99 protein-coding genes (2 of these 99 only partly in view) are annotated in these 115,343 nt (G+C 60.8%); 56 read left to right on the forward strand and 43 right to left on the reverse strand.

Features of this window, described 5'->3' with window-relative positions; genetic code table 11:
- Positions 1-214, reverse strand: partial view of a PilN domain-containing protein gene (locus tag ACJ8HB_RS19400; RefSeq protein WP_047570247.1) — the start only. The gene continues 326 nt to the left of window position 1, outside the view; the window shows 214 of its 540 coding nt (coding positions 1-214); the start codon lies at positions 212-214; the stop codon falls past the left edge of the window.
- A complete protein-coding gene (gene pilM, locus ACJ8HB_RS19405) occupies positions 214-1,047 on the reverse strand; it encodes a type IV pilus biogenesis protein PilM (RefSeq protein ID WP_047570245.1) in 834 nt (277 codons plus the stop codon). The genes ACJ8HB_RS19400 and pilM overlap by 1 nt, the downstream gene beginning before the upstream one ends.
- A 121-nt stretch (positions 1,048-1,168) precedes the next feature.
- Here pilM and mrcA point away from each other — a divergent pair, with 121 nt between their 5' ends.
- Positions 1,169-3,727, forward strand: coding sequence for a peptidoglycan glycosyltransferase/peptidoglycan DD-transpeptidase MrcA (mrcA, locus tag ACJ8HB_RS19410; protein ID WP_033654851.1), 2,559 nt, complete (start codon positions 1,169-1,171; stop codon positions 3,725-3,727).
- 51 nt (positions 3,728-3,778) lie between these two features.
- On the opposite strand, the gene nudE is transcribed toward mrcA, so the two are convergent.
- Positions 3,779-4,333: an ADP compounds hydrolase NudE gene (gene nudE, locus ACJ8HB_RS19415; RefSeq protein WP_033636306.1), complete on the reverse strand. Its 555-nt coding sequence runs from the start codon at positions 4,331-4,333 to the stop codon at positions 3,779-3,781.
- A 444-nt stretch (positions 4,334-4,777) separates the two neighbouring features.
- Here nudE and ACJ8HB_RS19420 point away from each other — a divergent pair, with 444 nt between their 5' ends.
- From ACJ8HB_RS19420 to ACJ8HB_RS19450, 7 genes are all read left to right on the forward strand, one after another.
- A complete protein-coding gene (locus ACJ8HB_RS19420) occupies positions 4,778-6,913 on the forward strand; it encodes an intracellular growth attenuator family protein (RefSeq protein ID WP_047570243.1) in 2,136 nt (711 codons plus the stop codon).
- A gap of 98 nt (positions 6,914-7,011) precedes the next feature.
- Positions 7,012-7,692, forward strand: coding sequence for a GMP/IMP nucleotidase (gene yrfG, locus ACJ8HB_RS19425; protein WP_047570242.1), 681 nt, complete (start codon positions 7,012-7,014; stop codon positions 7,690-7,692).
- Positions 7,689-8,096 carry a ribosome-associated heat shock protein Hsp15 gene (gene hslR / locus ACJ8HB_RS19430; protein ID WP_047570240.1) on the forward strand — a complete coding sequence of 136 codons (408 nt, stop codon included), beginning with the start codon at positions 7,689-7,691 and terminating at the stop codon, positions 8,094-8,096. The genes yrfG and hslR overlap by 4 nt, the downstream gene beginning before the upstream one ends.
- Positions 8,097-8,121: 25 nt before the next feature.
- Entirely contained in the window at positions 8,122-9,000 is an 879-nt protein-coding gene (hslO, locus tag ACJ8HB_RS19435) for an Hsp33 family molecular chaperone HslO (protein ID WP_033636310.1), read from the forward strand.
- A gap of 195 nt (positions 9,001-9,195) precedes the next feature.
- Entirely contained in the window at positions 9,196-10,815 is a 1,620-nt protein-coding gene (gene pckA, locus ACJ8HB_RS19440; RefSeq protein ID WP_015379308.1) for a phosphoenolpyruvate carboxykinase (ATP), read from the forward strand.
- A gap of 126 nt (positions 10,816-10,941) precedes the next feature.
- Positions 10,942-11,205, forward strand: coding sequence for a FitA-like ribbon-helix-helix domain-containing protein (locus ACJ8HB_RS19445; RefSeq protein ID WP_004930730.1), 264 nt, complete (start codon positions 10,942-10,944; stop codon positions 11,203-11,205).
- Entirely contained in the window at positions 11,202-11,681 is a 480-nt protein-coding gene (locus ACJ8HB_RS19450; protein ID WP_047570238.1) for a type II toxin-antitoxin system VapC family toxin, read from the forward strand. Before ACJ8HB_RS19445 ends, ACJ8HB_RS19450 begins: the two co-directional genes overlap by 4 nt.
- Positions 11,682-11,715: 34 nt before the next feature.
- Here the strand turns inward: ACJ8HB_RS19450 and envZ are convergent, their stop codons facing one another.
- The 4 genes from envZ to cbpA form a co-directional block, all read right to left on the reverse strand.
- On the reverse strand, positions 11,716-13,086 hold the full coding sequence (envZ, locus tag ACJ8HB_RS19455; protein ID WP_033636312.1) for a two-component system sensor histidine kinase EnvZ: 1,371 nt from the start codon (positions 13,084-13,086) through the stop codon (positions 11,716-11,718).
- Positions 13,083-13,802, reverse strand: coding sequence for an osmolarity response regulator transcription factor OmpR (ompR, locus tag ACJ8HB_RS19460; protein WP_004709363.1), 720 nt, complete (start codon positions 13,800-13,802; stop codon positions 13,083-13,085). The genes envZ and ompR overlap by 4 nt, the downstream gene beginning before the upstream one ends.
- A 257-nt stretch (positions 13,803-14,059) precedes the next feature.
- Positions 14,060-14,365: a chaperone modulator CbpM gene (locus ACJ8HB_RS19465; protein ID WP_033636313.1), complete on the reverse strand. Its 306-nt coding sequence runs from the start codon at positions 14,363-14,365 to the stop codon at positions 14,060-14,062.
- 5 nt (positions 14,366-14,370) lie between these two features.
- Positions 14,371-15,333, reverse strand: a complete 963-nt coding sequence (cbpA, locus tag ACJ8HB_RS19470) for a curved DNA-binding protein (protein WP_033636314.1) — start codon at positions 15,331-15,333, stop codon at positions 14,371-14,373.
- 230 nt (positions 15,334-15,563) lie between these two features.
- On the opposite strand from cbpA, the gene greB reads away from it, so the two are divergent.
- The 5 genes from greB to ACJ8HB_RS19495 all read left to right on the forward strand — a co-directional run bounded on the left by greB (position 15,564) and on the right by ACJ8HB_RS19495 (position 21,989).
- Positions 15,564-16,037, forward strand: coding sequence for a transcription elongation factor GreB (gene greB, locus ACJ8HB_RS19475; protein ID WP_033636315.1), 474 nt, complete (start codon positions 15,564-15,566; stop codon positions 16,035-16,037).
- 157 nt (positions 16,038-16,194) lie between these two features.
- Complete coding sequence (locus ACJ8HB_RS19480) at positions 16,195-18,528, forward strand: Tex family protein (RefSeq protein WP_047570224.1); 2,334 nt, start codon at positions 16,195-16,197, stop codon at positions 18,526-18,528.
- Between the two features lie 609 nt (positions 18,529-19,137).
- Positions 19,138-19,362 (forward strand): ferrous iron transporter A, encoded by a 225-nt coding sequence (feoA, locus tag ACJ8HB_RS19485; RefSeq protein WP_025304553.1) that lies wholly within the window; start codon positions 19,138-19,140, stop codon positions 19,360-19,362.
- Between the two features lie 72 nt (positions 19,363-19,434).
- Positions 19,435-21,750, forward strand: a complete 2,316-nt coding sequence (feoB, locus tag ACJ8HB_RS19490; protein ID WP_047570221.1) for a Fe(2+) transporter permease subunit FeoB — start codon at positions 19,435-19,437, stop codon at positions 21,748-21,750.
- Positions 21,750-21,989, forward strand: a complete 240-nt coding sequence (locus tag ACJ8HB_RS19495) for a FeoC-like transcriptional regulator (protein WP_033636318.1) — start codon at positions 21,750-21,752, stop codon at positions 21,987-21,989. Before feoB ends, ACJ8HB_RS19495 begins: the two co-directional genes overlap by 1 nt.
- Positions 21,990-22,032: 43 nt before the next feature.
- On the opposite strand, the gene ACJ8HB_RS19500 is transcribed toward ACJ8HB_RS19495, so the two are convergent.
- Positions 22,033-22,317 (reverse strand): YdgH/BhsA/McbA-like domain containing protein, encoded by a 285-nt coding sequence (locus ACJ8HB_RS19500; RefSeq protein WP_004930765.1) that lies wholly within the window; start codon positions 22,315-22,317, stop codon positions 22,033-22,035.
- Positions 22,318-22,587: 270 nt separating this feature from the next.
- On the reverse strand, positions 22,588-23,358 hold the full coding sequence (bioH, locus tag ACJ8HB_RS19505; protein WP_047570219.1) for a pimeloyl-ACP methyl ester esterase BioH: 771 nt from the start codon (positions 23,356-23,358) through the stop codon (positions 22,588-22,590).
- 40 nt (positions 23,359-23,398) lie between these two features.
- Between bioH and gntX the strand changes: the two genes are divergently transcribed.
- Together gntX and nfuA are read left to right on the forward strand one after the other, a co-directional pair.
- Complete coding sequence (gene gntX / locus ACJ8HB_RS19510) at positions 23,399-24,082, forward strand: DNA utilization protein GntX (protein ID WP_047570217.1); 684 nt, start codon at positions 23,399-23,401, stop codon at positions 24,080-24,082.
- Between the two features lie 58 nt (positions 24,083-24,140).
- The gene (gene nfuA, locus ACJ8HB_RS19515; RefSeq protein WP_033631902.1) at positions 24,141-24,716 is read left to right on the forward strand and encodes a Fe-S biogenesis protein NfuA; all 576 of its coding nucleotides are present in this window, start codon (positions 24,141-24,143) and stop codon (positions 24,714-24,716) included.
- Positions 24,717-24,786: 70 nt separating this feature from the next.
- Here the strand turns inward: nfuA and malQ are convergent, their stop codons facing one another.
- Positions 24,787-26,877, reverse strand: coding sequence for a 4-alpha-glucanotransferase (malQ, locus tag ACJ8HB_RS19520; RefSeq protein WP_047570214.1), 2,091 nt, complete (start codon positions 26,875-26,877; stop codon positions 24,787-24,789).
- 9 nt (positions 26,878-26,886) lie between these two features.
- Positions 26,887-29,292 (reverse strand): maltodextrin phosphorylase, encoded by a 2,406-nt coding sequence (gene malP, locus ACJ8HB_RS19525; RefSeq protein ID WP_047570212.1) that lies wholly within the window; start codon positions 29,290-29,292, stop codon positions 26,887-26,889.
- 460 nt (positions 29,293-29,752) lie between these two features.
- On the opposite strand from malP, the gene malT reads away from it, so the two are divergent.
- Positions 29,753-32,467: an HTH-type transcriptional regulator MalT gene (gene malT, locus ACJ8HB_RS19530; RefSeq protein WP_033649340.1), complete on the forward strand. Its 2,715-nt coding sequence runs from the start codon at positions 29,753-29,755 to the stop codon at positions 32,465-32,467.
- Positions 32,468-32,470: 3 nt separating this feature from the next.
- On the opposite strand, the gene ACJ8HB_RS19535 is transcribed toward malT, so the two are convergent.
- Genes ACJ8HB_RS19535 through ulaA form a run of 6 tightly spaced genes read right to left on the reverse strand, consistent with a single transcriptional unit; the run spans position 32,471 to position 36,897 of the window.
- Entirely contained in the window at positions 32,471-33,157 is a 687-nt protein-coding gene (locus ACJ8HB_RS19535; protein ID WP_047571715.1) for an L-ribulose-5-phosphate 4-epimerase, read from the reverse strand.
- Positions 33,108-34,016: an L-ribulose-5-phosphate 3-epimerase gene (locus ACJ8HB_RS19540; RefSeq protein ID WP_047570209.1), complete on the reverse strand. Its 909-nt coding sequence runs from the start codon at positions 34,014-34,016 to the stop codon at positions 33,108-33,110. The genes ACJ8HB_RS19535 and ACJ8HB_RS19540 overlap by 50 nt, the downstream gene beginning before the upstream one ends.
- A gap of 9 nt (positions 34,017-34,025) precedes the next feature.
- A complete protein-coding gene (locus ACJ8HB_RS19545; RefSeq protein ID WP_033649343.1) occupies positions 34,026-34,682 on the reverse strand; it encodes a 3-keto-L-gulonate-6-phosphate decarboxylase UlaD in 657 nt (218 codons plus the stop codon).
- 16 nt (positions 34,683-34,698) lie between these two features.
- Positions 34,699-35,166: a PTS ascorbate transporter subunit IIA gene (ulaC, locus tag ACJ8HB_RS19550; protein WP_047570207.1), complete on the reverse strand. Its 468-nt coding sequence runs from the start codon at positions 35,164-35,166 to the stop codon at positions 34,699-34,701.
- Positions 35,167-35,176: 10 nt separating this feature from the next.
- Entirely contained in the window at positions 35,177-35,485 is a 309-nt protein-coding gene (gene ulaB, locus ACJ8HB_RS19555) for a PTS ascorbate transporter subunit IIB (protein ID WP_033636327.1), read from the reverse strand.
- A 14-nt stretch (positions 35,486-35,499) separates the two neighbouring features.
- A complete protein-coding gene (gene ulaA, locus ACJ8HB_RS19560) occupies positions 35,500-36,897 on the reverse strand; it encodes a PTS ascorbate transporter subunit IIC (protein ID WP_033636328.1) in 1,398 nt (465 codons plus the stop codon).
- Between the two features lie 354 nt (positions 36,898-37,251).
- Between ulaA and ulaG the strand changes: the two genes are divergently transcribed.
- The 6 genes from ulaG to glpD all read left to right on the forward strand — a co-directional run bounded on the left by ulaG (position 37,252) and on the right by glpD (position 43,168).
- Complete coding sequence (gene ulaG / locus ACJ8HB_RS19565) at positions 37,252-38,316, forward strand: L-ascorbate 6-phosphate lactonase (RefSeq protein WP_047571714.1); 1,065 nt, start codon at positions 37,252-37,254, stop codon at positions 38,314-38,316.
- Positions 38,317-38,428: 112 nt separating this feature from the next.
- Positions 38,429-39,184 carry an HTH-type transcriptional regulator UlaR gene (gene ulaR, locus ACJ8HB_RS19570; RefSeq protein WP_033636329.1) on the forward strand — a complete coding sequence of 252 codons (756 nt, stop codon included), beginning with the start codon at positions 38,429-38,431 and terminating at the stop codon, positions 39,182-39,184.
- Between the two features lie 84 nt (positions 39,185-39,268).
- On the forward strand, positions 39,269-39,595 hold the full coding sequence (gene glpE, locus ACJ8HB_RS19575) for a thiosulfate sulfurtransferase GlpE (RefSeq protein WP_019455180.1): 327 nt from the start codon (positions 39,269-39,271) through the stop codon (positions 39,593-39,595).
- 171 nt (positions 39,596-39,766) lie between these two features.
- The gene (gene glpG, locus ACJ8HB_RS19580) at positions 39,767-40,603 is read left to right on the forward strand and encodes a rhomboid family intramembrane serine protease GlpG (RefSeq protein WP_047570206.1); all 837 of its coding nucleotides are present in this window, start codon (positions 39,767-39,769) and stop codon (positions 40,601-40,603) included.
- 50 nt (positions 40,604-40,653) lie between these two features.
- Entirely contained in the window at positions 40,654-41,412 is a 759-nt protein-coding gene (locus tag ACJ8HB_RS19585) for a DeoR/GlpR family transcriptional regulator (RefSeq protein ID WP_004930797.1), read from the forward strand.
- Positions 41,413-41,659: 247 nt separating this feature from the next.
- The gene (gene glpD / locus ACJ8HB_RS19590; RefSeq protein WP_033654445.1) at positions 41,660-43,168 is read left to right on the forward strand and encodes a glycerol-3-phosphate dehydrogenase; all 1,509 of its coding nucleotides are present in this window, start codon (positions 41,660-41,662) and stop codon (positions 43,166-43,168) included.
- Positions 43,169-43,244: 76 nt separating this feature from the next.
- Here glpD and ACJ8HB_RS19595 read toward each other — a convergent pair whose 3' ends face one another.
- On the reverse strand, positions 43,245-44,162 hold the full coding sequence (locus tag ACJ8HB_RS19595) for a LysR family transcriptional regulator (RefSeq protein ID WP_047570204.1): 918 nt from the start codon (positions 44,160-44,162) through the stop codon (positions 43,245-43,247).
- Positions 44,163-44,273: 111 nt separating this feature from the next.
- Here ACJ8HB_RS19595 and ACJ8HB_RS19600 point away from each other — a divergent pair, with 111 nt between their 5' ends.
- From ACJ8HB_RS19600 to ACJ8HB_RS19610, 3 genes are all read left to right on the forward strand, one after another.
- Positions 44,274-45,086 (forward strand): phytanoyl-CoA dioxygenase family protein, encoded by an 813-nt coding sequence (locus ACJ8HB_RS19600; protein ID WP_047570203.1) that lies wholly within the window; start codon positions 44,274-44,276, stop codon positions 45,084-45,086.
- A gap of 84 nt (positions 45,087-45,170) precedes the next feature.
- Positions 45,171-46,358: a M20 aminoacylase family protein gene (locus ACJ8HB_RS19605; protein WP_047570202.1), complete on the forward strand. Its 1,188-nt coding sequence runs from the start codon at positions 45,171-45,173 to the stop codon at positions 46,356-46,358.
- 85 nt (positions 46,359-46,443) lie between these two features.
- The gene (locus tag ACJ8HB_RS19610; RefSeq protein WP_047570201.1) at positions 46,444-47,784 is read left to right on the forward strand and encodes an MFS transporter; all 1,341 of its coding nucleotides are present in this window, start codon (positions 46,444-46,446) and stop codon (positions 47,782-47,784) included.
- Positions 47,785-47,854: 70 nt separating this feature from the next.
- Here the strand turns inward: ACJ8HB_RS19610 and glgP are convergent, their stop codons facing one another.
- The 6 genes from glgP to asd form a co-directional block, all read right to left on the reverse strand.
- A complete protein-coding gene (gene glgP, locus ACJ8HB_RS19615) occupies positions 47,855-50,302 on the reverse strand; it encodes a glycogen phosphorylase (protein ID WP_033636332.1) in 2,448 nt (815 codons plus the stop codon).
- Positions 50,303-50,443: 141 nt separating this feature from the next.
- Entirely contained in the window at positions 50,444-51,874 is a 1,431-nt protein-coding gene (glgA, locus tag ACJ8HB_RS19620; RefSeq protein WP_047570200.1) for a glycogen synthase GlgA, read from the reverse strand.
- 135 nt (positions 51,875-52,009) lie between these two features.
- Positions 52,010-53,287 carry a glucose-1-phosphate adenylyltransferase gene (glgC, locus tag ACJ8HB_RS19625; protein WP_033636334.1) on the reverse strand — a complete coding sequence of 426 codons (1,278 nt, stop codon included), beginning with the start codon at positions 53,285-53,287 and terminating at the stop codon, positions 52,010-52,012.
- Positions 53,288-53,302: 15 nt separating this feature from the next.
- Positions 53,303-55,285 carry a glycogen debranching protein GlgX gene (glgX, locus tag ACJ8HB_RS19630; RefSeq protein WP_047570196.1) on the reverse strand — a complete coding sequence of 661 codons (1,983 nt, stop codon included), beginning with the start codon at positions 55,283-55,285 and terminating at the stop codon, positions 53,303-53,305.
- The gene (glgB, locus tag ACJ8HB_RS19635) at positions 55,282-57,468 is read right to left on the reverse strand and encodes a 1,4-alpha-glucan branching protein GlgB (protein WP_047570194.1); all 2,187 of its coding nucleotides are present in this window, start codon (positions 57,466-57,468) and stop codon (positions 55,282-55,284) included. Before glgB ends, glgX begins: the two co-directional genes overlap by 4 nt.
- A gap of 442 nt (positions 57,469-57,910) precedes the next feature.
- The gene (gene asd, locus ACJ8HB_RS19640; RefSeq protein ID WP_033636337.1) at positions 57,911-59,014 is read right to left on the reverse strand and encodes an aspartate-semialdehyde dehydrogenase; all 1,104 of its coding nucleotides are present in this window, start codon (positions 59,012-59,014) and stop codon (positions 57,911-57,913) included.
- Between the two features lie 193 nt (positions 59,015-59,207).
- On the opposite strand from asd, the gene ACJ8HB_RS19645 reads away from it, so the two are divergent.
- Entirely contained in the window at positions 59,208-59,801 is a 594-nt protein-coding gene (locus ACJ8HB_RS19645) for a YhgN family NAAT transporter (RefSeq protein ID WP_033654449.1), read from the forward strand.
- A 30-nt stretch (positions 59,802-59,831) separates the two neighbouring features.
- Here the strand turns inward: ACJ8HB_RS19645 and gntK are convergent, their stop codons facing one another.
- The 3 genes from gntK to gntR form a co-directional block, all read right to left on the reverse strand.
- On the reverse strand, positions 59,832-60,359 hold the full coding sequence (gene gntK, locus ACJ8HB_RS19650) for a gluconokinase (RefSeq protein ID WP_033636338.1): 528 nt from the start codon (positions 60,357-60,359) through the stop codon (positions 59,832-59,834).
- Positions 60,360-60,460: 101 nt separating this feature from the next.
- Positions 60,461-61,777, reverse strand: a complete 1,317-nt coding sequence (gene gntT / locus ACJ8HB_RS19655; protein ID WP_033636339.1) for a gluconate transporter — start codon at positions 61,775-61,777, stop codon at positions 60,461-60,463.
- A 340-nt stretch (positions 61,778-62,117) separates the two neighbouring features.
- Positions 62,118-63,113 (reverse strand): gluconate operon transcriptional repressor GntR, encoded by a 996-nt coding sequence (gntR, locus tag ACJ8HB_RS19660; protein WP_047570192.1) that lies wholly within the window; start codon positions 63,111-63,113, stop codon positions 62,118-62,120.
- Positions 63,114-63,337: 224 nt separating this feature from the next.
- Between gntR and yhfZ the strand changes: the two genes are divergently transcribed.
- From yhfZ to ACJ8HB_RS19700, 8 genes are all read left to right on the forward strand, one after another.
- Positions 63,338-64,249, forward strand: a complete 912-nt coding sequence (gene yhfZ / locus ACJ8HB_RS19665; protein WP_047570190.1) for a GntR family transcriptional regulator YhfZ — start codon at positions 63,338-63,340, stop codon at positions 64,247-64,249.
- Between the two features lie 10 nt (positions 64,250-64,259).
- Entirely contained in the window at positions 64,260-64,616 is a 357-nt protein-coding gene (locus ACJ8HB_RS19670; RefSeq protein WP_033654451.1) for a hypothetical protein, read from the forward strand.
- Positions 64,617-64,708: 92 nt separating this feature from the next.
- Positions 64,709-65,872, forward strand: a complete 1,164-nt coding sequence (locus ACJ8HB_RS19675; RefSeq protein ID WP_047570188.1) for a YhfX family PLP-dependent enzyme — start codon at positions 64,709-64,711, stop codon at positions 65,870-65,872.
- A 48-nt stretch (positions 65,873-65,920) separates the two neighbouring features.
- Positions 65,921-67,150: a phosphopentomutase gene (locus ACJ8HB_RS19680; protein ID WP_047570186.1), complete on the forward strand. Its 1,230-nt coding sequence runs from the start codon at positions 65,921-65,923 to the stop codon at positions 67,148-67,150.
- Complete coding sequence (locus ACJ8HB_RS19685) at positions 67,143-68,036, forward strand: phosphotriesterase-related protein (RefSeq protein WP_047570184.1); 894 nt, start codon at positions 67,143-67,145, stop codon at positions 68,034-68,036. Before ACJ8HB_RS19680 ends, ACJ8HB_RS19685 begins: the two co-directional genes overlap by 8 nt.
- A gap of 13 nt (positions 68,037-68,049) precedes the next feature.
- Entirely contained in the window at positions 68,050-68,403 is a 354-nt protein-coding gene (locus tag ACJ8HB_RS19690) for a DUF2620 domain-containing protein (protein ID WP_033654455.1), read from the forward strand.
- Between the two features lie 10 nt (positions 68,404-68,413).
- Positions 68,414-69,724, forward strand: a complete 1,311-nt coding sequence (locus ACJ8HB_RS19695; RefSeq protein ID WP_047570181.1) for a YhfT family protein — start codon at positions 68,414-68,416, stop codon at positions 69,722-69,724.
- 54 nt (positions 69,725-69,778) lie between these two features.
- Positions 69,779-70,633: an acid phosphatase gene (locus ACJ8HB_RS19700; RefSeq protein WP_049213042.1), complete on the forward strand. Its 855-nt coding sequence runs from the start codon at positions 69,779-69,781 to the stop codon at positions 70,631-70,633.
- Positions 70,634-70,708: 75 nt separating this feature from the next.
- Here the strand turns inward: ACJ8HB_RS19700 and ACJ8HB_RS19705 are convergent, their stop codons facing one another.
- Both ACJ8HB_RS19705 and ACJ8HB_RS19710 read right to left on the reverse strand, forming a co-directional pair.
- Positions 70,709-71,647, reverse strand: a complete 939-nt coding sequence (locus tag ACJ8HB_RS19705) for a hypothetical protein (RefSeq protein WP_223307133.1) — start codon at positions 71,645-71,647, stop codon at positions 70,709-70,711.
- Between the two features lie 639 nt (positions 71,648-72,286).
- Positions 72,287-72,982 (reverse strand): pirin family protein, encoded by a 696-nt coding sequence (locus ACJ8HB_RS19710; protein ID WP_033636340.1) that lies wholly within the window; start codon positions 72,980-72,982, stop codon positions 72,287-72,289.
- A gap of 389 nt (positions 72,983-73,371) precedes the next feature.
- On the opposite strand from ACJ8HB_RS19710, the gene ACJ8HB_RS19715 reads away from it, so the two are divergent.
- Both ACJ8HB_RS19715 and ACJ8HB_RS19720 read left to right on the forward strand, forming a co-directional pair.
- Positions 73,372-73,887, forward strand: a complete 516-nt coding sequence (locus tag ACJ8HB_RS19715) for a GNAT family N-acetyltransferase (RefSeq protein WP_047570179.1) — start codon at positions 73,372-73,374, stop codon at positions 73,885-73,887.
- Entirely contained in the window at positions 73,880-75,061 is a 1,182-nt protein-coding gene (locus ACJ8HB_RS19720; protein WP_047570176.1) for a P1 family peptidase, read from the forward strand. The genes ACJ8HB_RS19715 and ACJ8HB_RS19720 overlap by 8 nt, the downstream gene beginning before the upstream one ends.
- A gap of 58 nt (positions 75,062-75,119) precedes the next feature.
- Here ACJ8HB_RS19720 and iolE read toward each other — a convergent pair whose 3' ends face one another.
- The 4 genes from iolE to iolD are packed head-to-tail and all read right to left on the reverse strand — an operon-like array spanning position 75,120 to position 79,990.
- Positions 75,120-76,016 carry a myo-inosose-2 dehydratase gene (gene iolE, locus ACJ8HB_RS19725; protein ID WP_019455194.1) on the reverse strand — a complete coding sequence of 299 codons (897 nt, stop codon included), beginning with the start codon at positions 76,014-76,016 and terminating at the stop codon, positions 75,120-75,122.
- 59 nt (positions 76,017-76,075) lie between these two features.
- Positions 76,076-76,960 (reverse strand): sugar phosphate isomerase/epimerase family protein, encoded by an 885-nt coding sequence (locus ACJ8HB_RS19730; protein WP_004930845.1) that lies wholly within the window; start codon positions 76,958-76,960, stop codon positions 76,076-76,078.
- Between the two features lie 40 nt (positions 76,961-77,000).
- Positions 77,001-78,014 carry a Gfo/Idh/MocA family protein gene (locus ACJ8HB_RS19735; RefSeq protein WP_047570172.1) on the reverse strand — a complete coding sequence of 338 codons (1,014 nt, stop codon included), beginning with the start codon at positions 78,012-78,014 and terminating at the stop codon, positions 77,001-77,003.
- Between the two features lie 35 nt (positions 78,015-78,049).
- Positions 78,050-79,990: a 3D-(3,5/4)-trihydroxycyclohexane-1,2-dione acylhydrolase (decyclizing) gene (gene iolD / locus ACJ8HB_RS19740; RefSeq protein ID WP_033649355.1), complete on the reverse strand. Its 1,941-nt coding sequence runs from the start codon at positions 79,988-79,990 to the stop codon at positions 78,050-78,052.
- 545 nt (positions 79,991-80,535) lie between these two features.
- Here iolD and ACJ8HB_RS19745 point away from each other — a divergent pair.
- Both ACJ8HB_RS19745 and ACJ8HB_RS19750 read left to right on the forward strand, forming a co-directional pair.
- Positions 80,536-82,467 (forward strand): bifunctional 5-dehydro-2-deoxygluconokinase/5-dehydro-2-deoxyphosphogluconate aldolase, encoded by a 1,932-nt coding sequence (locus ACJ8HB_RS19745; protein ID WP_041037067.1) that lies wholly within the window; start codon positions 80,536-80,538, stop codon positions 82,465-82,467.
- A gap of 203 nt (positions 82,468-82,670) precedes the next feature.
- A complete protein-coding gene (locus ACJ8HB_RS19750; RefSeq protein ID WP_004930856.1) occupies positions 82,671-83,507 on the forward strand; it encodes a MurR/RpiR family transcriptional regulator in 837 nt (278 codons plus the stop codon).
- Between the two features lie 41 nt (positions 83,508-83,548).
- Here ACJ8HB_RS19750 and ACJ8HB_RS19755 read toward each other — a convergent pair whose 3' ends face one another.
- From ACJ8HB_RS19755 to ACJ8HB_RS19770, 4 genes are all read right to left on the reverse strand, one after another.
- Positions 83,549-83,887, reverse strand: coding sequence for a type II toxin-antitoxin system RelE/ParE family toxin (locus ACJ8HB_RS19755; protein WP_047570170.1), 339 nt, complete (start codon positions 83,885-83,887; stop codon positions 83,549-83,551).
- A gap of 14 nt (positions 83,888-83,901) precedes the next feature.
- Positions 83,902-84,171, reverse strand: a complete 270-nt coding sequence (locus tag ACJ8HB_RS19760) for a hypothetical protein (RefSeq protein WP_047570168.1) — start codon at positions 84,169-84,171, stop codon at positions 83,902-83,904.
- A 174-nt stretch (positions 84,172-84,345) separates the two neighbouring features.
- Positions 84,346-85,167, reverse strand: coding sequence for a 5-deoxy-glucuronate isomerase (gene iolB / locus ACJ8HB_RS19765; RefSeq protein ID WP_033636349.1), 822 nt, complete (start codon positions 85,165-85,167; stop codon positions 84,346-84,348).
- 77 nt (positions 85,168-85,244) lie between these two features.
- Positions 85,245-86,750: a CoA-acylating methylmalonate-semialdehyde dehydrogenase gene (locus tag ACJ8HB_RS19770; RefSeq protein ID WP_015379335.1), complete on the reverse strand. Its 1,506-nt coding sequence runs from the start codon at positions 86,748-86,750 to the stop codon at positions 85,245-85,247.
- A 556-nt stretch (positions 86,751-87,306) separates the two neighbouring features.
- On the opposite strand from ACJ8HB_RS19770, the gene ACJ8HB_RS19775 reads away from it, so the two are divergent.
- Together ACJ8HB_RS19775 and ACJ8HB_RS19780 are read left to right on the forward strand one after the other, a co-directional pair.
- Entirely contained in the window at positions 87,307-88,749 is a 1,443-nt protein-coding gene (locus ACJ8HB_RS19775; protein WP_033636350.1) for a sugar porter family MFS transporter, read from the forward strand.
- Positions 88,750-88,781: 32 nt separating this feature from the next.
- The gene (locus ACJ8HB_RS19780; RefSeq protein WP_047570166.1) at positions 88,782-89,618 is read left to right on the forward strand and encodes a TIM barrel protein; all 837 of its coding nucleotides are present in this window, start codon (positions 88,782-88,784) and stop codon (positions 89,616-89,618) included.
- 36 nt (positions 89,619-89,654) lie between these two features.
- Here the strand turns inward: ACJ8HB_RS19780 and fetB are convergent, their stop codons facing one another.
- From fetB to ACJ8HB_RS19795, 3 genes are all read right to left on the reverse strand, one after another.
- Positions 89,655-90,428 (reverse strand): iron efflux ABC transporter permease subunit FetB, encoded by a 774-nt coding sequence (gene fetB, locus ACJ8HB_RS19785; protein ID WP_047570164.1) that lies wholly within the window; start codon positions 90,426-90,428, stop codon positions 89,655-89,657.
- Positions 90,415-91,092, reverse strand: a complete 678-nt coding sequence (gene fetA / locus ACJ8HB_RS19790) for an iron efflux ABC transporter ATP-binding subunit FetA (RefSeq protein WP_047570162.1) — start codon at positions 91,090-91,092, stop codon at positions 90,415-90,417. The genes fetB and fetA overlap by 14 nt, the downstream gene beginning before the upstream one ends.
- Before the next feature lie 190 nt (positions 91,093-91,282).
- Positions 91,283-91,570: a FaeA/PapI family transcriptional regulator gene (locus ACJ8HB_RS19795; RefSeq protein ID WP_060424948.1), complete on the reverse strand. Its 288-nt coding sequence runs from the start codon at positions 91,568-91,570 to the stop codon at positions 91,283-91,285.
- A gap of 1,116 nt (positions 91,571-92,686) precedes the next feature.
- Between ACJ8HB_RS19795 and ACJ8HB_RS19800 the strand changes: the two genes are divergently transcribed.
- The 9 genes from ACJ8HB_RS19800 (at position 92,687) to pdxR (ending at position 101,608) form a co-directional block, all read left to right on the forward strand.
- The gene (locus ACJ8HB_RS19800) at positions 92,687-93,223 is read left to right on the forward strand and encodes a fimbrial protein (RefSeq protein WP_094860069.1); all 537 of its coding nucleotides are present in this window, start codon (positions 92,687-92,689) and stop codon (positions 93,221-93,223) included.
- 88 nt (positions 93,224-93,311) lie between these two features.
- Positions 93,312-93,863, forward strand: a complete 552-nt coding sequence (locus ACJ8HB_RS19805; RefSeq protein WP_033649363.1) for a fimbrial protein — start codon at positions 93,312-93,314, stop codon at positions 93,861-93,863.
- Between the two features lie 79 nt (positions 93,864-93,942).
- The gene (locus ACJ8HB_RS19810) at positions 93,943-96,444 is read left to right on the forward strand and encodes a fimbria/pilus outer membrane usher protein (protein ID WP_052133476.1); all 2,502 of its coding nucleotides are present in this window, start codon (positions 93,943-93,945) and stop codon (positions 96,442-96,444) included.
- Positions 96,445-96,474: 30 nt separating this feature from the next.
- Positions 96,475-97,218, forward strand: a complete 744-nt coding sequence (locus ACJ8HB_RS19815; RefSeq protein WP_047570154.1) for a fimbrial biogenesis chaperone — start codon at positions 96,475-96,477, stop codon at positions 97,216-97,218.
- 11 nt (positions 97,219-97,229) lie between these two features.
- Positions 97,230-97,841 carry a fimbrial protein gene (locus ACJ8HB_RS19820; RefSeq protein WP_047570152.1) on the forward strand — a complete coding sequence of 204 codons (612 nt, stop codon included), beginning with the start codon at positions 97,230-97,232 and terminating at the stop codon, positions 97,839-97,841.
- Positions 97,819-98,763, forward strand: coding sequence for a fimbrial protein (locus ACJ8HB_RS19825; protein ID WP_047570149.1), 945 nt, complete (start codon positions 97,819-97,821; stop codon positions 98,761-98,763). Before ACJ8HB_RS19820 ends, ACJ8HB_RS19825 begins: the two co-directional genes overlap by 23 nt.
- A gap of 11 nt (positions 98,764-98,774) precedes the next feature.
- Positions 98,775-99,302, forward strand: a complete 528-nt coding sequence (locus ACJ8HB_RS19830; RefSeq protein ID WP_039569255.1) for a fimbrial protein — start codon at positions 98,775-98,777, stop codon at positions 99,300-99,302.
- A gap of 109 nt (positions 99,303-99,411) precedes the next feature.
- On the forward strand, positions 99,412-100,035 hold the full coding sequence (locus ACJ8HB_RS19835; RefSeq protein WP_047570147.1) for a helix-turn-helix transcriptional regulator: 624 nt from the start codon (positions 99,412-99,414) through the stop codon (positions 100,033-100,035).
- Positions 100,036-100,114: 79 nt separating this feature from the next.
- Positions 100,115-101,608, forward strand: coding sequence for a MocR-like pyridoxine biosynthesis transcription factor PdxR (gene pdxR, locus ACJ8HB_RS19840; RefSeq protein WP_047570144.1), 1,494 nt, complete (start codon positions 100,115-100,117; stop codon positions 101,606-101,608).
- On the opposite strand, the gene ACJ8HB_RS19845 is transcribed toward pdxR, so the two are convergent.
- Positions 101,605-102,522: a DMT family transporter gene (locus ACJ8HB_RS19845; protein ID WP_047570142.1), complete on the reverse strand. Its 918-nt coding sequence runs from the start codon at positions 102,520-102,522 to the stop codon at positions 101,605-101,607. The two genes, pdxR and ACJ8HB_RS19845, sit on opposite strands and share 4 nt — an antisense overlap.
- A gap of 283 nt (positions 102,523-102,805) precedes the next feature.
- Here ACJ8HB_RS19845 and ACJ8HB_RS19850 point away from each other — a divergent pair, with 283 nt between their 5' ends.
- The 4 genes from ACJ8HB_RS19850 to ACJ8HB_RS19865 all read left to right on the forward strand — a co-directional run bounded on the left by ACJ8HB_RS19850 (position 102,806) and on the right by ACJ8HB_RS19865 (position 109,674).
- Positions 102,806-104,044 carry an SrfA family protein gene (locus ACJ8HB_RS19850; RefSeq protein ID WP_060424935.1) on the forward strand — a complete coding sequence of 413 codons (1,239 nt, stop codon included), beginning with the start codon at positions 102,806-102,808 and terminating at the stop codon, positions 104,042-104,044.
- A complete protein-coding gene (locus ACJ8HB_RS19855; RefSeq protein WP_047571713.1) occupies positions 104,044-106,989 on the forward strand; it encodes a virulence factor SrfB in 2,946 nt (981 codons plus the stop codon). Before ACJ8HB_RS19850 ends, ACJ8HB_RS19855 begins: the two co-directional genes overlap by 1 nt.
- Positions 106,986-109,166, forward strand: coding sequence for a virulence factor SrfC family protein (locus ACJ8HB_RS19860; RefSeq protein WP_047570140.1), 2,181 nt, complete (start codon positions 106,986-106,988; stop codon positions 109,164-109,166). The genes ACJ8HB_RS19855 and ACJ8HB_RS19860 overlap by 4 nt, the downstream gene beginning before the upstream one ends.
- A 94-nt stretch (positions 109,167-109,260) precedes the next feature.
- Positions 109,261-109,674, forward strand: a complete 414-nt coding sequence (locus ACJ8HB_RS19865; RefSeq protein WP_047570137.1) for a VOC family protein — start codon at positions 109,261-109,263, stop codon at positions 109,672-109,674.
- Here ACJ8HB_RS19865 and ACJ8HB_RS19870 read toward each other — a convergent pair.
- Complete coding sequence (locus ACJ8HB_RS19870; RefSeq protein WP_047570135.1) at positions 109,671-110,354, reverse strand: Crp/Fnr family transcriptional regulator; 684 nt, start codon at positions 110,352-110,354, stop codon at positions 109,671-109,673. The genes ACJ8HB_RS19865 and ACJ8HB_RS19870 overlap by 4 nt on opposite strands.
- 161 nt (positions 110,355-110,515) lie before the next feature.
- Here ACJ8HB_RS19870 and ACJ8HB_RS19875 point away from each other — a divergent pair, with 161 nt between their 5' ends.
- Both ACJ8HB_RS19875 and add read left to right on the forward strand, forming a co-directional pair.
- Positions 110,516-111,451, forward strand: coding sequence for a nucleoside hydrolase (locus ACJ8HB_RS19875; RefSeq protein WP_047570133.1), 936 nt, complete (start codon positions 110,516-110,518; stop codon positions 111,449-111,451).
- Positions 111,452-111,465: 14 nt separating this feature from the next.
- Positions 111,466-112,458 carry an adenosine deaminase gene (gene add, locus ACJ8HB_RS19880; protein WP_047571712.1) on the forward strand — a complete coding sequence of 331 codons (993 nt, stop codon included), beginning with the start codon at positions 111,466-111,468 and terminating at the stop codon, positions 112,456-112,458.
- Positions 112,459-112,486: 28 nt separating this feature from the next.
- On the opposite strand, the gene ACJ8HB_RS19885 is transcribed toward add, so the two are convergent.
- Positions 112,487-113,686: an NAD(P)/FAD-dependent oxidoreductase gene (locus ACJ8HB_RS19885; protein WP_047570131.1), complete on the reverse strand. Its 1,200-nt coding sequence runs from the start codon at positions 113,684-113,686 to the stop codon at positions 112,487-112,489.
- 300 nt (positions 113,687-113,986) lie between these two features.
- On the opposite strand from ACJ8HB_RS19885, the gene pitA reads away from it, so the two are divergent.
- Positions 113,987-115,343, forward strand: the 5' portion of a protein-coding gene (pitA, locus tag ACJ8HB_RS19890; RefSeq protein WP_033636373.1) for an inorganic phosphate transporter PitA. The gene runs 146 nt beyond the window's last position; the window shows 1,357 of its 1,503 coding nt (coding positions 1-1,357); its start codon is at positions 113,987-113,989; its stop codon lies off the right edge, out of view.

Consider the following 115,343-nt stretch of genomic DNA (forward strand, 5'->3'; position numbering starts at 1 on the left):
GCTGCTGGCGGACGAGCAACGTCAATGCCGCCAAATCTTCACCCTGCATCGCCAGCCGCGCCTGCCGCTGCGCCTGTTGATGCCGCAGCTGGCCGGCGATCAGGAACAGTGCCAGCAGCAGCGCCGTTACCTGCAACAGCAGCACGCCCAGCCAGAAATAGCCGCGCCGCCGCTCGCGGCGTTGTCGCCAGGGCAGAAAGTTGACCTGATACATCAGCGATCCTCCTCGCGCAGCGCCAGACCACCGGCCAACGCGAACGCCGAAGGATGCGCAGGCAACGGCGGACGCAGCTGCGTGAAGGCGCTGAGCGGCGACCAACCAAGGCAACCGGCGGGCAAGGCTCCCGCCAGCACGCCGCCGGCATAGACCGGCCGATCGTCGCCCACCGGCATCTGGGCTTGCAGCGCCCGCAGCGCCTGCGCGTCATCGTCGCCCGGCGCCAGACCAAAAGCGAACGCGCCGTCGGCCGGCGCCACCCACAGCCATTCTCGTTCGAGACGGTGCATCAGCCCCGCAGCGGGCGGCACGCCTGCCGCCGTCGCCATCATCCGCAGCGCACAGGGGGTGATATCGACCGCTTGCGGATGCAGGCCAGCCTGACGCAGACAATGCAGCCACTGCTGCAGCTCCTGCCGCCGCGCAGCGGTCAACAGCAGCGCCGCCTCATCCGCCGGCGCGGCGCGATAGTCGAGCACCAGCGTCTGGCCGTCGAGCGGGAACTGCTTCAAACCGTGGCCACCGATATAGTCGCTGCGTTCCGGCTCGCGCAGCCGCGCGTCCGGCTTCGTCATGCGCTGCTGCAACACGCGCTGCGCCGGCAGAGCAATGCGTAAGGAAATATGTCGCGGCAGCTGGACGCGCCATTGCCGCAGCGCCCGGACCAGGAATTCGGAAGGTTCCAGGCAGCCATCGCGCAAAACCGCCTGCGGCAGCGCCTGCTGCCACCAGTGGCGCAACTGCCAGCCGTTGCGGCGGCGTTGGGCCGCCACCGCCCGCACGCAGTCGATTTGTATATCCAGCCCTACCTGCCATGCTTGAGGGAACATGTTTCGCAAGCCTCCATAACATCAGATGATAAAAGAACATATCCATGTCGCAGGCTTGCCTTTATACTACCGCGCGGTTGTTTATAAACTGCCCAAATGACTTAGAAATGGGAAATCTCAGGTGAAGTTCGTAAAGTATTTTCTAATCCTTGCAGTATGTTGCATCGTGCTGGGAGCAGCCTCGATTTTTGGCTTGTACAAATATGTCGAGCCACAGCTGCCCGACGTCGCAACGCTGAAAGATGTGCGGCTGCAGATACCGATGCAGGTCTACAGCGCCGATGGCGAACTGATCGCCCAATACGGCGAGAAGCGCCGCATTCCGCTGAAACTGGATCAAATTCCGCCGGTGATGGTGCACGCATTCATCGCCACCGAAGACAGCCGCTTCTATGATCACCACGGCGTCGATCCGGTCGGCATCTTCCGCGCCGCCTCCATCGCGCTGGTCTCCGGCCACGCTTCACAGGGGGCCAGTACCATTACCCAACAGCTGGCGCGTAACTTCTTCTTAAGCCCGGAACGCACCCTGATGCGTAAAATCAAGGAAGCTTTCCTGGCGGTGCGCATCGAGCAGATGCTCACCAAAGATGAAATCCTTGAGCTGTATCTGAACAAGATCTATCTGGGTTACCGCGCCTACGGCGTGGGTGCCGCCGCGCAGGTCTATTTCGGCAAAGACGTCAGCCAGCTGACCCTGAGCGAAATGGCGACCATCGCCGGCCTGCCGAAAGCGCCGTCCACCTTCAACCCGCTCTATTCGCACGATCGCGCCGTTGCCCGTCGCAACGTGGTGCTGTCGCGCATGCTGGACGAACACTACATCACGCAGGCGCAGTACGATCAGGCGCGTTCTGAAGATCTGGTCGCCAATTACCATGCGCCGGAAATCAGCTTCTCCGCGCCGTATCTCTCCGAGATGGTGCGTCAAGAGATGATCAAGCGCTACGGTGAAAACGCCTATACCGACGGTTACAAGGTTTACACCACCGTCACCAAACGGCTGCAGCTGGCGGCGCAGGAGTCGGTGCGCAACAACGTGCTGGCCTATGACATGCGCCACGGCTATCGCGGCCCGTCCAACGTGTTGTGGAAAGTCGGCGAAGCGGCCTGGGATCGCAAACAGATTGTCGACTCGCTGAAAAACCTGCCGAACTACGGCCCGCTGGCGCCGGCGGTGATCACCGCCGCCAACCCGCAGGAAGCGACGGCGATGCTGGCCGACGGCAGCAGCATTGCCCTGCCGATGGCGACCATGCGCTGGGCGCGGCCATATCGCTCAGACACTCAGCAAGGCCCAACGCCGAAACGCGTCACCGACGTGGTACAGGCCGGCCAGCAGGTGTGGGTGCGCAAAGTGAACGACGCCTGGTGGCTGTCGCAGGTGCCGGACGTCAACTCGGCGCTGGTCTCGATCAACCCGAACGACGGCGCGGTGAAAGCGCTGGTCGGCGGTTTCGATTTCAACCAGAGCAAATTCAACCGCGTCACGCAGGCGCTGCGCCAGGTAGGTTCGAACATCAAACCGTTCCTGTACACCGCCGCGATGGATAAAGGCCTGACGCTGGCCACCATCCTGAACGACTTGCCGATCACCCGTTGGGATGCCGGCGCCGGCACCGACTGGCGGCCGAAGAACTCGCCGCCGACTTACGACGGCCCGATTCGTCTGCGGCAGGGGCTGGGGCAATCGAAGAACGTGGTGATGGTGCGCGCGATGCGCGCGATGGGCGTCGACTACGCGGCGGAATATCTGCAGCGCTTCGGCTTCCCGGCGCAGAATATCGTGCATACCGAATCGCTGGCGCTGGGTTCCGCCTCCTTCACCCCGATGCAGCTGGTGCGCGGCTACGCGGTGCTGGCGAACGGCGGTTACCTGGTCGATCCGTACTTCATCACCAAAATTGAAGATGACAACGGCAATACGGTGTTCGAAGCCAAACCGAAAGTGGTGTGCAGCAGTTGCAACCTGCCGGTGATCTACGGCGACACCCACCGCTCGGCGGTGCTGTCCGACGACAACATCGAAAACGTCGCCACCTCGCAGGAAGGCAACAACAGCACGGTGCCGATGCCGCAGCTGGAGCAGGTTACCCCGGCTCAGGTACAGCAGGACGGCGACCAACAGTATGCGCCGCACGTCATCAGCACACAGCTGGCCTTCCTGATCCACGACGCGCTGAACAGCAACATCTTCGGCGAACCGGGTTGGATGGGTACCGCCTGGCGCGCCGGGCGCGATCTGAAGCGTCATGACATCGGCGGCAAAACCGGTACCACCAACAGTTCCAAAGACGCCTGGTTCTCCGGCTATGGCCCGGATACCGTGACCTCGGTGTGGATCGGTTTCGACGATCACCGCCGCGATCTGGGCCGGTCGACGGTATCCGGCGCCATCCCGGATCAAATTTCCGGCGGCGAAGGCGGTGCCAAGAGCGCCCAGCCGGCGTGGGACGACTTCATGAAGACCGCGCTGGAAGGCATCCCGGAGCAAAAAGTCACGCCGCCGCCTGGCATCATCAGCGTCACCATCGACAAGAGCAGCGGCAAGCTCTCTGGCGGCGGCGGCGGCAGCCGTTCCGAGTACTTCATCGAAGGAACTCAGCCGACGGACTACCCATCGCGCGATACCGGCACCACGTTGACCGATCCGGGCGGTGAAAGCCACGAGCTGTTCTGATCGAAAAGGGCCAGAGAAATCTGGCCCTTTTTTTGTTCGGCGCGAAGCGTATCAGCGCGAAGCGCGCAAAAACGCCTCGGAGAGGAACAGCGCGCTGACGTTGCGCGCCTCACGGAAATCCGGTTCCGCCAGCAGCGCCATCATGTTGGCGATCGGCCAGCGCACCTGCGGCAGGGGCTCCGGCTCATCCCCTTCCAGGCTCTGCGGATAGAGATCGTGCGCCAGCACGATATTCATTTTGCTGGAAAAGTAGGATGGCGCCATCGTCAGCTTGCTGAGAAAATCAAAGCGCTTCGCGCCGAATCCCACCTCTTCCATCAGCTCGCGGTTGGCCGCCTCCAGCACGCCCTCACCGGGATCAATCAGCCCTTTCGGGAACCCCAGCTCATAGGATTCGGTGCCCACCGCATATTCGCGGATCAGCAGCAGATCATCGCCAATCACCGGCACGATCATTACCGCTTCGCGATCCGAAGGCCGCATGCGCTCATACACCCGCCGAACCCCGTTGCTGAATTCCAAATCGACCGACTCGACGTTGAACAAACGCGAACGCGCGACGGTTTCCACTTTCAGAATTTTAGGTTTTTGCAGGTGTTTATCCATGATTGCCTCAAAAAGGTTACCCAGACGGGGACGGGGCAACCGAAATAATGATTGGCGTAACGCACGGCTCGTAGGCGCTCAAACGCTGACCAAATTCGATCCTGATCACATTGTGCGTTAAGGGCAAGCTCCGCCGCAACGCGCATGAGCAGTAATTTACTTTCTTTTAACAAGCGTAGCCAGCGGCCGGCGATTTTCCGTACTGATTCAGCAAACAGCGTGCAAGAAAATAGGATAATGCCGATATCGACGGCAGAGGCCGGTTGCTAGTATCACGCAGGCAAGAATCAGTGATAAAATGGCCTTGCGTCATGAAGGAATGAGATCCAGAGCGAGAATCTGTTTGTTCCCTCATTAGTTCTGGGTGCCTCCTGGCGGTTTACTCCGTATAATATTCAGCTTTTCATCAGGTTGGTGAAATTCACGGTGTGAGCTGGGGATTGCATGAGCACAATAGTGTTGATATTGGCCTTAGTGCTTGTCTGCCTGATTGCCGCTGGCTTGTACCTGTGGTTCAAGGCGCGCAACCCGTCGGCGCTGGCGCACGCGCTGCCGTTTATCAAACCAGCCCACCGCAAGCTGACCGACGAAGAGCGCGCCGCGGTCGAATTCTACCTCAATCAGCAAAACAAGCTGAGCAACAAACTGTTGCCCGGCGGCGGCGCTACGCTGCCCGCGGCCAAGCTGGCGCTCACCCCGCAAAGCGATAACGTTTATCCCGTCACGCACGCCATCACCCGCTACGGGCTGGCCAGCGACGATCCCAATAAATGGCGCTATTACCTCGACGCTGAAGAGGTGCATCTGCCGCCGTTCTGGGAGCCCTATATCACCGCCGATAACCATGTGGAAGTGATCAGAACCCAGACGCTGCCGCTGGTGATTTCGCTCAACGGGCATTCACTGAAAGATCATATTCACGACCGGCCGCAGCCGCCGGTGGTGACCGCCGCGCCGACCAAAAACGCGTCCATCCGCAAGGAGGAGAGCGAGCATGTCGAGCTGGTCAATATTCGCAAGGAAACGCCGGAAGAGCATGCGCTGAACCGGCCGAACGGCATCCGTGAAGCCGTCATCATCTCCGTTGCGCTGCTGCTGCTGTTCTTCAGCCTGATAAGCCCGGTACTGGTGATCCCCTGGATGATTTTCGTGGCGGTGCTGATGATCGCCTGGGGATGCTGGAATCTGTTCCGTCGCCCGGCCTCACGCGAGCTGAAGGAGATCCACTGTCTGCGCGGCACGCCGAAGCGCTGGGGCCTGTTCGGCGAATCCGGCCAGGGGCAGATCAGCAACATTTCGCTCGGCATCATCGATCTTATCTACCCGCCGCATTGGCAGCCTTACCTGACGCAGGACCTGGGCAAGACCACCGACGTGGACGTCTACCTCAATCGACAGGTGGTGCGCCAGGGGCGCTTCCTCTCGCTGCATGACGAAGTGAAGAACTTCCCGCTGCAGCAGTGGGGCCGCAACGCGGTGCTGGTCGCCAGCTCGGCGCTGGTGCTGCTGTTGCTGCTGATCTATATCCCGCTCAACCTGCCGCTGACCCTCAGCATGGCCTGGCTGCAGGGCGCGCAAAAAGTGGAAGTGACCAGCGTACAGGCGCTGGAGGCCACGCCGCTGCGCATCGGCGACACGCTGAAAGTGCGCGGCAGCGGCATGTGCTATGTGCCGCCGCCGGCCAACGGTGGCGGCGCCGCCAATTTCGCGCCGTTCGACTGCTCCGGCATTTATTGGAACAACGCCGCCCCGCTGCCGCAGCCGGAATCGGAAGTCATAGACAAAGCGACGGCCCTGCTGGCTACGGTCAACAGCCAGCTGCATCCGAGCGGCGCCGATCAGAAGGTCAACCCGCAGTTGGCCAGCGCCATTGAGAAATCCGGCATGATCCTGTTGGATGACTTCTCTGATATCGTTCTGAAAACACAGGATTTGTGTCAGGCAGAAAATGACTGCGTGCGGTTGAAAAACGCCCTGGTCAACCTGGGTAACGCCAAAAACTGGAGCGGCCTGGTGAAACGCGCCAGATCCGGCGCGCTGCAAGGCGTCAACGTGCTGCTGCGCCCGGTGAGTGCCGAATCGCTGGACAGCCTGACCAAAGTGGCCACGTCGTCGTTTATCTTCAATGAAACGCGTCTGGCCGCCGCGGCGCTCAACAGCCCGCCGCCGGGCGGTTTCCTGATCCGCAGCGACGAAGGCCGCCAACTGGTCAGCCATCCGCAATCCTCGGCGCCGCAGAGCGAATACAACGCCCTCGACCAGTGGAATGAACTGCAGCGCCTTTCCACCCTGCTGCTGCATACCCCGTTCCAGGCGCAGGGGGTGATCACCAGCCTCAGCGTCGACGCCAACGGCACCCGCCACGTGGCGCTGCACAGCGAACCGGACATGATCACCCTGTGGCGCTACCTCGGTACCAGCCTGCTGTTGCTGGCGGTGGTCATCAGCCTGGGCTATAACGCCTGGCGGCTGGTGCAGCGTCGGCGCATCAATCAGCACCGCGTCGCCGATATCCAGCGTTACTACGACAGCTGCTTCAATCCGCAGCTCAATCCGATGTCGATGCGGCCGATAGCCTGAACCTGGCGTCGGGGCCTCCGCCCTGTCATCTGCTTATGCTACGCTAACGCTATTATTCTCATCCGCGGACCGCCCGTCGGTTCGCCCGTGGAGTTTTTATGGTTCCCGAGTTTGATTGGCCGCAGATCGATACCGTGCTGCTGGATATGGACGGCACCTTGCTGGATCTGGAGTTCGACAGCCACTTTTGGCTCAGCCTGGTGCCGCAGGCGCTGAGCGAAAGGCGCACCATTCCGTTCGACGAAGCCCGCAATATCATTGAGCGGGAATATCAGGCGGTGCAGCACACCATGAACTGGTATTGCTTCGATTACTGGAGCGAGCGGTTGGATCTGGATATCTACCGCATGACCAGCGAAGTGGGCAGCCGCGCCCGGCTGCGCGAAGACACCGAGCCATTTTTACGGGCGCTGCGCGACGCCGGTCTGCAAACCATTTTGCTGACCAACGCCCATCCGCACAGCCTGGCGGTGAAAATCGAGCATACCGGCCTCGATCGGCACCTTGATTTATTGTTTTCCACCCACACATTTGGTTATCCGAAAGAAGATCAGCGTCTGTGGCAGGCGGTGCAGCAGCACACCGGATTCAATCCGCAGCGCACGCTGTTCGTCGACGACGGCGAGCCGATCCTCGACGCGGCACGCGCTTTCGGCATTCGTTACTGCCTGGGCGTGCAAAACCCGGACTCCAGCACGGCGGAAAAAAGCTTCCAGCGCCATCCGTCGATGCGCGACTATCGCCTGCTGATACCGGCGCTGGCCAAGGGGGAAGCATGAAGGAAAAAGCGACGCGCGACGACGCGGTCCGGCTGGACAAGTGGCTGTGGGCCGCACGCTTCTACAAGACCCGCGCGCTGGCGCGCGAAATGATCGACGGCGGCAAGGTGCATTACAACGGCCAGCGCGGCAAGCCGAGCAAGATTGTCGAACTCAACGCCGAGCTCCAGCTGCGGCAGGGCAACGAAGAACGAACCGTGATCGTGCTGGCGCTGAGCAGCCAACGCCGCGGCGCCGGCGAGGCGCAGCAAATGTATCAGGAAACCGAAGCCAGCATCGCCAACCGCGAAAAAATGGCGCTGGCGCGCAAGATGAACGCGTTGACCATGCCGCATCCGGACCGCCGTCCGGACAAAAAGGAGCGGCGCGACCTGATGAAATTTAAATTTGGTGAGCCGGAATAACCCCTCACCGCAATGAGAGAAGATTATGTCCAACCATGACCAATTGCACCGTTACCTGTTTGAAAACTACGCGGTGCGCGGCGAGCTGGTTACCGTCAGCGAAACCTATCAGCAGATCCTGAATAATCACGACTACCCGGCGCCGGTGCAAAAGCTGCTGGGCGAGCTGCTGGTCGCCACCAGTCTGCTGACCGCGACCCTGAAGTTCGACGGCGACATCACCGTGCAGCTGCAGGGCGACGGCCCGCTGAAGCTGGCGGTGATCAACGGCAACAACCGCCAGGAGATGCGCGGCGTTGCGCGCACCCAGGCGCCTATCGCCGACGACAGCACCCTGCATCAGATGATCGGCAACGGCGTCATGGTCATCACCATTTCCCCGACGGAAGGCGAGCGCTATCAGGGCGTGGTCGGCCTGGAAGGTGAAACCCTGGCCGAGTGCCTGGAAGCCTACTTCCGCCAGTCCGAACAGCTGCCAACCCGGCTGTTCATCCGCACCGGCGAAGCGGAAGGCCACGCCGCGGCGGCCGGTATGCTGCTGCAGGTGCTGCCGGCGCAGGACGGCAACCTCGATGATTTCGATCATCTGGTGCAACTGACCAACACGGTAAAAAGCGAAGAGCTGTTCGGCCTGCCGGCCAACGAAGTGCTGTACCGCCTGTATCACCAGGAAGAAGTCACCCTGTACGAACCGCAGGACGTGCAGTTCCGTTGCACCTGTTCACGCCAGCGTTGCGCCGACGCACTGCTGACCCTGCCGACCGATGAAGTGGCGGACATGCTGGAGCAGGACGGCAATATCGACATGCACTGCGACTACTGTGGCAGCCACTATGTCTTTGACCCGGTTGATGTTGCCGCCTTGTATGCGGGTAATACCGGCGAAAGCGACAGGTTGCACTAAGTTATACCCCCTTCGGCGGGCGCGCCCGGCGCCCGCCAACGCCCGCCGTTTGCACGTTTGCTTTTTTCCGTGTGCTATCTCTCAGATCGTAACGAAATACCGCCTAAAACGTTAAATATTTGATACCCATCGCTGTTACGCACCGTTAGATCCCTACAATTGCCGCCAGAAATTCTGTGACCAAGGAGTAGTAACATGCGCGTTAAAGGTATAACCCCTCAGGATCTGGCCGCTTACGGCATTCACGACGTTAGCGAAATCGTTCACAACCCGAGCTATGAACTGCTGTTTAAGGAAGAAACAGACCCATCTCTGGAAGGTTTTGAGCGTGGGGTAGTCACCAAGCTGGGGGCCGTCTCCGTCGATACCGGCATCTTCACCGGCCGCTCGCCGAAAGACAAATACATCGTCCGCGACGACATCACCCGCGATACCGTGTGGTGGGCCGATCAGGGCAAAGGCAAAAACGACAACAAACCCCTCAGCCCGGAAGTGTGGGCCGATCTGAAACACCTGGTCACCGAACAGCTTTCCGGCAAGCGCCTGTTCGTGGTGGATACCTTCTGCGGCGCCAACGCCGACTCGCGCCTGAAAGTGCGCTTCATCACCGAGGTGGCCTGGCAGGCGCACTTCGTGAAAAACATGTTCATCCGCCCGAGCGACGAAGAGCTGGCTGACTTCGAGCCGGACTTCGTGGTGATGAACGGCGCCAAATGCACCAACCCGAACTGGCAGCAGCAAGGTTTGAACTCGGAGAACTTCGTCGCCTTCAACCTGACCGAGCGCATGCAGCTGATCGGCGGCACCTGGTACGGCGGCGAAATGAAGAAAGGCATGTTCTCGATGATGAACTACCTGCTGCCGCTGAAAGGCATCGCCTCGATGCACTGCTCGGCCAACGTGGGCGAGAAAGGCGACGTGGCGGTGTTCTTCGGCCTGTCCGGCACCGGCAAAACCACCCTCTCCACCGATCCTAAGCGTCAGCTGATCGGCGATGACGAGCACGGCTGGGACGACGACGGCGTGTTCAACTTCGAAGGCGGCTGCTACGCCAAGACCATCAAGCTGTCTGAAGAAGCCGAGCCGGACATCTACCACGCCATCAAACGCGACGCGCTGCTGGAAAACGTCACCGTGCTGGCCGACGGCAGCATCGACTTCAACGACGGTTCGAAAACCGAGAACACCCGCGTTTCTTACCCGATCTACCATATCCAGAACATCGTCAAGCCGGTGTCCAAGGCGGGTCACGCCACCAAGGTGATCTTCCTGACCGCCGACGCTTTCGGCGTGCTGCCGCCGGTATCGCGTCTGACCGCCAACCAGACTCAGTACCACTTCCTGTCCGGCTTCACCGCCAAGCTGGCCGGCACCGAGCGCGGCGTCACCGAACCGACGCCAACCTTCTCCGCCTGCTTCGGCGCCGCGTTCCTGTCGCTGCACCCGACGCAGTACGCCGAAGTGCTGGTGAAACGCATGCAGGCCGCCGGCGCCCAGGCTTACCTGGTCAACACCGGCTGGAACGGTACCGGCAAGCGCATCTCGATCAAAGATACGCGCGGCATCATCGACGCCATCCTGAGCGGTGAAATCGACAAGGCGGAAACCGTCACCCTGCCGATCTTCGATCTGGCAATGCCGACCGCGCTGCCGGGCGTGAACCCGGAGATCCTCGATCCGCGCAATACCTACGCCAGCCTCGAGCAGTGGCAGGAAAAAGCGCAGGATCTGGCCGAGCGCTTCATCACCAACTTCGACAAATACACCGACACGCCTGCGGGCGCCGCGCTGGTCAGCGCCGGCCCTAAGCTGTAATTCGGTAGCGTTACCTCTTCAGCTAAGGCGCGGATCCCGCGCCTTTTTTTATTTTCAGCGATTGCTTTTTAACCAGCAAGGCGAGAAAATAAGTCAATGCAATCATTGATAGCAAAGGAGGTTTCAATGGCTACTATCACCGTCAGAAATCTGGACGACGAAATCAAAGAGCTGCTGCGTATTTCAGCGGCGAAAAACGGCCATTCCATGGAAGAGGAAGCGCGCATGATCCTGAAACAGGCGCTGGTGAAAAAGCCGCCGCGCTATGGATTGGGTACCTGGATGCATCAGCACTTCGCCGAATTTGGCGGCGTTGAGCTGGAGATCCCACCGCGTGACGCCGTGCCACCACGCATCGTCACCTTTGATGATGAAGATGACAACGCATGATCATTCTCGACACCAACGTCATTTCAGAAACGCTGCGCCCCAGCCCGTACTACAACGTCATTAACTGGCTAAATGAAAAGGACAATGACGATCTCTATCTGAGCGCCATTGTCCTGGCCGAACTGTTCAGCGGCGTCACCTGCATGCCTGACGGCAAGCGCCAGCGGGATCTCAAGCTCAAATTGGCGGACGCTCTTGAATTGAAGTTCGAGGGGCAGATATTGCCGTTTGATGGGCTGTGCGCGATGCAATACGCGGAATTGACGGCAAGGAATCGGCTTCTGGGTAAAGCGATGAGCGTGCCGGATGCCCAAATCGCCGCCACCTGCCTGCATTACGGCGCCGCCCTGGCTACCCGCAATACCAAAGACTTCCTCCACTGCGGCATCGAGTTAATCGATCCGTGGCAGGCGCCGACCGGCCGTCGGTTGCATGAGGATGCGGCAGAATACTACGTGATGAGCAGGAAGTCCTGACGGGGCCGCAACGACGCGGCCCGCGCCAAGCGCGTCAGGCGTTTTCCCTGGCGGTTTGATGGCCGTTGGCCGACTCTTTTTTCTCCATCGGCAACGGAATATACGCGCGGATCAAGAGCCCGCCGCGTTCGCTGGTGCCGATTTCCAACTCACCGTCGTGCGCATCGATAATACGCTGCACGATCGCCAGCCCCAGACCGGTGCCGCTGGTGCTGCGCGCGCTGTCACCGCGGACGAACGGCTGCAGCAGGTGCTTCAACTCTTCCGGCTTGATGCCCGGGCCGTCGTCTTCCACCTGGAACCAGCCGCGCTGCAGCTCGCGGCCGCTGCTCACCTTGATCCAGCCGTTGCCGTAACGCGCCGCGTTCACCACCATGTTCACCGCCGCCCTCTTAATCGACAGCGGGTGCACGTTCATCATCAGCTCACCCGGCGACAGCGCGGTTTCAATCACCCGCTCATAGCCGCTTTCCGCCGCGACCACCTCGCCCAAAATGGCGTTCAGATCGCTGCTTTCGGTCGGCATCTCCTGCCCGGTGCGCAGATAATCGATGAACTGCTCGATGATGGCGTTGCACTCTTCGATGTCTTTATTGATCGACTCGGCCAGATAGCCGTCTTCGGCGCTCATCATCTCCGTCGCCAGCCGGATACGCGTCAACGGCGTGCGCAGATCGTGGCTGACCCCGGCCATCAGCAAGGTGCGGTCATCCGCCAGCTGTTTGACGCCCGACGCCATCTGATTGAATGCGCGAGTCACCGATCGCACTTCGGAAGCGCCATACTCGCGCAGCGGCGGCGGAATAATCCCCTTGCCCACCTGCAGCGCCGCATGTTCCAGCTCCACCAGCGGGCGGTTTTGAATGCGGATAAACAGCCAGGCGCCGCCGATCGCCAGCAACATGATCGCCAACGTATAGCGGAACAGCGGAGAGAAGTCGCCCTGGTGGATTTCCGTCAGCGGCACGCGCACCCAGATATCGGGCTGCAGCCAGGTTTTCAGCCACACCACCGGGGAGTTCTTGTTCACCTCCACCCGCACATCGGTCGGCCCGCCGAGCTGCTGCGCCATCTGCTGGCTGAGGAACTGGTAGTGCTGCGCCCAGCGCAGGCCGCTCTCCTCCGCCGCCGAGTTGGTGTAGAGAGAGATGCCCAGTTCGCGGTAGATCTCGCGGCGGAACGCCGGCGGCACTTCCAGCAGCGTGCCGTCCTCCAGCTGCAGCCGATCGGTCATCAGCATACGCACTTCGTAGGCCAATACCTTGTTGAACTGCTGCAGGCTGGGCAGGATGGCGAAGTTCAGCACCACCAGATAGGTCGTCACCAGGCTGACGAACAGCAGGGTGACGATCAACAACAGGGTTCGGGCAAACGAGCTACGCGGTGAAAAGCGCAATCGCCTCATGCCTTGCTGCCGTCCGGGACGAACACGTAGCCGAGACCCCAAACGGTCTGGATATAACGCGGATGCGCCGGATCTTCTTCCACCATGCGGCGCAGGCGAGAGATCTGCACGTCGATGGAGCGCTCCATGGCGCTGTATTCGCGGCCACGCGCCAGGTTCATCAGCTTATCGCGCGACAGCGGTTCACGCGGGTGGCTGACCAGCGCCTTCAGTACCGCGAACTCGCCGCTGGTCAACGGCATCGGTTCGTCTTCGCGGAACATCTCGCGGGTGCCGAGGTTCAGTTTGAATTTTCCGAACGCGATCACCGCTTCTTCCTGCGAAGGCGCGCCCGGCAGCTCGTTAGCCTGGCGGCGTAGCACTGCACGAATGCGAGCCAACAGCTCACGCGGGTTGAACGGTTTAGGAATGTAGTCATCGGCGCCGATTTCCAGCCCGACGATGCGATCGACCTCTTCACCTTTGGCGGTGACCATTATGATCGGCATCGGGTTGCTCTGGCTGCGCAGGCGGCGGCAGATGGACAGGCCGTCTTCGCCCGGCAACATCAGATCGAGCACCATCAAATGGAAGGATTCACGGGTCAGCAAGCGATCCATTTGCTCAGCGTTGGCAACGCTGCGAACCTGGAAGCCCTGCTCGGTTAAATAACGTTCCAAAAGTGCGCGCAGGCGCATGTCATCATCGACAACCAGGATCTTATGATTCTCTTGCATGGTATTACTCCCAAAGGCTTTATTGCCTGACTCGAATATTGTTAGAAAACCTTGCCATTTGAGACAGCGTTTAATGGTATGTATTCTAGACGAAATTGTTACAAAGCTTATTCTTTTCCCCATTTATCAACAATTTTCAGTGAATGTCGACGGGGGTTCGTCAAAATATCGCCCTTTATCAGCGCAATGTGGGGCCGCGGCCCAATTTTACGCAATTTCGCCACCGGCAAACCGCACGGTGGCGTTTTGACGGCGAGTCAGGAAGTCTGCAGGAAACGCGCCAGCTGCCGGCGCAGCTGCCGGTTCTCTTGCTGCAGCGCCTCAACTCGATCGAGCAACGTCAGCGCCATGGCGATCCCCGGCCAATCCAGATCCAGCTCGGCCCGCAGCCTGCGCGCACGCTGCAGATGGCTCAGCGCCGGGTAGTCGAACTCCCAGCTCGGCTGCGCCGGCTCCAGCGGCACGATCACGCCCAGGCCAACGATCTCGACCAGCTCATCCTCTGAAATCTCCACCCGTTGGCACAGTTCCACCACGGTGAAAGTGATCTCTTTCTTCATCATGTGCTTTACTCCCATTCCGCGCGCGGGTTGAACGCCGCCTGTTCAGCCAGTTCTCGCCACAGGGCGCTGGCCTTCTCGTTCGGCTTCGGCGGCATCACCACCTTGAGAATGACATACAGGTCACCGGGCTCTTTCTTGCCCGCCAGCCCCTTGCCCTTGACCCGCAGCCGTTTGCCGCTCTGGCTGCCGGCCGGCACGGTCAACGCGATTTTGCCGGTCAGCGTCGGCACCTCAATGCTGGCGCCGAGCGCCGCCTCCCAAGGGGCGAGAGGCGCCACGATGCTCAGGTTGTGGCCGTCGATCTCAAACAGCGGGTGCGGCGCGAGGCGGATGACCAGATACAGATCGCCGTTCTGGCCGCCGCCCACGCCGGCCACGCCCTGCCCCTTGAGGCGAATGCGCTCGCCGTCGCCCACCCCGGCCGGGATTTTCACGTTCAGCGTTTTGCTGGCTTCGCTCACCTGCCGCCCCAGCTCGTCGTACACCGGCAGCTTGTAGGAGATCTCGCGGCTTTGGCCATGCAGCGTTTCCTCGAGGAACAGCGGCACCTCCATCTCCAGATCCTGGCCGCGGAAGCCATGCCCGCCGTGCGAGTGCGAAGCGGAGCGATGCCCGCCCGCCGCACGCCCGCCGAACATGCTTTCGAAGAAATCGGAGAAGTCTTGCGCGTCGGCGCCGCCGCCGTGCCATGAAGCGCTCTGCTGATAGCCGCCGCGATCGCCGCGCGCCTGGCGGCCAAAGTTCGGATCGTTGCGGTGCAGCCGGATCTGATCGTACTCGGCGCGGCGCTCTTCGTCCTTCAGCACCTCATAGGCTTCGGCCAGCTCCTTGAATTTGCTCTCGGCGTCTTCTTCGGTGCTCACGTCAGGGTGATATTTACGCGCCAGCCGGCGGTAGGCCGTTTTGATGGTTTTCAGATCGGCGTTGGGCTCAACGCCCATCGTTGCGTAGTAATCTTTAAATTCCATGCGGTAATACCTTCAATGTGTTGGGTTGTGCGCCAAAATTCCTTGTCTCTCTCGCCAGATATCCTCCTTTCGTCACATTCCTTTTCCGCTATCGCTAAGCATACTCCCGATTGTTAAAAGCTGCGCAAACTGAATAACAACCGTGCGGCAACGCGCAGGCCCGCGCGCCATTTCTAAAGCCCCCCGCATTCACGTACACTGTGGCGGTGGCCCCATAAAGATAAATCACCATGAGAACTCAACTGATAACCCGTGAAGGGTATGACAAGCTCAAGCAAGAGCTGGATTACCTCTGGCGCGAAGAACGCCCCGAGGTGACCAAGAAAGTGACCTGGGCCGCCAGCCTGGGCGACAGAAGCGAAAACGCCGACTACCAGTACAACAAGAAGCGGCTGCGCGAGATCGACCGCCGCGTCCGCTATCTGACCAAATGCCTGGAGCAATTGAAGATCGTCGATTACTCCCCGCAGCAGGAAGGCAAGGTGTTCTTCGGCGCCTGGGTGGAGGTGGAGAACGACGACGGCGAGACCAAACGCTTTCGCATCGTCGGTTACGACGAGATCTTCGGCCGCAAGGATTACATCTCCATCGACGCGCCGATGGCGCGCGCCCTGCTGAAAAAAGAGGTCGGCGACGTCGCCACCGTCAATACGCCGCTGGGCGAGGCGCAGTGGTACGTTAACGAGATAGACTACCCGAAGTAAGCTTTCAGCTTTTTCCGAACCGCCGCCAACGCCGCCGCCTGCGCAGTTCTCCACGTGGCGGCCGCGCGGCGGCGGCCCGCTCCACTGGCATTTTCCCCGATCAATCCGTATAACTGTCCCCTGTTTATTCACCGTTCTCAATACAGATACCAGACCTATGAATGACCCACTGAGCCGCATTATTGCAACAGAACTGCAGGCCCGGCCGGAGCAAGTCGACTCCGCCATCCGTCTGCTGGATGAAGGTAATACCGTGCCCTTTATTGCACGCTATCGTAAGGAAGTCACCGGGGGCCTGGACGACACCCAACTGCGCCAGCTGGAAACCCGCCTGGGTTATCTGCGTGAACTGGAAGATCGTCGTCAGACCATCCTGAAGTCGATCGATGAACAGGGCAAACTGACCGAACAACTGGCGGGGGCGATCAACGCCACGCTGAGCAAGACCGAACTCGAAGACCTCTACCTGCCGTACAAACCGAAGCGCCGCACCCGCGGCCAGATCGCCATCGAGGCCGGTCTGGAACCGCTGGCGGACGCACTGTGGCAGGATCCGCAACAGCAGCCGGAACAGCTGGCTGAACGCTACGTCGACGCCGACAAGGGCGTGGCGGACGTCAAAGCCGCCCTCGACGGCGCGCGCTATATCCTGATGGAGCGCTTCGCCGAAGATGCCACGCTGCTGGCCAAGGTGCGCGACTACCTGTGGAAAAACGCCCATCTGGTGTCCAAAGTGGTCGAGGGCAAGGAAGAAGAAGGCGCCAAGTTCCGCGACTATTTCGATCACCACGAACCGATTTCTCAGGTGCCTTCGCACCGCGCGCTGGCGATGTTCCGCGGCCGCAACGAAGGCGTGCTGCAGCTGGCGCTGAACGCCGATCCGCAGTTTGAGGAAGCGCCGCGCGAAAGCCAGGCGGAGCTGATCATCATCAATCACCTCAACCTGCGCCTGAATAACGCCCCGGCCGACGCCTGGCGCAAGGCGGTGGTCAACTGGACCTGGCGCATCAAGGTGTTGCTGCACCTGGAAACCGAGCTGATGGGCACGGTGCGCGAGCGCGCGGAAGATGAAGCGATCAACGTTTTCGCCCGCAACATGCACGATCTGCTGATGGCCGCGCCGGCCGGCATGCGCGCCACCATGGGCCTCGATCCGGGCCTGCGCACCGGGGTGAAAGTCGCCGTGGTCGACGCGACCGGCAAGCTGGTCGCCACCGACACCGTCTACCCGCACACCGGGCAAGCGGCCAAAGCCGCCGCCATCGTCGCGGCGCTGTGCATCAAACACAACGTGGAGCTGGTGGCCATCGGCAACGGCACCGCTTCGCGTGAAACCGAGCGTTTCTATCTCGACCTGCAAAAGCAGTTCGGCGACGTCCGGGCGCAGAAAGTGATCGTCAGCGAAGCGGGCGCGTCGGTGTATTCCGCGTCAGAACTGGCGGCGCAGGAGTTCCCGGATCTCGACGTGTCGCTGCGCGGCGCGGTGTCCATCGCCCGTCGTCTGCAGGATCCGCTGGCGGAGCTGGTGAAAATCGACCCGAAATCCATCGGCGTCGGCCAGTATCAGCACGACGTCAGCCAGAGCCAGCTGGCGAAGAAGCTGGACTCGGTGGTGGAAGACTGCGTGAACGCCGTCGGCGTCGATCTGAACACCGCGTCGGTGCCGTTGCTGACCCGCGTGGCCGGCCTGACGCGCATGATGGCGCAGAACATCGTCAACTGGCGCGACGAGAACGGCCGCTTCAGCAACCGTGAGCAACTGCTGAAAGTCAGCCGCCTGGGGCCGAAGGCCTTCGAACAGTGCGCCGGCTTCCTGCGCATCAACCACGGCGACAACCCGCTGGATGCTTCCACCGTTCACCCGGAAGCCTACCCGGTGGTGCAGCGCATCCTGGCCGCCACCGAGCAGGCGCTGCAGGACCTGATGGGCAACGCCTCGGCGGTGCGCAGCCTGAAAGCGGTCGACTTCACCGACGACAAGTTCGGCGTGCCGACGGTCACCGACATCCTGAAAGAGCTGGAGAAGCCGGGCCGCGATCCACGTCCGGAGTTCAAAACCGCCACCTTCGCCGAAGGCGTGGAAACCCTCAACGATCTGCAGGTGGGCATGATCCTGGAAGGGTCGGTCACCAACGTCACCAACTTCGGCGCCTTCGTGGATATCGGCGTGCATCAGGATGGCCTGGTGCACATCTCCTCGCTGGCGGACAAGTTCGTTGAAGATCCGCACACCGTGGTGAAGGCCGGCGACATCGTCAAAGTGAAGGTGATGGAAGTCGATCTGCAGCGTAAACGCATCGCGCTGAGCATGCGCCTGGATGAGCAGCCGGGCGAAGGTTCACCGCGCCGCGGCGGCAACGCGCCTGCACAGACGCGCGACCACACCAACCGTTCGGCGGGCGGCAACAAGGCCAAACCGCGCAACGCGGCGCCGGCCGGCAACAGCGCCATGGGCGACGCGCTGGCGGCGGCATTCGGCAAGAAACGCTAAGTCAGATCCAACAGGGGGCGGAGCCTGCTCCGCCCCTTTCTGATGAATAAAACTTGCGGCATTTCTTGACCCGCCTCAATAAACCGTCATCTTTTTATTTCCCGCGCCTGCGTGACCACCCTCCCATTATTCAGGCAACAACAATCCCTTCTGCAGCCATTTATTAACAACTTCGTTAACACGCATTTTTCATCTCGCGAATTGTGAGAGAAACACAAATGGTTACCGCTCGCATTACGGCGGAATAATGTTATCGAATTGCCTTTCGGTGGAAATAAATAAAGGGAAAAAACCATCTATATTTGCAAACAAGAAAACTCGGCTACAAATACGTAACTGATTTAACTCGCCATTCTCATTTGTTCCCCAGCGCAACCGGTGGTAAAACGTCGTTAATCAAGACAACGCCATCAAAAACTGTCGACGCCATAATAATTGGTTACAATACCCTTACTTTTTGTATTGAACGCGATAATGATAATTACTATTATTTGCGCTCACTTTATTGCATGACCTTATGGATGAATACCGCCGACGGCGTGGCATTTTCGCCGGCAACGTCCAATTATCATCAGCCCGATGCTCATCGGCACCCGGAAGGTTAATCACATGCAGCTCCAACCTAAACGCACGTATAAGATTGTCGGCTTTTCCGGTGAAATTGCGCCGGCCTACCGCCAGAAACTGTTATCGCTCGGCATGCTGCCCGGCTCTTCGTTCGACGTAGTGCGCGTCGCACCGCTGGGCGATCCGATAGAAATTAAAACTCGCCGCGTCAGCCTGGTGCTGCGCAGGAAGGATCTGGCGCTGCTGCAGCTCGACGGCCAGCCCTGAGCCGACGCGCTCTCCGTTTGCCGACGCGCCTTTGCGCCGGCGCTGTTCTCCTTGAAGACGACACGCTGAACTATGAAAAAACTCACCATCGGCTTAATCGGTAACCCGAACTCCGGCAAAACCACGCTGTTCAACCAGCTGACCGGCGCACGCCAACGGGTCGGCAACTGGGCGGGCGTGACGGTCGAACGCAAAGAAGGCCATTTCACCACCCCGCAGTCCGACGTACGGCTGGTCGATTTGCCCGGCACCTACTCCCTGACCACCATTTCAGAGCAAACCTCGCTCGATGAGCAGATCGCCTGCCACTACATTTTGAGCGGCGATGCCGATCTGCTGATCAACGTGGTCGACGCCTCCAACCTGGAGCGCAACCTCTACCTGACGCTGCAGCTGCTGGAGCTGGGCATTCCCTGCATCGTGGCGCTGAACATGCTCGACATCGCCAAAAGTCAGCATATCGATATCGACGTCGCCGCGCTGTCGGCGCGCCTCGGCTGCCCGGTAGTGCCGATGATCTCCACCCGCGCCGACGGCATCGGCGTGCTGAAACAGATGATCGACAATCATCACATCAACGAACAGCAGGCGCTGGTGAACTACCCACCGCTGTTGCTGAAAGCGGTCGCCACGCTGAGCGACGCCATGCCGCAAACGCTGCCGGCGGTGCAGCGCCGCTGGCTGGCATTGCAAATGCTGGAAGGCGACATCTACAGCCACCGGCTGGCCGGTCCCGCCGTCGCGCTGTTGCCTGCGGCTGCCCAGGCGTTGCAACAGCAGCAGCAGGAAGATCCGGCGCTGGTGATCGCCGACGCGCGCTACCAGTCTATCGCCGCCCTGTGCGATGAGGTCAGCAACTCGCAGCAGGCGATGCCCAACCGCCTGACCGAGCTGCTGGATAAAGTGATCCTCAACCGCTGGCTGGGCGTGCCGATCTTCCTGCTGGTGATGTACCTGATGTTCCTGCTGGCGATCAACATCGGCGGCGCGCTGCAGCCGATCTTCGATATCGGCTCGGCAGCGATCTTCATTCAGGGCATTCAGTGGCTCGGCTACACCCTGCACTTCCCCGACTGGCTGACCGTTTTCCTGGCGCAGGGCGTCGGCGGCGGCATCAATACCGTGCTGCCGCTGGTGCCGCAGATCGGCATGATGTACCTGTTTCTGTCGTTCCTGGAGGATTCCGGTTACATGGCGCGCGCGGCGTTCGTGATGGATCGCCTGATGCAGGCGCTCGGGCTGCCGGGCAAATCCTTCGTGCCGCTGATCGTCGGCTTCGGCTGCAATGTGCCGTCCATCATGGGCGCCCGGACGCTGGACGCCCAGCGCGAGCGCCTGATCACCATCATGATGGCGCCGTTCATGTCCTGCGGCGCCCGTCTGGCGATCTTCGCGGTGTTCGCCGCCGCCTTCTTCGGCCAGGACGGCGCCGGGGTGGTGTTCTCGCTGTACATGCTCGGCATTGCGGTGGCGATCCTTACCGGCCTGGTGCTCAAATACACCCTCATGCGCGGCGAAGCCTCGCCGTTCGTGATGGAGCTGCCGGTCTACCATGTGCCGCACCTGAAAAGCCTGCTGCTGCAAACCTGGCAGCGGCTGAAAGGCTTCGTGCTGCGCGCCGGCAAGGTGATCGTGGTGGCCAGCATATTCATCGGCGGCCTGAACAGCTTCTCGTTCAGCGGCAAGACGGTCGACAACATCAACGACTCCGCGCTGGCCTCGGTCTCCAAGGTGCTGACGCCGCTGCTGCAGCCGATGGGCGTCCACAGCGATAACTGGCAGGCCACCGTCGGGCTGGTGACCGGCGCGATGGCGAAAGAAGTGGTGGTCGGCACGCTGAATACGCTGTACACCGCCGAGCGCATCAACAAAGAGGCGTTCGACGCCGCCAACTTCAACCTGCTCGATGAACTGGGCGGCGCGCTGCACGAAACCTGGGACGGCCTGAAAAATACCTTCAGCCTGAGCGTGCTCTCCAACCCGATCGAAGCCAGTAAGGGCGACGGCGAGATGGGCGTCGGCTCGATGGGCGTGATGAGCAGCAAATTCGGCTCCGGCATCTCCGCCTACAGCTATCTGATCTTCGTGCTGCTGTATGTGCCTTGCGTCTCGGTGATGGGCGCCATCGCCCGTGAATCGAGCCGTGGCTGGATGACCTTCTCTATTCTGTGGGGGCTGAACGTGGCCTACTCGCTGGCGACGCTGTTCTATCAGGCGGCCACCTTCAATCAACACCCGCAGTACAGCCTGACGGCGATCCTGGCGGTGGTGCTGGTGAATCTGCTGGTGCTGTTCGGCCTGCGCCGGGCGCGCAGCCGCGTCACGGTGCGCCTGGGCAACGCCACGCCGGCGGCCTGTTGCCAGAGCGCCAAAGGGAGCTGTCACTGATGGCCGGGCTGCTGCAGGTGCGCGATGCGCTGGCGCTGCGCGGCAGCGCCCAGGCGCAGCAGCTCAGCCACTCGCTGGCGACGCCGCTGCCGCTGGTGCAGGCGATGCTGGATCGATTGACGGCGATGGGAAAAGTGGAACGCATCGAACAGGATGACGGCGCCTGTCTGAGCGGCAGTTGCAAAAGCTGCCCGCAGGGGCAGGGGTGCAGCACGGTGTTCTACCGGCTGAAGGCCTGACGATCAGGGGCGCCATGACGGGCGCCCCTTTGCCGTTCAAGGCTTATTGCTTGTCTTTGTAAACTTCGGCGATGGCGCTGAATTTACCGTGTTCGCGGCCTGCCAGGATCACGTAGTATTGACCGCCCTTTTCGTCCGCCAGTTTGGACAGCTCTTCCTTGGCATCCATCGGTGACGTGGTTTCCGCCGTCGTGGTGACGGTGCCGATCTTCTCGTATTTACCCGGGTTCTTATCCAGATCTTCCTTGGTCAGCAGGGTTGCCGCCATGGAGCCGAAAGACACCGAACCCAGCACTGCCGCTGCAATAATCATCTTCAATGATTTCATGACACTAACCTCTCAATGGATAATTTATCTGTTATGAAAGCCGTCAAGAATCCATGCGTAGTACCGCAGGCTGCCGCGACATCCTCAGGCCTCGTTGCTTTCCCTGACGGGGCCTGTTTCCCAGAGACGAAACGCCAAAATGAAAAGCGCCGCACGCGGTCTTTTCATTTTGCAGCCAACGCATTGACTCACTAAGTATCGAACAGCTTTGTCTTTTATCCACCCGGCGGCGTTTTTTTTAGCGCCCTATCGTGCGATTTCCCACCGGATTCAATGTGCTGCAATAAACGCTTCGATCATCGTCACAAATTCATCGGGATGAGAGATAAACGGCGCATGGGCGGCTTTGGCCACGATCTGCGACGCAGAATGCGGCCAGGCGGCATCGAGCAGCTCGGCGACCTTGCGCGGCACCAGCCCGTCCAGATAGCCGTAGATCCGCAGCAGCGGCAGATTCAACTCCGCCAGCGGTACGCGCAGATCGGCGGTGCGCAGGATCTCCAGCCCGCCGTTCAACACCTCGACGCTCGGGGTCGGTTGGCTGAGCACCACCGCCTTCAGCTGGCGCGCGTCCTGACGCGCGCTCTCGGTGCCCAGCGTCTGCAGCGCCAGAAAACGCTCGACGGTGCGCTGGAAATCCAGACTCAGCTGTTGCTGGAAACCGCTCAGCACGTCCGGGCGGATCCCCGGCCACTCATCGCGGGCGGCAAAGCACGGCGAGGAGGCCACGGTGATCAGCCCCTTGAGTCGCTCGGGCTGCATCAGCGCCGCCTGGCTGGCCACCAGCCCGCCGAGCGACCAGCCTAGCCACCAGGCCTGCGGCGGGGCGGCCGCCAGCACGATTTCCGTCATCTGCGCCAGCGACAACGCGCCGAACCCCTGGCTGCGGCCATAACCCGGCAGATCGACCAGGTGCAGGCGAAAATGCGGCGCCAGTCGCGCCTGAATGCAACTCCACACTTCGGCGTTCAATCCCCAGCCGTGCAGCAGCACAAGATCGCGTTCGCCTTCACCTATTGTTTGCCAGTACAGCGCTGTCATTGGTTATTGTCCTTTCATGCTTATCCGTCTCGGAGGCTCTATGCTATCAATCCGCAGCCGCTGTTGGCTATGCCGACAGCCGTTGAGCCTGATGCGTCATGGCATCTGCAGCTGCTGCCTGCGCCATCTGCCAGCCCACCCGCCGTGTTGCCCGCGCTGCGGATTGCCCGCCGGGGAGACGCAAACCCCCTGCGGCCGCTGCCTGCAACGGCCGCCGCCCTGGCAGCGGCTGGTGTTCGTCGGCGACTACGTTGCGCCCCTCAGCCAACTGGTAAAGAGGTTCAAGTTTCACCGCGCGCCCGAGCTGGCGCCGACGCTGGCGCGCCTGATGCTGTTGCGGTGGCAGCAGGCGCGCAGAGAGCAGAATCTGAACAGACCCGACCTGATTTTAGCGGTACCCTTGCATACATCACGCTGTTGGCGCCGTGGTTATAACCAGAGCGATCTGCTGGCCCGGCCGCTGGCGCGCTGGCTGGGCTGCGCCTATCGGCCCGCCGCTTTGCGCCGGGTGCGCAAGACAGCCCTGCAACAGCGGCTGAGCGCCGGAGCGCGCAGGCGCAATTTGCAGCGCGCTTTCACCTGCACGGTGCCGGTCGCCGGCCGGCATATCGCCCTGGTGGATGACGTGGTGACCACCGGCAGCACCGTCGCGGAGATCGCGGCGCTGTTGCGGCGGCAAGGCGCCGCCTCGGTGCAGATATGGTGCGTTTGCCGCACGTTGTAGTGCCACGGCAATGGGCGTATTATAACCGACTATAGAAGTCAACTATTGAGCTAATGCTATGATCCGTATAACAGATGCTGCACAGGAACACTTTGCCAAACTGCTGGCAAATCAAGAAGAAGGCACCCAAATCCGCGTATTCGTGATCAACCCGGGCACGCCGACGGCCGAATGCGGTGTCTCTTATTGCCCGCCGGACGCGGTAGAAGCGACGGATACCGAACTGAAGTTCGACAAACTGTCCGCCTATGTCGATGAGCTGAGCGCGCCGTATCTGGAAGACGCCGAAATCGACTTCGTGACCGACCAGCTGGGTTCTCAGCTGACGCTGAAAGCGCCAAACGCCAAGATGCGCAAGGTCGATGACAACGCGCCGCTGATGGAGCGCGTGGAATACGTGCTGCAGTCGCAGATCAACCCACAGCTGGCGGGCCACGGCGGCCGCGTGACGCTGATGGAGATCACCGACGACAACATGGCGATCCTGCAGTTCGGCGGCGGCTGTAACGGCTGTTCGATGGTCGACGTCACGCTGAAAGAAGGCATCGAGAAAGAGCTGCTGCAGAAATTCCCGGAGCTGAAAGGCGTGCGCGATTTGACCGAGCACCAGCGCGGCGAGCACTCCTATTACTGATCCCCGGCGCTCGCGCCGCGGTGGATAACACAATGCCGGAAGGGGGTAACCCGTTCCGGCATTGTCGTTTTCAGCCCACCGACACCTTGCGCCGCCGTTTGTCCAAATCCTTCAGCAACCGGTTTATCCGCGGATCGGCGAACATCTCCTCCAACGTTTCGGTCAGCTTGCGCCGCCAGTTAGGGTATTGATCGCTGGTGCCGGGAATATTGACCGGATCGGCCATGTCCAGCCAGTCTTCCGGCTGCAGGCCGAGCAGGGCGCTGGCGCTGTCGGCGACATAGCGCTGCAGGCCGCGGTTAAGCAGCGGGCTCATGCCGAGCAGCGCCGCCTTCTTGCCCACCTTCTGCGGCACGCAGCCATAGCGATGCAACCCGTCCAGCAGCCCCTGCTTGGCGCGTTCCCGATCGGCGAACAGCGCCCGCAGGATCTCCGCATCCGGGTAAAGGCCCAGCCGGTTGCCGAGCGTGAGATCGTCGCTTTGCCAGTAGCCGCGCAGCGTCGGTAGATCGTGGGTGGTGATGGTCGCCATCGCCTGCACCGGATAGGCCTGCGGCGCGCGGAAATGGTGTTCGCCGTCGCTTTCGAAATACAGCACTTTGTAGGAATAGACGCCGCTGTCGCGCAGCTTGCCGACGATCTCCACCGGCACCGTGCCGAGATCCTCGCCGATCACCATGCAGCGGTGGCGCTGGCTTTCCAGCGCCAGCACCGCCAGCAGATCGTCCACCGGGTATTTGACGTAGGCGCCGCGATCGGCGGTTTCGCCATAAGGGATCCACCACAGCCGCAGCAGCGCCATGACGTGATCGATGCGCAGCGCGCCACAGCTGGTCATGTTGGCGCGCAAAAGATCGATGAACGGCTGATAACCGCGCGCCGCCATCACGTGCGGATCCATCGGCGGCAACCCCCAGTTTTGCCCGAGCGGCCCCAGGATGTCCGGCGGCGCGCCGACCGACGCTTTCAGGCAGTACAGTTCGCGGTCACACCAGGTTTCCGCCCCGCCTTCCGCCACCCCGACCGCCAGATCGCGATACAGGCCAATCGGCATCTGCTGCTGCCGGCTCTGTTCGAAACACTGCGCGAACTGCGTGGCCGCCAGCCACTGCAGCCACAGGTAAAAGCGGACCGCGTCCTGATGCTCATCGCAGAACTGCCGCACCGCTTCGCTCTGCCCACGCCGATAGCGCTCGGGCCAGGCCGGCCACCCCCACTGGCTGGCGTCTTTGGCCGCCAGGTGGGCATGCAGCGCATCGAACGCCGCCTGCTGATACAGGCTTTCGCCGCCCTCAGTCACGAACCGTTCGAACGCCTGACGCTGCGCGTCGTTCGGCTTGCGCGCCTGAAACAGCGGGAACGCCAGCTTCAGCCCCGCCAGCTTCAGCTGCATCACGGCGGTGTAATCCACCCACTCCGCGGCGCGCGCCTTGGCCAGCTGCTTCTGCGTCGCCGGCTTCTGCCACCAGCGCTGAGCCGCGTCGCTGCGTTGGAAATCCTCCACCGCGTTGACGTCGATATACGCCAGATTCAGCCAGCGGCGCGACGAAGGGCTGTAGGGGCTGGCGCTCTCCGGGTTGGCCGGATACAGCGCATGGATCGGATTGAGGCCAACGAAAGCGCCGCCGCGTTCCCCCACCTGCTCCACCATCAGGCGCAGATCGCCGAAATCGCCGATGCCCCAGTTGCGATCGGAGCGCAGCGTATACAGCTGAACGCAGGCGCCCCACAGCTTCTTGCCGGTCAGCAAGGCGTTCGGCTCGAAGCAGCGCCTCGGCGCGACGATCACTCGGCATGACCACTGCCGCGCGCCCTGGCTCAGCGTCAATTGGTGGTAGCCCGCCGGCAGATCGCCCGGCAGCGTCAGGGTCTTGCGCGCGCCGACGCGCCCCTGCAGGCATTCGCCGTCTTCACGCTGCAGCGCCCACAGGTACTCGCCTTCGCCCGCCGGGGTCAACGCCAACGGTGCGCCCTGATAGAACACCTTGACCGCCGGTAACGGCGACGCCGCCCCTTCCTGCGCGGCTTCGGCCCGATTCATGGCCGCCAGCAGCTTGCGCTTGGTCTCCGGTTCAATCGCCTGCCGCTTGCCGTGGGCATTAATGAAATCGGCGGCGATCCCCGCCTGTGCCGCCGCCTGATCGATACGCTTGCGATCCATTCGTTCTCCTTAACGTTTGGCTTGCCAGATGCGCTGCTGGTAATCGCGGATCGAACGATCCGAGCTGAACATGCCGACGCGCGCGGTGTTAAGGATAGTCCGCCGCGTCCATTCGTCCCGATCGCGGTACAGTTCATCGACCCGGCTTTGCGCCTGGCAATACGAGGCGAAGTCCGCCAACACCAGATAGGGATCGCCGCCCTCCAGCAGGCTGTGCAGCATCATGTCGAACGCGTGCTTGTCGCCGTGGCTGAACGCGCCGCTCGCCAGCTCGTCCAAAATCGCCTTCAGGTGCTTGTCCTTCTTGCGGTAGCTGAGCGGATCGTAGCCCTTCGCCAGTATCGCCTTCACCTGCTCCACGGTATTGCCGAAGATAAAGATATTGTCTTCGCCCACCTGCTCGGCGATTTCGACGTTGGCGCCGTCCAGCGTGCCGACCGTCAGCGCGCCGTTCAGCGCCAGCTTCATATTGCCGGTGCCGGAGGCCTCTTTACCGGCGGTGGAGATCTGCTCGGAGATATCCGCCGCCGGGATCATCAGTTCGGCCACCGACACGCGGTAGTCGGGAATGAACGCCACTTTCAGGCGATCTTTCACCAGCGGATCGTTATTGATCTTCTCGGCCGCCTGGTTGATCGCGTAGATGATGTTCTTCGCCAGGTAGTAGCCCGGCGCCGCCTTGGCGCCGAACAGGAAGACGCGCGGCACGATGTCCAGATTCGGGTTGTCGCGCAGCTGGCGATACAGCGACAGGATGTGCAGCAGGTTCAGGTGCTGGCGTTTGTACTCGTGCAGACGCTTAATCTGCACGTCAAAAATCGCGTCCGGGTCGAGCGTCAACTCCATCACGCCGTGTACGTAATGGGCCAGCGCCACCTTGTTGTCGCGTTTGATCTGCTGATAACGCTGGCGGAACGCCGCGTCGTCGGCGAATTTTTCCAGCCCGCGCAACGCGTCGAGATCGTTCGCCCATTCCACCTTCAGCGTCTCGTCGATCAGGCCCGACAGCGCCGGGTTGCACTGTTTCAGCCAGCGGCGCGGCGTGATGCCGTTGGTGACGTTATGGAATTTGTTCGGCCACAGCTGGTGATATTCCGGGAACAGATCCTTCACCACCAGATCCGAGTGCAGCTGCGCCACGCCGTTGACCGCAAAGCCGCTGACCACGCACAGGTTGGCCATGCGCACCTGCTTGTTGTGGTGAACCGCCAGTTTGGCCCACACCGCCTCGTCGCCCGGCCAGTGCTTATCCACCAGCTTTTTGAACCTGGCGTTGATCTGTTTGATGATGGAGAAATGGCGCGGCAGCAGGCTGCGCACCAGTTTTTCATCCCAGCACTCCAGCGCTTCCGGCATCAGGGTGTGGTTGGTATAGGCGAAAGTGTTGCTGGTGATCGCCCAGGCCGCCTCCCACTCCAGCTGGTGTTCGTCCAGCAGAATGCGCAGCATTTCCGGAATGGCGATGGTCGGGTGGGTGTCGTTCAGTTGGATCACTTCGTACTTCGGCAGCTCTTCAATCTTGCGGCCAGCCTGATGGTGCTTGCGCAAAATGTCCGCCACCGAGCAGGCGCACTGGAAATACTGCTGCATCAGGCGCAGGCGCTTGCCGGCCTGATGGTTGTCGTTCGGGTAGAGCACCTTGGTCAGCTTGTCGGCTTCTACGCCCTGCTTCTCCGCCTGCAGGAATTTGCCGTCGTTGAAATCGCTCAGGTTGAACGGATGCTGATGGGTCGCCTGCCACAGGCGCAGCGGCTGCGCCACGCCGTTGCGATACCCCAGCACCGGCAGATCCCAGGCTTCGCCGCGCAGGGTGAAGGCCGGGCGCCACAGTTCGCGGCCGTCGGCCTGCTTTTCCAGCTTGCCGCCGATGCCCACGTCCACCGCCAGTGCGGCGTTGTGGCGGAACCACGGGTAGCTCTCGCGCTGCCAGTTATCCGGCGCCTCTTGCTGCTGCCCACCCTGGAACGACTGGCGGAACAGCCCGTACTGATAGTTCAGCCCATACCCGGTGGCCGGTTGCTCCACCGTCGCCATCGAGTCAAGGAAACAGGCCGCCAGCCGCCCCAGCCCGCCGTTGCCCAGCGCCGGATCGGTTTCCTGCTCCAGCAGATCCGCCAGCTTGACGTTCTGCTCCGCCAGCGCCTGCTCGACGGTGTCGTACCAGCCCAGGTTGATCAGGTTGTTCGCCGTCAGCCGGCCGATCAGAAACTCCATCGAGATGTAGTTCACGTGGCGCAGCGGTTTGGCGCTTTTGCGCGGCGCCGGCTGTGCGGCCAACTGCTCGGCCAGCGCCGCACTGACGGCTTCCCACCATTGATGTTGCGTCATCTGCTGTGCGGAACTGAGGCCGAACCGTTGCCACTGACGGGCAAGCGCCGCCAGAAAAGCATCCTTCTTGAGCGTAGGCTGTGACATAAGGAAAACTCTCTATCCAGTAAGTGGGTCAAATTGCCGCTATCGTGCCGGTGAGAAAGCCTGACGGCATCATCCCGCCTGGGGATTAGCTGGGGAGGAGGATTGGGGCGTAGCTGGAATTGTGATCTCAGGCACTGTTTGACTCCCTTGCAACGATGCAAAAAAGCCCGCCAACGCGTGCGGCGAGCACTGAGAACGTTAGCCATGACGTTAGCACAAGTATTCGCACTGCTGAAGTTTTGTCCATGGCCGGAAATGCGATCTGCAACCGCATCGCCGCGCGCCGACGCCAAACGTAAAAAAGTGTGATCGATAGCAACTTAACTCCAAGCCGATGCGGAAGCTTGTTGCAATACGTTTAGGGTTGGCAGAAGTTAGGGGGAGCTATTAATTACGAACCATAAAATAATTAGCGCCACTCCAATCCCGGCGGGAACCGCGATTTATACCCTGGAATACTATGCTGATCCCATCAAAACTGAGCCGCCCGGTACGGCTGCAAAATACCGTGATCCGCGATCGCCTGCTGGCCAAACTGGCCAGCGCGGGCAACTATCGCCTGACACTGGTCAATTGCCCGGCGGGATACGGAAAAACCACGCTGATCGCCCAATGGGCGGCCGGCAAGGCCGATCTGGGCTGGTATTCGCTGGATGAAAGCGACAACCAGCCGGAGCGCTTCGCCAGCTACCTGATCGCCGCGCTGCAGCAGGCCAGCGGCGGCCGCTGCGTCAAGAGCGAGGCGCTGAGCCAGAAACACCAGTACGCCAGCCTGTCGGCGCTGTTCGCCCAGCTGTTTATCGAGCTGGCCGACTGGCACCAGCCGCTGTACCTGGTGATCGACGACTACCACCTGATCACCAACGACGCCATTCACGAAGCCATGCGCTTCTTCCTGCGCCATCAGCCGGAAAACCTGACGCTGATCCTGCTCTCGCGCACCCTGCCGCCGCTCGGCATCGCCAATCTGCGGGTGCGCGATCAGCTGCTGGAAATGGGCACGCAGCAGCTGGCGTTTACCCATCAGGAAGCCAAACAATTCTTCGACTGCCGCCTGGCGGCGCCGATGGAACAGCAGGACAGCAGCCGCCTGTGCGACGAAGTCGAAGGCTGGGCCACCGCGCTGCAGCTGATCGCGCTGTCGGCCCGCCAGTCCGCCTCGTCAGCTCAGCTGTCGGCCAAGCGGCTGGCGGGGCTGAACGCCAGCCACCTGTCCGACTATCTGGTGGACGAAGTGCTGGATCACGTCGATGCCGAGGCACGCGCCTTCCTGCTGCGCTGTTCAGTGCTGCGCTCGATGAATGACGCGCTGATCGTGCGGCTGACCGGCGAAGACAACGGCCAGCAGCGGCTGGAGGAGCTGGAGCGCCAGGGGCTGTTTATCCACCGCATGGACGACACCGGCGAATGGTTCAACTTCCATCCGCTGTTCGCTTCTTTCCTGCGCCAGCGTTGCCAGTGGGAGCTGGCGCTGGAGCTGCCGGGGTTGCACCGCGCCGCCGCCGAGGGCTGGCTGGCGCTGGGGTATCCGGCGGAGGCCATTCACCATGCGCTGGCGGCCAGCGACGTCAGCATGCTGCGCGATATCCTGCTGCAACACGCCTGGTCGCTGTTCCACCACAGCGAACTAGCCTTGCTGGAGGAGTGCCTCAACGCGCTGCCTTATGAGCGCCTGATCCAAAATCCCAAGCTGGCGCTGCTGCAGGCCTGGCTGGCGCAGAGCCAGCACCGCTACGGCGAGGTCAACACCCTGCTGGAGCGCGCCGAGCGCACCATGCGCGAGCAGAAAATCGAGATAGACCAAACGCTGCACGCCGAGTTCGACGCCTTGCGCGCCCAGGTGGCGATCAACGCCGGTAAACCGGAAGAGGCCGAGCGGCTGGCGACCGAAGCGTTGAAATTCCTGCCGCTGTCCAGCTATTACAGCCGCATCGTCGCCACCTCGGTGACCGGCGAAGTGCACCACTGCAAGGGCGAACTGGCGCGCGCGCTGCCGATGATGCAGCAAACCGAGCAGATGGCGCGTCGTCATCAGGCCAACCATTACGCGCTCTGGGCGCTGCTGCAGCAGAGCGAAATCCTCATCGCCCAGGGCTTCCTGCAGGCCGCTTACGAAACCCAGGACAAGGCGTTCGAACTGATCCGCGAACAGCACCTGGAACAGCTGCCGATGCACGAGTTCCTGCTGCGCATTCGCGCGCAGATCCTGTGGTCGTGGTCGCGGCTGGACGAGGCGGAAGACGCGGCGCGCACCGGGCTGAAAATCCTGGCGAACTACCAGCCGCAACAGCAGCTGCAGTGCATCGCCATGCTGGCCAAATGCTCGCTGGCGCGCGGCGATCTGGACAACGCCAATACCCATCTGCAGCGCTGCGAAACCCTGCTGCACGGCGCCCACTACCATCGCGACTGGCTGACCAACACCGACAAGTCGCGGGTGATCCACTGGCAGATGACCGGCGACACCGCCGCCGCCGCCCAGTGGCTGCGCCATACCGAAAAACCCGGCATGGCGGACAACCACTTCACGCAGGGCCAGTGGCGCAACATCGCGCGGGTGCAGATCCTGCTCGGCCAGTATGAAGAGGCCGGCGTGGTGCTGGATGAGCTGAACGAAAACGCCCGCCGCCTGCGGCTGGTGAGCGATCTCAACCGCAACCTGCTGCTCAGCAACCAGCTCTACTGGCTGCAAGAGCGCAAAGGCGAAGCGCAGCAGGCGTTGATCGAAGCGCTGTCGCTGGCCAACCGCACCGGCTTTATCAGCCACTTCGTCATCGAGGGCGAAGCGATGGCGCAGCAGCTGCGCCAGCTGATCCAGCTCAACACGCTGCCGGAGCTGGAACAGCATCGCGCCCAGCGCATCCTGCGCGACATCAACCAGCATCATCGGCACAAGTTCGCGCATTTTGACGAGAATTTCGTCGATAAGCTGCTGACCCACCCGCAGGTGCCGGAGCTGATCCGCACCAGCCCGCTCACCCAGCGCGAATGGCAGGTGCTGGGGCTGATCTATTCCGGCTACAGCAACGACCAGATCGCCGGCGAGTTGGACGTGGCGGCCACCACCATCAAGACGCACATCCGCAACCTGTATCAGAAACTGGGCGTGGCCCATCGCCAGGAAGCGGTGCAGCAAGCGCAGCAGCTGTTGAAGATGATGGGGTACGGCGCCTGAGAGTCAGCGCTGGCCGTAATAGGCGCCGGCGCCATGTTTGCGGCTGAAATGCTTTTCCAGCAGATAGTCATCGATCCGTTTCAGGCCGGGGTTAATATCCCGGCTGATCCACGCCATTTTCGCCACCTCCTCCAACACCACGGCGTTATGCACCGCCTCATCCGGCGTCCTTCCCCAACTGAACGGGCCATGCTGATACGCTAGGATGCCGGGAATGTGCAGCGGTTCACGCCCTTTCAGGGTTTCGATAATCACCCGACTGGTGTTCAGCTCATATTCCCGCGCCACCTCTTCCGCCGTCAGCCCGCGGGTGCAAGGAATGTCGCCGGAAAAATAGTCGGCGTGGGTGGTGCCGAGCGCCGGTATCGCTTCACCCGCCTGCGCCCAGGCGGTGGCATGGGTGGAGTGCGTATGCACCACACCGCCGAGTTGGGGGAACGCCCGATACAGCGCCAAATGCGTCGGCGTATCGGACGAAGGCCGCAGTTGCCCCTCGACAACCTCACCTCGCGTATTCACCACCACCATATCCTCAGCCCGCATCGTTTCATAAGGTACGCCGCTGGGTTTGATCACCACCAGCCCACTGGCCCGATCGATGCCGCTGACATTGCCCCAGGTATAGGTCACCAGCCCGTGCTCAGGCAACGCCATATTGGCTCGGTACACCTGACTTTTCAGTTGCTCCAGCATGCTCCCCCCTTATTTCCAACCCGGCCTCGACCATGCGTTCAACCACCCAGGCTCGCGCCTCCCGCACCGCCCGCAGCGGATCGTCCGCTTTCTCGCTCCACATCTCGAGCAGATAGGGGCCGCGATAGCCGCTCTGCAACAGCGTTTCGAAACAGCGCACGAAATCGACCACGCCCTCGCCGAACGGCACATTCTTAAACTCCCCCGGCCGCGTATCCTTAACGTGTACCGCCACGATATGTCCGCGCCCGGCCATGAGCTCCATCGGCACATCGTTGTCCCAGGCAGACAAGTTGCCGATGTCCGGGTACAGCTGAAACCACGGGTTATTCAGGTAGTGGGCATAGCCCAGCGCCTTGCTGATCGAGTTCATCAGCGGATAGTCCATGATTTCCATCGCCAGCATGATCTGCGCACGGCTGGCCATCTCCACCGCCTGCGCCAATCCGGCACGGAACCGGGCGCGGGTCTGCGCAGTTGACTGCTGGTAATAAACGTCATACCCGGCCAGTTGGATCACCCGGATACCGGTATCCTGCGCCAGCCGAATAGCTTTTCGCACGATCTCCAGTCCCCGGTCGCGCGTGGTGTCGTCTGCACTGCCCAACGGAAAACGCCGGTGGGCGCTGAGGCATAAAGAAGGGACGCGCACACCGCTCGCCGCAACGGCGCTAACCAAGGCGAGCCGCTGTTCAGTGCTCCAGTCCAATCGCGCCAGGCGGCCGTCGCTTTCATCGATCGACATTTCAACGAAATCGAATCCCAACTCACCCGCCAGTTGCAGGCGCGTCAGCCAGTCCTCGCCCGGCGGCAACGCTTTCTCATAGATGCCCAACGGCACGGATTTGTGCAACATAACCGCTCCTCAGCCCCACAGCTGGGCAATGACGGATTTAAATTCCCGCGCCGCCGCGACCGGATCGGCGGCATCGCGAATGCTGCGTCCGGCGATAAAGACATGGATGGGAATGCCCTGGAACAGAGGCAAATCCTCCAGCGCCAGTCCGCCGGTGACCGTCACCTTAAAACCCATCTCGCTCAGGCGACGCACCGCGCGGATATCGTCTTCGCTCCATGCGACCCCTGCGGCCTGCGCATCGCGGCTGCGGTGGTACACCACCTGACCCATTCCCGCTTCACGCCACGCCTGCGCCTGTTCCCAGGTCCAGAACCCCGTCAGTTCGATCTGCACGTCGCCACCGAACTCATGCGCTACCTGCAGGGCGCCCTTGACCGTATTGATGTCGGCACAGCAGATCACCGTGATCCAATCGGCATGCGCCTCGAAGCACATTCGCGCCAAAATCTGACCCGCATCGGCGATTTTTGCGTCCGCCAACACGATGCGATCCGGATACAGCGCTTTCAGATCGCGTACGGCGCGCACGCCTTCCGCCACGCACAAAATAGTGCCGACTTCGATGATGTCGACTTCGGCCGCGATCAGGCGAGTCGTGTCGTAAGCTGCGGCCATGGACAGGTTATCCAGCGCCACCTGCAACATCGGTAACTGCGTGTTCATTGTTGGTCTCCTTCAATCAATTCGCCGCCGTAGACGTTTTGTCGATCAACGCCAATACCTCGCTCGCGTGGCGACAGGCCCGCAAGCGATCGAAGTTCGCCTCATCTTCAAACAGGTTCACCACTTGCATGATCCCCACCTCCTGATGCGTTTTGGCGTCCACCGCCGCCAGGGTGATCAAGATGTCTATCGGATCGTTGTCCTCATCGCCGAAACACACCGGCGTTTTCAAGGTGACCAAGGCGAAGCCGGTTTTCAGCACCCCTTCCTCCGGCCGGCCGTGCGGCATCGCCAGGCCCGGCGCCAGCACGAAGTAAGGGCCGTGCCGGTCGACGCCGGCCAAAATGGCGTCGAAATAGCGCCGTTCCACCACCCCGGCAGCCACCAGCAAATCGACGCCCAACCGCACCGCCTGCCGCCAGTCAGCAGCCTCCGCCTGCAGCTGGATGGCGTTGTTTTGCGCCAACGAATCGCTCAGCTTCATCACTCGCTCCTTACTGCTTCAAATCTTGCGGAAAATGCGTGCCGATAACTTCCATCAGCTTCGGGCCGAAGTCCGCCGCCGAGAGCATATTGCGCACCCCAACCACATATTTGTTGCCGCTCACGACGATTTCGTCGGCGACATGGGTGGAAGCAATGATGATGTCGGCCCCGTTCAACTCGGATTTGTATTCCCCCACCGCACAGCTGTTGACCGAATGATTCACACCTTGCTGCGTTAAAAATTGGTCGACTTTCATTTTCATGATCATGGAACTGCCTTGCCCGCAACCGCATACCGCCAGGATTCGTACCGTCATAATCTGCACTCCTATTAACGTGACGCCGGTTCAACCGATTGTTTTTCAGCATCTTCTTCCGCACGCAGGGTGCGTCCGGCGAAGAACATGTACAGCAGGGCGATAACGATCACCACGCCCATAAACCACAGGCCCAGACTCAGCCCCTGCATCAGCGGCGGCGCCAGAATCGACCAGTCCGCCATGCCCATCCAGGCACTTAGCCCGGTCAGTTTGATGGCCCACACGCAGCCGAAGATCTCTATCATTCCCATCACCAGACAGATCTTCATCGCCGCGCGCCAGCCACCGAAGTGGTTAGCGAATACGCCGATGGTGGCGTTAGAAAAGAACATGGGAATGAAACCGGGAATAATCATGATGGAAGAGCCGAGCGCCAACAGTATGCCGACGGCGATCAGTTGGCCGATGGTGCCCCACATAAAACCCCACACCACGGCGTTGGGCGCGAAGCTATAAATGGCGGCACAGTCGATGGCCAGTACCGCGCCGGGGATCAGACGTTGGGAAATGCCGTTAAAGGCCTCGGTCAATTCGGCGACGAACATGCGCACGCCCTGCACGATGATGAAAATCGCCACCGCGAACATCAGCCCGGTTTGCAGGATATAAATGCTCCAGTGGGTTTTACCGGCCATCGCCTGCAGAGTGTCCAAGCCGAACGAGCACAGAATGATGCCGAAAAACAGCGTCATCACGATGGCGGTGGACACGATGTTGTCATGGAAAATGTTCAGCCACCCGGGCAGCTTCAGATCTTCCACGCTGTCCTCTTTTTTACCGAGATACGGTGCGGCCTTGTATGCCAGCCACGACGCGAACTGCTGTTGATGCCCGATCGAGAAGCCGCTGTTTTCCGTTACCGCCTGCGTCGGTTTGAACATCATGTTGGAGGTGATGCCCCAGTACAGTGAAGCCAAGAGCGCGCTGCACAATACCGTCGTCCACATGCCGTAACCCAGAATGTAGAAAAATACCGCGATCAGCCCAACCTGCTGAAACATGATGTGGCCGGTGAGCATGATGGTACGAATCCCGGTAATACGCCGCAGCAGTACGTAGAGAATGTTCAGCGCCAATGCCAGCAATACCGCGTAGCCGACCCAGCTGTAGGCGTCCCCCATACGTTCGATGGTGGCCATCATCGAAGCATAGGTGTCCGAAATCGCCCCGTTGATGCCGTATACCTCGGACAACTTCGCCACAACCGGTTTGAACGTGCCGGTCAGGATGCCGGAGCCGGCCTGCAATAACATGAAACCGATAATAGTCTTGATGGTGCCTTTGATGATGACCGCCGCGCTTTTGCGCAGCAACGTGTAACCCAGCAGTGTAACCAGCCCCAGCAGCAGCGGCGCATTGGTCATCACCTGGTTAAAAAAGACGGTGAAGATGGTGTAAAGGGTTTCCATACGGCTCTCCCGGAAAGGTTGGCGTGCAGGTAACGCTTTCACCATATCAATCACCAACAATCACAAAAAGATCATAAATGATTATTTGTGAACAACCTCGCAAGATAAAAATCAATTCCACTAACATTCAATGAATTAGGCAACACTCATTTTATTACCCATTGAATTTAATAGCAGTAACCAGGAGAAGCATAAGCGCCATGGGCAGTGTCGCACGCGAATAAGGCGGCGTTAACGGGAGTTAAGATCGTTGTCAGCTGAAAAAAACGATGCTAGATTCAATCAAAACAAGTCACATAAAATCTAAATGTGATTACTTATGATTTTATCATCACCGACAATGAGGAAAAACCCATGAGTAAAGTCAACGACATCACCCGCGAGTCCTGGATATTGAACACCTTTCCCGAATGGGGCACTTGGCTGAACGAAGAGATAGAGCAGGAGAAAGTCGCGCCCGGCACCTTCGCCATGTGGTGGCTGGGCTGCACCGGCATCTGGCTCAAGTCTGAAGAAGGCGCCAACCTGTGCGTTGATTTTTGGTGTGGCACCGGCAAGCAGAGCCACGGCAACCCGCTGATGAAAACCGGCCACCAAATGCAGCGCATGGCGGGGGTGCGGAAACTGCAGCCGAACCTGCGCACCACCCCATTCGTACTCGACCCGTTCGCCATCACCCAGCTCGACGCCGTGCTGGCCACGCACGATCACAACGACCATATCGATGTGAACGTCGCGGCGGCCGTGTTGCAGAACTGTCCCGAATCCGTCCCGTTTATCGGGCCGAAAAGCTGCGTGGATATCTGGATCGGCTGGGGCGTGCCGCCGGCGCGCTGCATCACCGTCAAACCTGGCGACGTGATAAAAATCAAAGACGTCGAAATTCATGCGCTGGATGCTTTCGATCGCACGGCGCTGATCACATTACCGGTGGAACAAAAGGCCGCGGGCGTACTGCCGGACGGCATGGACCTGCGTGCGGTCAATTACCTGTTCAAAACGCCGGGCGGCAACCTTTATCACAGCGGCGATTCTCACTACTCCAACTATTACGCCAAGCACGGCAACGATCACCACATTGATGTCGCCCTCGGCTCCTACGGCGAGAACCCACGCGGCATTACCGACAAGATGACCAGCGCCGACATCTTGCGTATGGCGGAGTCGTTGAACGCCCAGGTCGTGATCCCCTTCCACCACGATATTTGGTCGAATTTCCAGGCAGATCCGCAGGAGATCCGCGTGTTGTGGGATATGAAAAAGGACCGGCTCAAGTACGGTTTCAAACCGTTTATCTGGCAAGTTGGCGGCAAGTTCATCTGGCCACAGGACAAAGACAATCTGGAATATCACTATCCGCGCGGGTTCGATGATTGTTTCACCCAGGAACCCGACCTGCCCTTCAAGTCTTTCTTGTAATCAACCGGTGTTGCATACTGATGCGCGCTTTTGAACGGCAATGATTCAAATCGTCAAACGGCGCGCATATAATCGAAGACAACGACGTTCTTCTCACCCTGATGGAGCCCGCATGACAGAGTCCCAACGCCACAATGCCATTCTCGATCTCTTGCATCGCAAGGGGCAAATCTCCGTGGCGGACGTGATCGCGGCGTTTGACATCTCTCCGGCCACCGCGCGCCGGGACATCAACAAACTGAATGAAATTGGCAAATTGCGCAAAGTGCGCAACGGCGCCGAAGCCACGCAAACCCCGCGCCCGGCCTGGACGCCGCTCAACATCCACCAAACCCAGCATCTCGACGAAAAAATGCGCATCGCGGCAGCGGCGGCGCAACTCTGTCAGCCGGGCGAAAGCGTGGTGATCAACTGCGGTTCCACCGCATTTCTGCTGGGGCGTGAAATTTGCGGCAAGCCGGTTCAGGTGATCACCAACTACCTGCCGCTGGCCAACTACCTGATCGAACAGGACCATGACAGCGTGGTGATCATGGGTGGCCAGTACAACAAGACTCAGTCGATTACCCTGGCGCCTCAGGACGGCGACGCGACGCTGTACGCCGGGCACTGGATGTTCACCAGCGGTATCGGCCTTACCGCCGAGGGTTTGTATAAAACGGATATGCTGACCGCCATGGCGGAGCAAAAGATGCTCAACTACGTCGGTAAACTGGTGGTGCTGGTCGACAGCAGCAAAGTCGGCCAACGCGCCGGCATGCTGTTCAGCCGCACCGAGCAAATCGCCATGGTGATCACCGGCCGCGCTGCCAATCCGGCGATCGTTGAGCAACTGCGTCAACAGGGCGTTGAAGTGCTGCTGGTGTGACAAAACCACACCCTTGCTCTGGTCTTAAACGCCGCAGAGTTGGTTACAATAGCGGCGTCCCCCAATTACGAGGCAGTCAGCAGTATGGAACAGTTCGAAGCGATCAACGTTGAGCAAGCGTACGCCCGCTGGAAAGAGGGCAGCGCCGCCCTGGTCGACATCCGCGATCCGCAAAGTTTTGAAGCCGGGCATACGCCGGGCGCCTTTCACCTCACCAACGCCACCCTGTCGGCCTTTATGCAGCAAAACGACTTCGAGCGGCCGGTAATGGTGATGTGCTACCACGGCAACAGCAGCCGCAGCGCGGCGCAGTATCTGCTGCACCAGGGGTTCGACGCGGTCTACAGCATCGACGGCGGCTTCGAGGCCTGGGCCCGCCAGTATCCGCAAGACGTGGAAACCTCTGCCTGATCCCCGCCGCCCGCCGTGCGTCGGCGGGCTTCCCCTTCGATTTTGTGCGCGTTTTCGCGGGTTTTTCGCAGATCCGTTTGCCAGCGCTCAGGATTTCGACGTTATAATCGACCGTCAGGGTCGCCGGCGGGCAAGCCGCGGCCAAAATCATTCACTTACGACGGAAGAGCAATGGTTAGAGTAATCGCCGTATCCAACCCGCGCCTGGCGCTGGCCTTTGTCGACTATATGGCGACCCAGGGCATCCGGCTTGAGCTGCGCAACAGCGGCGAGGCGGCGGAAATCTGGCTGGCCGACGACGTTCACCTCGAGCAGGTGCAACACGAGCTGCAGCAGTTTCTGACCGATCCGCTCAACCGCCGTTATCAGGCCGCCAGTTGGCAGACCGGCCATACCGACGCCGGCCTGCACTATCAGAGCGAATCCTATCTGCACACCCTGCGCAGCAAGGCCGGGCCGCTGACGCTCGGCGTGATGGTGCTGTGCATCGCGGTCTATATTCTGATGCAGGCGCTGGGCGACGACACCGTGATGTACTGGCTCTCTTGGCCGCAAAACAGCAGCCAATACACGCAGCTGTGGCGCTGGGTCAGCCATGCGTTCCTGCACTTCTCCCTGCTGCATATTCTGTTTAACCTGATGTGGTGGTGGTATCTCGGCGGCCAGATGGAAAAACGCCTCGGCGCCGGCAAGCTGTTCGTGCTGGCGGTGGTGTCGGCCTTCTTCAGCGGCTGGGCGCAATCGCTGTTCAGCGGCGCGCTGTTCGGCGGGCTGTCGGGCGTGGTTTATGCGCTGATGGGCTATGTATGGCTAACGGGTGAACGGGCGCCAGAGCGCGGCCTGATACTGCCGCGCGGCCTGATGGCGTTCTCGGTGCTGTGGCTGGTGGCCGGATATTTCGATATTTTAGGAATGTCGATCGCCAACGCGGCACACGTAGCCGGTTTAGTGTTAGGGTTATTGATGGCATTTTGGGATACGCGCCATCGCGCACACAACGAACAATAACAGCCGGGAGCTGTGCCCAGCGGGCATAGCGGGCGTTTTAGGGGATTATCGTGAAGCAAACACAGCGTCATGACGCAATTATCGAGCTGGTGCGCCTGCAGGGTTACGTCAGCACGGAAGAGCTGGTCGAACATTTTGACGTCAGCCCGCAAACGATTCGCCGCGATTTGAATGACCTGGCCGACCAGAACAAGATCCAGCGTCACCACGGCGGCGCGGCGCTGCCTTCCAGCTCGGTCAACGCTGCCTATAACGATCGCAAGGTGATGTGGTCGGAAGAGAAGGCCCGCATCGCGCAGCGCGTCGCCAGCCAGATCCCGGACGGCGCCACGCTGTTCATCGATATCGGCACCACGCCGGAAGCGGTGGCCCATGCGCTGATGAACCACAAGAACCTGCGCGTGGTCACCAACAACCTCAACGTCGCCACCCTGCTGACCGCCAAGGAAGACTTCCGTCTGATCCTGGCCGGCGGCGAAGTGCGCACCCGCGACGGCGGCATCATGGGCGAAGCCACCCTGGACTTTATCTCCCAATTCCGCCTCGATTACGGCATTCTCGGCATCAGCGGCATCGATATGGACGGTTCGCTGCTCGAATTCGACTATCACGAAGTGCGCACCAAACGCGCGATTATCGAAAATTCCCGCTGCGTGATGCTGGTCACCGACCACTCCAAATTCGGCCGCAACGCCATGGTCAACCTGGGCAACATGAACCTGATCGACTACCTGTTTACCGACCAGCTGCCGCCGCCGAGCGTGATGAAAATCATCGAGCAGTACGACGTGCAGCTGGAGCTGTGCTGATCCGCCGTTAATCCGCGGGGCGCGCCGCCGCCCCGTTTCCCACCCCCGACGCCCCCTTTTCGACAGCCGTTTGCCCGCCCGCGCCATATCCTTATCATTTATGTGCCTATCATCACCAAACTGTTACCTTTATCACGCCTAAATGTTTTTGTTTGGTTAAGTCTTGGCTTGCTTGTTGGTTTTTGATTACAATCATGAGCGAAAACGAACATGAAAGAGCTATTTCGAACATCTGGAGGAAGATGACGTGGAAACCAAAGACTTGATCGTTATCGGTGGCGGCATCAACGGTGCCGGCATCGCGGCGGATGCTGCCGGGCGCGGGCTGTCGGTACTGCTACTGGAAGCGCAAGACTTGGCCTGTGCTACGTCTTCCGCCAGTTCCAAACTGATCCACGGTGGCCTGCGCTACCTGGAACACTACGAATTCCGTTTGGTGAGCGAAGCGCTGGCCGAACGTGAAGTGCTGCTGAAGCTGGCGCCGCACATCGCGTTCCCAATGCGTTTCCGCCTGCCGCACCAGCCGCACCTGCGCCCGGCCTGGATGATCCGTATCGGCCTGTTCCTGTACGATCACCTGGGCAAACGCACCAGCCTGCCGGGCAGCAAGGGCTTGCGCTTTGGACCAGAGTCGGTGCTGAAGCCTGAATTGAAGCGCGGTTTCGAATATTCCGACTGCTGGGTCGACGATGCTCGCCTGGTGGTGCTGAACGCGCAGGAAGTGGAAAAACGCGGCGGCGAAGTGCGCACCCGCACCAAAGTGACCCGCGCATGGCGTGAAAACGGCATGTGGATGGTGGAAGCGGTCGATATCGACAGCGGCAAAACCTTCACCTGGCGCGCCAAAGGCCTGGTGAACGCCACCGGCCCGTGGGTGAAAAACTTCTTCGACGACGGCCTGAAGCTGAAATCGCCTTACGGCATCCGCCTGATCAAAGGCAGCCACATCGTGGTGCCGCGCGTACACGATCAGCCGCAGTCTTACATTCTGCAGAACGAAGACCACCGCATCGTGTTCGTGATCCCGTGGAATGACGAGTTCTCCATCATCGGCACCACCGACGTGGAGTACAAAGGCGATCCGAAGGACGTGAAGATCGACGAGAACGAAATCGCTTATCTGCTGAAAGTGTACAACGATCACTTCAAGAAGCAGCTGGGCCGCGACGACATCGTCTGGACTTACTCCGGCGTGCGTCCGCTGTGCGACGACGAATCCGATTCGCCGCAGGCGATCACCCGCGATTACACGCTGGACGTGCACGACGAACAAGGCAAGGCGCCGCTGCTGTCGGTCTTCGGCGGCAAGCTGACCACCTACCGCAAGCTGGCCGAGCACGCGATGGAAAAACTGGCCCACTACTACCCAGGCTGCGGCCCGGCGTGGACCAAAAACGCCACGCTGCCGGGCGGTGACATCGGCGGCGATCGCGACGGCTACGCAGCCAAATTGCGCCGCGCCCACGGCTGGTTGCCGGAAGCGCTGGCGCGCCGCTATGCCCGCACCTACGGTAGCCAGAGCGAGCTGATCCTGGCCGGCGCCAACGGCCTCGCCGATCTGGGCGAAGATTTCGGCCACGGTCTGTATGAAGCCGAACTGCGCTACCTGACCGAGAAAGAGTGGGTCGTAGAGCTGGACGACGCCATCTGGCGCCGCACCAAGCTGGGCATGTGGCTGGACGAAGCGCAGCAGGCGCGAGTGAAAGCCTGGCTGGCGGAACACGCGAAAACGAAAACGCTGTCTCTGGCTTCCTGAGCCGCAGCGTAACGAAGAAAGGGCCGGTTATCCGGCCCTTTTCTTTTTCTATTTGCCGTCCACATCGGCAACGTCGCTAAAGGCGCCAGCCGAACCCCGCGCTTTCACCAAACCACCGCATTGCCCGTTCCCGCAGCGCATTGACCAGGGGCGAGTTGCTGCTGGCACGCGGCTCAGCCAGAACAATACGCTGTGGCGGTAACGGTTCTGCAATGGGAAGGATGGCCAATGGCTGTCCATCGTAGCTGTGATCGCCAAAAGGTCGGGTGTAAGCCACGGCGACACCGAAACCGTTGGCCACCAGACCACGCTGCAATTCGAGGGAGTAGGCTTTACTGAGGCGCTGTGGCTGCAGACCGTAGAAGTGAAACAATTCCAGGAAATGTTGTGAGCTGTAGGCTTGATTCGTCAACACCAAAGGGTAGTTACAGAGCTGCCGCAAGCTGACCTCGCCTTGATCAGCCAATGGATGGTCGGCCGGCAACAGTGCATGAGCGGACAGTTCACATAATACGGTGCTGCGTATCCGCTCCGGCAGGCCAAGATCATAGCTGAGCGCCGCGTCCAACGTGCCGTTGCTCAACTGCTTGCTGATTTGGTCGAAACCATATTCACGAATCGAGACACCAATCGCCGGATGACTTTCTTTCAGCCCGCGCAACAGCTGCGGCAGGCAGTAAGGCGCCAAATCCTCAAAACACCCCAGCGTCAGCTCACCGGCCAAGGTTCTGCGCTCGTCGGCCAGGCGTTCCAGCTCGTGCACGCCGGCAACTATCTGCTGGGCCTTGTCCATCGCGTGTCGCCCAAATGGCGTGAGCGTCACCCCTTGTCCCCGCTGGCGCACAAACAGCGCTTTCCCCATAAGCTCTTCCAATTCATTGAGCGCAGCGGAAACCGCCGGCTGCGAGACATTCAAGTGCTCGGCAGCCTGTGTGATATTGCCGTGGCGAGTCACCGCCAGGGCGCAGCGAATATGGCGCAGCGTAATCTTCATAAAAAAACCTGAGGAGCCAGATCGGAACATATTATTTTATTTTTGGAGGGCTCTGACGAATAGTCCAATGGTGGTCGCCGAGATCATGGCGGCCGTCACAAAGGAGCCACTATGAACCAGTCAGTCACCTCTTTGGTCTCAAAGGACGATATCGCTGCTTTCCAACGCGATGGCGCTATTTGCCTGCGTGGTGCGTTCAAAGATTGGATCGAACCTATCGCCGAGGGCATAGCGCGCAATCAGCGTGAGCCGGGGCCATACGCCACTAACGTCGTCGCTACCGGTGAACCGGGCGGTTTCTTCGATGACTACTGCAACTGGGAACGCATTCCCGAATTTGCCGCCGTCGTTCGCGAATCGCCTGCAGCCGGCATCGCGGCGGCGGTCATGCAATCTCCCAGCGCGCAATTCTTTCACGACCATGTGCTGGTCAAGGAACCCGGCACGCAGAAACCGACCCCCTGGCATCAGGACATCCCCTATTATTTTCTCGATGGCGAACAGACCGTCAGTCTGTGGATCCCGGTTGACCCCGTGCGTGAGGCAACCCTGCGCCTGATTGCCGGTTCCCACCAATGGCCGCAATGGGTATTGCCGCTGCGTTGGAAGGACGACGGTAACTTTTACGAGGATGTCAGCCGTTATCGGCCGGTGCCCAACCCGGATATCGAACCCGATATGTCGGTTTTAGAGTGGGAAATGGAGCCTGGCGATGCAGTGCTGTTCGACTTCCGCACCGTACACGGCGCGCGGGGTAACCTTAGCACATCCCGGCGGCGCGTGCTGTCACTGCGCTGGTTAGGCGAAGATGTGCGCTATGCCGAACGCCCGGGGAAAACATCACCGCCCTATCCCTACCATGGTATGCAACCTGGCCAGCGCCTGCGTCCGGATTGGTTCCCTCAGATCTGGCCTGAAACCTAAGCGCGTCCCACCTGCACAATAAAAAAGAGCCTGACAGCGTCTCAGCCGACGATCAGGCCAAACATCGCTGCTGAGGAGAGAGTTATGTCGTTTCACACCATCCTGCCCGAAGTACACGAGCTGATGCCGCCCATGGTGGCGTTGCGCCAGCACCTGCACGCCCATCCTGAATTGAGCGAAGAAGAGTTCGACACCAGTCGTTTGGTCGCGGACAAGCTGCGCGATTGGGGTTATGACGTCCATCACGGCCTGGCGGGAACCGGCGTCGTCGCGTCGCTGCGCAAAGGACAAAGCCAGCGCATTATTGGCCTGCGTGCCGATATGGACGCGTTACCGATCGTCGAAACCAGCGGCCTGCCTTACGCCAGCCGCCACAGTGGCAAAATGCATGCCTGCGGCCACGACGGTCATACCGCGATGCTCTTGGCAGCTGGCCAATGTCTGGCTCAAAGCATCGATTTCGACGGCACCGTGCGTCTTATCTTTCAACCCGCCGAGGAAGGATTCCTGGGAGCGAAGAGAATGGTCGAAGATGGCCTGTTCCAACGCTTCCCCTGCGATGCGGTATTCGCCCTGCACAATTGGCCCGGATTGCCGGTAGGCTGCTTCGGCTTCCTGCCTGGGGCCTTTATGGCCTCGGCCGATACGGTGACGATCCGCATCAACGGCCGGGGCGGCCACGGCGCCATGCCTCACGAAACGGCCGATCCGGTCGTCGCCGCCGCCTCTCTGGTCATGGCATTGCAAACCGTCGTCGCGCGCAATCTGCCGCCGTTGGACATGGGTGTCGTCGGAATAGGGTCAATTCATGGCGGCGGCAGTTCTACGGTAGTGCCAACCTGCGTAGAACTGGCGATCACCGTCAGAGCGCTGAAGGAAGCCACGCGCCGCCTGTTGTTGCAACGCATTGAAGCCCTGGCGCATGCCCAAGCAGCAGCCTTTGGCACAACGGCCGAAGTCACCGTCGATGCCAATGCCTATCCGGTGCTCTACAACCACCCTGAAGAAACCGATCTGGCTCGCTCGGTGGCGCTCTCATGGCTCGGGGAGGATGGCGTGGTTCCCGACATGCAGCCGATGACCTGCAGCGAGGATTTCTCTTTCATGCTGAAGGCCTGCCCCGGCAGCTATCTGATCATGGGCAACGGCCAAGGGACGGAAGGCGGTTGTCCGTTGCACAACCCCGGCTATGACTTCAATGACGCGGCGCTGCCCTATGGGGCCAGTTATTGGGTGAAGCTGGTGAGCACGTACCTCAAACCCGCCGACTGATTCATCGCCTGCACCGTTCATTCAGGCCGGGCACATTCTGCCCGGCAGCTCACCCTGAGCCTCCCTTGTCTGCAAGGAGAACGTCATGACCGCCACTTCCACCCTCTCCGCACCGAGTGCGGGGGCGAACCTGTACGCTTCACGCCGGCGAGTCATCACCGGCACCACAATTGGCAACGCCCTGGAGTTTTTCGACTTCACGGTATTCAGTTTTCTGATGTTGTTTATTGGCCCGCTGTTTTTCCCCGCCGCTTCAGCCTATGGACAGTTGTTGTTGACCACGGGCACGTTCGGCGTCGGTTTCCTTATGCGGCCGATTGGCGCGCTTCTAATCGGCTCTTATTCCGACCGCTTCGGGCGACGCTCGGCGATGGCGCTGACCCTGTTTCTCATGGGATTGGGTTGCGCCATGATGGCTCTGGCGCCAACGTATAAACAAATCGGCATGATGGCGCCTTTAATCATTGTGCTGGCGCGTTTGATACAGGGCTTTGCCGCCGGCGGGGAAGTGGGTGCGGCCACCACCTTACTGGTAGAACATGCGCCGCCTGCGCAAAGAGGGTTTTACGCCAGTTGGCAGTTCGGCAGCCAATCGCTAGGCATTTTTCTTGGCGCCGTCATGGTCGCCGCGCTGGTGGCCGGCCTGGATCAACAGGCGATGAGCGATTGGGGATGGCGGGTGCCGTTTTTCATCGGCATGCTCACCGCACCGGTAGGATGGTATATACGGCGTCATCTGGAAGATACCCTCATCATTGGCTTGCCCACCCAACAGGCCAAACAGCATGCCGCCTGCCGCAGCCCGCTGCGCGAACTGTTCGGACAACACAAACTGACGTTGGTTAAAAGCGTACTGCTGATGCTGGGCGCCATGGTCTCGACCCAAATCATCGCTTTTTATATGCCGGCCTATGCCGCCCGGGTGCTGGGTCTGCCCACCACCTCCAGCCTGCTGGCCAGCGTCGTCGTGGGCATCACCTGTTTTCTGCTCTCGCCACCGGTCGGCTGGCTGGCGGATCGCTATGGGCGCAAACGGGTGATCTTTTACTCGCGGCTGCTGACGCTGGTGGCGATTGTCCCCAGCTTCCAGTGGCTGAACGCCGCGCCCAGCCTTTTCAACCTACTGCTGATCATCGGCCTGTTATCCATGTTGTTAACCCTGCAAACGGTGCCAGGCATTACCATGCTGCCGGAGATGTTTCCCAAATCGATCCGTACCACCGGCATGGCGGCAGCTTACGGCATTGGCGTTTCGGTATTTGGTGGATTCGCGCAGTTCTTCGTGACCTGGTTACTGCAGGTGACCGGTCAGCCCCTCGCACCAGCCTGGTACATGATGGCGACAGTCGCCCTGTCCACGCTGGCGCTGCTGTGGATACGCGATCGTACCGGCGAAGATATCGATCGCATCACGAGTGAGAATTAGCGCCAAAATAAAAACGCGCCCGATAGAATTTATCGGGCGCGTTTGCCAAACGGGTGACATCAATAAAGCATCACAGCTTCACTGGCTGAATGTGCCAGATTTCATCCGCATATTCCTGAATGGTGCGATCGGAGGAGAAGTAGCCCATGTTGGCGATATTCAGCACCGCGCGCCGCGTCCACTCGTCCTGATTGAGATACACCTCGTCCACCTTGTCCTGCGTGTCCACGTAGCTGCGGTAATCCGCCAGCAGCTGGTAGTGATCGCCGAGGTTGACCAGCGAGTCGAACAAATTGCCGTAGCGTTTCGGCTCTTCCGGGCTGAACACGCCGGTGGCGATCTGCGTCAGCGCCTGATGCAGCTCCGGGTCTTGCTCATAGTACTGGCGCGGGTTGTAACCGTTGCGGCGCAGTTCCTCCACCTGTTCGGCGGTATTGCCGAAGATAAAGATATTCTCCTCCCCCACGTGCTCGCGCATCTCGACGTTGGCGCCGTCCAGCGTACCGATGGTCAGCGCGCCGTTCAGCGCGAACTTCATGTTGCTGGTGCCCGAGGCCTCGGTGCCCGCCAGCGAGATCTGTTCGGACAGATCCGCCGCCGGGATAATGATCTGCGCCAGGCTGACGCCGTAGTTCGGAATGAACACCACCTTCAGCTGGGTATGCACGCGCGGATCGTTGTTGATCACTTTGGCCACGTCGTTGATCAAGCGGATGATCTGCTTGGCGGCATAGTAGGCCGAGGCCGCCTTGCCGGCGAAGATCACCACCCGCGGCACGCGCTCGATCTCCGGATCGTCCAGCAGACGGTTATACAGCGTGATGACGTGCAACACGTTGAGCAGCTGCCGTTTGTACTCGTGGATGCGCTTGATCTGCACGTCGAACAGCGCATCCGGGTTGACCACCACGTTGAGCGTTTTGGCGATGTACAGCGCCAGCCGCTCCTTGTTCTGCCGCTTGGCGCGCTGCACCGCCTGCAGGAAACTCGGGTAATCGACGTTGGCTTTGATCTCGCTCAGCTGGCTGAGATCGGTGCGCCAGGTTTGGCCGATGCAGTCGTCCAACACCGCCGCCAGCGGCGGGTTGGCCAGCGCCAGCCAACGGCGCGGCGTCACCCCGTTGGTTTTGTTGCAGAAACGATTAGGGAACAGCCGGGCGAAGTCGGCGAACAGCGACTGCACCATCAGTTCGGAATGCAGGGCGGAAACGCCGTTGACCTTGTGGCTGGCCACCACCGCCAGCCACGCCATGCGCACCCGGCGGCCGTTGGTTTCGTCGATGATCGAGACCCGCGCCAGCAGGTCGTTGTCGCCCGGCGCCACTTCCTGCACCATCTTGAGGAAGTGATCGTTGATTTCGAAAATCAGCTGCAGGTGGCGCGGCAAGATGCGGCCAATCATGTCCAGCGGCCAGGTTTCCAGCGCCTCGCTCATCAGTGTGTGGTTGGTGTAAGAAAACACCTGCTCCACCACTTCCCAGGCGTCGAGCCACTTGAATTTGTGCTCGTCGATCAGCCGGTGCATCAGCTCGGGAATCGACAAGACCGGGTGAGTGTCGTTGAGGTGAATGGCGATCTTGTCCGCCAGGTTGTCGAAGGTTTTGTGCATCAGCCAATGGCGGTTGAGGATGTCCTGCACCGTCGCCGACACCAGGAAATACTCCTGCCGCAGCCGCAGCTCGCGCCCGGAGGAGGTCGAGTCGTCCGGATACAGCACGCGCGACACGTTCTCCGAATGGTTTTTATCTTCCACCGCGGCGAAATAATCGCCCTGGTTGAACTTGCCGAGGTTGATCTCGTTACTGGCCTGCGCGCCCCACAGCCGCAGGGTGTTGGTGGCGTCGGTGTCGAAACCGGGGATCACCTGATCGTAGGCGATGGCCACGACCTCTTCGGTCTCCAGCCAGCGCGCCTTGGCGCCCTCCTGCTGCACGCGGCCGCCGAAGCGCACCTTGTAGCGGGTGTTGTGGCGCGGAAACTCCCACGGATTGCCGTACTCCAGCCAGTAGTCCGGCGACTCCATCTGTTGGCCGTTGACGATGTTCTGCTTGAACATGCCGTACTCGTAGCGAATGCCGTAGCCGCGCCCCGGCAGCGCCAGCGTCGCCAGCGAATCGAGGAAGCAGGCCGCCAGGCGGCCCAGACCGCCGTTGCCGAGGCCAGGGTCGTTCTCTTCTTCCAGCAGTTCACCCAGGCTCAACCCCATTTCGTTCAGCGCGTTGTCGATATCCTGATAGATGCCCATCGACAGCAGCGCGTTCGACAGGGTGCGGCCGATCAGAAACTCCATCGACAGGTAATACACCTGCCGCACGTCTTGAGACAGCTGGGCGCGGTTGGAACGCAGCCAGCGTTCAACCATGCGATCGCGCACCGCGAACAGCACCGCGTTCAGCCAGTCGTGCCGGTTGGCGATGGCCGGATCCTTGCCGACGATAAACATCAGCTTATAGGCGATGGAGTGTTTCAGCGCTTCCACACTGACCGTAGGTGAGGTGTAACTAAACGGTGAAGTCATGGCTTTTTAATCCCTTGTAGGGAGCCCAGCCATTCGCCGCGGAATAGCGGGCCCCGCTGAACATGGACGCGGCACGCCGCGCCCCGACAATCAACCCAAACGGCTGCCCGCCGCGCGTCAACCCGAGACGCGAAACGCGGGCTACAAACGTTGATAAAGCGATAAATACTCTTTCGCCGCCACCGGCCAGCCGAAGTCCACGCTCATGGCGTGGCGCTGAACGTGGCGCCAGTGTTTCGGCCGGCTCCACAGCACCATGGCGCGGCGGATGGCGTTGCCCAGCGCGACGGCATCGCAATCGTCGAACACGAAGCCGCTGGCGGTGCCGTCGGCCAGGTTCTCCAGCGCGCAGTCCACCACCGTGTCCGCCAGCCCGCCGGTGCGGCGCACCAGCGGCAGCGTGCCGTATTTCAGGCCGTAGAGCTGCGTCAGGCCGCAGGGCTCGAAGCGGCTCGGCACCAGAATCACGTCGGCGCCGCCGATGATGCGGTGAGAGAAGGATTCGTGATAGCCGATCTGCACCCCAACCTGCTCGGGATAATCGGCGGCGGCGGCCAGAAACGCCTGTTGCAGCACCGCATCGCCGGCGCCCAGCAGCGCCAGCTGCCCGCCCTGCGCCAGCAGCTCAGGCAGTGCCTGCAGCACCAGATCCAGGCCTTTTTGGCTGGTCAATCGGCTCACCACCGCGAACACCGGCAGCGATTCATCCACCTTCAGCCCCATGGCCTTTTGCAGATGCAGCTTGTTTTTGACCTTGCTTTTCAGATCGTCGGCGTCGTAGCGGGCGCTCAGCCGCGGGTCGCGGGCCGGATCCCAAATGTTGTCGTCCACCCCGTTGAGGATGCCGCTCAGCCTGCCCTGCCGCTGCCGCTCCTGCAGCAGCCCCTCCATGCCGTAGCCGAACTCCGGCCGGGTGATCTCGCGCGCATAGGTCGGGCTGACGGCGGTCACGTGGTCGGCATAAAACAGCCCGGCCTTGAGGAACGACATCTGGCCGTAGAACTCCAGGCCATAAACGTCGTAAAACGACGCCGGCAGCCACAGCTCGGTCACGTGATGGCCGGAAAACAGCCCCTGATAGGCCAGGTTGTGTACGGTGAACACCGAACGCGCCGGGTGGCCGTTGGCGGCCAGATAGGCGCAGCTCAGGCCGGCGTGCCAGTCGTGGGCATGCACCAGCTGCGGCCGCCAGTAGCGATCCAGCCCCTTGGCCAGCTCGCAGGCCATCCAGCCCAGCAGCGCAAAGCGGCGGTGGTTGTCGGGGTAGGCGTACATGGACTGATCGTGGTACGGGCTGCCCGGCCGGTCATACAGCCAGGGCGCATCGATGAGATAGATGCCCACGCCATGGTAGGTGCCGTAACGCAGGCCGACCCGGCCGGCGAACGAGTCAATTTCCGCCACCAGCGAGGTGTCGGGGATGCCGTTGCGTACGTCAGGGAAAGCGGGCAATAGCACCCGAACATCGGCGCCTTCGGCGATTTGCGCCGCCGGCAGCGCGCCAACCACGTCTGCGAGTCCGCCCGTTTTCAGCAGGGGGAACATTTCAGAACATACGTGTAAGACCTGCATTATCACTCCTGAAAGTCGGCCGAAGGCCTCTGGATAAGAAATAAAGCAGGCTTGCCGCTGTTATGCGTGCCGCGTTGCGCAAGCCATCGAACCGTTCATCAGGCGGCAGGCTATCGTTCTGCCGCCCACGTTAACTCACAATTTTGACAACATTTCGCGCGTCACCAGCACGATGCCGCCTTCCGAGCGATAAAAACGCTTGCTGTCCTCATCGGCGTTTTCCCCGATCACCATGCCTTCCGGAATGTGGCAGGCGCGGTCGATGATGCAGCGCCGCAGGCGGCAGGAACGGCCGACGTTCACGTCCGGCAACAATACGGTAGAGTCGATGGTGCAGAACGAGTTCACTCGCACGCGCGGGAACAGCACCGAATGCACCACCACCGAGCCCGAGACGATACAGCCGCCGGACACCAGCGAGTTCATGGTCATGCCGTGGCTGCCGGAGCGATCCTGCACGAACTTGGCCGGCGGCAGCGGCTCCATGTGGGTGCGGATCGGCCAGGCGCGGTCGTACATGTCCAGCTCCGGCGTCACCGACGCCAGATCGAGGTTGGCGCGCCAGTAGGCGTCCAGCGTGCCCACATCGCGCCAGTACGGCGGCAGATCGGGGTTGGAGGTCACGCAGGACAAGGTAAACGGATGCGCCCACGCCGCCTGCTGCGCGGTGATTTTCGGGATCAGATCCTTGCCGAAATCGTGGCTGGAGCCGGGGGTCGACATATCCTCTTCCAGCAGCTGAAACAGGTAGGCGGCATTAAAAATATAGATGCCCATGCTGGCCAGCGACATATCCGGGTTGCCCGGCATCGCTGGCGGGTTGGCGGGTTTCTCCAGAAACTCGATGATGCGGTCGCTTTCATCCACCTTCATCACGCCGAATTCGCCGGCTTCGCTGCGCGGCACCGGCAGGCAGGCCACGGTGCACTGGGCGCCCTTCTCGACGTGGTCTATCAGCATGCGCGAGTAATCCATCTTGTAGATATGGTCGCCCGCCAGGATCACCACGTATTCGGCCTCATAGCGGCGGATGATGTCCAGGTTCTGGTACACCGCGTCGGCGGTGCCTTTGTACCAATGCTCGGTGCTGAGGCGCTGCTGGGCCGGCAGCAGATCGACGAACTCGTTCATTTCCTCGTTGAGAAACGACCAGCCGCGCTGAATGTGCTGCACCAGCGTGTGCGACTGGTATTGGGTGATCACGCCGATGCGGCGAATGCCGGAGTTCAAGCAGTTCGACAGGGCGAAATCGATGATGCGGAATTTGCCGCCAAAGTGGACGGCGGGCTTGGCGCGGGTGGAGGTCAAATCTTTCAGGCGCGAGCCGCGGCCGCCGGCCAGGATCAGCGCTACGGATTTAATCGGCAGCTGGCGCGCCAACATCAGGGGGTCTTTATTTTCAAACCTAACCATAGCGGACTCCTTTTATTATTTCCGTACCAGAACGCAAAGCGAGCGCGCGGCCTGGTGCCAGGCGGGTAACACCGCCCGTGAGTCTTCCTGAGTGAACGGGGCGACAACCTGCCAATCGCCTTCCGGCAACCTCATCTCCACCGTTTGCGGCGTGGCGTTGACCAGCAGCAGCCAGCGCTGCGACAGCAGGATCTGCATGAGCAGATCGCCTTGCTCCCACTGCTGTGCGTCGAGCGGCTGCCCTTGCGCGTTCAGCCACTGCACGTTGCCGTCGCCCTGCTGCCACCAGCGGTCCTGTTGCAACGCGGGGATCTGGCGGCGCAGCGCGATCAGCGCCGCGACGTAATCGGTCAACGCGTCATCCGCCGTGGACCAGTCGAGCCAGGTGGTGGCGTTGTCCTGACAATAGGCGTTGTTGTTCCCCTGCTGGCTGTGTCCCTGTTCATCGCCGGCCAGCAGCATCGGCGTTCCCTGGGACAGCAACAGCGTGGCGAGCATCGCCCGCTGGCTGGCCCTGCGGCGTTGCACAATGGCGTCGTCGGCGACCAGGCCTTCCACGCCGTGGTTGTTGCTGAAATTGCGATCGCTGCCGTCACGGTTGCCTTCGCCGTTCGGCTGGTTGTGTTTCTCGTTGAAGCTGACCACGTCCTGCAGGGTAAAACCGTCATGGGCGGTCAGCATGTTGACGGTGGCGTAAGGCGCCCGCCCACGCTGGTTGTACAGATCGCTGGAGGCGGCGAAACGCCGGGCGAACTGGCCGAGCGACACGCCGCTCTGCAGCCAGAAACGGCGCATGTCATCGCGATAATGGTCGTTCCATTCGGCGAAGCGGCCGGGGAACGCCCCCACCTGATAGCCGCCGGGGCCAACGTCCCAGGGTTCGGCGATCAGCTTGCAGCGCGACAGCACATCGTCCGCCAGCATCGCCTGGAACAGCGGCGCATCGCGATCGAATCCCGGCGTGCGGCCGAGCACGCTGCCCAGATCGAAGCGGAAACCGTCGACGTGGCACTCCCGCACCCAAAAATGCAGGCAATCCATCACCCAGGCCACGCCCTGCGGCTGATCCAATCGCAGGGTGTTGCCGCAGCCGGTGTCGTTGACGTAGTCCCCTTCCGGCGTCAGCCAGTAGTAGCTCTGGTTGTCGATGCCGCTCAGCGACAGCATCGGCCCGTCCCTGTCCAGCTCGGCGCTGTGGTTGAACACCACGTCGAGGATCACCTCGATGCCGGCTTGGTGCAGCGCCTTGACCGCATCGCGAAATTCGTTCAGCGGCGTGCACTCGGTGCTCAGGCTGGCGTAGCGGTTGTCCGGCGCATAGGGCGCCAGCACGTTATAGCCCCAGTAGTTGATCAGCCCCAGCCGCTGCAGCCGCGGTTCGGAGGTATGTTGCTGCACCGGCAGCAGTTCCAGCGTGGTGATGCCGAGGCGTTTGAAGTGGGCGATCATCACCGGGTGCCCCAGCGCGGCGAAACTGCCGCGCAGCGCCGGCGGGATCTTCGGGTGCAGCAGCGTCAGGCCGCGCACGTGCGCTTCGTAAATCACCGTCTGCCCCCAGGGCGTGGCGGGCGGGCGATCGTCCTGCCAGTCGTACTGTTCGTCCACCACCACGCATTTCGGCATCAGCTCGGCGCTGTCGTGCGGATCAGGCTGTTCGTAACCGCCGTGCAGGTGCGGGTGATCCGCCACCGGCCCCTCCACCGCGCGCGCGGCCGGATCGAGCGCCAGCTTGTTGGGGTTGAAACGCTGCCCGTTCGCCGGGTCGAACGGGCCGTAGACCCGGTAACCGTAACGTTGCCCCGGCCTGCCGCCCGGCAAATAGCCATGCCAGATATCGCCGCTGCGCGCCGGCAGCGGCAGGCGCACTTCGCGTTGCTGGCCGTCGAACAGGCACAGCTCCACCCGCTCGGCGTGCGCCGAGTACAGGGTAAAGTTGATGCCTTCGCCGTCGTAATGCGCGCCCAGCGGCGCGGCGAGGCCGGCCGTCAGCTCCGTCATGGCGCCTCCCGCAGCAGATAAATGGTCGCCAGCGGCGGCAGCGTCACGCAGATGGAAAAGTCGCGGCCGTGGCTGCCGACCGCTTCGGAAGAGACCCGCCCCTGATTGCCGGCGTTGCTGCCGTGATAGTGGTGCGAATCGGTATTGAGGATCTCGCGATAGTCGCCGGCGCGTGAGAGGCCGATGCGGTAGCGGTAGCGCGGCACCGGGGTAAAGTTGCTGATGGCGATCAGCTCATTGCCCTGCGAATCGTAGCGCGCGAACGCGAACACCGAGTTGTCGTGATCGTCGACCACCAGCCATTCGAAGCCGTCCGGGCGGTAGTCGCGCTCATACAGCGGCGCCTGCTGCCGGTAGCAGTGGTTCAGATCGCGCACCAGCCGCTGCACGCCGTTGTGCCAGTTATCCAGCCCCTCCAGCAAATGCCAGTCGAGGCTGGTATCGAAATTCCACTCGCGCCCCTGCGCGAACTCGCAGCCCATAAACAGCAGCTTTTTGCCCGGATGCGCCCACATAAACCCGTAATAGGCGCGCAGGTTGGCGAACTTTTGCCAGGCGTCGCCCGGCATGCGGTCGAGGATCGATTTTTTGCCATGCACCACTTCATCGTGCGAGATAGGCAACACGAAGTTCTCGGTATAGGCATACAGCATGCCGAAGGTCATCTGGTTGTGGTGATACTTGCGGTGCACCGGATCGCACTTCATGTAATTGAGCGTGTCGTGCATCCAGCCGAGGTTCCACTTGTAGTGGAATCCCAGGCCGTTGGCGTCCGGCGGCAGGGTGACGCCGGGATAGTCGGTGGACTCCTCCGCCAATGTCACCGCGCCCGGCTGCGCCTGGCCGATAGTCTGGTTGGTATAACGCAGGAAGGCGATCGCCTCCAGGTTCTCGTTGCCGCCGTAGTAATTCGGCACCCACTCGCCGTCGGCCCGGCTGTAGTCGCGATAAATCATCGACGCCACCGCATCGACCCGCAGCGCGTCGATACCGAAGCGCTCCAGCCAGTACAGCGCGTTGCCCGCCAGGTAGTTGCGCACCTCGTGGCGGCCGTAGTTGTAGATCAGCGTATTCCAGTCCTGGTGGTAGCCTTCGCGCGGATCGGCGTATTCATACAGCGCGGTGCCGTCGAAATTCGCCAGGCCGTAGGCGTCGCTCGGGAAGTGCCCCGGCACCCAGTCGAGGATCACGTTAATGCCCGCCTCATGCGCCGCCGCCACGAACGCCCGGAAATCGGCCGGCGTGCCGAAGCGCCGGGTCGGCGCATACAGCCCCAGCGGCTGGTAGCCCCAGCTGCCGTCGAACGGGTGCTCGTTGATCGGCAGCAGCTCGATATGGGTGAATCCCATGTCCTTCACATAGTCGATAAGCTGCACCGCCAGCTCGCCGTAGCTGAGCCAGAAATGGTTGTCGGTGTGGCGGCGCCATGAGCCGAGATGCACCTCGTAGATGGCGATCGGCTGGTCAAAATCGTTGGCGCGGCGGCGCGCCTGCGTCGACGGCACCACCTCCGGCAGCGGCGCCACCAGCGAGGCGGTGTCCGGGCGCATCTGCGCCTCGAAAGCGTAAGGATCGGCTTTCAACTGGGTATTGCCGTAGCAATCGACGATTTCATATTTGTACAGCTGGCCGGCCCGCACGCCGGGCAGGAACAGCTCCCAGATGCCGTTTTCACGCCGCAGACGCATCGGATGGCGGCGGCCGTCCCAGAAGTTGAACTCCCCCACCACCGAGACGCGCTGGGCGTTGGGCGCCCAAACGGCAAAGCTAACGCCGTCGACGTCATCCAACGTGGCGAGGTGAGCTCCCAGGCGTTCATAGGGGCGCAGGTGCGTGCCCTCAGCCAATAGCCAGCTGTCGATGTCCTGCAGCAGCGGGCCGAACCGATAGGGATCGTCGACGGTCTGTTGGTGATCGCGCCAGCTGACCTGCAGCTGATAGCGGAAAGGATTTTTGCGCCGCGGCACCACGGCGCTGAAGAAGCCGCGCGGATCGTCGCAGTTCAACTGCACCAGCCGCCGGCCGGTTTGCTGTTCCACCAGCCAGACTGCGCCAGCGTCCGGCAGCAGCGCGCGCACCTGCAGACCGTTATCGGTCGCATGCATGCCAAGCAGAGCAAAGGGGTCGGCGTAATGGCCGGAGATGATCTGATCAATCACGTCACGATCGGGAAGTACAGGCATAGTCTTCTTCCTTAGATTAACAGCATGATCTAAGCACGGCTTGTTGGTTATTCCTTGGCCGTTTTGGTCATCATGCAATGCATTCGGTATCCAAAGCGTGATTGCGGTCGGTTATTGACCAATCTTTACTCTGCCGACCTGAATTTCGCTCTTTATGCTTATTTTTAGAAATATTTCAGTCATGGTGAAAAATTGTTCGCCCATGCGTTAAGCATAGCCAATGTCTGTTAAAAACTGCTCAGCATTGCTCAGGAAAATTCTTCATTAAGAAAACTGCCAGCCTGGAGGCGCCGGCATGCGGCGGCCGACGAGGAGATATGCGGGGTAGAGCCCGGTGAAACGAGGCTTGCGGTGACGTTGCCCGACGCGGACGCGGCGAACAAAAAAGTGGAAAATAAGGCTTTAGGGGGCTGAAAGTAGCCAGCCCCCAGGAAGTGCGGGTTTACAGCAGAATACGCAGCATGCGGCGCAGCGGCTCGGCCGCGCCCCACAGCAGCTGGTCGCCCACGGTGAACGCCGACAGGTACTCCGGCCCCATATTCAGCTTGCGCAGACGGCCGACCGGCGTATTCAGCGTGCCGGTCACCGCCGCCGGCGTCAGTTCGCGCATGGTGAGCTCACGGTCGTTCGGGATCACGCGCACCCAGTCGTTGTGCGTCGCCAGCATCTGCTCGATTTCCGGCAGCGACACGTCTTTTTTCAGCTTCAGGGTGAACGCCTGGCTGTGGCAGCGCAGCGCGCCGACGCGCACGCACAGACCATCGACTGGGATCACGCTGCCGGTGTTCAGAATCTTGTTGGTTTCCGCCTGGCCTTTCCACTCTTCGCGGCTCTGGCCGTTGTCGAGCTGCTTGTCGATCCACGGGATCAGGCTGCCGGCCAGCGGCACGCCGAAGTTATCGGTCGGCAGTTTGCCGCTGCGGGTGGCCTCGGTCACCTTACGCTCGATATCCAGAATGGCGGAAGCCGGATCCTGCAGCTCTTTCGCCACGTCGGCATGCAGCATGCCCATCTGGGTCAGCAGTTCGCGCATGTGGCGCGCGCCGCCGCCGGAGGCCGCCTGATAGGTGGCGACCGACGCCCACTCCACCAGATCGTTGGCGAACAGGCCGCCGAGCGACATCAGCATCAGGCTGACGGTGCAGTTGCCGCCGACGAAGGTTTTGATGCCGTTGTCCAGGCCCTGCTGAATCACCGCGTGGTTGACCGGATCCAGGATGATGATGGCGTCGTCCTGCATGCGCAGCGAAGAGGCCGCGTCGATCCAGTACCCCTGCCAACCGCTGGCGCGCAGCTTAGGATAAACTTCGTTGGTATAATCGCCGCCCTGACAGGTAATAATGATATCGAGCGCGCTCAGCGCGTCGATGTCATACGCATCCTGCAGCGTGCCCTGCTGGCCGCCGAAGGCCGGCGCGGCGGAACCGTGCTGCGAGGTGGAGAAAAAGACCGGGCGAATGGCGTCGAAATCGCGCTCTTCCGTCATGCGTTGCATGAGAACCGAGCCGACCATTCCGCGCCAACCGATGAAACCAACGTTTTTCATAATATCTGTGTCCCGCCCGGATAAGGGCTTATGTAGGTGATAACGAGTTGTGTGCAATATCTCCTCACCTTACAAAATGTCGGCGCGGGCGCAAAGTGAATTTATTCGATGGCTGGGGATTTCTCAGCAATCCTTCTTATAGGCAAGGACGCGGCCGGAAAGGCCGAGGCGTTTTCCCGATCACGAGGTCACCATGACAGAGATGATTTCCGCTACGGTATTGCTGTTTTTAATTATGGATCCGCTGGGCAACCTGCCGATTTTCATGTCGGTGCTCAAGCATCTGGAACCGCGCCGCCGTCGGGTAGTGCTGATCCGCGAGCTGCTGATCGCCCTGCTGCTGATGCTGATCTTCCTGTTCGCCGGCGAGAAAATTCTGGCGTTCCTCAACCTGCGCACCGAAACCGTCTCCATTTCCGGCGGCATCATCCTGTTTCTGATCGCCATCAAGATGATTTTCCCCACGCAGGAGGGCAACAGTTCGGGGCTGTCCGCCGGCGAAGAGCCCTTCCTGGTGCCGCTGGCGATCCCGCTGGTGGCCGGGCCGTCGATTCTGGCGGCGCTGATGCTGCTGTCGCACCAGTATCCGCATCAGCTGCCCCATCTGGTGGCGGCGCTGTTGATCGCCTGGGGCCTCTCTGCGGCCATTTTGCTGATGTCGAACCTGTTCCTGCGCCTGCTGGGCAGCAAAGGCGTCAGCGCGCTGGAACGGTTGATGGGGCTGATTCTGGTGATGCTGTCGACCCAGATGTTCCTGGACGGCATACGGGCTTACATGAAGCTGTAGGCGCCTGGCGGCGCCGACGACGGCCCGCGCTCAGCGGGCGGTGATGCGGTTGATGCAGGCGAGCGTGTCGGCGACCACGCCGTCCAGCGGCTGGTTGATGTCGATCGCCTGCACATCCGGCTCCTGCTCGCCCGGCTCTTCCAGCGTGGCGAACTGCGAAACCAGCATCTGCGGTTTGAAGAAGTGGCCCTTGCGCTGTTTCAGGCGCTCCTCAATCACCGTCTTGTCCCCTTTCAGGTAGAGGAAATGCAGGTTGCGATTGCCTTCGCGCAGGCGGTCGCGATAGCTTTTTTTCAGCGCCGAACACACCAGCAGCGACACCGGATTGGTGCGTTGCATGGCGAAGATGGCGTCGTTCAAGGCCGCCAGCCACGGGGCGCGATCGTTGTCGTCCAGCGCGTGCCCGGCGGCCATTTTGTTGATGTTGGCGCGCGGGTGCAGGTAATCGCCGTCCAGCATGGCGGCATCGGCCTCGTGGGCGACGGCGCTGGCCACGGCGGATTTGCCGCTGCCGGATACGCCCATCAGGATAAATACGTGATTCTGCGGATTACTCATTGTGTCATGCCCTTATGGGAACTGGCGCGAGCGCGCCAAATGCGTCCCGACTGATAAAGATACTCTGGAACGCCGACGCCCCGCAGGGCGCCGGATAAAGATTATACGACCGTCGCCAGCAGCAGGCAGCCCACCAGGCCGCACACCGAGATGATGGTTTCCAGCACCGACCAGGATTTGATGGTTTCCATGATGCTCAGGTTGAAGTACTCCTTGAACAGCCAGAAGCCCGGATCGTTAACGTGCGAGAAGATAACGCTGCCGGAACCGACCGCAATCACCATCAGCTCAGGGCTGACGCCGGTGGTGGCGATCAGCGGGGCGACGATGCCGCCGGCGGTGATCGCCGCCACGGTGGCGGAACCCAGCGCCAGACGCAGCGCGGCGGCGATCGACCAGGCCATCAGAATCGGCGAAACGTTGCTGCCTTCCATCAGGCCGGCGATGTACTGCTCGACGCCGCTGTCCACCAGCACCTGCTTGAAGGCGCCGCCGCCGCCGATGATCAACAGCATCATGGCGATGATTTTAATCGAATCGGTGATGGTGCCCATCACTTCATCCATGGTGCGGCCGCGGTTCAGGCCGAAGGTGAAGATAGCGATCAGCACGGCGATCAGGGTCGCCATCACCGGGTCGCCGAAGAACTCGGCGAAACGCAGCAGGCTGTGGCCCTTCGGCAACACCATTTCAGCGACCGCGCGCAGCGCCATCAGGATCACCGGCACCAGCGACGTGGCGACGCTGACGCCAAAGCTCGGCATCTCCGCTTCGGTAAAGGTTTTCGGGTTGTACAGGCCTTCCGGCACCGGCTTGTCGATGCCTTTCAGGAAGCGGGCATAAACCGGGCCGGCCAGGATCACCGTCGGGATCGCCAGCAGCGTGCCGTACAGCAGGGTTTTACCCATATCGGCATGGAAGATGGTGGCGATGGCGGTCGGGCCCGGGTGCGGCGGCAGGAAGCCGTGGGTCACCGACAGCGCGGCGGCCATCGGCACGCCGACGTACAGCAGCGGGATGCGCGCGGAAGCGGCGATGGTGAACACCAGCGGCAGCAGCAGCACGAAGCCCACTTCGTAGAACAGCGCGAAGCCGACGGTGAAGCCGGTCAGCACCACCGCCCATTGAATGTGTTTTCTGCCGAACTTGTCGATCAGCGTGGTGGCGATGCGCTGCGCGCCGCCACAGTCCGCCAGCAGCTTGCCGAGCATGGCGCCGAAGCCCATGATCAGCGCCAGGCTGCCCAACGTGCCGCCCACGCCGGCCTTGATGGAGCCGATGACTTTATCGACCGGCATGCCCTGTGCGATCCCGACCGCCAGGGCAACCAGCACCAGAGAGATAAAGCCGTTCAGCTTGAAGCGGATCATCAGCAGCAGCAGCAGCGCTACGCCGCCTGCAACAATCACTAATGGCATAATTTTTCTCCAACCTTTTATCGCGACTCTCTTTACGATAGGCGTAAAGCGTGCGGTTGTTTTATTTTTAGGCTCTTTCCCGGTGTTTAAGAAGAGCTGTAGGTGTTGTTGAGTCAGAGGTTCAGTCTTGCAGCAAGATGACCGCACACTCGTTGTTACCGGTATCATGATACCGGTAACAACATGAGCGCCGGAACCGGGTAAGCGGCTAAAATTCGCGTTCTGGGACAGAGATCAAACTTATGCCGGCAACGAGCAGCGGGCTTACAGGCGGGATAACCCGCGCGCCTCAGGGCGCGCTGCAAAAAGAAAGGGTGTTAAAACAGAACGTTAAAATGGCTCAGATACTGCCGCCGGGGATCACGGTGAAACCGACGTCCACCATGCGCGGGCACACCGTTTCGCCGCGCAGCCGGGCCAGCAAGCGCTCGGCGCCGATCTGCCCCATGCGTTCGCGCGGCGTCAGCACGCTGGCCAACTTCGGCACCATCACCTGGCCGATATCATGGCCGTGGAAACCGGCGATCGCCATGTCCTGCGGGATCGACAGCCCCTGCCGCTGGCACTCGAAGGCCGCGCCGATCGCCAGGTCATCGTTGGTGCAGAAGATACTGTCGATCTGCGGGTAGTCGCGCTGCGCCTGGCGCAGCAGCTCGCCGCCGGCGGAATAGGAGGAAGAGCGTGCGGTCATGATGCTGTACGGCTCCAGGCCGGATTCGCGCATCGCCTGCTCATACCCCTGCTGTTTGATGATGGTACGTTCATCCTGTCGGGCGCCGAAATAGACCACGTGACGGTGGCCGTGCGCGATAATCTGCTGGGTCATCTGGCGCGCCGCCTCGAAGTTGTTGAAGCCCACCGCCAGATCGATGCACGGCGAGACGCAGTCCATCAGCTCCACCACCGGAATGCCCGCCACCTCGATCATTTTCAGGGTGCGTGGCGTGTGATGGCGTTCAGACAGGATCAGGCCGTCGATATTGTAAGAAAGCAGCGAGGTCAGACGCTCTTCTTCACGCTCCGGCAGGTAGCCATAGTGCGCCAACATGGTCTGGTAGTTGTGCGCGTCGGTGACGCTTTCGATGCCGCGCAGCACTTCGGCGAACACCTGGTTGGTCAGCGACGGCAACAGCACGCCAATCGCCCGGCTGGTGGCGTTGGAGAGGATGTCCGGCGCGCGGTTGGGGATGTAACCCAGCTCATCCAGCGCGACGGCGATTTTTTGCTGCAGGGCGACAGAAACCTGGTCGGGATTGCGCAGATAACGGCTCACCGTCATCTTGGTCACGCCCACCTTGTCCGCCACATCCTGGAGTACCGGCCGTTTTTTCTTCATTATCAATGAACTGACTAACCGTGAATGGGCAGTCATTTTAGCAAAAAAAACGGCGGGCCGATATTGTCGGTTATGCGACGGCCAACAGAACTCACAGATTCTCCGCGCCAAGCGGAAATCGATAACTGCTACGTGCACTTCATCACACATTCGCCGTAATTTTTGGATCTCTCCACGCTTTTAGTGTATCCCTGACATAAATCTTCACTTAAATGAATATTTAAATGAGCCGCAGTCAATTTATAAAAAAAGAAGGGTTATCGCTGAGCTGTCTGGCGATGTACTTGCTGGGATGCCAACCGGGGGAGCGATTAAAAACGATTGGCGAACTGGCCCGCGACAACGCCCTGTCCATCGGTTTGATGCAGGCGGCGCTCAAGACACTGGAAAACGCAGGCTGCATAACCGTACAACGCAGCGGGCGCAACGGCAGCTTCTTAACCCATGTGGACTATAGGTCGCTGCTGGATTACGCCAACATTTCCCGCGTTGTTTGCGCCATGCCGTTACCCTATACCCGCGAGTACGAGGGGCTCGCCAGCGGATTGAAGCGCGAGTTTTCCGACGTACCGTTCTACTTCGCACATATGCGGGGAGCGGATATTCGCGTGGAATGTTTGCGCAATGGCATTTATGACCTGGCGGTCGTCTCGCGTCTGGCCGCCGAAGAGTATGCAAGCCGGCCGGAAAACGGGGTGAAGATCGCGGCGACGCTTGGAGAGCATTCTTGGGTATCGCATCAAATCATTCGCCGCCGCGGGGATCACGGCGCGGTGCGCAGAGTCGGCGTGGACTGCCGTTCGATGGACCAAAAGCTGCTGACGGATATGATTTATGACCCGGCGGCGGTCGCACGGGTGGAAATTCCTTACCACGACTGCCTGAGCCGGCTCGAAAACGGCACCATCGATGCCGTCGTCTGGAACGTCGAGAACCGCCAGGTGTTGGCCCGCTACGGGCTGGAGGCCGTGCCCCTGGAAGGGGATCAACGCGTCGTGCTGGCGACGGAGGCTACCATTTTAATCCGCAGCGATGACCGAAGCACCGGGAAACTGCTGGATACTTTTGTCGATACGCATCGGGTTCGCCAGCATCAGCGCGCCGTGGTGTCAGAAGAGATTGAGCCCAGCTATTGAAGGAGAGATTGTGGAAGAAAAGATGAAGCTGCTTTGCCAGGCCGGAGTGATAGATGAAGATATCTTCCGCGGCATGTTGCAAGTCATTGACGATCTGGAAACGCGCTGGGGGCGCCCGCTGCCCGAGGAACAGGGATGGATGGCCATCGCGCATATGGCGAACGCGCTGATGCGTTCACGGCGCGGCGAAATCATCGCACCGCTGGGCGAGGATTTTCTGCAGGAGATCGCCGCATCGGGTGAACTGCCCCGCCTGCGGCGGCTGAATGATGGGCTGCTGGCAAAGTTCAGCGTACGGCTGCATCCCAACGAAGAAGGTTATCTCTTGGCCAACCTGTTCGGCTTGTCTCCCCAACAGCGGCATTGATTTTTTCGCAACAAATGTTCAAAAAAATGAATATTTAAACGACGGCCAATCTGATGTTCCGGAAACCGCTGTCTTAAGGAGTCGCCAACCCTATGTTTTTAGATGCGCTACGCAAACAAAATCAGCCGCTGATTGACGCGTCGATCGGGCTGCTGCGCCAGCACAAACTCACGCCGGACACCTGGGTGATCGATGTGGATATGGTGAAACAGAATGCGCGCCGCATTCTGCAAACGGCGGAGGAATATCGTGTGACGCCGTATGTGATGAGCAAGCAGTTCGGCCGTAATCCCTGGCTAACCCAACAAATTATCGACCAGGGGTTCAGCGGCGCGGTGGCGGTGGATTTCCGCGAGGCGCGATGCCTGGCCAATAACGGCGTGCCGCTTCGCCATCTGGGGCATTTAGTGCAAATTCCGGACGGGGAAATCGAGAGCGCGCTGCGATGCCGGCCGGAAGTCATCACGGTTTTCTCATTTGAGAAAGCGCGCAGGATCGCCGAATGCGCCCGGCGTCTCGGCATGCGGCAACGCCTGCTGCTGAAAGTATGCCAGACCGGCGATATCGTCTACCCCGGTCAGGAAGGCGGCTTCCTGCCTGACGAGCTGGTCGATGTCGCGGCGCGCATCGCCGCGCTTGGCGGCGTGGAGATCGTCGGCGTCACGAATTTTCCTTGCGCCCTGGCGTCGGCAACGGCGGGCGAAAGCCTCACAACGCCGAACTTTACCACGCTGGTCAACGCGGCGAAAACGCTGCGCGCGGCGGGCTTTCCTATCGAGCAGGTTAACGCCCCGTCGGCCAATAGCTGCAACACCATCCCTGCGCTTGCCCGCGGCGGCGCGACGCATATTGAACCTGGCCACGCGTTTACCGGCACCATTCCGGCCAATGAATACGGCGATCAACCGGAACGCATCGCCATGCTGTATCTGTCGGAAGTGTCTCATAACGCAGGATCGAACAGCCTGTGCTTCGGCGGCGGCTATTACCGCCGCGGCCGCCTACGGAACGCGCTGGTTTTCGCCGGGGATACCCCCAGCGAGACGCGGACACTGCCGTTCAAATCGGACAATATCGATTACTACCTGGGGCTGGAGGGCAATTTCGCTGTTGGCAGCCCGGTAATCATGTGTTTCCGCACGCAGATCTTCGTCACCCGCAGCGACGTAGCGCTTATCCAGGGCATCAGCGCAGGCCGGCCAACGCTGGCCGGGCTCTACGACAGCCTGGGCAATCCCATCGTCTCGCGGCAATAACCAAACGCCGTCGGCGTCTTAGCCGCCAATATCAGGGGGGAACACAGCATGAACAAATTTGTAGTCCTGGTGATCGACAGCTTTGGCGTCGGCGCCATGGAGGATGTGCCGCAAGTCAGGCCGAACGACGCAGGCGCCAATACCTGCGGCCATATCTTGCAGCAATGTCCCGACCTGCGCCTGCCCGCAATGGAAAGATTGGGCCTGATCAACGCGCTGGGATACCGGGCCAACGTGATGGAGCCCAATCCGCAGGCAAACGTCGGCAAAGCGGCGCTGCAACATGAAGGCGCCGACTCGTTCATGGGGCATCAGGAAATTATGGGAACTCAGCCCAAACAGCCCTTCAGAATGCCGTTCGGCGAAATCATGGATAAAACGGCTGGCGCCCTGCGGAAAGCGGGCTACCGGGTGCAGCGGCTCCCGGTGACGGCGAATACGGCATACCTTTGGGTCAACGACGCCGTGGCCGTCGGCGATAACCTTGAAACCGACCCCGGCCTGGTCTACAACGTGACCGCCAATCTGAACCTGATCGATTACGACACGGTCAGAAAAATCGGCGCCATCGTTAGGCGATGCGCGCCCGTGAGCCGCGTCATTGTCTTCGGCGGAGAAAGCACCAGCAACGAAGCCATCGCCGCAGCGGCGCAAAGCCGGCAAGACATGTACGCCGGCATCGATGCCCCGCGTTCGGGCGTCTACCGGCAAGGCTTCCGGGTCGTTCATTTGGGTTACGGCGTCGATGAGGCCGTACAGGTTCCCGCCTGTCTGCAACGTCAAGGCATCCCGACATCCCTGATAGGGAAAGTGGCGGATATCGTCGCCAATCCCGACGGCGATAACTTCGGCGGGATTGTCGATTCCGCGCAAATCATGGCGCTGACCCTGAGCGAAGCGCAACGACCGGGCCGGCGATTTATCTGCACCAACATTCAGGAAACCGATCTGGCCGGGCATGCGCAGGATGTGGCGCGTTATGCGGAGCGCCTGCAACTGGTGGACGGATATCTGGCGCATCTCATGTCGCTGCTGGATAAGGACGACGCGTTAGTGGTCATGGCCGATCATGGCAACGACCCGACGATCGGGCATTCACAGCACACGCGAGAGTGCGTGCCCCTGCTGGTCTGGCGCCCGGGCGTTACTGGCGTCCGGCTGGGAGATCGGGCCACGCTGTCCGACGTGGGCGCCTCCGTTTGCGACGCCTTCGGCGCTCCCGCACCGCAGAACGGCACCTCTTTTTTCTCATTATTGCAGGGGAATTCTCATGGCTGATCAGATTGAATGGCTCAACGCCGACGGCTACACCTATGCGCATGAACATCTGCACATCGATCTTTCACCGTTTAAGCATAACGATGACTGTCGCCTCGACAGCTATGCTCTGCTGCGCGATGAAATGGAGGCGTTGATGGCGCGGGGAGTCCGCAACATCGTCGAGGTAACGAACCGCTATATGGGGCGGGATGTCCACTTCATCGCGCGCCTGATGCGCGACACCGGTATCAACGTGCTGCTCTCCACCGGCTACTACCAACAGGATTTCTATCCCGAACACGTCGCCACCCGAGACGCGCAAACGCTGGCCGCCGAAATGATTGCCGAAATTGAATGCGGCATCGACGGCAGCGGCCTGTGCGCTGGCGTGATTGCCGAAATCGGCAGCAGCGAGGGCCGAATCACGCCCGACGAATCAAAAATGTTCCACGCCGCCGCCCTCGCTCACCACGCCACGGGGCGGCCAATCTCCACGCATACCAGCTTCAGCACCATGGGGCCGGAGCAGCTCGCCCTGCTGCAATCTTACGGCGTGCCGGCCGACCGCATCGTGATTGGCCACTGCGATCTGAAAGACAATCTGGAAACTGTCTTGCACCTGATCGATCGGGGCGCGTGGGTGCAGTTCGACACCATTGGCAAAAACAGCTACTACCCGGATGAAAAACGCGTGGCGATGCTGACCGCGCTGTCGCAACGCGGCCTGCTCGATCGGGTGATGCTGTCGATGGACATCACGCGCCGTTCGCATCTGCGCGGCAACGGCGGCCCCGGCTTCAGCTACCTCATGGACAGTTTCGTTCCGCTGTTGCTGGAGGCGGGGATCGGTCAGCAAGCCGTGACCGCAATGCTGCAACACAACCCAAATCGGTTCTTCAAATAATAAGGTGATAGCCATGAAAAAAATCGGAATTGCAGGTTTACAGCGGGAACAGATCAAACAGGCCATCGAGAGCGCCGCCCCAGGCATTTTTGACGTCAGCATCTTAAGCGACATGGACGCCGCCGCCCGAGTCAAAAACGGCGAACTGGACTATTTCATCGGCGCCTGCAATACCGGCGCCGGCGCTGCGCTGTCCATCGCGATAGCCATCATCGGCTTCAACAAATGCTGCACGATCGCCAAGCCGGGCATTCGTGCGAAAGAAGAGCAAATAACGAAGTGGGTGGCGGAAGGAAAAGTCGCGTTTGGCCTTTCGGTCGAGCACGTCGAACATGCGATCCCGCTGTTGATTCGGCAACTGTCATAAGGAGGCGAAAATGGACCCTATCCTTTCCGTCATTCTGGTGTCCCTGTTGACGGGCATGACGGCGCTGTTATCTCACCGTTCGGCGGCAGTCTTTCATGACGGCATTCGCCCTATCCTTCCGCAACTGGTGGAAGGCCATATGAACCGTCGGGAAGCGGGCAGCATCGCTTTTGGCCTCAGCATAGGGTTCGTGGCCTCCGTCGGCATTTCATTTACCTTGTCCACCGGCTTGCTGAACAGCTGGCTGCTGTTTCTGCCTACCGACATCATCGGCGTGCTGGCCGTCAACGTGTGGCTGGCATTCATTCTCGGCGCCATCTGGGGCATTCTGGTCTTCACCAGCCTGCAGCCCATCAACCAACTCCTGACCTCGCTGCCGGTAGACATCATTGGCGCGCTGGGGGAACTGAGTAACCCGGTCGTGTCGGCCTTCGCGCTCTTTCCCCTGGTCGCCATTTTCTACCAGTTCGGCTGGAAACAGAGCGTGGTCGCGGCCCTGCTGGTGTTGCTGTCGCGCCTGATCGTCGTGCGTTATTTCCCGCATCTGTTCCCGGAGTCGATCGAAATCTTCGTCGGTATGGTTTTGCTGTTGGGCATCGCGATTTTCCGCGATCTGAGAGATCGGCGGACTTCCCCAACGGGTGAAGAGGCTTCGGCCCCGTCGATGTTTGAGGAGCGCACACAGCGCATTATCAACAACCTGCCGCTTATTGCCGTAACCGGCGCGCTGATTTCTGCCGTCGCCAGCATGAAGATCTTCGGAGGCTCCGAAGTCTCGATTTATACGCTGGCGAAAGCCTACGCGCCCGGCATCTCGCCCGAAGAATCAGACGCCCTTCTGCACCAGGCGGCGCTGGCCGAATTCATGCGCGGGCTTGGATTCATTCCGCTGATCGCCACTACCGCGCTGGCGACCGGGGTATATGCGGTGGCGGGCTTCACGTTCGTCTTTGTCGTCGGTTACCTTTCCCCCTCGCCCTGGCTTGCCGCACCGGCGGGCGCCATCGTCATCACGCTGGAAATCCTGCTGCTGCGCTATATCGGCAAATGGCTGGGCCGATATCCTTCGGTGCGCAATGCATCCGACAATATCCGCAACGCGATGAATATGCTGATGGAATTCGCCTTGTTGATCGGCTCCACTTTCGCGGCCATCAAAATGGCCGGGTACACAGGCTTCAGCATGGCGGCGGCGCTCTATTTCCTTAACGAAGCGCTCGGCCGCCCGGTGCTGAAAATCGCCGCGCCGGTGGTGGCGGTCATTATCACCGGCATTCTGCTCAATATTTTCGGCTGGATCGGCCTGTTTGTGCCGCAGTGATCAAACCGTCGCCATTACTGAAACAGCGTCATGCCAGGAAGGGAATATATAACGATGGCTATATTCACTCTGAACATAAAACGAAGCGCCGTTACAGGGCTCGCCCTGATTTGTCTGCAAAACGCGCCGGCGCATGCCGAGTCCATCGCGCCCAACAGCGATACCCGCGAGCGGTGGCGGGTAGACTATTCGGATATCGGCTATCCGAATGTAGGCTTTTCTCCCTACATAGAAGGCTGGATCAACGGTTATCTTACGCCTGCAGACTATCCGGACGGCGCGGCAATCCTGCCGGCCCCGCCGATTGAAGGCAGCGCGGCCTGGAAAGCCGACGTGGAAACCTTTTACCAGCTTCGCAAACTGCGCGATACGCCCCGGGGCAGGTTGGCGGTGGAGGATGCCAATCTGTCCTTCAATGCCATCGGTCGGGCTTTCTCCGCAGCGTTGGGTACGGAGATATCGCGCCAGCGCACGCCGCATACCCACCTTTTGCTGAGCCGCCTGCTCACGGACGCAGGCTATGCTTCCAACGGCGCGAAAAAGGCCCACGCCCGCATTCGCCCCTACTCCGCGCTGCGGGTGGAGAGCTGTACCCCGCAAGAGCACAGTGCGCTCAGCAACGATGGCGGTTCCTATCCCTCCGGGCATGCCGTAACCGGTTTCGTATGGGCGATGACGCTGACGGCCATGGTGCCGCAACGTGCGACGGAGCTCATGCGCAAGGGTTATGAGTTTGGCCGCAGCCGGCTGATTTGCGGCGTACACTGGGCCAGCGATGTCGAAGCCGGCCGCGTGTTGGCGGCCGGTGCCTTTGCTCGATTGCAAGCCAGCGCGGAATATCAGCAGCAATTTCGGGAAGCAAAACGAGAGATAGATCGGCTGTTGCAGCAGCAAACGGAAGAACGCTGACCCTTGGCCCGCGTCGATTCCCCCGCGCTTGCGCGCGGGGGAATCATGCCATTCCGCGGCGACTATGGAAGAGCATTAGGGGTTAAACGGTGTGTCATAGCCAGCGAACTGATAGACATACTGCAAAATCGCCGTGCCGTTTTCATCCGCCCGATTTTCACGATCGACCAGCAGGGCGGTAATGCCCTCCGCGCCGCGCAGATGGGCGCCGCCGAGTAAACCCGACAGCGTGATTTCCACCGCATCCGGCACGCCCGGCGGCGGCGTCAACACGGGATGGCATTCAGACCAACGAATAGTGGTGCCCAAATAATCATTCAGGGTTTTGCCTCTCTCCGCCAGCAAACGCACCATGCCCTCGTACTTATCGACAAAATGATCTTTGGCGACATAGTCCTGTTTATCCGGATCGAGAACATCGTCAAAACTATTAATGCCGTGTTTGCCGGTAAAGGTCCCTTGCCAGGTATTCACATCCGTGACATGCACTTCGCCTTTGCCAGGCAGATTCATGACCTTATCCCGCACGCCGTTGGCCCAATTTGACACCGGCACGTCGGAATAATATTTAGGGAGATGGTTTTCATCATAATGCGTGTAATATCCCAGATCCCAGAAGTCTTGTTCGCTGAGCTGGTAACCGATAAAACCGAGATAGTTCATCGTCGCATACTGCATTTGCTTGAACATCTGAGGGTCCGTTGAACCTTGAGTATAGTATTTGCCGATACCCAAACGCTCGAAATATTCTCTTATCGAGACATTGCTTTTGGTTGTCGTGCCATCCTGGGCCCGAATAACCCGGCCGGGATACTCCACATCCTGATAAGATGTCGCGGTTGGATTATCATAATTTTCCGCATAATATTGCGCTTTTTGCGGATCGATCGTGCTTTCGAAAGTGAGTATCGCATTTAAGAAATCATCATAAGTGCCGTTACGTTCATTTTTAATTTTCATCATTTTTCCTCTATCTCCAGGTATGAGATTGTTTTCTGCAATGGCATTCAGCATGTCGAAAGCCCGTACGCGTGAGCTCGGACGCCCCTCTGTGGCGCGATTGGAAAACCAAAAAATAAACTGACGAAAGAAATTAAAAATATATTTAGCACGCAACCCACTGAGCGGCTATCGTCCAAGTCAAAAATCAGCCACCGCTCTGGCACTCATTTCCGGACCGTTTTATTTACGTATTTCAGCCCGTCAATATTATTTGACCTTCAGTTCACAGATACCCCACCTGAAATTAACATCATGCAAACACAAACAATGGCATTGCCTTTGCAATTAATACGTTATCAGGAAATAATTTATTTATATAATAATTCTAAATCCTTTATTAAATCGCTCGATAAACAGACAGGCTGTAAATATTATTATCAATAATGTAAAGCCAGCTTAATTTAATCGTTGCCGCTCTTATGTCAGGCGTATAAAAATCACACAGCGGCTCCAGAATTAACTTTTTTGCTCAAAAGAAGGCAAACACTTTTTGCAGCCTGGCGCGAAGGAAACGCCAGAAAACCGAGGAAATAACCGGGCCATAACAAGAAAACCAACCCGCACTCCAGGCTAAGCCTGAAGCACCAGGTTGGTCATATTGCGCCGCCTGCCGCATCAGCGGAAGGCAACAACTTGATATTTACCGCCTAATCACACTGGCGGCAGATCGAACAGCAGGATTTCGCTCTCTTCGTCGGCCTGAATCGTCAGACCCGATTCATCCCACACCGCGAACGCGTCGCTGATGCCGGCGGCCTGCCCGTTGACCGAGACCTTGCCGCGCACCACCTGGATCCAAATGCGACGGCCGGCGGCGATCGGATACTCACCCTGCTCGCCTTTATTCAGCGCCCAACGCGACAGCGTCATATCCTGGAACACCTTCAGCGAACCGTCGCGCGCATCCGGCGACAGCACCAGCTGACGGCCCTGCGGCGCGTCGAACATGCGCTGCTCGTAGCGCGGCTCCAGCCCGACCTGATCCGGAATGATCCAAATCTGGTACAGGTGCAGCGGACGATCCTGATTGGCGTTGTACTCGGAGTGACGTACCCCGGTGCCCGCGCTCATGATCTGGAATTCGCCGGCCTGGATCTGCTCCTTGTTGCCCATGCTGTCCTGATGCTCCACCGTGCCGCTCAGCACATAGGTCAGGATTTCCATGTCTTTATGCGGGTGGGTGCCGAAACCCTGCCCGGCGTCGATCACATCTTCGTTGATCACACGCAGCGCCGAGAACCCCATAAAGTTCGGATCGTAGTAGTCGGCAAATGAGAAGGTGTGCCAGCTATCCAGCCAGCCATGATTGGCGTGGCCGCGGTCTTCCGCTTTACGTACATAAATCATATTCAACTCTCCTCAATGTTTTTTTACAGTCTAGTCCTGCGGGCAGAATAAGAAAGCGTAAAAAACTCATGCCTCTGTTCAAAAATTTCGATGGAATGAAACGGCGGATTGGCAACGGATTTGTTGAAGGCGGAAGCGGTTGAAAAAGGGCAAAAAAAAAGCCAGCACCCGAGCTGGCTAAGTAAACACTGGAAGCAATGTGAGCAATGTCGTGCCTTCGCAGCGAGAGTATCAAGGGTTGATGCCCTCCCCGGAACGCATCGCAATAATAATCATTATCATTCGCACCTGTAAAGCGTTTTTTTTGACCCGTTGAAATAATATTGACTCAAGGCAGTAAACGGATAAATTCAGAGGTTATTCAACCGGTAAGCAACAGGAGCAGCGAGATGAGCGAGATCGTGATACGCCACGTGGAAACGACGGATGCGCAAGCCCTGCATCATCTTTATTCTCAGACGCCCGTCTACCGCGATACGCTGCAGCTTCCTCTACCGTCCGTCGAGTCCTGGCAGAAGCGCCTCGCCAATCCCGAACCGGGTACGCATAACCTGGCGGCCTTCATCGACGGGCAGCTTACCGGCCAGTTGGCCGTCATGCTGAATCAGCGCGTGCGCCGCCGCCACGTGGCCACCTTCGGCATCGGCGTCGATCCGCGCTACCACGGCAAAGGCGTCGGCAGCCGCCTGATGCAGGAGATGATCGACCTGTGCGACAACTGGGCGGCCATCGAACGCATCGAGCTGACGGTGTTCACCGACAACCCGGCGGCCATCGCGCTGTACCGCAAATTCGGTTTCGAGATAGAGGGCACCAGCCGCGCCTATGCCATGCGCGACGGTGTGCTGGTCGATGCCTACCATATGGCGCGTTTGCGCTCCGGGCAGCCGCACGGCGATGCGTAATCGTCCCCACCCACAGGGGCCGCTGCGCCGGCCCCTGAACATCAACCGCCGAACCTTTTTACAAGCGCTGGCCGGCCTGACCGCCGCCGTCGGCATATTCTCTCCTCTCACCCCATTAGGTGCCGCTATGCCAACTTCCGCCGCCGGGCGCCCAGGCGCCCGCAACCTGATTACCGATGTGCCGGGCCTGAAGGTCGGCGTGGCGCAGGACAGCCGGGTGCGCACCGGCGCGACGGTTATCCTGCCGGACAGCCCGGCGATCGCCGCCGTGGACGTGCGCGGCGGCGGCCCCGCCACCCGGGAAACCGACGCGCTGGGCGAAGACAATTTGGTGCAGACCGTCGATGCGCTGACGTTCAGCGGCGGCTCGGTTTACGGTCTGGCGGCAGCGGACGGCGTCGCTGCCTGGCTGGGGCAACAGGGTAAAGGCTACGCGCTGCGCCTGGCGCCCGGCGTGCCGGTCTCCCCGATCGTGCCCACCGCCTGCCTGTACGATCTGGCCAACGGCGGCGACAAAAACTGGCAGCTCACGCCGCCGTATCGCCAGTTGGGCATCGATGCGGTCGGCAAGGCCGGGCTGAATTTTCCGCTCGGCACCGTCGGCGCCGGCTATGGCGCCATGACCGGCATGGGCAAGCTGAAAGGCGGCCTCGGCTCGGCATCTATCATTGCCGCCAATGGCGCTACCGTCGGCGCGCTGGTGGCGGTCAACAGTTTGGGTGCGGTGGTAGCGCCCGGCACCCGCGCCTTCTGGGCGACGCCCTATGAAATTGACGGTGAATTCGGCAACGGCGGCGCGGCGGCGCTGGCGCAACTGCGCGCCCAAGGCGAAGATTGGATGGAACAAGAGCCGCAGGGCGGCAGAAAGAACACCACCCTGGCCTGCATCGCCACCGATCTGGCGCTGACGCGAGTGGAGTTGAAACGGGTGGCCATCATGGCGCAAGACGGCATGGCGCGCGCTATTCGCCCGCTGCACAGCCCGTTTGACGGCGACGTGGTGTTCGCCCTGTCCACCGGGCAGCGCGAGGTTCAGGGCAGCCGCGAACTGGCGGTGCTGCAAATCGGCGCGCTGGCGGCGGACACCCTGGCCCGGGCGATCGCCCGTGGCGTGCATGCCGCCACGCCGTGGCCAGGCAGCCAGGTCGCAACCTGGCAAACGCTCGGCGGCTAATACGCCGCCACCAAAAAAGGGGCGCTGGCGCCCCTTAATCATGATTAACCCTCGCCGCTTAAATGCCGGCGGTTTCCCGAATATAACGGCGCGCTTTTACCGCATACTCGAACGGGTTGGCCAGCGCAGGATCCTGCTCGGCCTCCACCACCATCCACCCTTTGTAACCGCGCTCGTCCAGCAGCTTGAACACCGGCCTGAAGTCGATCACGCCATCACCCGGCACGGTGAAAGTGCCCTTCTTCACGCCATCGAGGAAGCTCAGCTTGTTGGCCTTCACTTCCGCCACCACCTCATCGCGCACGTCCTTCAGATGGACGTGGTTGATGCGCGGCAGATACTTCTCCAGGATCGCCATCATCGCCTGCTGGCTGCCTTCCGAATAGTAGGCGTGGCCGGTATCGAACAGCAGGTAGACGTCGTCGTTGACCATGCTCATGTAGCGATCGATTTCGGCCGTGGTTTGAATGCCGGTGCCCATGTGGTGGTGCAGACATACCTGCATGCCTTTACCGGCGGCGATCTTCGCCAGCTCGTTGTAACCGTCGGCCACCCGCTGCCACTCTTCATCGCTGAAGTACGGTTTCTCTTCGAACACGCCTTTGGTGGTGCCCTGAATGCTCTTGCTCTGCTCGGAGCAGCCGATCACCCTGGCGCCCATGGCATGCAGGAAATTCATGTGGTTGATAAATTCATCGATGGTTTTGTCTTTCTGGCCGTCGGCGAAAAAGGTGCTGAACCAGGCGTTGCAGATCTGGATACCGCGAATGTCCAGCATCGGTTTCAGCACCGCCGGATCGCGCGGGTATTTGCTGCCCACTTCGCTGCCGGTGAAGCCGGCCAGCGCCATTTCGCTGACGCACTGCTGGAAGGTATTTTCCTTGCCCAGATCGGGCATGTCGTCGTTGGTCCAGCCGATCGGCGCAATGGCCAATTTCACGTTGTCTTTATTCATGGTCTGCCTCGGTGCTTGGAGGGCCGCCGGCGCAAACGCCGCCGGCGAGCCGAATAAGATTATTTGCCCAACAGCTCTCTTTCGATGCGCTCTCTGGTCGCCACCGCCTGGCTCGGCATCTTTTCCGGGTAGCCGAACAGCGAAGTGCAGATGATCGATTCGCCGCCGACCTTGAAGCTGCGGTTGGCAAACTCCATGTCGCGCAGCGTCTGAAACAGGGCGTCGAAATTCACCTCGCCTTCGCCGATGCCGACGTGCTGATGCACCGCTGCGTCTACCCCCGGCGGGTTGACGATATAGCGGCAATGCTTGGTGTGGTTCATGGTGTCGGCAATCAGCACGTGGGAAAGATCGTCCCCGGCGTACTGCAGCATGCCGGCCACGTCGCCCTGCCCCTTGTCGTAGTAGAAGGTGTGCGGCACGCTGTAGAGGTATTTGACGTGATCGCTGCGCAGCGATTTCACCAGATCGGCGGTTTCGTTGCTCAGTTCGCAGAAGTCCCACGGGTGCGACTGGATCTCCATACGGATACCCTCGCGCTCGACGATCGGCAGCAGCTCCTCCATCGAGCGATACCACAGCTCCTCGCAGATCTCCGGCTCGTTGGGGTTGCCCGCCAGTTCGGTGTTGATCACCTGCACGCCCATTTCCACCGCGATTTCGATCATCCGCCGCCAGTTTTTGACCGCCGCCTGGCGGCGATCCTCCCCCGGCCCGGACCAGCGGTACACCACGATAAATGAGGAGATCTCCACGCCGGTCGCTTTCAGGGCGTTTTTATACTCCGCCATGATTTCGCGGCTGGCCTTCGGATGCTTGTAAAACGGGTTGATCTGCGGGTGCGGCGACTGCTCGATGTATTTGTAGCCCCAGTCCGCCACCTGTTGAACCATTTTGGTGACGCCCAAATCCCGGATAACGTCGACATCAAAAGCGATCTTCATGGTCACTCCTCTGCAATCGTGGGTAGGTGGTGCAAGCCGGCTATTTGTTGTAAAACGCCGGGCGCGCCGGCAGGGTCACCGGCACGATTTCGCCGCTGAGCTGGGCCGCCACGCAGGCGTCGGCGGTCACCGCGGCGGCGTAGCCGTCCCAGGCGGAAGGCCCGGTCAGCTTGCCTGCGGCCACGTCGTTGATGAAGCCCTGCAGCTCAACGTCATAGGCGTCGATAAAGCGATCCTTCCAGTCGGTCAGAATTTCGGTCGACAGGCGGGCGCCGCTGCGCATCTGCACCGAAGACGGTTCCGGCAGTTTGGCGATGCCGGTTTCCCCTACCACTTCACACTGAATGTCGTAGCCGTACTGGCAGTTGACGAAGATTTCGACGTCAATGCGCGTGCCTTTGGCGGTTTCGAACAGCACAATCTGCGGATCTTTCAGGTGTGGGAACGCCTTCGGGCTCTTGCGCGGGAACACCACCTGCACCGACACATAGTCGTCGTCGAGCAGCCAGCGCAGCACGTCGATTTCGTGGATCAGGGTGTCGGTGATCGCCATATCGGTGGTGTAGGCTTCGCCGACCGTCGGGTTGCGGTGCGCGCAGTGCAGCATCAGCGGCTCGCCGATCTGGCCGCAGGTCAGCACCTGTTTCAGCGCGCGATAGCCCTGGTCATAGGGGCGCATAAAGCCGACCTGCACCAGCCGTTTGCCGTGCTTCGCTTCGGCATCGACGATGTTTTTGCAGCCCTGCGCGGTCACCGCCAGCGGCTTCTCGCAGAACACCGGTTTGCCGGCTGCGATGGCCGCCAGCACGAACTCTTCGTGGCTCGGCCCCCAGGAGGTGACCAGCACCGCCTGCACGTCGGCGGCCTTGATCAGATCGTGGCCGTTGTCATACACCCGCGCATCCAGCTGCAGATCGCTCACCACCTTGGCGGCGTTGTCGCGGTTGATGTCATTCACCGCCACCACCCGTGCGCCCTGCAACACTTTGCTGCAGCGACGGATATGATCGCGGCCGATGGCGCCGGTGCCGATAACCCCAATGTTCAATGTCATTTTCGCTACCCTCGAGATTTATGTATGAAAACGAATCAGTAATCGCGCGCCTTATCGATGTTTTCCTGCAGCTTGCGCGCCACTGCGACGATTTTCTCGCTGTCGGCCACCTGAGCGCCGCCCACGCGCCACCAGCTGAGATACTTGTGCACCATGGTCTTCGGCAGCACCTTGATGTCCAGCAGCGTGGACACGGTCTGCCTGCGGGCGTCGGCCAGCGCATCGAGCAGCTGCTGCTCGGTGGTGACGCGATAGGTTTTGCAACCGTAAGCCGCCGCCAGCATGGCGAAATCGACCGGCACCAGTTTGCCGTCGAGCTTGCCGCCCTGTGGATTACGGAAGCGGAATTCGGTGGTGTAGCTGTCCATGCCGTGTTCCATCTGCAGGTTGTTGATGCAGCCGTTGGTCATGTTGTCGAACAGCATCACGTTGATCTTGCAGCCTTCCTGAATCGAAGTAACCAGTTCGGAATGCAGCATCATGAAGGCGCCGTCGCCCACCATCGCGTACACCTCGCGCTGCGGCTCGGCCAGCTTGACCCCCAATGCGGCGTTCACCTCATACCCCATGCAGGAGTAACCGTACTCCACGTGATAACCGTGCTCGCCGCGGTTGTGCCACACCCGCTGCAAATCGCCCGGCAGGCTGCCGGCGGCGGCGACGATCACGCTGTCCGCCGGCAGCTCGCGGTTCAGCACCCCCAGCACCCGGCTCTGGGTCAGCGCGGAATCGGTCTGGGCGATAAATTCGGCGAACACCCGCTCGCGATCGAGGTGATCGTCTATCTCCGGCACAAAGCCTGCGCCGCCGTATTCCACCGCGTAAACGCGCTCGGTCTCTTCACGCTGGGCGCTGCGCGCCGCGGCGATGGCGTCGCCCCAGCCGGCGCGGTACTCGGCCTGCGCCAGCAGCGCGCCCAGTTCGCTCAGGGCCTCGCGGGCGTCCGCCAGCACCTGCACGCCGTCGAGCTTGCCGGCGTCAAAGGCGCTGACGTTGATATTGAGGAAGCTGACGTCCGGATTTTGGAACAGCCATTTGGACGAGGTGGTGAAATCGGTGTAACGGGTGCCGACGCCGATCACCAGATCGGCCTGACGAGCCAGCGTATTGGCCGCCAGGCAGCCGGTTTCGCCAATGCCGCCGAGGTTGAATTCATGGTCGCTCGGCACCGTGCCTTTGCCGGCCTGGGTTTCGGCGAACGGAATGCCGAAGCGCTCGGCGAATTCGCGCAGCGCCCGCCCGGCCTGCGAGTATTTCACGCCGCCGCCGCACACCAGCAGCGGTTTGCGTTTGGCCGCCAGCAGCGCCAACGCGTCCGCCAACATGCCGTCGGTCGCCGGGCGGCGATCGAGCCGATGCACGCGTTTTTGGAAGAAATAGTCGGGATAGTCGTAGGCTTCACCCTGCACGTCCTGCGGCAGACACAGCGTCACCGCGCCGGTTTCCGCCGGATCGGTCAGCACGCGCATCGCGTTGATGCAGGCGCTCATCAGCTGTTCCGGCCGCACGATGCGGTCCCAGTATTTGCTCACCGCGCGGAACGCGTCGTTGGTGCTGATGCTGAGATCGTAAGACTGCTCGATTTGCTGCAGCACCGGATCCGGCTGGCGGGATGCGTAAACGTCGCCCGGCAGCAGTAATAAAGGAATGCGGTTGGCGGTGGCGGTGGCCGCGGCGGTGATCATATTGGCGGCGCCGGGGCCGACCGATGAGGTGCAGGCGTAGATCTGCCGGCGCAGCTTCTGTTTGGCGAAGCCGATCGCCGCATGGGCCATCCCCTGCTCGTTGCGGCCCTGATGCACCCGCAGATCGCCGCTATCCTGCTCCAGCGCTTGCCCCAGCCCCAGCACGTTGCCGTGGCCGAAAATCGCAAAAATGCCCGCGACGAATTTGGTTTCCACACCGTCGGCCAGCAGATACTGGTTATCGAGGAATCTGACGAGCGCCTGCGCCATGGTTAGCCTGATCTTGCCCATTTACTCACCCTTTAGATTGAGGGCCGCCCCGGAAAGGGCTCGCGCCGAGCCGACAATTCCGTGTTTGTGTTACGCGGCGGCAGCTATTATCTTGAGCAGGCGATGCCCGCTGCTCACGAAGTCGACAACCTGAAACGTGAAGCGATTATAAACAAATATATTTTTCATAAAATCACATTACAGAAGAAACATTTCATTTTGCGATAAAGATCGCATAATGCATGAAAAGCCCGTTTCATCTCGTGATTCAGCCTTCACTGGCTTCGCGCCACGCACCGGCCAATAAAAGCCGTTGGCTCATGGGTTGACCGCCTTTTACCCTGTCATTTCCCCTCTTTTATGCGTGCCCCGGCCCCCCTCCCGTAGCCGTTTCACCGCCTTTTCCCACGCCTCTGTCGATGTTTTAAATGCATCACATTTTTGGGGTGTAAATTTCATTCTATATTGAAATTGAAATTTTCATTCCCCATACTGTCCACATGCTTCCTGCAGGGCGCCACGCTCGGGCCGCCGCCGGAGTTTTGCTTAAACAGAAGGAAACGGGTATGGCTACACAAGAAAAACAGCTTGATGTCATTTGTCTCGGGCGCATCGCCGTCGATTTCTATGCTCAGCAGATCGGCGCGCGGCTGGAAGACGCCGGCACATTCGCCAAGTACCTCGGCGGTTCTTCCGGCAACGTGGCCTACGGCACCGCCATTCAGGGGTTAAAATCCGGCATGCTGGCGCGCGTCGGCGACGAGCACATGGGCCGCTTTCTGCGCGAAGAACTGCAGCGCGTCGGGGCCGATACCCGCTGCCTGATCACCGACAAACAGCGATTAACCGGCCTGGTGATCCTCGGCATCAAGGATCAGGAAACCTTCCCGCTGATCTTCTACCGCGAAAACTGCGCGGACATGGCGCTGACGCCGGACGACATCGATGAGGCCTACATCGCTTCCTCGCGCGCGCTGGCCATCACCGGCACGCACCTGTCGCACCCGAACACCCGCGCCGCGGTGCTGAAGGCGCTGGAATACGCGCGCCGCCACGGCCTGCGCACCGCGCTGGACATCGATTACCGCCCGGTGCTGTGGGGGCTGACGTCGCTGGGCGACGGAGAAACCCGCTTTGTGGAATCGGACCAGGTGACCCGCGAGCTGCAGGAGGTGCTACACCATTTCGATCTGATCGTCGGCACCGAAGAAGAGTTTCATATCGCCGGCGGCAGCACCGACACGCTGACGGCGCTGAAAAACGTGCGCCGGGCCACGGCGGCCACGCTGGTGTGCAAGCGCGGCGCGCAGGGTTGCTCGGTGTTCGAGGGCGAAATCGCCGATGGCTGGGAACAGGTGAAACTGCACGCCGGCGTGCGGGTTGAGGTGCTGAACGTGCTGGGGGCCGGCGACGCCTTTATGTCCGGCCTGCTGCGCGGCTACCTGAACGATGAGGGCTGGGATCAGGCCTGCCGCTACGCCAACGCCTGCGGCGCGTTGGTGGTCTCGCGCCACGGTTGCGCGCCGGCGATGCCGACCAAACGGGAGCTGGACGACTACCTGCTGCGTGAACGGCAGGTCACGCGCCCGGACCGCGATGCGCGCCTGAACCACCTGCACCGAGTCACCACCCGCAAGCAACAGTGGCCGGAACTGTGCGTCTTCGCCTTCGATCACCGCAAGCAGCTGGCGGACATGGCACGCGAAGCCGGCGTCGGCGAGGAGCGCATTCCGCGCCTGAAAACCCTGCTGCTGACCGCGGCGCAACAGGCCGCCGCGCAGGCCGGCCTGAACGGCAACAGCGGCATTCTGGCCGACACCACCTACGGGCAGGCGGCGCTGAACGAGATCACCGGCCAGGGATGGTGGATCGGCCGGCCGGTAGAGCTGCCCAGTTCGCGCCCGCTGCGCCTGGAGCACGGCAATATCGGCTCGCAATTGATCGACTGGCCGCAGGAGCACGTGGTGAAGTGCCTGGTGTTTTATCACCCGCACGACGCGGCGGAACTGCGTCGCGAGCAGGATGAGCTGATCGCCGACGTCTACCGCGGCTGCTGTAAATCCGGCCACGAGCTGCTGCTGGAAGTGATCCTGCCGGACAACAACCCCGACAAGGACGAACGCCATTACCTGGAGATGATTGAGCACTTCTACCGGTTGGGCATTCAGCCGGACTGGTGGAAACTGCCGCCGCTGAGCGCGGAAAACTGGCGGCGGGTCGGTGCGCTGATCGACACCTACGATCCCTACTGCCGCGGCGTGCTGATCCTGGGGCTCGACTCCCCGGAAGCGGTGCTGAAGGCGGGCTTTGCCGCCGCCGCGGATGCGCGCTGGGTGAAGGGTTTCGCCGTCGGCCGCACTATCTTCGGCCAACCTTCGCGCCGCTGGCTGCAGGGGGAAATCGACGACGCGGCCCTGATCGAGCAGGTGAAACAAAAATACCTGACGCTGATCGGTTTCTGGCGCCAGTACCGCCCGCAGGCGGGCGGCGCGCACTGACAGCGAGAGCAGGTTCACGTCCCCTTAAGGCCATTTCGCCGCTTTAAGGGGATTTTTTTGCCTATTTTCTGTGAAGTCGCGCAATGTGCGATCGAATAAATCGCTTTTTGAGGAAATGAAATTTCCGCTCCGTCTGTTAAAATACCCTGTCAATATTTCAGGCGTCAGGCCAATGCGCCTTCACCCCACTGCGAGCCGAATGGATGAACAACCCAACTCAACTTTCGCTGTTACAGGACGAGATCCGCCACCGTTATGAAACGCTGAGCAAGCGTTTGAAGCAGGTGGCGCGCTATATTTTGGATAACAGTAACAGCATCGCTTTCGATACCGTTGCCTCCATCGCCGCACAGGCCAGCGTGCCGCCTTCCACCCTGATCCGTTTCGCCAACGCCTTCGGCTTCAGCGGCTTCAACGAAATGAAGCAGGTGTTCCGTCAGCATCTGATGGAAGAGACGGTGAACTATACCGAGCGCGCGCGCCTGTTCCGCCAAACCTCCACCGACGACAACGTCGCGCCGGAGAAACCGGCGGAAATTCTCAACGTATTCACCATGGTCAACGCGCAGGCGCTGCAGCAGCTGGCGATGCAGATCGCCCCCGAGCAGCTGGATCGCGCCGTCGAGTTGCTCAACAACGCCGAAAACATCTACGTGATCGGCCTGCGCCGTTCGTTCAGCGTCGCCTCCTATCTCACCTATGCGCTGCGCCATCTGGAGCGCCGCGCGTTTCTTATCGACGGCCTGGGCGGCATGTTCACCGAACAGCTGAGCATGGTGAAACCGAAAGACGTGGTGATCGCCATCAGCTATTCGCCGTACGCCCGCGAGGCGGTGGAACTGGTGGAATTGGGCGCCAAGCGCGGCGCGCAGCAGATCGCCATCACCGACAGCCAGGTCAGCCCGCTGGCCGCCTTCAGCGACGTCTGTTTCGTGGTGCGCGAAGCGCAGGTGGACGGGTTCCGTTCGCAGGTGGCCTCGATGTGCCTGGCGCAGACGCTGGCGGTTTCGCTGGCGCTGAATAACGCCCGGGACGAGTAAGGCTGGGGTGAACGCGCCCGACAGGCTCGGGCGCGGCGGGGTTATTGCAGCAACAAATAGCGGTAGAGCGCGCTTTCCAGATCCTGCTTCATGCTGATGAAAAGCAGAATCTCAACCGTCTGGCCGTCGTAGTCATAGATGACGCGGTATTCGCTGTCGGGATCCAATCGTTCGTGCAACCGCACTCCCATGCCTGCCAGCACGGCGTTGAAGCGGTAGCGGGCAGGATCGTCGGCAATTGCCGCGAGGGACGATAACAACAGATTGTCCACGAACACCCCGGCCGCGACTGCTCCTATCGTTCCGCTCTTATAAGACTCGATGTCTTTCAGGCTCCATTCCGCCGCCGGCGCGACGGTAAAACGTATTTCCTGGGGCATCCTGCACCTCGGGCCTATTTCCGCGCGTCACGCAGCCGCTGCAAGGTTTCTTCGGGCGACAGACCACGCTGATTTTTAATCTCTTGCTTCGCCAGCATAGTCAGTTTCAACAACGCGTTGGACTGGCGCTCCAGATTGCGTTCCCGAATTTCGGCCTCTCTCTCAGCCGCCGTTTGTACAAACAGCTCGGCAACACCATTTTTTGTGACGTAAACCCCGCCTTCAAACAGCTCGGGCGAACCTAATCCTTCGCGCGCCGCTTTTTGGGACATGGTAGTCGTCATGGTTCTTCCTCCTGTGTACCGGCAATTTCGTTGCATAACAGCGGTTCGTTAGATTCACTCAGCCAGGGAGCAATCGCGTGCGGACAGATTATCATTTGAGCAAGATAGAGGGCAAATTTAGGTCAAATTTATACCCTGATAAAGAGAAAGCCCGGCAAGCCGGGCCTCAGGCGCCTATTGCGCGGCGGGATAGCCGTCGCCGTTAATCCAGGCGTGGTCTTTTTCCCAGGTGAATTTCCATTGCCGCACCGGCCCGGCCATCACGTTGAGATAATAGTTGTCGTAGCCCGCCAGGGTCGCCACCGGGTGATAACCGCGTGGCACTTTCACTACGTCCCGATTGTAGACCGGCATGCATTCGTCGAGCGTGCGATCGTCGGTATAGACGCGCTGCATGCAGAACCCCTGCTCCGGCTGAATGCGGTGATAATACGTCTCTTCCAGATAGGTTTCGTCCGGCGAGTCTTCCCGATCGTGCTTGTGGCTCGGGTAGGAACTGGTGTTGCCCTCGTCGGTGTAAACCTCCACCACCAGCAGGCTGTCGGCCGGCTCGCTGTCCGGCAGAATGTTGTGCACCAACCGCTGGTTGCGCCCCTTGCCGCGCCGCTCCACGCCGATATCCGCCGGCGTGATCAGCCTTGAAGGCAGGTGGCCGCTGCCGGGTGCGCTGCACACCGCCAGCTCCAGATCGGTTTCTGCCCGCACGTCGATGCGATCGTGGTGCGGCACATACACCGCGTAAGGCGGCGTGCGCTCGAACGGGCTCATGCGTTTGCCGATATGCGGGTATTCGGCGCGCAGCGTGGCGACGGAGGCGATACCGGCCACCAGCACCAGGCACAGCTCCTTGTCGCCGCACTCCAGCTGCAGCGACTGCCCGGCGGCCAGGCGATAAACGTCGAAACCGACATAGCGCCACCCGGCATTTTCCGGCGTCACGTGCTGAATACGCCCCTCGGCGTTCGGCGTCTGACATTTGGCAAGCAGTGAAGACATCTCGATTCTCCTGTTAACTCCCCGTGCAAAGGCCGTTGCCCCGAAGGAGCAACGGCCCGCTCATACTTTGCGATCGCTTAACCCAGCGTCGGCATGCTGAATTCGGACACCGTCTGCTGCCCGGCCGGCCAGCGCGCGGTGGCGGTCTTCATGCGCGTGTAGAAGCGCACGCCGTCGGTGCCGTGCACGTTAAGCGCGCCGAACACCGAGCGCTTCCAGCCGCCGAAGCTGTGGAACGCCATCGGCACCGGCACCGGCACGTTGACGCCGACCATCCCGGCCTGCACTTCCTGCACGAACTGGCGCGCGTAGTGGCCGCTGCCGGTAAAGATGGCGCTGCCGTTGCCAAACTCGTGGCCGTTCACCGTGTCGATGGCGGTGCGGTAATCCGGCACCCGCACGATGCCCAGCACCGGCCCGAAGATCTCTTCGCGGTAGATGCGCATGTTCGGCTTCACATGGTCGAACAGCGTGCCGCCGACGTAGTAGCCTTCAGGATAGCCCGGCACCTGATAATTGCGGCCGTCGGCCACCAGGGTGGCGCCTTCTTCCACGCCCAGATCGATGTAACCCAGCACCTTTTTCTGGTGGGCGGACGACACCAGCGGCCCCATTTCATTCTCTTCTCCGCCCTGCTGCAAGCCCGGCCCGACGCGCAGCTGCGCGATCAGCGGCTTCAGTTTGGCGATCAGTTTATCGGCGGTGTCGTCACCGACTACCACGGCGATCGGCAGCGCCATGCAGCGCTCGCCGGCGGAGCCGAAAGCGCCGCCCATCAGCGCGTTGACCGTGGCGTCCAGATCGGCGTCCGGCATGACGATCGCCTGGTTCTTCGCCGCGCCGAAGGCCTGCACCCGCTTGCCGTGCGCGCTGGCGGTGGTGTAGATATGTTCCGCCACGGTGGAGGAGCCGACGAAGCTCACCGCCTGAATGCGCGGATCGGTGCACAGCTGCGCCGCGTCTTCATTGGCGCAGTGCACCACGTTGAACACGCCGTCCGGCAGGCCGGCTTCTTTCAGCAGTTCCGCCAGGCGCACCGAGGCGGAAGGCACCAGCGCCGGCGGCTTGAGGATGAAGGTGTTGCCGCAGGCCAGCGCGATAGGGAACATCCACATCGGCACCATCGCCGGGAAGTTGAACGGGGTAATGCCCGCCACCACGCCCAGCGGCTGCATCAGCGAGAAGCTGTCGACGCCGCTGCCGACGTCCGGCGAATACTCGCCCTTGATCAGATGCGGGATGCCGCAGGCGAATTCGACCACTTCCATGCCGCGCGTCAGTTCGCCCAGCGCATCCGAGTACACCTTGCCGTGCTCGCTGACGATAAGCTCGGCCAGCTCGTCGCGGTGCTGTTCCAGCAGCGCCTTGAAATTGAACATGATGCGCGCGCGGCGCAGCGGCGTGGTGCGCGACCAATCGGCAAACGCCCGATGGGCCACGTCGATGGCCTGCTTGACTTCGGCGGCGGTGCTCTGCGTGACGCGCCGCTCAACCTGCCCGCTGGCCGGGTTGTGCACGTCGACGGTTTGATTGCTGCTGCTCAGGCACACCTGCCCGTCAATAAAGTTACCCACGGTTTTCATGTCACGCCCTCTTTTCAAGTCCGCTGTCGCCTGGCCACTCGCCGGCGGCGCGGCGTTAATCGTCCCGCTCGCCAAACCCCGTCGGCAAGCCGGCTACATCCTGACCGGATGCAGCAAACTCTATTTCATTGAAAAAAAAGTTTCAAATAAATTGTTTTGAAAAATTTGTTTTTAGTGCGTGAGGTCGCAATTTTGCGGTGTCGATCGGGTTGGCGCTTTCATTACCGCGCCAGGGAAAGCGCAACGGCGCAGGAGAAACCAGGGGCAATACACACTGACTTTGCTACAGAAAACCCGCACCGCGCCTGCCCTGTCGCCGTTACCGCCCGCCCCAGAACGCCCAAGGCGCCCGGATCGCGCGTGACGGTTTTTTTTGAACTGGATCTAAAAATCAATATTCCATTATTCACTAATTATGAAATAAATGTTCTTGTTTGTTCCAGCATTTATCGACGACATCGCCTTGATGACAGGCACGGTTCACACCCTTCCGCTCGCCCTCTTCCCGATAACCCAACCGTGCGGACGGAAGCCAGGATAAAAATCGGAGCAACACATGTCATATCAGCGTAAGCACAATACCGGCTACATATTGCGAATTTGCGGCATCGCCGCCCTGGGCGGCATTCTGTTCGGCTACGATACCGCCGTGATCTCCGGCGCGATCGAAGCGCTGAAAACCTATTTCAATCTCAGCCCGGCCGAAACCGGTTGGGCGGTCTCCAACGTGGTGATCGGCTGCGTGGTCGGCGCCTTCGCCGCCGGGCCGCTGGCGGCGCGCTGGGGCCGTAAAAAGGCGCTGATGCTGGCGGCGCTGCTGTTCACCGTTTCCGCCGTCGGCGCAGCCTTGGCCCCGACCTTCACCTGGTTCGTCATCTACCGCATCATCGGCGGGCTGGCGGTCGGCATTGCCGCCACCGTGTCGCCGATGTACATGTCGGAAGTGTCGCCAAAGGACATGCGCGGGCGCGCGCTCAGCATGCAGCAGTTCGCCATCGTGTTCGGTCAGATCGTGATTTTCTACGTCAACTTCAAAATCGCCAGCCTCGCCAGCGAAGCCTGGCTGGTGGAAATGGGCTGGCGCTGGATGTTCGCCTCGGGCGTCATCCCCTGCATTCTGTTCTGCATCCTGGTGTTCGTCATTCCTGAGTCGCCGCGCTGGAACGTGATGATGGGCCGCGACGATCAGGCGCTGGCGATGTTGACCAAGGTTTCCAACGCCGCCCATGCGCAGAATCTGCTGAAAGAAATCAAAGACTCGCTGCAGCAGGATCAACAACAGCGGCATCGGAAGCTGAACTACGGCGATGTGCGGGTGCGTTTCATCCTGTTCGTCGGCTGCATGATCGCCATGCTGCAGCAGGTGACCGGCGTCAACGTAATGATGTATTACGCGCCGGTGGTGCTGAAAACCGTCACCGAAAACGCGCAGGAAGCACTGTTTCAGACCATCTGGATCGGCGTGCTGCAGCTGGTCGGTTCGGTCATCGGCGCCATGCTGATGGATCGCATGGGCCGCATTCCGCTGATGCGTTACGGCACGCTGGGCGCCATCGCCGGCCTGCTGCTCACCTCGTACGCGCTCTACACCCAGGCCACCGGCTATTTCGCGCTGTTCGGCATGCTGTTCTTCATGGTGTTTTATGCGCTGTCCTGGGGCGTCGGCGCCTGGGTGCTGGTATCGGAAATCTTCCCGAACCGCATGCGCGCGCAGGGGATGAGCATCGCCGTCGGCTGCATGTGGGTCGCTAACTTCGCGGTGTCGCAGTCGTTCCCGATGATCAACGACCACCCTTACCTGTTCTCGCATTTCCACGGCGCCTTCCCGATGTGGATCTTCGCCGCCTGCTGCCTGTTCAGCTACTGGTTCATCGGCCGCTATATTCCGGAAACCAAAGGCGTCTCGCTGGAAAAAATGGAGCAGGTGGTGCTGGCCAAACGCCACCGCCACCCCCTGCCCGACGGCAAGCCGCTGCCGCTGGAAAACGGCAAATCCTGATCTCTCAACCCTGACCGCTGGAGTAATGCCTCATGACCATTGCACTGGACCGCTTCTGCATTAACCGCAAGATCGCGCCGAATCTCGATCTGGACAGTTTTTTCCGCCTGGTGAAACGCTGCGGGCTCAGTAAGGTTGAGCTGCGCAACGATATGCCCAGCGGCAAGGTGACCGACGATCTGAGCGACGCGCAGCTCAATGCGCTCGCTGCGCAATACGGCATCGAGATCGTCACGATCAACGCCCTCGGCATGTTCAATCTGATGGACAACCCGGCGGCGCTGCAGCAGCGCGCCGAAGCGTTGCTGGCGCAGGCGCAGGCCATCCACAGCCGGGCGCTGGTGCTGTGCCCGCACTGCAGCGCCGATGACACGCGCAGCGAGCAGCAAAAACGCGACGACACCCTCGCCGCGCTGCGGCTGCTGGCGCCGCTGTTTGCCCGCTATGGCGTGCAGGGGTACGTCGAGCCGCTGGGCTTCGGCATCAGCTCGCTGCGATCGTCGCTGCTGACCCAGGCGCTCATCCGCGATTCGGGCGCGCCGTACCGCATCGTGCTCGATACTTTCCACCACTATTTAAGCGGTGTGGCGCAGGCCGACTTCGACGCGCAGATCCAGGTGGCGCAGATCGGCCTGGTGCATCTGTCCGGCGTGGAGGATGGGCGAGATAAAGGCGCGCTGAGCGACGAAGAGCGCATCATGTTGAGCGAGGGCGATCGGCTGGAGAGCCGCCGCCAGGTGCAAAACCTGGAACGCCTGGGCTACACCGGCGTCTATGCCTTCGAGCCCTTCTCTTCGCAGCTGGACGGCTGGAGCGAGGCGGATATCGAACGGGAAATCCGCCAGAGCATCGCCCTGCTGCAAGGGTAAAAAAAACGGCCTCCGCGGAGGCCGTTTTTCATGGCGTTACTTCAGGTTGCCGACCACCAGCTGGTGGCGCGCGTTGTAAAACTTACGGTAGGCCAGATAGCAGGCGATGATGGTCGACAAGCTGGCGGTGGAAAGCAGCATGAAGGTCACCATAATCTGGTATTTGATCGCTTTCACCGGATCGATGCCGGCGAAGATCAGCCCGGACATCATGCCCGGCAGGCTGACCAGCCCAACGGTTTTCGCCGAATCCACGGTCGGGATCAGCGAAGCGCGGATGCTGTCGCGGATCAGCGCCGCCGAAGCGAACTTGGGCGTCGCCCCCAGGCTGAGCATCTCCTGAATCTTCTGCTGCTCGCTTTTGAAACGCTGGCCGAGGTTGGTGTAGCACAATCCCACCGCCACCATGGCGTTACCGGCGATCATTCCGGAGATGGGGATCACCTGCATCGGCGTAAATTCGATGGATCCGGTCAATACCAATACCGCCAACGTCAGCACCGCGCCGGTGGTGATGGCGATAAACGACGTCACGAACGCGTGTTCGACGTACTTGCTGCGTTTCTTGGCGTTGTAGGCCGCGTTAAAGCAGATGAACAGCACCATCAACACGGTGAGCAGCGCGTTATCCAGATCGAAAATGTACTTCAGCACGTAGCCGACGATGATCAGCTGCACCACCGCGCGGCAGATGCTCCAGATAATGTCCTTTTCCAGCGCCAGCTTTTCCCGGTGGCTGATCAGAATGGCGACCACCACCAGGATCATCGACAAGCCTAAGGATTCGTTGGTGATGTTATGCTGATTCATGCTGTTGCTCCTGTTGCTCGGCGCCGTGCGCGCGCAGGGTGATCACCTCGTCCGCATGCGCTATCTCTTCGGTATCGTGCGTCACCCACAGCACCGCCAGCCGGTGCTCCGCCACCAGCTGATGCACTATCTCATTGACGTTGCGCTTATTTTCCTCGTCCAGCGCACTGGTGATCTCATCGAGCAACAGCACCCGGGGCATAAACTGCAGGTTGCGGATCAGGGACACGCGCTGCTTCTCCCCGCCGGACAGCTCATTGATGCTTTTGGTCAGCATCGCCTCCGGCAGCCCGAAACGCGCCAGATCGGCCTGCATTTTTCGTTCATCCGGCGACTGTTGACGGATCTGGTAGGGCAGCGCCAGATTGTCGTAAACCGTATTGCCGAACAGCGCCGGCGTCTGGAAGCAGTAAGAAACCTGTTTGCGATACGCCTCCGGCGACATCTCGGCGATCCCTCGTCCGTCGAAATAGAGGTTTCCGCTGGTCGGATCCATTAAGGAAGAGATGATTTTCAGCAGGGTGCTTTTCCCGCAGCCGGAAGGCCCGGTGATCAGTTTGAACTCGCCTTCACCCAGCGTGAAAGAGACGGAGTCCAGGATCACCTGGTTGTCTATTTGATAATGAATATCATCCAATCTCAGTATGTCTTTCTTTTCCTTCATTACGATGCCGGCTCCCTACACCTGTTCCCGTCTGAGCGATAAGTATATGGCTGCAAAAAACATATTAGCAATGCCTGTGCGGATGGCAGCGAGCGGAGAGGAGGATTGACGGAGCAAAACGCCCCGTCAAACAATAAATTTTACTAATGATTAGCTGTAGGAATAGTCAAAAGCGACCGCCAGGGTCGAATCACTCTTTTTTTATCGCTGCCTGTTCGTCGCAGCTGTACCAGCGTAGAGAATTGTTGATGCTGCGGTGGGTGCAGCGGACCTTGCCCTCCTTTTCCAGCGCCAGCAGCAGGGTGCGGGTGGTATAAATGTTTTCGCCGCATTTATCCGCCAGCTCGCGCGTCTTCGGCCACTGCTCCAGCGGGGGATGTAGGCCCCCGGCCCCTTCCACAAGATCCCGGCACAATCCCCGCAACACATCCAGCATCAGCGATTTTCTACTTTCAAACGTTTTCGGCACCTTGGCCATAGCATTCCTCCTGAGTGGTTACTGCTGAGCCCCCGTTCATGACTGCACGTCAGTGATGCGCAGGGGCATAAATCACGGCGGCGTCCACGCAAACGACGTTGTTCCGACAAAATAGACCTGGCGCTGTCTATCACCGCGCGAATGAATATTTATTAATGAATCCAACCTTTGCCGATAAAATGTCATGCATTGTTCCTCGGATTTTTCACTAGGATTTTTCTGTGAAATTTTTTTCATGGTTATCATGATATGAAGATGTTTAAACAATCCCATAACGAACCACGAATACATAATTACCAACATTGTCAACGCATGCGCCTTACATCTGCTAAATGCATTAATCTCAGTAATCATTCCATCGTTCATCCTTTGATTATCACTTAGGTCATTATTATGTAATGCCTACTGCATCACCTGCCCTTTTCTGGTTAATCACAATGGGTTAAATAACCTAAGCACGTCCAAAAAATAGCATCCGATAAGAATAATCTTCCCACTGCCTAATTGTTATTTTTTTGTTAACACCTCTTCGGCAAACCATCGACAACCCAGGAATAGGCTGTGGAACGCCATAAGGATAACTAACCACACAAAATCATACAAAACAAATGCTTATGTTTTTCATTTTGTTTCATAAAGAAAATTTTTCAATGTTCGTCAAAGCGTAATATTAGCAAAGCGATATTGCGCATTGTAGGGCAACAGCTATTACAGTCGATCTAATATCTCGCATAACCTTATTTATGCAGTCATTTATTCTGGATAATATTTACATACGATCTATTGGTTTTTGATCTTATATTTAACTTTTTCCTTTTGGTTTTATATTCTGAATTTGAGTTATTTCAACAAAATCTATTTCCAAGTAATGCTATTGTTTGCAAGAATATTCCCAGCAAAACGCCATACTGATATTCGGGTTTTAAAATCAAATAAAACCGACCAAACATCACATAACCATTTCGTTATTAAAAGCAAATAACGAAAAGTGTGCGTATTGCCCAAAGCAAAAGGATCTGGCTCCCATCGCAGTGCGGCTAACAGGGCGTTGCTGCTCTGCGGGGATTTAGGTGTGCTTTTCTTTTTATTTAAATACTCTCTACAGGAACCTGAGAAATGAAACTGAATAAATTAATGCTGGCGACCGCCATTGCTTTTTCTACCGCCTCCGTTGCACATGCGGCGCCGACCCCGAACCAAGGCAGCGGCACCGTGACCTTTAGCGGTGAAATTATCGATGCGCCTTGCAGCATCACGCCGGACTCCGTCGATCAAACCGTCCCGATGGGCCAGATCAGCAGCCGCATCCTGGCCAAAGAAGGCAAATCCAGCGCCGAACCCTTCAGCATTGAGCTGAAAGACTGCGCGCTCAACACCATGAAAAACGTCAAGGTGACCTTCACCGGCACGCCGGATGCCGTCAACAGCAAACTGCTGGCGCTGAGCGGTTCCGCCAGCAGCGCGGGCATCGTGATTTACGACCAGCTGCACGCCAAGGAAGTTGAGCTGGGCACCGCAACGGACGGCCAGGGCCTGAACGAAGGCAACAACGCCCTGAAATTCGCCGCATACCTGCAAGGCAACAGCGCTTCCGGCGCCGTCGTGCCGGGCAAGTTCACCAGCGTGGCGAACTTTACCCTGGCTTATCAGTAAGCCTCGTTGGGGATGCCGGCGCGGGCATCCCCATGCTTAACGACGCCGGCTCCGGCAAAGGAACCGATCTCGACAGGGAGAAGCCAGCATGACCATCCATTGGCGAGGCGCATTGCTGATCGCGCTCAGCATCGGCAGCGCTAGCGCCACGGCGAAAACTCAGGGCCACGGCAAAGTCAGCCTGGGCGGCGAAATCGTCGAAACGCCGTGCAACATCGCCGGCGACAGTTTGGATCAAACCGTTGATTTCGGGCTGGTTTCAATGAGCGACGCCGGGCGAGATGCCCAGCCGAGCCTCATCGGCAGCCGCCGCCACTTCGCCATCAGGTTGGTGAACTGCGAACTGGCCAGCCAGATAAAGCCCGATTTTATTTATCGCGCGGCCAACCTCACCTTCAGCGGCATCGCGGATAGCCAAGATCCGCAATGGCTCGCCGTCCATGGCGAGGCGCGCGGCATGGCTATCGAGTTGCTGACCGACGCCGGCACCCCGATCCCGCTCGGCAGCACGACGGCGGATTATCTGATCGTCGCCGGTGACAACACGCTGCGCTTTGGCGCCCAGCTGCGCATTCACCCCGACAGGGCACGGGCGGGCGGTTTCAGCTCATTGGCCAAATTCACCCTGTCTTATCTGTAGCCGGTTTTCGTTAGGAACGCTGTACAGCATTACGTATTCAGGTCTTACGGGATGACCTGCTATTAGGCGCGGATTTGCCATGAGTGATCATTCTATGACGTCTTTACTGACAATAAAAAAAACGCCCATCATCGTCATTCTCTCTGTTCTCTGGGCAAAACCGGTCTTTTCCGCCACGGAATTCAATACCGACGTGTTGGATATTGGCGAACGCAGCAAAGTGGACTTATCCCGCTTTTCCGACGCCGATTACGTCATGCCGGGCACCTATCTGCTGGATATCAAAATCAACCAGAAAACGCTGCCCCAGCGCAGCATTCAGTATTTCCCGTCGCCGGATAACAAGAGCGGCAGCCAGGTGTGCCTGCCGCCTGACCTGGTGGAAAAAATGGCGCTGAAAGAAGATGCGGCCAGAAAAGTCACCCTGTGGCACGACAACCAGTGTGCCGACATTCGCGGCATCAAAGGCGCAACGGTTTCCGATCGCATCAGCGGCGGCGTGCTGGCGATCACCATTCCGCAGGCCTGGATGAAATACTCCGATCCCGACTGGACGCCGCCCGAGCAGTGGGACGATGGCATCCCCGGCGTGCTGCTGGATTACAATCTCAGCGGCCAAATCGGTAAACAGCACCACGACAACGGCACCGCCGAAAGCCTCAGCAGCTACGGTACGTTGGGCGCCAACCTGGGCGCCTGGCGCCTGCGCGCCGATTATCAGACCGATTTCAACCAACAATACGGCCGGCGCGACAGCAATTTCGACTGGAATCAGATCTACGCATACCGCGCGCTGCCGATGCAGGCCGCCAGGCTGACGCTGGGCGAAACCTACCTGAATTCGCCGGTGTTCGACGCCTACCGTTTTACCGGCCTCAACCTCGCCAGCGACGAGCGCATGCTGCCGCCCAACCTGCAGGGTTACGCGCCTGAAGTACGCGGTATCGCCAAAAGCAACGCGCGGATCACCGTCTCTCAGGAAGGCCGCACGCTGTATCAAACCACGGTGCCCGCCGGGCCGTTCGCCATTCAGGATCTCAGCAGCTCGGTACGCGGCAAACTGGATGTGAAAGTGGAAGAACAAGACGGCAGCGTTTCCACTTTTCAGGTAGATACCGCCAGCATTCCTTATCTGACCCGCCCCGGCTACGTGCGCTATAACATGGCGCTGGGCAAGCCGTCTGCCTACGATCACCGCACGCAAGGGCCGGTGTTCTCCGCCGGCGATTTCTCCTGGGGCTTGAGCAACGCCTGGTCGCTATACGGCGGCGCACTGCTCGGCGGCGATTACAACGCCTGGGCCCTCGGCCTGGGGCGCGACCTGAACCTGTTCGGCGCCCTGTCGGTGGACGCCACGCAGTCGATCGCGCGTCTGCCCGATGAACCCAGCGCCAAAGGCATGTCATTCAAGGTCAACTACGCCAAACGTTTCGACGAACTCAACGGCCAAATCACCTTTGCCGGCTACCGCTTTTCGCAGCGCAAATTTATGACCATGTCGCAGTACCTGCAGGCGCGCTACGGCGACATTGACGATCGCTACAGCGGCCGACAAAAAGAGTTGTATACCGTCACAGCCAGCAAAACCTTTATGGCGGAGGACAGCGCTCAGGCGATCACCGCTTATCTGACCTACTCACACCAGACTTACTGGGACGCCGGTGCGCAAAACCGCTACGGCATGTCGACCAGCAAGCTGTTCGACTTCGGCGGGATCAGCAACATCACCGCCTCGTTGGCGGCCTATCGCACTCACTATCGGGGCCGCACCGACGATAGCGCGATGCTCAATTTCACCGTGCCTATCGGCGAGCACAACCGTCTGGGCTACGCGCTGCAGGTCAATAACCGCGACGTGAGCCAAACGGCGACCTACACCGACAACAGCGACATCAACAATACCTGGCAGGTCGGCAGCGGCGTCACCCAGTCCGGCAAACCGACGGCGAGCGGTTACTACACCCATAACGCGTCGTTCGGCACGCTCAACGCCAACGCGTCTTATCAGCAGGGCAGTTACTCCTCGATAGGCGGAACTTTCCGCGGCGGCCTGACCGCTACCCGGCACGGCGTCGCCGCGCACCAGAACGCCGGCAACGGCGGCAGCCGCATGATGCTGGATACCAACGGCGTCGCCGGCGTGCCGATCAACAACGGCCGCGCTTACAGCAACCGCTTCGGATTGGCGGTGATCTCGGACATCACCAGCTACTACAACACCGATACGCGCATCGACGTCAACAAGCTGGCGGACGACGTTGAAGCCACGCGCGCGGTGGTGCAAGGCACGCTGACGGAAGGCGCCATCGGTTATCGCCACTTCGAGGTGGTGAAAGGCAGCAAGCTGTTAGCCACCATCAAGCTGGCGGACGGCAGCGAACCGCCGTTCGGCGCCACGGTGCTGAGTGCAACCGGACGGGAGATCGCGGTGGTGAACGACGGCGGCTCGGTGTATCTGACCGGCGTCCAACCGGAAGAGCGGTTGGACGTCGCCTGGGAAGGCCGCCGTCAGTGCCGCATCGCCATCCCAGGCGCCGCCAAACCGCTGGACCGGCTGCTGTTGCCATGCGCCAAACCGTAATCCGCAACACATTGAGAGTAGACGAATAACATGAACAAACATTCGATAGCAGTAACCGCGGGCAGCCTGGCGTTGATGACGCTGGCTTCGACGGCCGACGCGGCGATCGCGTTGGATCGCACGCGCGCCATCTATGTGAGCGACGCCAAATCGATCAGCCTTAACATAACCAATGAGAACAAAGAGTTGCCTTTCCTTGCTCAGGCCTGGATCGAGAATGCGCAACATCAAAAGATCGTTTCGCCACTGGTGGTATTGCCGCCGTTGCAACGGGTGGAAGCCGGAGAACGCAGCGTCGTGCGCATTACCAAAACGCCGGAAGCCGAGCTATTGCCGCAAGATCGCGAATCGGTATTTTATTTCAATTTGCGCGAAATTCCGCCCAAAAGCAGCAAAGCCAACGTGATGCAGTTGGCGCTGCAAACGCAGATCAAACTGTTCTTCCGCCCGAAGGCCATCGTCGCGCCGCAGGGTGAGATATGGCAAGAACAGCTGGTGTTCCACAAAACCGCCGACGGTTTCACCATCGAAAATCCGACGCCGTTCCACATCACGCTGACCGGCATCGCCCGTCAGACGCAGAAACAAGGCGGTGGTGCGATCGGCGATTTTCAGCCGGTGATGCTGTCCCCCAAATCCAGCGAAAAAGTGCGTTTGCGCGACCATGGGTTCGACGCCTTGGTCGTCACCTATATCAATGATTTCGGCGGCCACCCCGAGCTGCGCTTCACCTGCAGCGCTAGCCTCTGCACCGCCGCACCCGGAAAAAAATAAGGAGATACGGCATGGCTGACTTCACCGGCCGCCTGCGGCCTCTGCTGGTCGGCGCCTTGCTGCTCGGCAACGGCGCCGCAATGGCCTCTCCGCCGGGAGAGGTTCAGGGCACCAGTGGCACCGTCGGTTTTCAGGGCGCTCTGCTGAGCTCCCCCTGCAGCCTGGCGCCGGATAGCCGCGATCAGTCGGTCGATCTCGGTGAGATCGGCACGCTCGCCTTCCGGCGTGTCGGCGATCAAAGCGCGCCGGTACGTTTTCGTCTCGCCTTTAACCATTGCCTGCTGGGCGCCAGGGCGCTGGCAGACAATCCGGCCGGCATGCGCAATGGCGATGCCGGCCTGCTCTACCTGCGGGGGGAGCAGGCCGCCACGCTGGTGTTCCTCGGTGAAAGCGATCCCGACAATCCGCAGTTGCTGAAGCTACACGGCGGCGTACAAGGCGTTGGCCTGCGGCTGAAAGATCAACGGGGCCGCGCATTGTCCCTCAACCAACCCGGCGCCCCCTATGTCTTGCAGCCCGGCGGCAATACGTTGTGGTTCAGCGCTCAGTTGGAATCAACCCGTCAGTTCATCGAAGCAAACCAATTCAAAGGAGTGGTGCATGTCCAGTTGGTCTATTTATAAACGCCTGGCGTTGCTGGGTTGCCTGGCGACGCCATTCGGCGCTCAGGCGCTGGAATGCCACCTGAATACCGAGAACGGCATTACCGAAGAGAGCGAGGATATCGGCCGGTTGACCATACCGGCCACCTTACCGGTCGGCAGCCGGCTTTGGACCTCTAAACCGATGAGCCGCGACGTTATGTGCTGGGCGCACGCCAGCAAACCCAAGGGGGAATGGGTTTATTTCTATCCCAATCCGGATAACCGGCAATTCGCCGCCGGCATCTCCATGGGGGTGATTTATAACGGCCAGGATCTTGGCCTGATCAATTCCCGGGTACAAACCGATATGTTTCGTACCCCCAAGCAACGGGAGCTCGGTCACGTCAATTACCAGGTTTATTTGCAAAAAACCGGAGAAATCATCGCGGGAGGCGCCAGCCAGATCGCCGTTTTTCAGCTCGATGGCGTAGGCGGCATCAACGTCCACCCGGGAAAAAATTACCGTTTCACCCTAACCGGGCTGGATAAAATCAAGGTGATCCAGTGCGCCGCTTCGGTGGAGCTTTCAACCCCGGAAGGCGTTGACTTCGGTGAGATCCCGACCTGGAAACCCAATGCGGGCACCGTAGCGAACAAGGATTTCAGCATCTTGATCCGCAAAAACGGCTGCAGCGACAGCTTCGCGCTGGAGGCCAATTTCATGGTGAAAAACGGCACGCTGACCGACGCTACCGGCTTGAATATGGACAATGGTTCAACCTTGCGCATCCACGATAATTCCAACCCCAAATGGATTAAATACAATCAGTTCGACAGCTTTGCCGACATGAGTGGCCGCGATCAGGTGCAAAAATCCTACAGCGCCTCATTGCAGGCCACCGGGGAAGGACAGGAAGGCAATTTCCGCAAGACCGTAATCTTGCTGATTAATTATATTTAATGGTGGTGATGATGAAGAACTATCGGACAATCACCGCTCTGTGCGGCATCGGTTTTCTATTTTCCTCCGCAGTCGCGGCGGAAAATAAGGAAATAGACTTTTTCGGTTCCGTGGTAAGCAGGCCCTGCAATATCGACCCGCAGTCTCTTCACCAGACCGTCGAGATGGATACGGTGTTGATCAAAACGTTGTACCGCTACGGCCACACCAACCCCGTGTCATTTTCCATTCGCTTAACCGACTGTAAAACCGCCGTTTTCAAATCGGTCACCGCCACCTTTACCGGCACCGAAGATGCCGAACTGCCGGGCAAGCTGGCGATCAACAATGGCGCCAACGGCGCCGCTATCGCGCTGTTTGACGGTGCTGGCAAAGCGATTGATCTGGGCACGCCGACCGATGCGGTGACATTGCAAGACGGCCCCAACGCCCTGAGGTTCAGCGCCTATGTCCAGGCCCGGCCGAGCGCGATGAAAGATAAAAGCCTTACCGAAGGCGAATTCAGTTCCGTCGCCAATTTTGTGCTGGCGTACCAATAAGCCCCGCACCGCCCCAGGGAAATCAGGAAAACGACCGGCGCGCGAACGCCGGCGATTGGCCGTCACCGTTCGCTCCGGCGCGGCGCCGCGGCCTTTTAAGGAGCCACCCATGCCAGATATTCGCTTCACGCTGTTCGACAGCGATAACTTCTACCAGCAGGGGCTGCGCCTGCTGCTGCAGGACTATCTGCACTCCCTGAACGAATGCCAGCGCCTGTACCCGCAGTTCTCGCCGCTGGCGCTGCAGGCGTTGGATAACATCGAAATCGTGTTCCGCACGCCGGAAGAGCGCTGGGGCTGCGCCTGCTGCTACCGGAGTCCCTACGGCATCCCGCGCCAGCGGCAGCTGACCTTGCTGATCCTCGACGACACGGCCCAGCAGCAGGTGAAAAACCTGTCTCCGCTGTTCATCATCCACCGGCGCGACTCGGTTTACGCCATTCGCCTCAAGCTGCAGATGGCGCTGAAAAAATTCATTCAGCAGCCGTGGATGGCGCTGCACGCCGCCGACATATGGAAATGCCAGGCCTGCCGCCTCGCCGCGCTGAGCCACTGTGAGAAAAAGGTGCTGGGCCTGATGAGCAGCGGCATGTCCGCCTGCAGCATCGCCGGCCTGCTGCAGCGCAGCCAGAAAACCATCAGCGCCCACAAACGTTCGGCGATGCGCAAGCTGAACGTGCGCAAAAACAGCGAGTTGAATCGGGTGCTGCTGAATCAGCGGGAGCTGAACTGAGCGACAACAGGCTCGCGAGTGACGCCAGAGTGGTTTACTCTGAATACTCATTTTCGCACTGCAAAGCGAGCCGGAATGCATGCCCAGAACAGCCAAAGCCGTTGACGTCCCCGCCCTCGGCGAGCTCGATCGTCAGGCGGGTCAACTTAGCCACCAGCTGGCGCAGGCCCTGCGCCAGGCCATCCACCGGGGCGATCTGAAAGCGGGCGACCTGCTGCCCTCGACGCGCCGGCTGTCGGCGGCGCTGAATCTGGCGCGCGGCACGGTATTGGAGGCGTTCGCTCAGCTAACGGCGGAAGGTTTTCTCGAACCGCAGCCCGGCTCCGGCACCCGGGTCGCCCACTATCAGGCGTCGCGCCGCAAGCCGCACGCCACGGTGCAGGCCGCTCCGTCCACAGCCGTGCCGCTTTCCGCACAGGCGCAGCATCTGGCGCGCTTTGCCGCCCAGGCGCGGGCGTTGCCGCCGGTGCCGTTCACCGTCTCGGTGCCGATCGGCGATACCGCGCCCGACGATATCTGGCGGCGGCTCGGCAACCGCATCCGGGCGCGCGGCCCCGGCGCCCCGTCAGGCTACGGCGATCCGCTGGGCGCGTTGCCGCTGCGCGAAGCCATCTGCGACTATGTGCGCCGTTCCCGCTCGGTAAACTGCACGCCGCAGCAAATCCTCATCACCTCCGGCACGCAACAAGGGCTCTATTTGGCCGCGCAGATCCTGCTGGACGCCGGCGACAGCGCCTGGGTCGAAGATCCCGCCTACGCCGGCATCACCGCCATTTTCGACAGCCTGTTTCGCGATCGGCGCATGATTAGGGTGCCCGTCGCCGCCGACGGCATCGACGTCGCCGCCGGTATCCGCCTGGCCGCCGACGCCCGCGCCGCCTTTGTCACGCCGTCCCATCAATATCCGCTGGGCATGCCGATGAGCATGGCGAAAAGAAGCGCCCTGTTGGGCTGGGCCAAAGAGCGGCAGGCCTGGATCGTGGAAGACGACTACGACAGCGAGATGCGCTACGCCGGCCACCCGTTCCCTTCGCTGCAGGGGCTGGCGCCCGAGCGAACGCTCTATCTCGGCACCTTCAGCAAGGTGCTGTTCCCTTCGCTGCGGCTGGGTTACGCCATCGTGCCGCCACCGCTGGTCGACGCCTTTTGCGGCGCCAGGATCCTGATGGATCGCCATCCGCCCAGCGCGGATCAACACGTGCTGGCCGCCTTTATCGCCGAAGGGTATCTCGACCGGCATATCCGCAAAATGCGCGGCGTCTACGCCGAGAAACGCCGGGTGCTGATCGAGGCGATCAACACGCATATCCCCGCCGATTTGGCGATAGTGCAGCCCTGCGATCAGGGCATGCACATGGTGCTGTGGCTGAGGAAAGATCTCGATGACGTGCGGGTCGCCCAATGCGCCAACGAAGCCGGATTGGCGCTGCGGGCGGTGTCGCCGATGTATGCGCCCGGCCACGGTGAGCCGGGTCTGGTGCTGGGATTGGGCGGTTACGCCGACCGCCAGGTGCAACAGGCGGTGGAACGGCTCGGCGAGGTGATCCTGGCCTGCGCCGGCAACGGCGCCTAGCGGGAAAAGCGCTTGGCGCCGAACACGCAAACCACCACGCCGGCCATCACGGCGATCATCATCGGCTGGACGGTTTCCTGCAGCAGCCAGCCCGCCAGCGCCAGGCCGAAGAACGGCTGCAGCAGCTGCAACTGCCCGACGGCGGCGATGCCGCCCTGCGCCAGGCCGCGATACCAGAAAATAAACCCAATCCACATGCTGAACACCGAGACGTAAACCAGCGACAGCCAGGCGGCGCCGCTGACGGCAGGCCAACCGGCCGGCGCCGCCAGCCAGGTGGCCGCCAGCGTCAACGGCAACGCCACCACCAGCGCCCAGGAGATCACCTGCCAGCCGCCGATCCGGCGCGACAGCACCGCCCCTTCGGCATAACCCAGGCCGCACAGCAACACCGCCCCGACCATCAGCGCATCCCCCTGCCAGCCGCCGCCGCTCCCCTGGCTCAACGCGAAAGCGCCCACCAGCACGGCGCCGACGCCTGAAAAAGCCCAAAAAGCGGGCTTGGGCCGTTCTCCGCCGCGCAAAACGCCAAAACCGGCGGTCGCCAGCGGCAGCAGGCCGATGTACACCAGCGAATGCGCCGAGGTGGTGTGCTGCAGCGCCAGCGCCGTTAGCAGCGGAAAACCGATGACCACGCCGAGCGCCACAAACAGCAGCGGCGGCAAATCGGCCCGCGTCGGCCGCGCCTGCCGGGTGATCAGCAGCGCACACAGCGCCAGCAAGGCGGCGATCGCCGCCCTGACCGCCGTCAGAAACAGCGGATCGAGCTCCAGCACCGCCACCCGCGTGGCGGGCAGCGAGCCGCTGAAAATAATCATGCCGAGGAAGCCGTTCATCCAGCCCTGGGGCGAATGCCCGGCGGCGGGATGCGCAGGGGGAACAACGAGAGTTTTTTCAGACTGACTGTCCGTCATGTGAACGCTCCGCACGCCTGAGGCATACCGAAATCGGCAACCCGCGAGGCGATGTCATAGTGAAAGAGAACATCGTTCCCCGGCGTCGCTTGCCGGGGCCAGGTTCTATTTTTCAGATAAAGCGGTTCACGGACAGGTCCGGATAGCGAGATTTTCACTGTGCCGGTTCCGCTAACGCCAAAGAAGGGCGTTTTTCGGGCTGTCCTTGGCCGTTTGGCGGCTCTGCCTGCGGGGTATCATGGACTTTTATGCGTTTTTGCAGAACAGGACAAGGTGCGGTGCCGTGGTGAAACCCTTCTTACGCAGTGGCAGTTTGGATGATGTGCTGGCTTTAGGCGAAAACGGGCAACCGGTCTACGCCTGCGCGCAGCAGCTGCGGGAAACCCTGCGTCTTCGCCGGCAGCAGCAGGCCGCCGACTGTCTGGCGATCCCCCAGCCGAACGAAAACGGCACCCGCATCGACTGGTATGCGCCCTTCCCCGGCAAGGTCACCTCCTGGCTGGCGGCGAGCGACGCCCAGCGCGCGCAGGCGGTGCGCCACCTGGAACACTGCCTGACGATCTTCCGCAGCCTGACGGAACAGGCCCAGGCGACCGATCCCCCCAGCCATCGCCTGTTCGGCGCGCTGCTGGCCAAAGCGATGCACATGCCCGACCCCAACCACGTTTACCTGGTGGACGATCGGCCGGTGCTGACCTTCTGGGGCTTTATCAAGCCGCAGGCGCAGAGCCCAGACGATCCGTTGGCCTGCCTGCGCCCGATCGAATCGGAAGTGGAAAAACCGGCGCCGATCGCCGCCGCACCGCGCAAGCCGGCCGTTGTCGAACCGGTAAAACCGACCCCGGCCGCCGAACCTGAACCGGCGCCCGCCCCGGCAGTGCCTATCGAATCCTCTGCCGTCGTTCGCCCGCGCCGGCGCTACGCTCTCTGGCTGTTGCCCGTACTGTTGCTGGGCAGTGCGGCGCTGGCCGCCTGGCTGCACCGCTCGCCGCCGCCGCAACCGGCGAGGCCGGCGGAGGTCCAGCATCCGGCGCCGCCGGAAAAAACCGCCGCGCCGTTGCCCAAGCTGCGCTTACCGCTGGCGCACGCGACGCTGATGCCGCCGCCCCCGGCGCCGGTCATCCCGCCGCCGCTGGACAAACATGCGCTGGTGCTGCCGCCCGAGGCGGTGAAGGCCGGCTCCACCCGTTTCCTTAATGGCAAATGGCGCGCCACGGTGGCGCTGAAAGACCCGATTACCGGCAAGCGCCCCAGCCTGCAATACCGTCTGAACGGCGGCAAAGGCAGCGCTGTTATCGCCTACGGCGACGGCGTCAGCTGCCGGGTGGCGGTCGAAGCCGGGCTGATGCAGTCCGGCAATCTGGTGATCAACAGCCGCACCAAGGCGCGCTGCAGCGACGGCAGCCGCTACCAGATCCCGGAGATCGTCTGCCGCCAGGGCGACACCGGCGCGGCGGAGTGCACCGGCCGCTACGATGCGGACACCACCTATCCCATGACGTTCAAGCGCGAGAGTAAATGATGCTGGCACCCCTTACGGACTACAAACACGGCATTACGCTGATTCAGGACAGCGGCATTCAGTTTCTGGACTTTGCCCTGACGCCGCTGCTGGACGCCGAGTTTCCCGGCAAATTCGTGCGCAAGACCGCCAGCGGCCCGCTGCTGCGCCTGCAATGGGAGGCCGAGAGCGGCAAATATCAGCTGCCGGCCGTGGGCGACCAGGCCGCCGAAGTGGTGCGGCCGGAGTTCAGCTATCCGCTGCAGCAGTCGCTGCACCTGCTGGATAAGCTCTGGTTGCCGCTGCCCTGCTTGCGCCACACCCCGGCGGGCCTGTTCTTGTCGGGCCCGGACAACTGGGCGCGCCTGCAGGTGGTGCAGTTGGATGAACCGGATCAGGACGGCAACCTGCTGCGCGTGGTGCTGGCCTTCGACACCCGCGCTGCGGCGCCCGGCCAGGAGGCGCTGGCGCCGGGCGAAAGCGATCTCGGCACCGATCTCCGTTTCGCATTGGCGTACCGCAACCACGAGCTGGGCGAGTTCCTCGATCTGACCTGGGTGGACGGCTGGCTGCGCGAGGCGTTCAGCCAGCGCGCCGCCGAGCGGGAGCAGCGTGCCGAAGTGGAGATCAACGCCGGGCTGAAAACCTTCGAGTATCAGGCGCACTACCTCAATCTGTTGCACATGCTTGGCCATCAGCTGGCGGTGCCGCAGATAAAGATGGTGGCGGCGACGCTGCAGCAACCGGCGATCGACGTCGATCTGGTGCTGGACGTCGGCAACTCGCACACCTGCGGCGTGCTGGTCGAGGATCATCCGGAGGAGAGCAACGGCCTGAAGCAAACCTACGAACTGCAGCTGCGTTCGCTGTCCGAGCCGCACCGCGTCTACAACGAACTGTTCGAGAGCCGGGTGGAGTTTTCTCGGGCCGGCTTCGGCAAGCCGCATCTGTCGTTCCAGAGCGGGCGCGACGACGCCTTCCAGTGGCCGTCCATCACCCGCGTCGGCCGCGAAGCCGCGCAGCTGGCGCAGCGGCGAACGGGCCATGAAGGCACTACCGGCATTTCCAGCCCGCGCCGCTACCTGTGGGACGAGGAGCGCTATGCGCCCGGCTGGCGCTTCAACGAGCAGCACGAGCCGATGGCCGCCGCCGCGCCGTTGACCACCCTGATCAACGACGAAGGCGTGCCGCTGTCCGCCCAGCCGACGGCGCAACGGCTGCCGGTGTTCGCCGCCCATTACAGCCGCAGCGCGGTGATGACGCTGATGCTGAGCGAGCTGCTGGCGCAGGCGCTGATGCAGATCAACAGCATCGCCCAGCGCAGCCGCATGCCGAACGCCGCCGCGCCGCGCCGTTTGCGCGCCATCATTCTGACGCTGCCTTCGGCGATGCCGAAACCGGAGCGCGAGATCTTCCGCCGCCGCATGCAGGAGGCGATCGGGCTGGTGTGGAAGGCCCTCGACTGGCACCCGCAGGATGCGCCGTTCGACGGCGCGCACGCCCGCTTCCCGGCGCCGCAGGTGCAGATGGAGTGGGACGAGGCCACCTGCGGCCAGATGGTCTATCTGTACAATGAAACCCAGGTGAACTTCGCCGGCCGCACCGACGCCTTTTTCGCCGCCATGGCCCGGCCCGACCGGCCGCTGGCGCCGGATGAGCAGGCGGGCAAAACGCTGCGCATCGCCTCCATCGACATCGGCGGCGGCACCACCGATCTGGCGATCACGCACTATTCGCTCGACGACGGCGTGGGCAACAACATCAAAATCAACCCGCGCCTGCTGTTCCGCGAGGGCTTTAAGGTCGCCGGCGACGATATCCTGCTGGACGCCATCCAGCAGTTTATCCTGCCCGCCGTGCAGCAGGCGTTCGAAGCCGCCGGCGTAAGCGCCGCCCCGGCGTTGATGGACAGGCTGTTCGGCAACGAAGGGCGTATGGACGGGCTTTCCACCCTGCGCCAGCAGGCCGCGCTGCAGATTTTCATGCCCGCCGGGCGCGCGCTGCTCGGCGCCTATGAAGAATACGACCCGCTGGACAGCCGGGCGGAAATCGCCGCCAGCCTGGGCGATTTGCTGCCGCAGCCGCCGACGCCGCAGGTGCTGGCGTTTATCAACGGCGAGGTGCAGCGCGAAGCCGACAGCGACGCCTTCGAGATTCTGCACACCCCGCTGGTGATCCGCCTGGCCGATCTGCACGCCGCCTTCTTGTCCGATCGCATCGGCATCGGTCGCTGCCTGCGCCTGCTGGCCGAGGTGGTGGCGCTGTATACCTGCGACGTGCTGCTGTTGACCGGCCGCCCGGCGCGTTTCCCCGGCGTGCAGGCGCTGCTGCGCCACCTGCAGCCGCTGCCCGCCAGCCGCATTCTGCCGCTCGAGGGCTACCACACCCGCAGCTGGTACCCGTTCAACAAACGCGGCCGCATCGACAACCCGAAATCCACCGCCGCGGTGGGCGCCATGTTGTGCCTGCTGGCGATCGACCTGCGGCTGGAGAGCTTTTACTTCAACGTCGGCGATTTCCAGCCTTACTCCACCATTCGCCACCTGGGCATGCTGGACGGCAACAACATGCTGGCGGACGATAACGTCTATTACCGCGACATCGATCTGGATCGCGCCGACTTCGCGCTCGACCCCGCCGGCAGCTTCCAGCTGCGCGGCCCGCTGCGCCTGGGCTTCCGCCAACTGGACAACGAACGCTGGCCGGCCTCGCCGCTCTATACGCTGACCATCAATGACGCCCAGCTGGCGCGCAAACTGGCCGGCGATGCAGTGATCACCCTGCGGCTGGCCATTACCGCCAGCGCCGAACAGGGCGCGGAAAGTGTCAGGATCGCGCAGGCGTTGCTGGCCGACGGCAGCCCCGTCCCGGCGCACCATCTGCAACTGAAACTCAATACCCTGGCTGCCAGCGCCTCCGGCGCGACCCACTACTGGATAGACAGCGGGAGCATTTACCCACGATGAAAGCTATCACTACCGCCCAATCGGCCCCGAACCACGCACTCAGCGCCAGCATTCTGCAGGCGATCGCCTGGGTAGGCGCCGCGCGCCGGCAGTCCACCCATTTGGAACGGGAAGCCGATCGCCTGACGCTGCGCCTGCGCCGTTGCCATAACCGCGCACTGCAATTGGCGAAGGCGCAACCTGAGCAGGTCGCTATCGGCCTGTACGGCCACAACGCCGCCGCCAAGGCCCACCTGCTGGCGGCGCTGGCCCCCGGCGCAGAAAGGCTGCACGGCGACGCCGCGCTGGCGGTGCGTTACTGCGCCACCGCGCCGACGCCGTCCACCGAGTATCCCCTCGCCCTCGCGCTGCTCGATGAAACGCAGTGGCTGGCCATCACCCTCGATGCCGCCGCGATGGGCGGCTTCCGGCTGGACTGGGACGCCCGCGCGATCGCCGGCCATCTGCAAGCGTTGGCGCGTCACCGCCAAGCCGTCGCCCTCGACGGCCTCAGCGACAGCGATGTGCTGGCGCTGTGGGATAGCCAACGCCGCCACGGCGACAAGGGGCAACAGGCGCTGGACAGACATTTCTGGCCGCAGGCCGTGGCGCTGGCGCCGCAGCTGAGCATCGACGATCGCGCGCGCCTGTTTGCGCCGCTGTGGGGAGAGGAAACGACGCTGACGGCGCATTATCGCCAACTGGCGCACACGCTGCATGCCCTCGGTGGCAGCCGACAGGTTCATGCTCCGCACCGCGCCTTACCGCTGCTGACCGCGAGCGCCGCAGCGGAAAACGCCGCGATCGTCGTGATGGCCGAACACGGCGGTGAACGGAAGATCGCGTTGAGCGATCTGACCTGGCTGACCGCCGAAGTCACCACCGTTCTGCCGCAGACGGCGCAGGCGGGCCTGCCCGCAGACGTGGCGCTGATCGACCTGCCCGGCAGCCGCGCCTGCCCGCAGGCGGAACCGACGCAGCGGCTGCAACAGGCGAAACGCGCCCATTTGCTGACCCGCTGCGCAGACGGCCTGCACGCCAACCTGCTGCTGGTGGCCGATGCCGCCGCCACGCCGCAGGACGCCGCCCGCGTCGGCCAGGCGCTCGCCAACTGGGTCAATCAGACTCAGGGAGAAACCCCGGCGCTGCGCCAGCGCCGCAAACCCGGCCTGATCTGGGCGATCACACCGTTCGATCAACGCGGGGAAGGCAAAGCGCGCCCCGACGACGCCGTACAGCGCCAGGTCGGCGAACCCGGCGACAGCTGGGCCACGCTGCTGGCGCTGGATGAACAGGATTGCCGCCGCATGGTGAGCTACCTGACCGCCCAGGCGCGCCCGGCCCAGAAGCAAGCGCGCCTGCTCGAACAGCGTGAAGAGTTGCAGCGTGAGCTGACGGAAAGCCTGCTCGGCAACTGGCTCACCGCCGCCGATCCGCACGCGGCGCAGCAGCGCGGCCAACAGCTGCTGCGCGCGCTGCAGGCGCAGGCCGGCCGCCACGGCGAACTGCTGGAACGGCTGTTGCCGCAGCGCGATACGTTGCGCCAGCTTTATCAGCAACAGCAGCACGCCACGCCGGCCCCGACGACGACGCCTGTACCGTTCGGGCTCGACATCGATCTGTTCGGCGCGCCGGAAACCCCGGCATCCGGCGAGCCCTCCGCGTCGCCCTTTGCCGCGCGGGTATTCGCGGATTGGATCAACCATCTGCGCAGCCTGCCGGACAGCCGCCGGTTGCTGGAGCTGCTCGGCGTCGAAAAGCCGCACCTGGAACTGCTGGTCGATGCGCTGATCGGCGCCGCCTGTCGCCTGCGGCTCGATGATGAGCTGGAACGCGCGCTGTGCGCCGGGGGCCTGCCGGAACAGGGTGAAGATCGGCAAATCAGCCAGGCGCTGGCGCTACTGGGCGACTTCGTCGCCTGGCTCGGCTTCCAGCGGCGCGATGCGGCAACGCGCCCCGAGAGCCGCGTCAACCCCGGCCAGCCGATCTTTACCCCGCCGCCGCAGCCGGCGGTGGACTGGAGCAGCCAGCAGCGGTTAACCCGGCTGGCGCCGACGCCGACCAAAAACACCGCGTTTTATATCTATGACTGGCTGATCGGCCTGCAAACCCTGCTGGCGGAGAATGCGACGACGGAAAGCGCGCTCGGCGAGGTGCAGCGCGCGGCGTTGGAAGAGATCGTGGCGACTCTGCGATAAGCGGCGGCTCTGGCAGCAATAGGGGGCGAAAACAGGATAAATCGGGCGTTGCCGATTATGCTGATGAGTAACGCAGCGATTCTGGGAGAAAATCATGCCCCCTTTCAGCCTGAAGACTATCGATCATGTGGTTCTGCGCGTGCGCGATGCGGAAAAAAGCCTGCGGTTCTATACCCAGACGCTGGGTTGCGACATCGCCAAACGGCGGCCCGATTTGGGGCTGGTGCACCTGCGCGCCGGAACGGCCATGATTGATCTGGTCGACGTGAACGGCCAGCTTGGAAAAAAAGGCGGCGACGCGCCCGATCCTCACCGGCAAAATGTCGATCACCTCTGCCTGCGCATCGATCCTTTCAACGAAGACGAACTGCTGGCCTATCTGCGATCGCAGGGGATCGCCGTCGATCCTGCTGAATCGCGCTACGGCGCGGAAGGCGACGGGCCGTCGGTTTACTTCAGCGATCCGGACGGCAATCGCATAGAGCTTAAGGGGCCGACGATCGGCTAGATCCTGGCGCTCCCGTTGATATCGGCCAGCCGTTGGCTATCCACCACCCGCAGCGATTTGTTTTTAAACTGAATAATACCGTCCGCCGCGAGCTGCGCCAGCGCGCGGCTCAGCTGCCTGACGGAGATCCCTAGTCTGCCCGCCAACAACTCCCTGTTTTCGAGCTGAACCTGTACGCCTTCCTGCTTTATTTTAAATAACAAAAATTTGCGCAGCTTATATTCTGCCGTTAAGCCGCCGCTCGCATGCAGCAATGAAGCGTTAAGCAGCTTGTCGCTCAACTGCCGGCACATAAAGGCGAGGAAAACAGGATCGTGCATGGCCCGCTCTTTGATGACGTCGATAGGCAGCGTGAAGATCAGCGCGTCCGTGATCGCCTGAACGGTGCTGAACACCGCCCGCTGCGCCTGGGAGAACAGTTCCAGATCGCCTATCACGGAGAAATCCGTTTCGAAGGAAAAGACGATGTGCATGCCGTTCACATCGTAATTCTCAACCTGCAATTTTCCCTGCACGAGAAAAAACAGGTGGGTCAACCGATCGCTTTGCGTCACCAGGTATTCACCGGCTTCGACCCTGACCAGGCGCAAGGCGGCCAGCAGCGAGGGCGAAAGCGCCGTTCGCAGATCGTGAGCTTCGATAAACGCTTCTTTTAGCTTGCTGTCACCGACAGTTTTCACGGCGATTCACTCCCAGGACTTATCCGTTAACGTCTTGCATCCTATCTTTTCGGCTGCGTCCAGAATAGCCGGCGCGCTTCAGAACGAAACAGGACATCTGACCTTTTTTGCCTCGGGCCGTCTGGGTATTTTCTCCGCAGACCCCACCCAAGGAGAGTGCCATGCGACATATTTTGATAGATACCGATACCGCATCCGACGATGCCGTCGCCCTGCTGATGGCGTTGCGCGAGCCTGACGTGAGGGTGGAAGCGATCACCACGGTCGCAGGCAACTGTCCGCTTGAACAATGCGTCAAAAATGCGCTTATCTGCGTGGAAAAAGCGGGAACCTATACGCCCCCGGTTTATGCAGGCATGGCGAAACCGCTGTTCCGCACGCGCTATCACTCGCACCACATTCACGGCGAAGACGGCATGGGCGACATGACCTTGCCCGATCCGCAGCTGACCGCCGCACCCATGCATGCCGTAGACGCCATCATCGACTGCGCCGCACGGCTTAATGGCGAGCTGGAAATCGTCACCCTCGGGCCGCTGACCAATCTTGCGATGGCGGTGCTGAAAGCGCCCGCGCTGGCCGAACAAGTGAAAAGGGTTTATGTCATGGGCGGTTCCGGGCTGACGCCCGGCAATATCACTCCGCTGGCCGAATTTAATTTTTACGCCGACGCCGAGGCCGCGCATGTGGTGCTCACTGCCGGGCTGCCCCTCACCCTCGTCGGTTGGGAGATCGGCATGGGGGAAGCGTTTATCGACCAACGTGATATAGCACGATTGAATGATCTCAGCGATCTGGGGCGCTTTGCCGTGCGCTGCAACCGCACGCTGATGGCGTTCAACGCCGGGCGCACCGAGCGTAAAGGCTTTGATTTGCCCGATCCGACCACCATGGCGGTGGCGCTCTACCCGGACATCGTCGAGACCAGTCTGGAGGCGTATTCCTGGGTAGAATATAAAAGTGAACGGTCTTACGGCCATTACGTCATTGATTCCACCCACCTGACCGGCGAACCGGCCAATGCCCGCGTGATTACCCGTATTAAACCCGGCCTGTTTAAAGAAAAACTGTTCTCACTGTTATCTCACCGCGAATGAAATCGGTGGCTGTCATGAATTTCGATCCGAGCAAATTAAAAAAAGTGGAATTGCACGTCCATTTAGATACGTGCTTGAGCTACCACTATGTCAAAAAGATCGACCCGCAATTAACCAGAACGGCCTTTAATCGGCAATTTATCGCGCCGAAGCGATGCGCCGATCTGGGGGACTTTTTAAGCAAGATCGCGCCGCAAATAGACCTCTTGCAGACGCGCCAGGCGATAGCGCTGGCCGTCGATGACTTGTTCGCGCAGCTGGCGGCGGATAACGTCATCTATGCGGAAGTGCGCTTTGCCCCGCTGCTGCATACCCGGATGGGATTAAGCGGTGAAGCGGTGGTCGAGACGGTGCTCGCCGCGATGCATGACGCCGCGCAAACTTACGGCGTCGCCGCCGGGCTGATCCTGTGCACGCTGCGGCATTTCGATGCGGCCGCCAGCCTGCAAACCGCCGGGCTCGTGGTTAACTATCTGGGCCGCGGCGTGGTCGCGCTGGATTTGGCCGCCGACGAAGCGCGTTACCCGCTGGCCAATCACGTAGCGGCCTTTCGAGCGGTGCGCGAAGCCGGCGGTAACGTCATCGCCCACGCCGGCGAGGCGAAGGGCGCCGACAGCGTACGGGAAACGCTGGATAGGCTGCAGGTGTCGCGCATCGGCCACGGCGTCAGGAGCATCGAGGATGCTGCGCTTATCGAGCGCCTGATAGCCACCGGCGTCCTGCTCGAGATCTGCCCCAGCTGCAATCTCGTCTGCAATCTGTTCGACAGTATCGACAGTCACCCGATAGACCGGCTGAAAAGGATGGGAGTGCGGCTGAACGTGAATACCGATGCGCGCACCGTCGCCGATACCACGCTGAACAAGGAGTACCGGCTGTTGCATGACGCCTTCGGCTGGCAGGATGAAGATTTTAACCGCAGCAACCGACAGGCGCTGGAGGCGAGTTTTCTCGACGGCGACACTAAAATGAAATTAATGAATCAGCTCAAGGCCGGGCCAATGTGACCCGGCACGTTTCAGGGCTGAGCGGGTTTTAACGCCCCTGCGCCGCCAACGCCTGGGCGCAGGCCCAGGCCGAGCTCCACGCCCACTGGAAGTTGTAGCCGCCCAACCACCCGGTCACGTCCACCACTTCGCCGATAAAATAGAGCCCCGGCGCCTTGTGGGCTTCCATCGTCTTGGAGGAAAGTTCGTTGGTGTCGACGCCGCCGAGCGTCACTTCCGCCGTGCGGTAGCCTTCGGTGCCGTTCGGCTGCACGCGCCAGTTCTGCAACAGCTCCACCAGCGCCGCCTGCTGCGGCGCATTCAGCTGCTTCAGCGTGGCCTCCGGCAGTTGTCCCAGGGTTTGCAAGCACTCCACCAACCGCTTCGGCAATTGCAGCGCCAGGGTGTTTTTCAGGCTTTGGTTCGGGTGCTGGCGGCGTTGATCATCCAGGAAGGCCGCCAAATCCAGCTCAGGAAGTAAGTTAATGCTCACATACTCACCCGGTTGCCAGTAGCTGGACAGCTGCAGCACCGCCGGGCCGGACAGGCCGCGATGGGTAAACAGGATGCTTTCGCGGAAGCTGACGCCGTTCTCGGCGGTGATCACCGCCGGCACCGAGACGCCGGACAGCGTCTGCACATGCTCCAGCAGCGGCTTATGCAGGGTAAAAGGCACCAGCCCGGCGCGCGTCGGCAGCACCCTGAGGCCGAACTGCTCCGCCAGCTTGTAACCGAACGGCGAAGCGCCCAGCCCCGGCATGGACAAACCGCCGCTGGCCACCACAAGTGAGCGAGCACTCACTTTTTCACCATTCAGCGCCAGCGCGTAACCATGTTCGGTTTTCTCCACGCCCAGCACTTCGCTGCGCAGGCGCATCGTCACCTGGCCCAGCTCGCACTCTTTGACCAGCAGATCCACCACCTGCTGCGCCGAGTCGTCGCAGAACAGCTGCCCCAGCGTTTTTTCATGGTAGGCGATGCCGTAGCGGTTGATCAGATCGATGAAGTCCCACTGGGTGTAGCGCGCCAGCGCCGACTTGCAAAAGTGCGGGTTGTTCGACAGGTAGGCCGCCGGTTCGGCGTACATGTTGGTAAAGTTGCAGCGCCCGCCGCCGGACATCAGGATCTTGCGGCCCGGTTTTTTGCCGTTGTCGAGCAGCAACACGCGGCAACCGAGTTGCCCCGCCTGCGCGGCGCAAAACATGCCGGCGGCGCCCGCCCCAATTACTACGACATCAAACTGTTCCACCTGAGCCTCTCTTATCAAAACCACAATCGCGACAAAAGGGCGCCATATTACGCCGTTTCGCCGCCGGTCACCGCCAAATTCACGGCGGCAGATTGTAAAGCCCCGGCGCCGCCAACGCCATAGTAAGAAAATATTACAGAGGTCAGAGGAGAATAACGCATTGATATTCCATATTTTTGTTATAGGCGCGTCATCGTTTCGTCATGTCCAAATCAAAAAAACGTCATATTTTCCTTTTCCCCGGCCCCGGTTGTCACTGATAATGCGCGGCGTTCATGTCCACAAACTGGCGTAACGCTTATGCTGCATTTGTTCGCTGGCCTGGATTTCCATACCGGCCTGATGTTAATTCTCGCATTGTTGTTCGTGTTGTTTTATGAAGCCATCAACGGTTTTCATGATACGGCCAATGCGGTCGCTACAGTTATTTATACCCGCGCCATGCGCTCGCAACTTGCGGTCGTGATGGCAGGTTTGTTCAACTTTCTTGGCGTAATGCTCGGCGGTTTGAGTGTTGCTTACGCCATCGTCCACTTGCTGCCTACCGATCTGTTGTTGAACGTCAGTTCAGCACACGGATTAGCCATGGTCTTCTCCATGCTGTTGGCGGCAATCATCTGGAACCTCGGCACCTGGTATTTCGGTCTGCCGGCCTCCAGTTCCCATACGCTGATAGGCGCAATCATCGGTGTCGGTTTAACCAACGCCCTGATGACCCACACTTCGGTGGTGGATGCGCTTAACGTCCCGAAAATGATTGGCATTTTCCTTTCTCTGCTGTTCTCGCCGCTGGTCGGCATGATGGTGGCGGGAGTGATGGTGTTCGCCTTGCGCCGCTATTGGAGTGGCACCAAGAAACGCCAGCGTATCCACATGACCCCTGCGGAACGTGAAAAGGTCGACGGCAAACGCAAGCCGCCGTTCTGGACCCGTATCGCGCTGATCCTGTCGGCGATTGGCGTCAGCTTCTCGCACGGCGCCAACGACGGCCAGAAAGGCATCGGCCTGATCATGCTGGTGCTGATCGGCGTTGCGCCGGCCGGCTTCGTGGTCAATATGAATGCAACCGGTTATGACATCACCCGTACGCGTGACGCCGTGACCCACCTGCAGCAATATTACCAGCAGCACGGCGACGCGCTGTCGCATGCGGTGTCGTTGACACCGCTGGTGCCAAGCCCGGATGACGAAGCTGCGCCGAACAAGCCGGCCGAGTTCCACTGCGACAGTTCGCGCGCCATGCCGGCGATCGAGCTGGCTCAGGGCATGCTGACCAACCTGCAAAGCTACGATCAGCTGACGGTTGAGCAGCGCAGCCACCTGCGCCGCCTGCTGATGTGCGTGACCGACACGGCGGATAAAGTCGCCAAGCTGCCGGAAACCTCATCCGCCGACCAGCGCTTCCTGAAGAACCTGCGTCAGGATCTGCTGCAGACCGTCGAGTACGCGCCGATGTGGATCATCGTCGCCGTCGCGCTGGCACTGTCGCTCGGCACCATGGTGGGCTGGAAACGCGTGGCCACCACCATCGGCGAGAAGATCGGCAAGAAAGGCATGACCTACGCCCAGGGCGTATCGGCCCAGATGACCGCGGCGCTGTCTATCGGCGTGGCGAGTTATACCGGCATGCCGGTCTCCACCACCCACGTCCTCTCTT

The sequence above is a fragment of the Serratia sp. CY27727 genome (genome assembly GCF_052169275.1).
GTDB classification, from domain to species: domain Bacteria; phylum Pseudomonadota; class Gammaproteobacteria; order Enterobacterales; family Enterobacteriaceae; genus Serratia; species Serratia sarumanii.

What these genes read in the sequence shown, in the direction of transcription:
- pilM (WP_047570245.1), bottom strand. Translation starts at nt 1,047, where the DNA reads ATGTTCCCTCAAGCATGGCAGGTAGGGCTGGATATACAAATCGACTGC.
- nudE (WP_033636306.1), bottom strand. Translation starts at nt 4,333, where the DNA reads ATGGATAAACACCTGCAAAAACCTAAAATTCTGAAAGTGGAAACCGTC.
- ACJ8HB_RS19420 (WP_047570243.1), top strand. Translation starts at nt 4,778, where the DNA reads ATGAGCACAATAGTGTTGATATTGGCCTTAGTGCTTGTCTGCCTGATT.
- yrfG (WP_047570242.1), top strand. Translation starts at nt 7,012, where the DNA reads ATGGTTCCCGAGTTTGATTGGCCGCAGATCGATACCGTGCTGCTGGAT.
- hslR (WP_047570240.1), top strand. Translation starts at nt 7,689, where the DNA reads ATGAAGGAAAAAGCGACGCGCGACGACGCGGTCCGGCTGGACAAGTGG.
- hslO (WP_033636310.1), top strand. Translation starts at nt 8,122, where the DNA reads ATGTCCAACCATGACCAATTGCACCGTTACCTGTTTGAAAACTACGCG.
- pckA (WP_015379308.1), top strand. Translation starts at nt 9,196, where the DNA reads ATGCGCGTTAAAGGTATAACCCCTCAGGATCTGGCCGCTTACGGCATT.
- ACJ8HB_RS19445 (WP_004930730.1), top strand. Translation starts at nt 10,942, where the DNA reads ATGGCTACTATCACCGTCAGAAATCTGGACGACGAAATCAAAGAGCTG.
- ACJ8HB_RS19450 (WP_047570238.1), top strand. Translation starts at nt 11,202, where the DNA reads ATGATCATTCTCGACACCAACGTCATTTCAGAAACGCTGCGCCCCAGC.
- envZ (WP_033636312.1), bottom strand. Translation starts at nt 13,086, where the DNA reads ATGAGGCGATTGCGCTTTTCACCGCGTAGCTCGTTTGCCCGAACCCTG.
- ompR (WP_004709363.1), bottom strand. Translation starts at nt 13,802, where the DNA reads ATGCAAGAGAATCATAAGATCCTGGTTGTCGATGATGACATGCGCCTG.
- ACJ8HB_RS19465 (WP_033636313.1), bottom strand. Translation starts at nt 14,365, where the DNA reads ATGATGAAGAAAGAGATCACTTTCACCGTGGTGGAACTGTGCCAACGG.
- cbpA (WP_033636314.1), bottom strand. Translation starts at nt 15,333, where the DNA reads ATGGAATTTAAAGATTACTACGCAACGATGGGCGTTGAGCCCAACGCC.
- greB (WP_033636315.1), top strand. Translation starts at nt 15,564, where the DNA reads ATGAGAACTCAACTGATAACCCGTGAAGGGTATGACAAGCTCAAGCAA.
- ACJ8HB_RS19480 (WP_047570224.1), top strand. Translation starts at nt 16,195, where the DNA reads ATGAATGACCCACTGAGCCGCATTATTGCAACAGAACTGCAGGCCCGG.
- feoA (WP_025304553.1), top strand. Translation starts at nt 19,138, where the DNA reads ATGCAGCTCCAACCTAAACGCACGTATAAGATTGTCGGCTTTTCCGGT.
- feoB (WP_047570221.1), top strand. Translation starts at nt 19,435, where the DNA reads ATGAAAAAACTCACCATCGGCTTAATCGGTAACCCGAACTCCGGCAAA.
- ACJ8HB_RS19495 (WP_033636318.1), top strand. Translation starts at nt 21,750, where the DNA reads ATGGCCGGGCTGCTGCAGGTGCGCGATGCGCTGGCGCTGCGCGGCAGC.
- ACJ8HB_RS19500 (WP_004930765.1), bottom strand. Translation starts at nt 22,317, where the DNA reads ATGAAATCATTGAAGATGATTATTGCAGCGGCAGTGCTGGGTTCGGTG.
- bioH (WP_047570219.1), bottom strand. Translation starts at nt 23,358, where the DNA reads ATGACAGCGCTGTACTGGCAAACAATAGGTGAAGGCGAACGCGATCTT.
- gntX (WP_047570217.1), top strand. Translation starts at nt 23,399, where the DNA reads ATGCTATCAATCCGCAGCCGCTGTTGGCTATGCCGACAGCCGTTGAGC.
- nfuA (WP_033631902.1), top strand. Translation starts at nt 24,141, where the DNA reads ATGATCCGTATAACAGATGCTGCACAGGAACACTTTGCCAAACTGCTG.
- malQ (WP_047570214.1), bottom strand. Translation starts at nt 26,877, where the DNA reads ATGGATCGCAAGCGTATCGATCAGGCGGCGGCACAGGCGGGGATCGCC.
- malP (WP_047570212.1), bottom strand. Translation starts at nt 29,292, where the DNA reads ATGTCACAGCCTACGCTCAAGAAGGATGCTTTTCTGGCGGCGCTTGCC.
- malT (WP_033649340.1), top strand. Translation starts at nt 29,753, where the DNA reads ATGCTGATCCCATCAAAACTGAGCCGCCCGGTACGGCTGCAAAATACC.
- ACJ8HB_RS19540 (WP_047570209.1), bottom strand. Translation starts at nt 34,016, where the DNA reads ATGTTGCACAAATCCGTGCCGTTGGGCATCTATGAGAAAGCGTTGCCG.
- ACJ8HB_RS19545 (WP_033649343.1), bottom strand. Translation starts at nt 34,682, where the DNA reads ATGAACACGCAGTTACCGATGTTGCAGGTGGCGCTGGATAACCTGTCC.
- ulaC (WP_047570207.1), bottom strand. Translation starts at nt 35,166, where the DNA reads ATGAAGCTGAGCGATTCGTTGGCGCAAAACAACGCCATCCAGCTGCAG.
- ulaB (WP_033636327.1), bottom strand. Translation starts at nt 35,485, where the DNA reads ATGACGGTACGAATCCTGGCGGTATGCGGTTGCGGGCAAGGCAGTTCC.
- ulaA (WP_033636328.1), bottom strand. Translation starts at nt 36,897, where the DNA reads ATGGAAACCCTTTACACCATCTTCACCGTCTTTTTTAACCAGGTGATG.
- ulaG (WP_047571714.1), top strand. Translation starts at nt 37,252, where the DNA reads ATGAGTAAAGTCAACGACATCACCCGCGAGTCCTGGATATTGAACACC.
- ulaR (WP_033636329.1), top strand. Translation starts at nt 38,429, where the DNA reads ATGACAGAGTCCCAACGCCACAATGCCATTCTCGATCTCTTGCATCGC.
- glpE (WP_019455180.1), top strand. Translation starts at nt 39,269, where the DNA reads ATGGAACAGTTCGAAGCGATCAACGTTGAGCAAGCGTACGCCCGCTGG.
- glpG (WP_047570206.1), top strand. Translation starts at nt 39,767, where the DNA reads ATGGTTAGAGTAATCGCCGTATCCAACCCGCGCCTGGCGCTGGCCTTT.
- ACJ8HB_RS19595 (WP_047570204.1), bottom strand. Translation starts at nt 44,162, where the DNA reads ATGAAGATTACGCTGCGCCATATTCGCTGCGCCCTGGCGGTGACTCGC.
- ACJ8HB_RS19600 (WP_047570203.1), top strand. Translation starts at nt 44,274, where the DNA reads ATGAACCAGTCAGTCACCTCTTTGGTCTCAAAGGACGATATCGCTGCT.
- ACJ8HB_RS19605 (WP_047570202.1), top strand. Translation starts at nt 45,171, where the DNA reads ATGTCGTTTCACACCATCCTGCCCGAAGTACACGAGCTGATGCCGCCC.
- ACJ8HB_RS19610 (WP_047570201.1), top strand. Translation starts at nt 46,444, where the DNA reads ATGACCGCCACTTCCACCCTCTCCGCACCGAGTGCGGGGGCGAACCTG.
- glgP (WP_033636332.1), bottom strand. Translation starts at nt 50,302, where the DNA reads ATGACTTCACCGTTTAGTTACACCTCACCTACGGTCAGTGTGGAAGCG.
- glgA (WP_047570200.1), bottom strand. Translation starts at nt 51,874, where the DNA reads ATGCAGGTCTTACACGTATGTTCTGAAATGTTCCCCCTGCTGAAAACG.
- glgC (WP_033636334.1), bottom strand. Translation starts at nt 53,287, where the DNA reads ATGGTTAGGTTTGAAAATAAAGACCCCCTGATGTTGGCGCGCCAGCTG.
- glgX (WP_047570196.1), bottom strand. Translation starts at nt 55,285, where the DNA reads ATGACGGAGCTGACGGCCGGCCTCGCCGCGCCGCTGGGCGCGCATTAC.
- glgB (WP_047570194.1), bottom strand. Translation starts at nt 57,468, where the DNA reads ATGCCTGTACTTCCCGATCGTGACGTGATTGATCAGATCATCTCCGGC.
- asd (WP_033636337.1), bottom strand. Translation starts at nt 59,014, where the DNA reads ATGAAAAACGTTGGTTTCATCGGTTGGCGCGGAATGGTCGGCTCGGTT.
- ACJ8HB_RS19645 (WP_033654449.1), top strand. Translation starts at nt 59,208, where the DNA reads ATGACAGAGATGATTTCCGCTACGGTATTGCTGTTTTTAATTATGGAT.
- gntK (WP_033636338.1), bottom strand. Translation starts at nt 60,359, where the DNA reads ATGAGTAATCCGCAGAATCACGTATTTATCCTGATGGGCGTATCCGGC.
- gntT (WP_033636339.1), bottom strand. Translation starts at nt 61,777, where the DNA reads ATGCCATTAGTGATTGTTGCAGGCGGCGTAGCGCTGCTGCTGCTGCTG.
- gntR (WP_047570192.1), bottom strand. Translation starts at nt 63,113, where the DNA reads ATGAAGAAAAAACGGCCGGTACTCCAGGATGTGGCGGACAAGGTGGGC.
- yhfZ (WP_047570190.1), top strand. Translation starts at nt 63,338, where the DNA reads ATGAGCCGCAGTCAATTTATAAAAAAAGAAGGGTTATCGCTGAGCTGT.
- ACJ8HB_RS19675 (WP_047570188.1), top strand. Translation starts at nt 64,709, where the DNA reads ATGTTTTTAGATGCGCTACGCAAACAAAATCAGCCGCTGATTGACGCG.
- ACJ8HB_RS19680 (WP_047570186.1), top strand. Translation starts at nt 65,921, where the DNA reads ATGAACAAATTTGTAGTCCTGGTGATCGACAGCTTTGGCGTCGGCGCC.
- ACJ8HB_RS19685 (WP_047570184.1), top strand. Translation starts at nt 67,143, where the DNA reads ATGGCTGATCAGATTGAATGGCTCAACGCCGACGGCTACACCTATGCG.
- ACJ8HB_RS19690 (WP_033654455.1), top strand. Translation starts at nt 68,050, where the DNA reads ATGAAAAAAATCGGAATTGCAGGTTTACAGCGGGAACAGATCAAACAG.
- ACJ8HB_RS19695 (WP_047570181.1), top strand. Translation starts at nt 68,414, where the DNA reads ATGGACCCTATCCTTTCCGTCATTCTGGTGTCCCTGTTGACGGGCATG.
- ACJ8HB_RS19700 (WP_049213042.1), top strand. Translation starts at nt 69,779, where the DNA reads ATGGCTATATTCACTCTGAACATAAAACGAAGCGCCGTTACAGGGCTC.
- ACJ8HB_RS19705 (WP_223307133.1), bottom strand. Translation starts at nt 71,647, where the DNA reads ATGCTGAATGCCATTGCAGAAAACAATCTCATACCTGGAGATAGAGGA.
- ACJ8HB_RS19710 (WP_033636340.1), bottom strand. Translation starts at nt 72,982, where the DNA reads ATGATTTATGTACGTAAAGCGGAAGACCGCGGCCACGCCAATCATGGC.
- ACJ8HB_RS19715 (WP_047570179.1), top strand. Translation starts at nt 73,372, where the DNA reads ATGAGCGAGATCGTGATACGCCACGTGGAAACGACGGATGCGCAAGCC.
- ACJ8HB_RS19720 (WP_047570176.1), top strand. Translation starts at nt 73,880, where the DNA reads ATGCGTAATCGTCCCCACCCACAGGGGCCGCTGCGCCGGCCCCTGAAC.
- iolE (WP_019455194.1), bottom strand. Translation starts at nt 76,016, where the DNA reads ATGAATAAAGACAACGTGAAATTGGCCATTGCGCCGATCGGCTGGACC.
- ACJ8HB_RS19730 (WP_004930845.1), bottom strand. Translation starts at nt 76,960, where the DNA reads ATGAAGATCGCTTTTGATGTCGACGTTATCCGGGATTTGGGCGTCACC.
- ACJ8HB_RS19735 (WP_047570172.1), bottom strand. Translation starts at nt 78,014, where the DNA reads ATGACATTGAACATTGGGGTTATCGGCACCGGCGCCATCGGCCGCGAT.
- iolD (WP_033649355.1), bottom strand. Translation starts at nt 79,990, where the DNA reads ATGGGCAAGATCAGGCTAACCATGGCGCAGGCGCTCGTCAGATTCCTC.
- ACJ8HB_RS19745 (WP_041037067.1), top strand. Translation starts at nt 80,536, where the DNA reads ATGGCTACACAAGAAAAACAGCTTGATGTCATTTGTCTCGGGCGCATC.
- ACJ8HB_RS19750 (WP_004930856.1), top strand. Translation starts at nt 82,671, where the DNA reads ATGAACAACCCAACTCAACTTTCGCTGTTACAGGACGAGATCCGCCAC.
- ACJ8HB_RS19755 (WP_047570170.1), bottom strand. Translation starts at nt 83,887, where the DNA reads ATGCCCCAGGAAATACGTTTTACCGTCGCGCCGGCGGCGGAATGGAGC.
- ACJ8HB_RS19760 (WP_047570168.1), bottom strand. Translation starts at nt 84,171, where the DNA reads ATGACGACTACCATGTCCCAAAAAGCGGCGCGCGAAGGATTAGGTTCG.
- iolB (WP_033636349.1), bottom strand. Translation starts at nt 85,167, where the DNA reads ATGTCTTCACTGCTTGCCAAATGTCAGACGCCGAACGCCGAGGGGCGT.
- ACJ8HB_RS19770 (WP_015379335.1), bottom strand. Translation starts at nt 86,750, where the DNA reads ATGAAAACCGTGGGTAACTTTATTGACGGGCAGGTGTGCCTGAGCAGC.
- ACJ8HB_RS19775 (WP_033636350.1), top strand. Translation starts at nt 87,307, where the DNA reads ATGTCATATCAGCGTAAGCACAATACCGGCTACATATTGCGAATTTGC.
- ACJ8HB_RS19780 (WP_047570166.1), top strand. Translation starts at nt 88,782, where the DNA reads ATGACCATTGCACTGGACCGCTTCTGCATTAACCGCAAGATCGCGCCG.
- fetB (WP_047570164.1), bottom strand. Translation starts at nt 90,428, where the DNA reads ATGAATCAGCATAACATCACCAACGAATCCTTAGGCTTGTCGATGATC.
- fetA (WP_047570162.1), bottom strand. Translation starts at nt 91,092, where the DNA reads ATGAAGGAAAAGAAAGACATACTGAGATTGGATGATATTCATTATCAA.
- ACJ8HB_RS19795 (WP_060424948.1), bottom strand. Translation starts at nt 91,570, where the DNA reads ATGGCCAAGGTGCCGAAAACGTTTGAAAGTAGAAAATCGCTGATGCTG.
- ACJ8HB_RS19800 (WP_094860069.1), top strand. Translation starts at nt 92,687, where the DNA reads ATGAAACTGAATAAATTAATGCTGGCGACCGCCATTGCTTTTTCTACC.
- ACJ8HB_RS19805 (WP_033649363.1), top strand. Translation starts at nt 93,312, where the DNA reads ATGACCATCCATTGGCGAGGCGCATTGCTGATCGCGCTCAGCATCGGC.
- ACJ8HB_RS19810 (WP_052133476.1), top strand. Translation starts at nt 93,943, where the DNA reads ATGAGTGATCATTCTATGACGTCTTTACTGACAATAAAAAAAACGCCC.
- ACJ8HB_RS19815 (WP_047570154.1), top strand. Translation starts at nt 96,475, where the DNA reads ATGAACAAACATTCGATAGCAGTAACCGCGGGCAGCCTGGCGTTGATG.
- ACJ8HB_RS19820 (WP_047570152.1), top strand. Translation starts at nt 97,230, where the DNA reads ATGGCTGACTTCACCGGCCGCCTGCGGCCTCTGCTGGTCGGCGCCTTG.
- ACJ8HB_RS19825 (WP_047570149.1), top strand. Translation starts at nt 97,819, where the DNA reads ATGTCCAGTTGGTCTATTTATAAACGCCTGGCGTTGCTGGGTTGCCTG.
- ACJ8HB_RS19830 (WP_039569255.1), top strand. Translation starts at nt 98,775, where the DNA reads ATGAAGAACTATCGGACAATCACCGCTCTGTGCGGCATCGGTTTTCTA.
- ACJ8HB_RS19835 (WP_047570147.1), top strand. Translation starts at nt 99,412, where the DNA reads ATGCCAGATATTCGCTTCACGCTGTTCGACAGCGATAACTTCTACCAG.
- pdxR (WP_047570144.1), top strand. Translation starts at nt 100,115, where the DNA reads ATGCCCAGAACAGCCAAAGCCGTTGACGTCCCCGCCCTCGGCGAGCTC.
- ACJ8HB_RS19845 (WP_047570142.1), bottom strand. Translation starts at nt 102,522, where the DNA reads ATGACGGACAGTCAGTCTGAAAAAACTCTCGTTGTTCCCCCTGCGCAT.
- ACJ8HB_RS19855 (WP_047571713.1), top strand. Translation starts at nt 104,044, where the DNA reads ATGCTGGCACCCCTTACGGACTACAAACACGGCATTACGCTGATTCAG.
- ACJ8HB_RS19860 (WP_047570140.1), top strand. Translation starts at nt 106,986, where the DNA reads ATGAAAGCTATCACTACCGCCCAATCGGCCCCGAACCACGCACTCAGC.
- ACJ8HB_RS19865 (WP_047570137.1), top strand. Translation starts at nt 109,261, where the DNA reads ATGCCCCCTTTCAGCCTGAAGACTATCGATCATGTGGTTCTGCGCGTG.
- ACJ8HB_RS19875 (WP_047570133.1), top strand. Translation starts at nt 110,516, where the DNA reads ATGCGACATATTTTGATAGATACCGATACCGCATCCGACGATGCCGTC.
- add (WP_047571712.1), top strand. Translation starts at nt 111,466, where the DNA reads ATGAATTTCGATCCGAGCAAATTAAAAAAAGTGGAATTGCACGTCCAT.